The organism is Lentzea sp. NPDC051208 (assembly GCF_040682435.1).
In the GTDB taxonomy this organism is placed as follows: domain Bacteria; phylum Actinomycetota; class Actinomycetes; order Mycobacteriales; family Pseudonocardiaceae; genus Lentzea; species Lentzea kristufekii.
In genome coordinates this window covers 396,447-481,346 of sequence record NZ_JBFBAW010000007.1, presented here as the reverse complement: position 1 = coordinate 481,346, position 84,900 = coordinate 396,447, and the positions used below count along the sequence as shown (strand labels likewise).

Here is an 84,900-nt window from a genome sequence, read left to right as displayed (position 1 = left end):
GTCAAGCGGACGAAAAGCGTGTCCGCTTGACACCCCTCCTCAGGTGCAGCAAGTGCTATGGCGCGACTCGTGACGGGACCCCACCGCCCTTGCCTTATGGAAAGACGGCTCGCCTTCGGCATCGCTAGCGAAATGGCGTGCCTAGTTGGCTTGGTCTCGCTGGGATCTCACCCTCACTCGCGCCCCAGCCCTGCGCCCCAGCCCTGCGCCCCAGCCCTGCGCCCCAGCCCCGCCGCCCAGCCCTGCGGCCCCAGCCCTGCGGCCCCAGCCTCACCCGTGTATCAGTCCCGCTCCGGCTCGGCCTGGTCCTTCGTCCTAGTCGCAAGGCTCTCGCTCGCTCGGCTTCGCTGACTGTCAGACCTGCTCTGTACGTTGGGTCGCGGGGGACGCTGAGTTCGAGGGGACCCCTGCTTTGGCCTGCTGTCAGCGGTTGGCGATGCCGTCCAGGCGGAGCGTTGTCGACTCGTCTCGGTGGCTGCCGCTGGTGCCCACGTGCTTCGCGCTGATCTCCGTGCCGTTCTTCAGCGCGTGGTAGAGCGCCATGCCATGGCCTCGGCCCAGGTCGTAGTCGGTCTTCAGCCACTCCAGGAACACGCCTGCCTTGGTCGTGCCGTCGTACCCGCGTCCCGCCGCCTCCGTCAGCAGGTCGGCCGGGGTCTTGCCGGTCTTCTTCTCCGCGCCGTCGAGGTAGGCCTGGAAGGACATCGTGGTCTCCGTTCGTCGTTGAACAGAGCGTAGGACAACTCGGGCTGTCTTGACAAGAAAAATTGTCGGTGGAATTTGGTTGTGACTGTCTGCTTCCATGAGGGCATGGGGAGCTGCGGTGGAGTGACGTTCGGGAGTGGTTTGACCCTGAGGACGCGCCGTTGCATGACGGGTGCGTGTTAAGTGTGCCTGGGGCTTGGGTGGCCGTTGCCGATTTGGTGGCGGCTCGGGGGAGGCGGTCCGAGCTTGACAGGGCGACGTTGCACGTCTGGCCCGATGAGGGGTTTCTGGTCAACTTCTTCGAGGCTGGCGAGGATGAGGTTCTCTTCGACGTCGACGTTCGGGAGTTGCAAGGGCAGGAGCGGCTCGACCTGCTTGGCGTGTTCCTGCGGGAGTTGGGGCTGGCGTTCGGGCGGCCGGTGGCGTTGACCTTCGAAGGGTGCGACCCGAGCGAGGTGCCGTATCTGCACTACGACCCGGTGGCTGACGGGTTCGTGCTTGATCGGAAGCCTGGTTAGCGGCGGCGGGCTCTGGCGAGGGCTCTGGCCCGGATCACCAGGTCGTCCACTAGGTGCTCGTCCACCAGGGGTGGGATGCCGGACTCGTCGGTGCAGCAGCGTGGTTTGGTGCGCTTCTCCGACAGTCGTGGTCTTACGCCGGCCATCTCGTAGAGGGCTTCGTAGAGGTCCAGGCCCGGGTCGTCGTCGTGCGGGCCAACCAGGAGCACCCACACGACATCGGGTGAGGGGAAGGCGACTACTACGCGGTCGGCGCCTCGGAGGTGTTTCACGCAGAGGCGCGGCAGGGGTTCTGGGCCCGTCACGCGGTAGCCGAGTGCGGCGCAGCCCGAGTGCGCCAGTTCGTCCAGGAAGCGTTCGTAGGCCAGACGGGCTCGGCCGCGCAGGCCGTTGGCCTGGGCGTGTGCGGTGGGGGTTTCTACTACCTCGATCAAACTGGGCGGACCACGCGTCCCTTGCCGCTGCGCATCTCGTCTAGGGACGAGGCCAGGTCGGGGCGGTCCAGCAGTGACTGGTCGCTCAGGCGACGGTGGACTTCGTCGATGAGGCCGCAGGTCTTGCCCGCGCGGCGGAGGTCGGACACGAGGTGGAGGACCTCGTGGAGGCGCACGGTGTCGAGCAGCATGCGCGGTTCCTGGCTGTGGATGGCGAGTACGCCTTCGCGGGCCCAGGCCTTCACGGTCTTCTCGGTGAGGTCTAGCAGTTCGCCTGCCACCACGGGACGTACCGGCGGGGCTTGGCGGAGCGTCTTGGCCACCACACCGTCGAGGCGGCGGCGGCGTTCGTCGTCTTCTGACAGGGATGACGCGACGGCTTCGAGTTCCTCGATCGTGTCGAAGAGGTCGCGGATGTGGGCGGCCTCGGTCGCGACAGACATGGCTACTCCTCCCGTTGACTACCGATTATCCACTACTTTTTCGGTAGTCGTCAACGGCCCCGGAGCAGGGATCCGGGGCCGTTGCGCGATCAGGAGGAGAAGAAGAGACCACCGAGGCCGCGGTGCTTGCGGTGACCGTAGCCGTAGCCGGCGTGACCGCCGCCGTGGTGGTGGTGGACCTGCTGCGGCGCGGCGCCCCAAGCGGGCTGGGCCGGCTGCGGGTAGGCGGCGGGCGGCGGGGCGACCGGCGGCGGCGGGGCCTGCATCTGGGCCTCGAGGCGGGTGATCGACTCGAGCTCGCCGTAGTCGAGGAAGACCCCGCGGCAGCCGTCGCACTGCTCGATGTGAACGCCCATGCGGTCGAACGTGCGCATGTTCGCATGACACTTGGGACACTGCATCGTGGTGAGCCTCCTGCGGTGGGACCGGACAAAAACGATATTAGCCGCGGTCACTGCTCTCGTGCGTCGCGACGATCCGACGACAGGCTTCAACCAGCGGTTCCACTGCCTGCAGCCCGGACATGAGTGCCCGTGCTGCCATCTGCACAACGTACGCCTGGGCCGGGATGTTGAGTGCTTCCCATTCGGATGTCGGCAGGGCCACACCACCCGTTTCACGGTAGGCGTTGAGGAACCGCGCCCACAGGTCATCCGGCAGAACCCCGGCAGCGAACAAAGCCGCAGGTCGCGCCAGGTCCCACACCGGATCACCGACCCCGAGATCGTCCACGTCGATGAGCCGCCAGCCACCCCGGTGCACCAACTGCCCGAGATGCCAATCGCCGTGGATCAACGCACGCCCGTTCATGTCCAACGGCGGCAAGAGCTCATACGCGCGCAGCACCACATCGGCATGCGGCAAGTCCGGCGGCAACGCCTGAATAGCGCGCACAATCCGTTCCGGCGTGCCGGCCACAGGCCCCCGCACGGGCAAAGCGTGCAGCTTCGCCAGCAGCGCCGCGCTCTCCTCCCACGGCGCCGCGTCCGGATCCGCCTGACTCACCGGCACCCCGTACGGCCACACCGTCACGGGCCGGTCGTCCACGAACTGCAACGGCTTCAACGGCGGCAGCAACAACTCGGGATGCGCCGCCGCGATCTCCAGCCGCTGCTCGAGCGCCGCGACGTCGGTGTCCGCGGGCAACGCCTTGGCCACCACGTCGCCGACGCGCACCACCACGACGTCGCCGCGGTCACCACCGAGCACCTCGGGGTCGGCGGAAGAGCCGGTCAGCGAGGCCATCGCCGCGATCAGGTCGTCCACGCGCACAGTGAATCAGGCCCGCGAACGGACGAGTCCGATGAGGTATGCGGCCGCGTCGCCCGGAGTGTCGAACTCGGCGCGGTGCTCACCGTCGGGTCCGGACACCTCGAAACGGTCGCCGGTGCGGACGAGGTTCAAGTCGTGCTCGCCGATCGCGGCGTTCACAGCCTGCAGTGCCTGCGCCAACGCCTCCGCGACGCCGGGTTCTTCCTCAGGATCGTCGGTCGCCACGGCCTTCGCCCTTGAGAGCACCGGCGAAGGCAAGCTCCTCGGCAGTTCGTGGTTGCGGTCCCTGATGTGCCCGAGAAGTGACTGGTCGGGGGAGACGTCGTGGCGTTCGAGGTAGTGAGCGATTGACGCGGACCATACCCACCGCCCGTCCGTGTGGTACCTGACCGGCACTCTGTACGGGCGTTCCGGGGCGAGAAGATCGGGTGCGGAGCCGGACGACGCCCAGACGACGGGCGCGGACGTCAGATAGGCCAGCAACTTCGCCTTCTCCTCGGCCACGACGGGCGCCCGGAAGTACTTCGGCGTGCCGGTTTCCTCGTCCATGCCGTCGAACGTCCGAGCGATCAACGTGTCCGTGGCGGGCGGTCGCATCCGAGCGGAGAACGCGACCCGGGCGGTCGCCGCGGCGAGCCAGTCCGGCGTGCGCTCCGGTGCCGTGGCGAAGTGCAACAGCTCGTGCCGGACACCCTGCAGCCCGAAGGAGAACCAGTCCTCGAAGTACGGCCGCCAGTCCGGTTCCTGCCGGTTGTCGTGGTCGAACCCCGGACGCTCCCCTTCGGCCATGGTCACCTCGGCGCTGAACCACGTGCCGTACGAGTAGTCGTGGCACACCGCCCGAATGCGCCGGAAGAGCTGACTCACCCGCTCCGGCGCCGGCCAGTACGTGATCGCGCCGCCCTCGTCCACCGACGACGTGGTGAGCTCCTGCCAGTTCGCCGTTGCCTGGCAACGAACGCGGATCGTCCGCCACGGCACCGGCGCGTGTTCCGACACCAACCGGCCGACCTCGTCGACGAGTTTCTGAACCCGAGGCGGCTTCGGCGGACTGCCGGCGCCGATCTCGACCTGTCTGGTGCCTGCGAGGATCGCGTCCGGCTGCGGCAGGAACTCCAGCCGGACCTGGCAGAGCTCGTCGAAGTCCGCGAGCTGCAAGGTCTCGCGCTTGGCTGCGGCTGCACCCAGCCGCAGCCGGTGATCGTGCGACAGCGGCTGACGGTTCCACCGCGACACGACCAGACCGTCCTCCCCGGACCCGTGCACCTGATACGCGCGATGCCCCGCACGAGCCACCGGAACCTGCCGGAACCACGACTCGGCCAGCGTCGCCGGCAACGCCTCGTGCTCGCCGAACCGCACGTGATCAGCCTGCCGATGCGGGACCCGCACGTGCTCCGCGGCGTACAGCTCGTCGTGCCACACAACGGTGTCGTGCTCGGCCACCTCGGCCGGCACCACCGCGTGCATGCCCACCGCGGTCGGCTTGTTGTCGGTGAACGCCCTCTCGGCGTCCTCCTGCTCCGCAACGGTCCCGACCAGCGACCGGGGCGCGGCTGAGAACACGGACATCCACTTGTTCGGGTTCCCGCCCAAGGCCTGCACGGTGGTGCCCGTCGTCATGCCTCGGTTGACGCCCCAGCACATCACGTCGCGCCGCGCACCTTCGATCGCGAGGAACCACCCGTCGCGTTCGAGCTCCAGGCGCACTTCCTTCAACGCCTCGAAGACGTCCGGATGTCCCGTCGCCTCGACGACGCCCCACGGCCCGTCGACGCTCACCTGGCAGTCGGCACCGGTGCGGTCGGCCACGTAGCTCAGCCGCGCCGTCGTCTCGACGCTGCCACGAAACGCGAGAACGTCGACCCGTTCCTCGTATTCGCTCACGTCCGCTGCAGTGATCCCGCGTAGGAGTAGAAGAAGCCGATCAGGTAGGTCGCCGCGTCACCCGGGCTGTCGAATTCCGCGTAGAACCGGCGGTCCTCGTCGTGCAGCCAGAAAACGACGTATCGGTCACCTTCGCGCACCAGGCACAGCGCACCGTCCACGCTTTCGCCGAGTGAGTAGCTCGCGGGCTCCAGGTCGAGGTGGGCCGCGACGGCCAGCACGGCCTTGCTCGCCTGCTCGAATTCGCCCGCGAGTCCTGGTTCGTGGGCCTCGAACGGGTCGATCGTGCCCGCGAGAGCGTGAGCGAGCTGGTTGGTCGCCGTGGACAACGCGCGTGCCCGTTGGGCGGACGGCACGCGATCAGGCAGTTGGTACTTCCGCAGCCGGACGTGGGCCAGGAAAGCGAGATCGGGACACACGCCGTGAGTGCGCAGGTAGTAGGCGACCGAGCTGGACCACACCCACCGTCCGTCCGTCTGGTAGGCCATCGGCACCTGCTGCGGGCGGGTCGGGTCGAGCAGGTCGGGTACGAGTTCGCGGGAGGCGAGCACGACGGGCGCCATGTCCAGGTAGTCGAGGACATATCCACGTTCGGTAGTGCCCATGACAGGCCGGAAGAACTTGGGCTCACCGGTGGGACCGATGCCGTCGAAGGTGCGCACGAGCGACACCGGCTCGGACGCGGGCCCCGTCGGGTAGAAAGGGCCACGGAAGTCGTGGTCCTGGGCGGCCGCCAGCACCAGCCAGTCAGGGGCGTTGCGCAACGGCGTGGGGAAGTACGCGAGCTCGTTCCTGAGGTGCCGGTAGCGGGGGCCGTACCGGGGCGCCGGGAAGAACGACTTCCACCTGGGCTCCACCGCCCAGTCGACGCGCAGGGTCGGCGACTCGCCGCGGACCAGGACGAAGTTCGCCCGGTACCAGGCGCCACCAGGGGCGACGAAGCCGGCCGAGCGCAGCCGGTGGAACCACTGGCTGACCTCGAGCGGCGGCAGCCAGTAGGTCTCGTCTTCGGTCTCGGTGACCGCGGAGGTGGTGAGGAACTGCCACCCGGCGAGGGCGTCGCACTCGACACGGACCTCCGTCCAGCCCTCGGGGGCGTGTTCGGACAACAGTGCGGTGATCTTGTCCGCGATCTCGTCCACCGACGTGTGCGGCGGCTTCTGGAAGTCGCCCGGAGTGACGTCTAGGAAAGGGACGGTTCCCGGTTGGAGTTCCTCCAACTCGTCGAACCGCACCAGACCGATCCGGTCGAACGCGGTGGGCGGCACGGTGTGCGCGGGGAGCTTGTCGGTCTGCGGCGTCGCGGCACGGACGAGCAGTCCGTCCTCGCGCACCTCCTCCACGTACAGCGCCTGCTCGCCGGCCAGTACGGCGACGCGGACCTCGAAGTACGACTCCACCAGGGACAGCGGTGTCGGGAATTCGTCTCCGCTCAGGCTCGTCAGGAAGCCCAAGCCGTTCGACGTCTTGCCACCCGGAGGTCGCTGCTGGATCTCGTCGTTGTGGACGACGTGAATGCCCTGCGGCAGGACCTCGGGAAGAACTGCCTTCATGACTGTGCCCTGGTGTTCTCGTTCGTCGCGGTGCCGACGGAGATGGTCTGGTGGGTGATGCGCAGTGCGCGGGATCGCAGCAGCTCCTGGCCCAGCCGGCGCAGCAGACTCGCCGCGATGGTCATCTCCAGTTCGTGGCCGCGGTTGAAGCGAATGGTCAGGTCCGGGTCGACCGCGATGAAGTTGACGACGTCCCAGCCGCGGATGTCGACGCGCTGATCCCTACTCCTGGTGAAGGGGCTGTAGGACACGTCCGTGTACACGTCGAGAATCCGGGCTCCGGACGACTCGTCCGTGCCGATCTCCAGTTCGTTCCCTGCCGCGGCGTAGAGGTTGTATGCGCCCAGGGCCGCGATGAGGTCGCCGAGTGGGGCGTGGCCGTGCAACGTCTTCCAGATCGTCGCGTCCAACGGGTACGAGTACCTGTCCGGATGGTCTTCGGCCGGCGCGGAGACCGGCAGATGCGCCTCCAGGTTCGTTTCGGTGATCTGCATCAGCGGTCTCCCATCTGGCTCAGGTGCTTGAACTTGGGGTTGACCAACGCTTGCACGACCTCGGTGGAGACCACGTTGTCCATGGCGTCGTACGTCACTTTGAGTTCCCAGACCCGGTAGATGTTCTCGCTCGGCATGCCGCCGGCGAACAGGTATTCGTTCTCCTGATGCGGAGATGCGATGTTCGCGTCGTGGAAGCTGCAATCGGAGTCGATGCCGAACTGGTGATAGGCCTCGACGATGTAGTCGGTGACGACCAGATCCGCTCCAGGACCTCGCTGCGGCTTGGACGACGGAGGGCGGTTCATCACGTGGTCGAGGCTGTCGCTGAATGACAGGTAGAGGCTGTTCGGCGTGCCGCCGGTGATGTGCGCCTCCGCATGGCCGCTGGTGCCGCGGGGAGGGATGCCCGCGCCGTTGAAGACCGACTCGATGTTGCGGTTCATCCGGCGGAACAGCGCGTTCTTCGGATTCAGGAAGTCCGGCTCGTTGCGGTGGATGAGCCGGTCGCCGTTGCCGCTCGTGTTGAATTGCAGCTGACTCGGATGGACGGGCACGACTGTGTTCGCGTAGGCGCCGTACGGAATTTGAGCGGTGCGTCCCGGTGGCAGGGCGTCGGACTTCGGGGTGAACGAAGGCTTCGGCGCCACCGGGTCGCCGTGCTTTGCGACGTGGTCGGCGAGTTTGGTCATGAAGTCCGGCGTGAGCTTGTCCGGGCGCTCCAGCCTGGGGACCTCGCGTGGCGCCTCGTCCACCTTTTCGATGAACCGGCCGTCGAGACCGACCTTGAAATTCACGACCTCGGACTTGAGCTTCACGCGGTCGTGAGTGGGAAGCCCCTTTTCTACGGCGTACAGCTCGAGCGCGCGATCGCGCAGAGCACGCTCGGTCTCCGTGATCGGGCGTTCTTTGGTGATCTTCAGCTGGTCTTCCAGCGGCATCCAGACGAGGCCCTGCGGAGTTTGCTGGACCTTTGTCGGCTGCACGGCAACAGGTTCCTGCGCGGGCATCGGTCGGTGCTCCGGCGAGGGCTGGTGCTGTTGCGGCTGAGTTCGGTCCTGAGGCTGCTGCTGGGGCCGGTGATCCGGTGCGGCGTAGCGCGGGTCCGGACCGAACGGCTGCTGCACCGGGCGTGGCGGCAGCGGCCGACCGTCGGGAACGCGCGGCGGGACGGGCGGCCGCTGGTTCTGGTTCGGGTTCGGGGCGAAGCCGGGCGCCGGGCGCTGGTGGTGGTTCGGCGGACTCTGGTTCGGCGGAACCTGACGGTTGTGCTGCTGGTTCTGGCCAAATCCGTGCGGACCGGATCCGGGCTGTTGCTGTGGCGGGAACCGGCGCGGGTCGGGCGCGGGCATGCGCTGCTGCCTGGGGTCGTGCCTCATCGGGTTCGGCTGCTGAGCCCCGCCCTGAGGGAACCGTTGGGGTGGCGGCCCCTGCTGAGGGCGCGGCGGAACCCGTCCTGGCGGAGGGGATCCAGGAGGCGGGCCCTGCCGGTGGTTCTGCTGGAGCTGGTTCTGGCGGCCGTAGGGCTGTTGACCGTGGTTCTGCTGCCCGTGGTTCGGCGTCCACTGCGGTTGTTCGTTGCCGCGGACCGGATGCGGTGGCGGTGCGTTGCGTGCCGGGACGAAGTGCCAGTTGTCGTTGGCGTCGGTGACCCACGTGCCGTCCTCGCCACGGCGCCAGGCGCGCGGGCGGCCCTCCGGCGTGTGGTCGCCCCACGTCGGAGTCGAGCCGGGAGGGGTGGGCCTGTCGTGCTTGGTGCTGGTGCCGTCCGGCTTGAAGGTGACCCAGTCGCCGTTCGGGGGCCAGCCGGGGGAGAAGTCGCCTCGGTTGCGGTCGAACTCCGTCGAGCTCGCGAAGACGTTGCCCATGTCGTCAACCCACGCGTCCTTGGTGGGGGAGACGACGTCGACGCCGAGTTCCTTGCTCAACTGCGCGGCGAACCCGTCCGCCTTCGTGCCGGTCTGGCAGGAGATCAAGCGGACGGGTTGCTTGCCGTCCCAGTCGCCGCTCGACCTGATGATGTCGGCGAGGTCCCTCGGGGACAGCTTCGTTTCGCCGACGCGGACGTCGTCGGCTGAACCGTGCAGGTCGACGGTGTAGCGGTGCGGGTCGGGCGCGACCATCGCCGCGGACTGCGGGTAGGCCTTGAAGTTGTTGTCGTGCAGGGCGAGGCCGGCCTTGGTGTGCTTGACGTCGTTCTGCAGGTGCTTGAGGTTGTCCGGCAGCGTGACCGGGGTGTTGAGCCTCTTGCGCTCCTCCCATGGCGTGCGCGCCGGGCGCTCGTGGGGAGTGGTCCCGTCGGTGGCTGCGACAGGGCGAGGGAGGCCGGCAGCCGGTGGGTGGTGCCCCGGCTGGTGGTGCTGTGCCGGAGGCTGCGGGGCGGTGCGTTGGGGTGCCGCATGTTGTGGCGCGGGCGGGGGCGGTGCGTGCTGTGGCGGACGTTGTGGGCTTGCGAATCTTTGGCCGGGCGACTGGTGCGGTGTGGGACTGGGGTGCCGGCGGGACGGCGCCTGGTGTTGGCCGGGGGCGTTGGTGTGCTGCGCCGGGACGTTCGGCGCCTGTGAGGGCTGGACGTCAGCGTTGCTTCGGTTCGGCGGCGGGGTGAGCGCGAACGGAGCTGAGGTCGACGTGGCCGACTGGTGGACCGCGTCCGTTGCCGGTGGTCGTGGCGCGAGGTGGCCGGGGCCTGAGGTGTGCTGAGGGCCGGCGCCGAACGGGGCACCCGCGGTGGCCGGGGGCGGAGTGCCATGCTGGCCAGGGGCGGCGGGGCCGTTCGGTGGCATCGGCGGATGGCCATTGGTGCCGGGCGCGTGGCTTTGCGTCGGGCCGCTGTTGCCGGGCGCCGGACCGGATGCCGGGTGGCTTGACGTCGGCGCGGGGCCCGCGTGGCCCGGGCCGGCGGGAGGCGGACCGCTGGAGGCGGGGTTCAGGGGATGGGTGCCGGGCGCCGCGCTGCCGGCCGGGGTCGGACCGCCTGAGTGCGGTGTGGTGCTGCCGCTCGCGGGAGACGGGCTGCTGCCGGGTGTCGGGCTGCCGCCGTTGGGCGTGTGGTGGCCGGCGGGGGAGGGGCTGCTGCCGGGCGTAGGGCCACCGCTGCCGCTGGGCGAGTGGCTGCTTGCGGAGGGGCCGCTGCTGCTCGGCGAGAAGCCTCCGCCGCTCGACGGCGACGGGCCGCCCATCGGCGGGGCGGGCGGCATTGCGGTGCGAGCTGCCCCAGGGGCGTTCGACGTGGCTGGGGCCGTGGGCGGCGCGGACTGGCCGGGGGACTGGCTGAAGCTCTGCGGCTGCTGCGAAGACTGTGGGGCGGACGCTGGTGGGGTCGTGTCCGGAGCGGCGCGGTGTTGCGGTTGTTCGGTCGGTGGGGCCGCGTAGGACGTGTTGGTCGCGTCGGTGGTGCGGCGTGGCGGGGCTTCGGTGTCCGGGGTGGACGAAGGTGAAGGTGCGGTGGGCGGCGGGCCGTCCATGCGAGCGGCGGCCTCTGGCCGGGGCATGGCGGACGGGCTGGGCATGTCGCCGGCGGTGGGGGCGGCGAAGTCGGCGTTGACGCCCTCGATGCCGGACTTCATGCCGGTGACGCTGCCGCTCACGGCGCCGGAGGTGGCGCCGAACAGGACGTCCTTGGCCTGGATGCCCTCCTCGCTCAGCGCGCCCTCGGCGAGGGCCGAGCCTGCGCCGATGACGGCTTCCTCGGCGGCGTTGCGGCCGACCGACCTGCCGATCGAGTCGCCGACGCCGTCGCCCAGGGCCTTGCCCATGCCGGCGCCGACGCCCGCGCCCACTACGCCGGAGATGAGGCCCGACTTGGCGGCGTCGAGCGTCATGTTCGTGTCGAGGGTGTCGCGGGTGCCCTTGGCGAGCTGGATGCCCTGGACGGCCAGGTCGGTGGCGACCGAGGTGGCCACCTCGATGCCCACCTGGAGGGCCAGTTTGCCGATGAGGTTGCGGCCGACCTGCTGCATCAGTTGCTGCACGAGCTGGCGGAAGACGATCTGCACGCCCGCGCGGGTGGCCAGCTGGGCGGGGACGATGCCCGCGGTGGAGGCGCCGAAGGACGCCACGGCGGACGCGATCATCACGGCGATCTGGATGGCCAGGATGACGAGGGCGATGATGATCGAGAGCTTGGCGTACTCGATCTGCATCGCGCAGTTGCGGCAGGCCGTCGACAGCTTCTCCGAGACGTCCTTCATCTTGGGGAGGGTGGCTTCCTCGCCCTTGACGAACTTCTCCCAGTACTTCTTGAACGCCTCCGCGGCCTCACCGTCCATGTTGGACGATGCCTGCCTGACCGCGTCGTCGGCCGCCCGCATGGCGTCGTCGACGTCGGTGGCGGCCTGCTTCCAGACCTCGGCGAGCCGTTGCAGCGCCGTCTCGTCGCCTTCCGGCCAGCTGTCACCCACCACGATCGGGATGAGCCAGCGGACCTCGGCGGGCATCTCGATGCCCATGTGCAGCAATCCCCCAGACTGCTAGCCGCTGATGCCGCGTGCGTTGAACTGGTCCTGCTGTTCCATCAGGTTCGCGGACTCTTCGAGGTTCTTCCCGATGTCCTGCAACGTCTTCGCGACCTCCGCCATCACCTTGCGGACGCCGTCGGCCGCAGGCGCGTAGTCGGTGCCGAACTTCTGGCCCGCCTCGTCGCCGCCCCAGCAGTTGCCCTCGGCGTCGAGGCCGCGGGCGAGGGCGGCCGCGCTGGTCGCCATCTCCTCGCCGGTGCTGACCATCTTCGCCGCCGCCGAGCGCACGCCGGCGGCCTCCATGTACGTGTGGCCACCCGCGCTCACCAGCGGTTCCCCCTGCCCATGATCGAGTCGCCGCCGAAGTCCTCGTCCTCTTCGGCCGTGACCGCGCGCTGCACCGGACGGGCTTCCTTGCGCAGCACCGAGGAACCGAAGTCCTCATCGGACGGTGGAGGCGGCGGGACGGGCTCGTCGCGCTGCTCGACCTTGAAGATGTCCTTGATCGACGGCGCGCCGGGCACGACGTCCGGCAGGTCGATGGTGCCCTCTTCCGAGGTCAGCGGGGCCATGTGGGCGTTGACCTGCTCGCGCACGTTCTGCGCGGCGCGGCGGGCCACCTGCGTGATCGTCTGCGCCAGCTGTTCGGGTGTGACCCGCTCGAGAGCGCGCTGGCCCAGTTCGAGCTTGTCCAGCACGCCCGTGGAGTCCACCGTCACCACGACGTTGCCGTCCGGAGAGGACGCCACCCCGGTCATCGCCGCGATCGCCGCTTGGGCTTCGCGCAACCCGTCCGTGCGGTCCTTGAGCTCCCGCATCAGGTTGTCGAGGGTGCCGCGCAACTCTGCGTTGCGAGCCGCCAGCTGATCGTCATCGAGCACCACGGCAACTTACCCAAGGTGATCGGAACGTGTCGGCCGAACGGCTCAGTTGGTGATGCAGATCGTCTTCACCGGCTGCGAGTACGTCTTCGCGTCGTCACCGTTGCACAGCGCCCTGTCCGACTTGCCGTCGACGACCTTCGTGACCTTGCGCGTCCCGGCCCCGCACGCCACCCGTTCGAAGTACTGGTTGACCGCCTTCAGGCAGTCGCCCTCCTGCACGTTGAGGACGTAGCAGAGCCGTGTCTTGCCGTTCGTCCTCGACCGCCCTGATGACTCGGTCAGGTAGTCACCGGTCGGGCACATCGTGCGTCGCTCACGCGAAGACACGCGGTACACGGCCTCTTGTGACGAACAGTCCACTTCGGCCATTTCGACGTTCGTGTCGTTGAGGTCGACCTGCTTCGCGCACTCGCCGACGCCGGCCTGCTCGTGCCAGCCGGAGCATCCGGACAGCACCAGGGCCAGAGCGGCGAGCAGGGCGACCTTCACGGCTTCTCCAGGCAGACGGTCAGGGCGGGATCGGGATAGGTGCGGGCCTCGTGGTCACCGCACAGCGATCGGTCGGCGAAAGCAGTGACCTTCGACACCCGCTGAGATCCGCCTGTGCCGCACGCGACGCGCTCGTGGAACGCGCTGCCCTGCTTGAGGCAGTCGCCTTCTCTCACGTTGAGCACGAAGCAGTAGTGCTTCAGACCGGCACCCTTGCCGGCCTGGCTGACCGTCTGATCGAGGTAGTCGCCCCGTGGGCACGACTTCTTCCTCTCGAGCTTCACGAGCCGATATGCCGCCTCAGGCGCTGTGCAGTTGGTCTCGTCCATGTCGAACTTGCCGTCCGACGTGCTGATCGGCTCGGCGCAGTCGCCCACCTCGGGCTCCGACACCATGTCGCCGATGATGAAGTAGCCGGGCACGACCAGCACCAGGGCGACGAGGCCGTAGACCAGCAGGTTGAGCTTCAAAGCGGGTTCTCCGTCACGCGAGTAGCCTGATTGCCGAGGGCAATGTCTACTGCAGGTGCGGGTGCGGTACCCCCGTTTTGACCCAGGTAGACGTGGGCGGGTATCTTTGCTACCTGTGCCCGACCCATGTCGGGCCGCTCCGCGTGCCCGTGAGGCAGCGGTGTCCTCCACTCGCAGTGGCAGTTGAACTGTTGCTTGCGGACCTTGGGAGCGGGCGACACGCCCGACCTCGGGTGCAGAGAGGGATCAAGAAACACGAGGGTGAACCGGAAGGCCAGCCCTCAAAGACGGAAGAAGCAGCCGGCGAATGCCAACGATCCAGCAGCTGGTCCGCAAGGGCCGCCAGGACAAGGTGGCCAAGCAGAAGACGGCGGCCCTCAAGGGCTCGCCGCAGCGGCGCGGTGTGTGCACCCGCGTTTACACCACCACCCCCAAGAAGCCGAACTCCGCACTGCGCAAGGTCGCTCGCGTGAAGCTGACCAGCGGTATCGAGGTCACGGCCTACATCCCCGGTGAGGGTCACAACCTCCAGGAGCACTCGATGGTGCTCGTGCGCGGCGGTCGTGTGAAGGACCTGCCGGGTGTTCGCTACAAGATCATCCGTGGCTCTCTCGACACGCAGGGTGTCAAGAACCGCAAGCAGGCTCGCAGCCGCTACGGCGCGAAGAAGGAGAAGAGCTAATGCCCCGCAAGGGACCGGCCCCGAAGCGGCCGCTTATCTCTGACCCGGTGTACAGCTCGCCGCTCGTGACCCAGCTCATCAACAAGGTGCTGGTCGACGGTAAGCGCTCCGTGGCCGAGAAGATCGTCTACGAAGCCCTCGAAGGTGCTCGCGAGAAGACCGGCACCGACCCGGTCGTCACGCTGAAGCGCGCCCTGGACAACGTGAAGCCGTCGCTGGAGGTCAAGAGCCGCCGCGTCGGTGGTGCCACCTACCAGGTGCCGATCGAGGTCAAGCCGGGCCGTTCGACCACGCTGGCGCTGCGCTGGCTGATCACCTTCTCCCGGCAGCGCCGTGAGAAGACCATGGTCGAGCGTCTGATGAACGAGCTGCTCGATGCGAGCAACGGTCTCGGTGCGAGCGTCAAGCGCCGTGAGGACACGCACAAGATGGCCGAGTCCAACAAGGCCTTCGCCCACTACCGCTGGTGATCTGACGCCCGGTCTCGGTGAGACCGGGCTCTCCCAGCCCTAGTGAGCGCCACAAGCTCAAGACAGGGGAAAGACCCGTGGCACAGGACGTGCTCACTGATCTTGCCAAGGTCCGCAACATCGGGATCATGGCCCACATCGACGCGGGCAAGACCACGACGACTGAGCGGATCCTCTTCTACACGGGGATCAGCTACAAGATCGGCGAGGTGCACGACGGCGCTGCCGTGATGGACTGGATGGAGCAGGAGCAGGAGCGCGGCATCACGATCACGTCGGCCGCGACGACCTGCTACTGGAAGAACCACCAGATCAACCTGATCGACACGCCTGGCCACGTCGACTTCACCGTCGAGGTCGAGCGCAACCTGCGCGTCCTCGACGGCGCCGTTGCCGTCTTCGACGGCAAGGAGGGCGTCGAGCCGCAGTCCGAGCAGGTCTGGCGGCAGGCGACCAAGTACGACGTCCCGCGCATCTGCTTCGTCAACAAGATGGACAAGCTCGGCGCGGACTTCTACTTCACGATCAAGACGATCCAGGACCGGCTCGGCGCCAAGCCGCTGCCGCTCCAGATCCCGATCGGCTCCGAGAGCGAGTTCATCGGTGTCGTCGACCTGATCGAGATGCGCGCGCTGACCTGGCGCGGCGAAGTCCAGAAGGGTGAGGACTACGCCATCGAGGAGATCCCCGCGGATCTGCTCGAGAAGGCCCAGGAGTTCCGCGAGCAGCTGCTCGAGGCCGTCGCCGAGACCGACGACGAGCTGACCGAGAAGTTCTTCGACCAGGGCGACCTGTCCGTCGAGGAGATCAAGGCCGGCCTCCGCAAGATCGTGGCCGCGGGCTCCGCGTACCCGATCCTGTGTGGCTCCGCGTTCAAGAACAAGGGCGTCCAGCCCATGCTCGACGCGGTCATCGACTACCTGCCGTCGCCGCTCGACCTCCCGCCGGTCGAGGGCACGCTGCAGGACGGCGAGACCATCGTGAAGCGCAGCCCGTCCACGGACGAGCCGTTCTCCTCGCTGGCCTTCAAGATCGCCGTGCACCCGTTCTTCGGCAAGCTGACCTACATCCGGGTCTACTCGGGCAAGGTCGCTGCGGGCACCCAGGTCATCAACGCGACCAAGGACCGCAAGGAGCGCATCGGGAAGATCTTCCAGATGCACGCCAACAAGGAGAACCCGGTCACCGAGGCCATCGCGGGCCACATCTACGCCGTGATCGGTCTGAAGGACACCACGACCGGTGAGACCTTGTGCGACCCGGCTCACCCGATCGTCCTCGAGTCGATGACCTTCCCCGAGCCCGTCATCCAGGTGGCCATCGAGCCCAAGACGAAGGCGGACCAGGAGAAGCTCGGCACCGCGATCCAGAAGCTGGCCGAGGAGGACCCGACGTTCCGGGTCAACCTCGACCAGGAGACGGGTCAGACCATCATCGCCGGCATGGGCGAGCTCCACCTGGACATCCTGGTGGACCGCATGCGCCGCGAGTTCAAGGTCGAGGCCAACATCGGCAAGCCTCAGGTGGCGTACCGGGAGACCATCCGCCGTGCGGTGGAGAAGTACTCCTACACCCACAAGAAGCAGACCGGTGGCTCCGGCCAGTTCGCGAAGGTGCTCGTCACCGTCGAGCCGCTGGAGAAGAAGGAAGACGGCGCGCTCTACGAGTTCGTCAACGCCGTCACCGGTGGTCGCATCCCGCGTGAGTACATCCCGTCGGTCGACGCGGGTGCACAGGACGCGCTGCAGTACGGCGTGCTGGCGGGCTACCCGCTGGTCGGCGTGAAGGTGACGCTGCTCGACGGCGCCTACCACGAGGTCGACTCCTCGGAAATGGCGTTCAAGATCGCTGGTTCGATGGCCCTCAAGGAAGCCGCCCGTCAGGCGTCTCCCGCGATCCTCGAACCGCTGATGGCCGTCGAGGTCACGACGCCCGAGGAGTACATGGGCGACGTGATCGGCGACCTGAACTCCCGCCGTGGCCAGATCCAGGCCATGGAGGAGCGCAGCGGTATCCGTGTCGTCAAGGCACTGGTCCCGCTGTCGGAAATGTTCGGGTACGTGGGTGACCTGCGGTCGAAGACCCAGGGTCGCGCCAACTACTCGATGGTGTTCGACTCCTACGCAGAGGTTCCCGCGAACGTCTCGAAGGAGATCATCGCGAAGGCGACTGGGGAATAACCCCACACCGGAGCACCGCAGTTCCACCGCGGGCTCTCCGGGGGCGAATCCCTGGGGTCCGCATTTTCCGACCCTGACGTGTAGTCCGGCGGGTGGCCACCAGATACCCGTCGGACCAGCAAAAAAGAAGTCCAGGAGGACAATCCAGTGGCCAAGGCGAAGTTCGAGCGGACGAAGCCGCACGTCAACATCGGCACCATCGGTCACATCGACCATGGCAAGACCACGCTGACCGCGGCGATCTCCAAGGTTCTGCACGACGCGTACCCCGATGTGAACGCTTCTTTCGCGTTCGACCAGATCGACAAGGCGCCGGAAGAGAAGCAGCGCGGCATCACGATCTCGATCGCGCACATCGAGTACCAGACGGAGAACCGTCACTACGCGCACGTCGACTGCCCCGGGCACGCCGACTACATCAAGAACATGATCACCGGTGCGGCGCAGATGGACGGCGCCATCCTCGTGGTCGCGGCGACCGACGGTCCCATGCCGCAGACGAAGGAGCACGTCCTCCTGGCCCGCCAGGTCGGCGTCCCCTACATCGTCGTCGCGCTGAACAAGGCCGACATGGTGGACGACGAGGAGATCCTGGAGCTCGTTGAGCTCGAGGTCCGCGAGCTGCTCTCCGAGTACGAGTTCCCGGGCGACGACCTGCCGGTCGTGCGCGTCTCGGCGCTGAAGGCGCTCGAGGGCGACGAGGAGTGGGGCAAGTCCGTTCTCGAGCTCATGAACGCCGTCGACACGGCGATCCCGGAGCCGGAGCGCGACACCGAGAAGCCGTTCCTCATGCCCGTCGAGGACGTCTTCACGATCACCGGCCGCGGCACCGTGGTGACCGGTCGTATCGAGCGCGGCATCATCAACGTGAACTCCGAGATCGAGATCGTCGGTATCAAGGAGACGTCGAAGAAGACGACGGTCACCTCGATCGAGATGTTCAAGAAGTTCCTGGACGAGGGCCGCGCCGGCGACAACGCCGCGCTGCTGCTCCGTGGCATCAAGCGCGAGGAGGTGGAGCGCGGCATGGTCATCGTCAAGCCGGGCACCACGACCCCGCACACCGAGTTCACGGCGCAGGTCTACATCCTGTCCAAGGACGAGGGTGGCCGCCACACGCCGTTCTTCAACAACTACCGTCCCCAGTTCTACTTCCGGACGACGGACGTGACCGGCGTTGTGACGCTGCCCGAGGGCACCGAGATGGTCATGCCGGGTGACACCACCGGTATGGACGTCAAGCTGATCCAGCCGATCGCCATGGACGAGGGCCTCCGCTTCGCGATCCGCGAGGGTGGCCGCACCGTCGGCGCCGGCTCGGTCACCAAGATCATCAAGTGATCTAGCTTCACCAGTTCGGCGTGAAGCCGGGCCAGCGATCTTCGTTGGCCCGGCTTTCGTCGTCAAGAAAGAAATGTGCGGCAGCTCACGTTGGGCTGTCGCAGGCGCGCGGGTGAAGAGCCGTCGTCGAGATTCTGTTGCCGGGTAATGGAACCGGCACGGCCGTCGCTCCACATGCGACGGACGGCAGCGGCTCACGGGCCAAGATCCGCACGTGATCTGGGTCCAAGTCACCCACCCCGATTTGGAGTGCCCCACGCTCGTGTGGCATTCTTTACGGGTTGCTCGACGAAGGCCGGGTCGCATCCGTGCGTCCCCGAGTCCTTCCACCGAGCGTCCGCGCCCTGTTAGTGAACGCCTCCTTGCGGAGATGGGCATCAGGGTGCATGGGCTGTGGTAGGCCCAATCCCACCGGGGAGACCTTGCGTGGGACCGGTATGCGTAGCGGGCGCGACACGCCCGACCGCGTGGACCGGGCACCATGACACTTCAACAGGGGCGGAGCGCGCCAAGAGGCTGTAACAGGCCTCATCCGAGGCACCGCACCGCAGCGGTTACGAGAAGCAGAGGAACGGCAAGCCATTATGGCGGGACAAAAGATCCGCATCCGGCTCAAGGCCTACGACCACGAAGCGATCGACGCGTCTGCGCGCAAGATCGTGGAGACCGTGACGCGCACCGGCGCTCGGGTCGTCGGGCCTGTGCCGCTGCCCACTGAGAAGAACGTGTACTGCGTCATCCGCTCGCCGCACAAGTACAAGGACTCGCGCGAGCACTTCGAGATGCGCACGCACAAGCGGTTGATCGACATCCTCGACCCGACGCCGAAGACGGTTGACGCGCTCATGCGCATCGACCTGCCGGCCAGCGTCGACGTCAACATCCAGTAAGCGTTGGGCGCGGAGAGTAACGGACCAATGTCTGACAGGCAGATGAAGGGCATCCTGGGCACCAAGCTCGGCATGACTCAGGTCTTCGACGAGAACAACCGGGTTGTCCCGGTTACCGTCGTCAGGGCTGAGCCGAATGTCGTGACCCAGGTTCGCACCGAAGAGAAGGACGGCTACACCGCCGTCCAGCTGGCGGCCGGCGCGATTGACCCGCGCAAGGTCAACAAGCCCGTCGCGGGCCACTTCGCCAAGGCCGGGGTCACGCCCCGTCGCCACCTGGTGGAGCTGCGCACGGCGGACGCCAGCGAGTACACGGTCGGCCAGGAGATCACCGCTGAGGTGTTCGAGGCCGGCGCTGTTGTCGACATCACCGGCACCAGCAAGGGCAAGGGCACCGCGGGTGTCATGAAGCGCCACAACTTCCGGGGCCTCGGCTCCAGCCACGGCACCCAGCGCAAGCACCGCTCGCCGGGTTCCATCGGTGGCTGTGCCACTCCGGGTCGCGTCTTCAAGGGTCTGCGCATGGCTGGCCGCATGGGCCACGAGCGCGTCACGACCCAGAACCTGAAGGTGCACAAGATCGACGTGGAGAACGGGCTGCTGCTCATCAAGGGCGCGGTTCCCGGTCCCAAGGGCGGTCTCGTGTTCGTCAAGACTGCTGCGAAGGGCGGTGCCTGATGTCGACTGTTGAGATCCGCACCCCGGACGGCAAGACCGCCGGCTCCGTCGAGCTGCCGGCTTCCGTCTTCGACGCGCAGGCCAACGTCGCGCTGCTCCACCAGGTCGTCGTGGCCCAGCAGGCCGCCGCGCGCCAGGGCACGCACTCGACGAAGACCCGCGGCGAGGTGTCCGGCGGTGGCAAGAAGCCTTACCGCCAGAAGGGCACCGGCCGTGCCCGCCAGGGTTCGACGCGTGCGCCGCAGTTCGCCGGCGGTGGCATCGTCCACGGCCCGCAGCCGCGTGACTACTCGCAGCGGACGCCCAAGAAGATGAAGGCCGCCGCTCTGCGTGGCGCCCTCTCCGACCGGGCTCGCGCCAACCAGGTCCACGTCGTGTCCGGCCTGGTGGACGGGGACACCCCGTCGACCAAGACCGCGCGCAAGGTCCTGGAGTCGGTCACCCAGGCTCGTCGCGTTCTCGTGGTGCTCAACCGCACCGACGAGGTCGCGTGGGTCAGCGTGCGCAACCTGCAGCACGTGCACGTGATCGCGCCCGACCAGCTCAACACCTACGACGTGCTCGTCAATGACGACGTGGTGTTCACCAAGGACTCGCTCGACGTGTTCCTCGCCAGCAAGGCCCAGCAGGGTTCTGGCTCGGCCGAGGCCACGGCGACCGTCGTGGACGAGGAGGGTTCCAAGTGATCCCCGACCACAGGGACATCTTGCTCGCGCCGGTGATCTCCGAGAAGTCCTACGGGCTGCTCGAAGAGAACAAGTACACCTTCTTGGTGGCGCCGGGTTCGAACAAGACCCAGATCAAGATTGCCGTGGAGAAGGTCTTCGGCGTCAAGGTCGTCAGCGTCAACACCATCAACCGCCAGGGCAAGCGCAAGCGGACCAAGAGCGGTTTCGGCAAGCGCAAGGACACGAAGCGCGCGATCGTCACGTTGTCGGCTGACAGCAAGGCGATCGAGATCTTCGGCGGCCCTGCCGCCTGATGACGAGGACTGCGTAGAGATGGGCATTCGCAAGTACAAGCCGACGACGCCTGGTCGTCGCGGTGCGAGCGTCTCCGACTTCGCCGAGATCACTCGGTCGACGCCGGAGAAGTCGCTGATCCGCCCGCTGCACAAGCTGGGTGGGCGCAACGCGTCGGGCAAGATCACCACGCGTCACAAGGGCGGCGGTCACAAGCGGGCTTACCGCCTGATCGACTTCCGTCGCAACGACAAGGACGGCGTGCCGGCCAAGGTCGCTCACATCGAGTACGACCCCAACCGCACCGCGCGCATCGCGCTGCTGCACTACGCAGACGGCGAGAAGCGCTACATCATCGCCCCGGAGAAGCTCAAGCAGGGTGACACGGTTGAGAACGGCCCCAAGGCCGACATCAAGCCGGGTAACAACCTGCCGCTGCGCAACATCCCGGTCGGTTCCGTGATCCACGCGATCGAGCTCCGCCCCGGTGGCGGCGCGAAGATCGCTCGCTCCGCCGGTGCCTCGGTGCAGCTCGTGGCGAAGGACGGCCCGTACGCCCAGCTGCGGATGCCTTCGGGCGAAATCCGCAACGTGGACGTGCGCTGCCGCGCCACGCTCGGCGAGGTCGGCAACAAGGAGCACCAGAACATCAACTGGGGCAAGGCAGGCCGCATGCGGTGGAAGGGCAAGAAGCCCACCGTCCGTGGTGTCGCCATGAACCCCGTTGACCACCCGCATGGTGGTGGTGAAGGTAAGACCTCCGGTGGTCGCCACCCGGTCAACCCGGCTGGTAAGCCCGAAGGCCGTACGCGCCGCCGTAAGCCAAGCGACAAGCTCATCGTCCGGCGTCGTCGCACCGGTAAGAAGCGCTGAGCAGGGAGGGAGTGAAGGATGCCTCGCAGCCTTAAGAAGGGTCCCTTCGTCGACGACCACCTGCTCAAGAAGGTGGACGTTCAGAACGAAGCGGGCAAGAAGACCGTCATCAAGACGTGGTCCCGCCGGTCCACGATCATCCCGGACATGCTGGGTCACACCATCGCGGTGCACGACGGCCGTAAGCACGTCCCGGTGTTCGTGACGGAGGCGATGGTCGGGCACAAGCTGGGCGAGTTCGCCCCGACCCGCACCTTCAAGGGTCACATCAAGGACGACCGGAAGTCTCGTCGCCGCTAGGCGTCGAACTGAGAAGAGCAAGGGAAAAGCAGCGATGAACGCCCGTAAGGACGCTGAGGCGCAGGAGTTTCCGCGCGCCGTGGCTCGGGCTCGCTACGTCCGCGACACCCCCATGAAGGTCCGTCGCGTCGTCGAGCTCATCAAGGGTCGTAACGCAAGCGAGGCCCTGGCCGTGCTCCAGTTCGCGCCCCAGGCCGCTTCTGAGCCGGTCGCGAAGGTGCTCGCCAGCGCCATGGCCAATGCCGAGAACAACATGTCCCTGGACCCCTCGACCCTCTGGGTTGCGGTGGCCTACGTGGACGAGGGTCCGACCCTCAAGCGTTTCCGCCCGCGTGCCCAGGGCCGCGCGTACCGGATCCGCAAGCGGACGAGCCACATCACCATCGAGGTGGAGTCTCGTCCCAAGAAGACCAGCGTGAAGGGAACGCGGTAGTGGGCCAGAAGATCAACCCGCACGGCTTCCGGCTGGGGATCACCACCGACTGGAAGTCCCGCTGGTACGCAGACAAGCAGTACGCCGAGTACGTGGCGGAGGACGTCAAGATCCGCCGCCTGCTCAGCAAGGGCATGGAGCGTGCCGGCATCTCCAAGGTGGAGATCGAACGGACCCGTGACCGGGTGCGCGTCGACATCCACACCGCCCGGCCGGGCATCGTCATCGGCCGTCGTGGTGCCGAGGCGGACCGCATCCGCGGTGAGCTGGAGAAGCTCACCAAGAAGCAGGTCCAGCTGAACATCCTCGAGGTCAAGAGCCCCGAGTCGGACGCGCAGCTCGTGGCACAGGGTGTCGCCGAGCAGCTGTCCAACCGCGTCGCCTTCCGGCGCGCGATGCGCAAGGCCATTCAGTCGGCCATGCGTTCGCCGCAGGTCAAGGGCATTCGCGTGCAGTGCGGCGGTCGCCTCGGCGGCGCCGAGATGTCCCGCTCGGAGCACTACCGCGACGGCCGCGTGCCGCTGCACACGCTCCGCGCCAACATCGACTACGGCTTCTTCGAGGCCCGCACCACGTTCGGCCGTATCGGCGTGAAGGTGTGGATCTACAAGGGCGACATCGTCGGTGGCATCTCGGCCAAGCGCGCGCTCGACGCGGCTCCGGCTCAGGGAGCCGACCGCGCCCCGCGCCGCGACCGTGGTGAGCGTCCGAACCGGGCCCGTCGTTCCGGTGCCAGCGGCACCACCGCGACGAGCACCGAGGCCGGCCGTGCCGCCGCTGACGCTTCCGCGTCGGCCGAGGCCCCGGCTTCTGCAGAGAAGACGGAGAGCTGAGTCATGCTCATCCCTCGTAGGGTCAAGCACCGCAAGCAGCACCACCCGAAGCGTTCGGGCGCTGCCAAGGGCGGCACGAAGGTCACCTTCGGTGAGTACGGCATCCAGGCTCTGGAGCCGGCCTACGTGACGAACCGGCAGATCGAGTCCGCTCGTATCGCCATCACTCGCCACATCCGTCGTGGCGGCAAGGTCTGGATCAACATCTTCCCGGACCGTCCGCTGACGAAGAAGCCGGCCGAGACCCGCATGGGTTCCGGTAAGGGTTCGCCGGAGTGGTGGGTGGCCAACGTCAAGCCGGGTCGCGTCCTCTTCGAGATGGCCTTCCCGAACGAGCAGGTCGCTCGCGAGGCGCTTCGCCGCGCGATCCACAAGCTCCCGATGAAGTGCCGCATCGTTACGCGTGAGGGTGGTGAGTTCTGATGGCAGCGGGTACTACCGCTTCCGAGCTGCGTGAGCTCACCGAGGAAGAGCTCGTGCTGCGTCTGAAGGAATCGAAGGAAGAGCTCTTCAACCTTCGTTTCCAGATGGCCACGGGCCAGCTCGACAACAACCGGCGTCTGCGCACGGTCCGGCATGACATTGCCCGGATCTACACCGTGATGCGGGAGCGGGAGCTCGGGCTCTCCGTTACGCCGGATTCCACTGGTGAGGGTGCGGCATGACCGAAAGCAACGAAGTTCAGACCGAGAAGCGCAACGACCGCAAGGTCCGTGAGGGCCTCGTCGTGTCCGACAAGATGGACAAGACGATCGTGGTCGCGCTCGAGGACCGCAAGAAGCACCCGCGTTACTCCAAGATCATGCGCTCCACCACCAAGGTGAAGGTGCACGACGAGGAGAACGCGGCGGGCATCGGCGACCGCGTCCTGCTCATGGAGACCCGGCCCCTGTCGGCGACCAAGCGGTGGCGTCTCGTGCAGATCCTCGAGAAGGCCAAGTAGTCCTTTCTAGACAGACCGAGCCCGTCGGGTCGGAAATCCGGCGGGCCAGGAATGGTCAGGAGCAAGTAAGTGATTCAGCAGGAGTCGCGACTTCGTGTCGCCGACAACACTGGTGCGAAGGAAATCCTTTGCATCCGTGTTCTCGGTGGTTCGGGTCGCCGCTACGCGGGCATCGGCGACATCATCGTCGCGACCGTCAAGGACGCGATCCCCGGTGCCGGCGTGAAGAAGGGTGACGTCGTCAAGGCCGTCATCGTCCGCACCGTCAAGGAGCGCCGTCGTCCGGATGGCTCGTACATCCGCTTCGACGAGAACGCCGCCGTGCTCATCAAGAACGACAACGAGCCCCGCGGTACCCGCATCTTCGGCCCGGTCGGTCGCGAGCTGCGCGACAAGAAGTTCATGAAGATCATCTCGCTGGCTCCGGAGGTGCTCTGACCATGAAGGTGAAGAAGGGCGACACGGTCGTCGTCATTGCCGGCAAGGACAAGGGCGCGAAGGGCAAGGTCATCCAGGCCTACCCGGAGACCGGCAAGGTCCTGGTCGAGGGCGTCAACCGGATCAAGAAGCACACCAAGATCACGCAGACCCAGCGGGGCGCGCAGTCTGGTGGCATCGTGACCCAGGAAGCTCCGATCAACGTCTCCAACGTGATGGTGGTCGACTCGGACGGCAAGCCGGCCCGTGTTGGTTACCGGACGAACGACGAGGGCAAGCGGGTCCGCATTTCCCGTCGTAACGGGAAGGACATCTGATCATGACTACCGCAGAGAAGATCATCCCGCGGCTCAAGACGCGCTACCGCGACGAGGTGAAGGCCGAACTGCAGAAGCAGTTCGACTTCTCCAACGTGATGCAGATCCCGGGCGTCGTGAAGGTCGTCGTCAACATGGGTGTCGGCGACGCCGCCCGTGACGGCAAGCTGATCGAGGGTGCCGTCAGGGACCTGTCGATCATCACCGGCCAGCGTCCTGAGGTCCGCCGGGCCCGCAAGTCCATCGCGCAGTTCAAGCTGCGTGAAGGCATGCCGATCGGCGCGCGCGTCACGCTGCGCGGCGACCGCATGTGGGAGTTCCTCGACCGTCTGCTGACGATCGCGCTGCCCCGTATCCGCGACTTCCGCGGCCTCTCGGGCAAGCAGTTCGACGGCAACGGCAACTACACGTTCGGTCTGAACGAGCAGTCGATGTTCCACGAGATCGACCCGGACGCTATCGACCGGCCTCGCGGCATGGACATCACCGTCGTCACCACCGCCACGAACGACGAGGAGGGCCGGGCGCTGCTGAAGCACCTGGGCTTCCCGTTCAAGGAGAACTGACTCGATGGCCAAGAAGGCGTTGATCAACAAGGCCGCGAAGAAGCCGAAGTTCAAGGTCCGGGGTTACACCCGGTGCCAGCGTTGCGGCCGCCCCCACGCGGTGTTCCGCAAGTTCGGCCTCTGCCGGATCTGCCTGCGCGAGATGGCTCACCGCGGTGAGCTGCCTGGCGTGAGCAAGTCCAGCTGGTAATTCCAAAGCTTCATTACTTCGCTGTAGGCCCGCACACGACCGTCCTGTCCTCTCCCCGCCGGGGGAGAGGGCGGGTCTGGACCCTGAGCCGGTGAACCGCAGCGAGAAAGGTTGACCAGGTCACCATGACGATGACCGATCCCATCGCAGACATGCTCACTCGTCTGCGGAACGCGAACTCGGCTTACCACGACAAGGTCGTGATGCCGCACTCCAAGATCAAGGCGAACATCGCCGAGATCCTCAAGCGCGAGGGCTACATCGCCTCGTACCGCGACGAGGACGGCGAGGTGGCCAAGAACTTGGTCGTCGAGCTGAAGTACGGCCCGAACCGTGAGCGCAGCATCGCCGGCCTCCGCCGCGTGTCCAAGCCCGGTCTGCGCGTGTACGCGAAGTCCACTGGCCTGCCCCGAGTTCTCGGTGGCCTCGGCGTGGCGATCATTTCGACCTCTGGCGGTCTCATGACCGACCGTCAGGCCAACAAGGCAGGCGTGGGCGGAGAAGTCCTCGCCTACGTTTGGTAAGGGGGAGTAGACATGTCGCGCATCGGTAAGCAGCCGATCATTGTCCCCTCCGGGGTCGACGTGAACATCGCCGGTCAGGACGTCAGCATCAAGGGTCCCAAGGGTCTCCTGACGCTCACGCTCGCTGAGCCGATCATCGTCGAGAAGGCCGAAGACGGCACTCTCGAGGTCAAGCGCCCGAACGACGAGCGGCGCAACCGCGCGCTCCACGGCCTGTCGCGCACGCTCGTGCACAACATGGTCGTCGGCGTGACCCAGGGTTACGAAAAGAAGATGGAAATCCACGGCGTCGGTTACCGCGTCGCGCTCAAGGGCTCTGAGCTCGAGTTCGCGCTCGGTTACTCGCACCCCGTCAAGGTGGAGGCCCCCGCGGGCATCACCTTCGCGGTCGAGACCCCGACCCGGTTCTCCGTCTCGGGTATCGACAAGCAGCTGGTCGGTGAGGTTGCCGCCAACATCCGCAAGCTGCGCAAGCCCGACCCGTACAAGGGTAAGGGTGTCCGGTACTCGGGCGAGAAGATCCGTCGCAAGGTCGGAAAGACGGGTAAGTGACATGAGCGAGTCGACTGTTACGAAGCGCAAGCCGGTGGGCAAGGACATCTCCACCAGGCGTCGTGTTGCGAAGGCCCGTCGCCACTTCCGCCTCCGCAAGAAGGTCAACGGCACCGCCGAGCGTCCGCGCCTGGCCGTGCACCGTTCGTCGAAGCACATCACCGTGCAGATCATCGACGACCTGAAGGGCCACACGATCGCGTCCGCTTCCTCCATGGAGGCCGACGTCCGTGCCCTGGACGGCGACAAGAAGGCCCGTGCGGCCAAGGTCGGCCAGCTGGCCGCGGCCCGCGCCAAGGACGCCGGCGTCACGGCGGTCGTGTTCGACCGCGGTGGCAACGCGTACCACGGCAGGATCGCTGCTCTGGCGGATGCCGCTCGCGAGGCGGGGCTGGAGTTCTGACAATGATCATTTCTGGAATTGAGAGGGACGCCTGATGCCAGGACGTACGCGTCGCGAAGGCGGCGGGGGCGAGCGCGGAGAGCGCCGCGACCGTCGTGACGGCGGCCGCGGCGGCGCGGCCCAGGAGAAGACCCCCCACCTCGAGCGCGTGGTTGCGATCAACCGCGTCTCCAAGGTGGTCAAGGGTGGTCGTCGGTTCAGCTTCACCGCGCTCGTCGTGGTGGGTGACGGCGACGGCATGGTCGGCGTCGGCTACGGCAAGGCCAAGGAAGTTCCCGCGGCCATCGCCAAGGGTGTCGAGGAAGCGAAGAAGAACTTCTTCCGCGTGCCTCGCATCGCCGGCACCATCCCCCACCCGATCCAGGGTGAGAAGGCCGCTGGTGTGGTCCTGCTGCGTCCGGCCTCGGCCGGTACCGGTGTCATCGCGGGTGGCGCTGTCCGCGCCGTCCTCGAGTGCGCCGGCGTGCACGACGTGCTGTCGAAGTCGCTCGGCTCCGACAACGCGATCAACATCGTGCACGCGACCGTGGCGGCCCTCAAGGGTCTGCAGCGTCCGGAAGAGGTCGCGGCCCGTCGTGGCCTGCCCCTCGAGGACGTCGCCCCCGCCGGCATGATCCGCGCTCGCGCGGGCCAGGGGGTCTGATCATGGCTCAGCTCAAGATCACCCAGGTGAAGAGCACCATCGGTACCAAGCACAACCACCGCGAGTCGATGCGCACCCTCGGGCTGCGCAAGATCCGTCAGTCGGTCGTGCGTGAGGACACCCCCCAGGTTCTCGGCTTGATCAACGCCGTGCGCCACCTGGTGGTTGTCGAGGAGGTCCAGTCGTGACCATCAAGATTCACGATCTGCGTCCGGCCCCCGGTGCCAAGACCGCCAAGACCCGCGTCGGTCGTGGTGAGGGCTCCAAGGGCAAGACCGCCGGCCGCGGTACGAAGGGCACGGGCGCTCGCAAGAACGTCTCGCCGCGCTTCGAAGGTGGCCAGATGCCGCTGCACATGCGGCTCCCGAAGCTCAAGGGCTTCAAGAACCCGTTCCGCACCGAGTACCAGGTCGTGAACGTCTCTTCGATCGCCGCCGCTTTCCCCGAGGGTGGCTCGGTCGACGTTCCCGCGCTGGTGCTGGCCGGGCTGGTCCGCAAGGGCTCGCTCGTCAAGGTGCTGGGTGACGGCGACGTCAGCGTGAAGCTGGATGTCACGGCTGACAAGTTCTCCAAGACCGCTGTGGAGAAGTTGGCGGCTGCTGGTGGGTCTTCCACCGTGGCTTCCTGATTGCCGCTGGTACTTGTCTGAAGGGCCCTGAGGCTTTGCCTCGGGGCCCTTTGGCGTTCGTGGGTGCTGGGTTGTGCTGTGGGGCGGCCTGGTGCTGTGGTCGCCTTGCGGGCGGCCTGGTTGCGTTGCGTGCTTTTTCTGGGGGCGCTACCCCCAGACCCCCGGCAATCTGATCAGGGGGTAGCGCCGCCCGTAGGCAGATGGCACGCCTGTGGCGTTGGGCGGCCGCCGGTTGCTTAGCGGTGCGCGTTGGCGGTGGGAAGGCGGCTCGCCTTCGGCGTCGCGTTGGGGTGGGCTGGTTGCTCGTTTTCGGCTCGCTTGGGTGTCTCGTCTGGGTTCGCTTTGCGGGTATTTCTGAGGGAACTTTGGAGTGAACGCAAACGTTCGCCCACGGTGGAATCGCTGCTGGTAGCACGGATTTGTGACGTGTGCTACCCCGGATGGCCTAGTGGTTCGGTCAGAGATCAACGAGTTGGAACCTGTGATTGGCCACTGGGTACGGGCTGGTCCCGGAGGGCTGTTAGAGTCGCGGGCTGAACCCGGATGTCCTCCGGGTTGCTTGGTCGTGGCTACCTGACTCGGCCTGCCAACTACCGCATGTGCCGGTCCCTGGGGGTCGGCAACGCTCAGGAGGTTCGCGTGCTCGGCGCATTCCGCTCGGCTCTCGCGACGCCGGATCTACGCAAGAAGATCCTGTTCACGCTCGGGATCATCATTGTGTATCGGCTTGGTGCGACCATGCCCGCGCCGGGCGTGTCCTTCAAGAACGTGCGGGCGTGTGCTGAACAGCTCGAAGGTCAGAACATCTACTCGCTGATCAACCTGTTCAGCGGTGGCGCACTGCTCAACCTGTCCGTGTTCGCGCTGGGCATCATGCCCTACATCACCGCGAGCATCATCATTCAGCTCCTCACCGTGGTGATCCCGCGGTTCGAGCAGCTGAAGAAGGAAGGACAGGCTGGTCAGGGCAAGCTCACGCAGTACACGCGCTACCTGACCATCGGGCTCGCGATCCTGCAGTCGACCGGTCTCGTGGCGCTCGCCGTGCGCGGGCAGCTGTTCGGTGAGTGCGACCAGGACGTCATCCCGAACAAGGACAGCATCTTCACCCTCATCGTGCTGGTCATCACCATGACCGCCGGTACCTCGGTCATCATGTGGCTGGGTGAGCTGATCACCGAGAAGGGCATCGGCAACGGCATGTCGTTGCTGATCTTCACCGGTATCGCCGCCCGCATCCCGGCCGAGGGCAAGAACATCCTCGACAAGAGCGGCCTCACCTTCGCGCTCGTCGTCGTGGCCGCCCTGATCATCATCGCGAGCGTCATCTACGTCGAGCAGGCTCAGCGTCGCATTCCGGTGCAGTACGCCAAGCGCATGATCGGCCGCCGCATGTACGGCGGTACGTCGACGTACCTTCCCCTCAAGGTGAACCAGGCCGGCGTCATCCCGGTCATCTTCGCCTCTTCGCTGCTGTACCTGCCGGACCTGATCGTGCGCCTCACCCAGGGCACCTCGACCGAGCAGAACTGGTTCTCGACGTTCGTTCAGACCTACCTGGTCAAGCAGTCGAGCTGGGTGCACATCGCCTCGTACTTCCTGCTGATCGTCTTCTTCACGTACTTCTACGTCGGCATCACGTTCAACCCGGACGAGCGCGCTGACGAGATGAAGAAGTTCGGTGGCTTCATCCCCGGCATCCGCCCCGGTCGTCCCACCGCCGAGTACCTCAAGTTCGTCCTGGGCCGCATCACGCTGCCCGGTTCGCTCTACCTCGGCATCGTGGCGATCCTGCCGAACCTGTTCCTGGACCTGACCGGTGACGGCCAGAACCAGAACTTCCCGTTCGGCGGCACCGCGGTTCTGATCATGGTCGGTGTCGGTCTCGACACCGTGAAGCAGATCGAGAGCCAGCTCATGCAGCGCAATTACGAAGGGTTCCTCCGCTAGATGCGACTCGTTCTCGTTGGCCCGCCCGGTGCGGGCAAGGGCACCCAGGCCGAAGTTCTGAGCCGCAAGCTCGGCGTGCCGCACATCTCGACGGGCGACCTCTTCCGGTCACACATCAGCAACCAGACCGAGCTCGGGCTGGAGGTGCAGAGCATCCTCGACGAGGGCGCTCTCGTGCCGGACTCCATCACGAACGAGATGGTGCGCAAGCGCTTGGCCGAGTCCGACGCCGCGGACGGGTTCCTGCTCGACGGGTTCCCCCGCAACGTGGCCCAGGCCGACAAGCTGGGCGAGTTCCTGGCTGTTGGTGGCCACTCGCTCGACGCGGTGCTGGAGTTCCGGGTCGACGAGGACGTCGTGGTCGAGCGGCTGCTCGCGCGTGGCCGCACGGATGACAAGGAAGACGTCATCCGGCACCGCCAGCAGGTGTACCGCAACGAGACCGCGCCGCTGCTGAGCTACTACGCGGAGAAGGTCATCTCCATCGACGCGGTGGGCGAGATCGACGAGATCAGCGAACGGGCACTCGCCGCGCTGAACGAGAAGTGACAGGCGGACTGGTCGACCGGCTCCGTTCCGCCGTCACACGTGCAACAGATCGCGAAGGCATGAGCAAGATCGAGATCAAGACCCGCGGCCAGCTGGAGGCCATGCGCGCCTCCGGCATCGTCGTGGCACGGGCGTTGCAGAACGTCGTGGACGCGGTGAAGCCCGGGGTCTCCACCTGGGACCTCGACGAGATCGCCGAGCAGACCATCCGCGACGCCGGCGCCGTCCCGTCGTTCAAGGGCTACCACGGCTTCCCGGCGAGCATCTGCGCTTCGGTGAACGAGCAGATCGTCCACGGCATCCCCAGCAAGACGCAGGTGCTGGCCGAGGGCGATCTGATCTCCATCGACTGCGGCGCGATCCTCGACGACTGGCACGGCGACTCGGCCGTGACGGTCGGCGTCGGCGAGCTGTCTCCCGCGGACCACAAGCTGTCCGAGGCGACCAGGCTGTCGATGCTCGCGGGCATCGAGGCCGCGCTGCCCGGCGGCCGGCTGACGGACATCTCGTTCGCCATCGAGTCCTCCGCCATCGAGTCGGGGGAGCGCGACGGCATCGAGTACGGCGTCGTCGCGGACTACGGCGGCCACGGCATCGGCTCCAAGATGCACATGGAGCCGTTCCTGCCGAACTTCGGCAAGCCCGGAAAGGGGCCCCGGCTCAAGGTCGGCATGGCCATCGCGATCGAGCCGATGCTCACGCTCGGCACGGACGACTCCCAGGAGCTGGAGGACGGCTGGACCGTGGTCACGCTCGACGGCACGCGTGCCGCCCACTGGGAGCACAGCGTCGCGATCACCGAGGACGGCCCCTGGGTGCTCACCGCACCCGAGTAAAGCCAAGCGTCCCAACACTTTCGGACGTAGCCCCGTTCACCCTCCGGTGAACGGGGCTATTTCGTTTGTCAGGCCCGATACGGTCGAGGTTGACGAACGAGTCCAATGCTTGGGGGCATTGTGGGGGTAACCCGTTTCGTCCTGTCCGCCCTTCTGATTCCACTTGCAGGCTGTGCTGCCTCTAAGCCGGCCACCGATTTCACCTACCAGGACGTCCCGGCGGAGCGCATCGCCGACCGGATTTTCCTGGCCGACGCCATCGCGGCGGCGGAGGGCTGCCGACCGCCGTTCTCCGACGTCATCGTGCGGCGTCCGAACTTCGTCAGTCCGCCCCTGCCCGTCGACGGCGGGTGCGGGGGCGGCGTCCGTGCCGCCGCGTCGTGGGAGTACGTCGACGCGGTGAGTCGCATCACGGTGCTGCACGACGCCGTCGTGCGGGAGTGGGACGTCCTACTGCAGTCAGGGCCGGAGGCCGCCGAGACGAGGGCCGCCGGGGCGACGTTGCTGCACTGCCTCGACCGCGCCGGGTTCACCCAGCGCGGGCCCGGCGATCCGAGTCTGGAGAGCTACGGCATCGGATCCGGCGACGCCGCGCTCGACAACGCAGCTCAGCGGTGCTCTGACGACACCGGGTACGGGTCGAGGACCGCCGCTCAGCGCCTGCGGACGCTGAAGTCGGTGCTCGGCAGGCACGAGTCCGAGATCAACGACATCGCGCGCCTGCGACCCGTGCTCGAACGGGGTGCGCAGCCTGGCACGGGCTCTGAGAGGACCCGATTTGGGTTGCCGCAGTGAGCTGCGTACACTGGTCAGGTGGCGCATCAGTCGCGCCGGTTCAGTCGTGCCCTCCGAGGTCAGATCGAATCGGGGTGGCGCGCGTCCGAAGGTTAATATCACCGTCACGAAACGCGGAGGACATGGGCAAGAAGGACGGGGCCATTGAGGTCGAGGGCCGCGTAGTCGAGCCGCTCCCCAACGCGATGTTCAGGGTCGAGTTGGAGAACGGTCACAAGGTACTCGCGCACATCAGCGGCAAGATGCGACAGCACTACATCCGCATCCTCCCTGAGGACCGGGTTGTCGTGGAGCTCTCGCCCTACGACCTGTCCCGCGGGCGCATCGTCTACCGCTACAAGTGACCTCCAGTAGCAGGAGATCTCAGGCGTGAAGGTTCAGCCGAGCGTCAAGAAGATCTGCGACAAGTGCAAGGTGATCCGCCGTCACGGCCGGGTCATGGTGATCTGCGAGAACCTGCGCCACAAGCAGCGCCAGGGCTGAGCAGTTCCACTCGCGCTCGTCGAGGTCTTTCGATGACGCAGTAACAAGAAACTCCTCGCACCTACCGCACGGGCTCCATGCGTGCGGACACCCCCGGATTCCAGGCCGGGGCCGGGACACCGGCTGTGAGAGCAGTCGGAACGACAGACAGCGAGTCAGTCTCCGGAATTGGGCGAGGAGCAGACCTGGAAGTAATCGACAGGAGTTAACCGCCACATGGCACGACTCGCTGGCGTCGACCTCCCCCGCGAAAAGCGGATGGAGATCGCGCTCACCTACATCTTCGGCATCGGTCGTACGCGCTCCAAGGAGCTGCTCACCGCCACGGAGATCTCCCCGGACCTCCGGGTGAAGGATCTGACGGACGACGACCTCGCCAAGCTGCGGGACCACATCGAGACGAACTACAAGGTCGAGGGTGACCTTCGCCGTGAGGTCGCGGCCGACATCCGTCGCAAGATGGAGATCGGTTGCTACGAGGGTCTTCGGCACCGTCGCGGCCTGCCCGTTCGTGGGCAGCGCACGAAGACGAACGCCCGTACCCGCAAGGGTCCGAAGAAGACCGTGGCCGGCAAGAAGAAGGCCGGCAAGAAGTAAGACCTCGCGTCTGCTGCCCTCAACTTAGGAGTTCGTTTTGCCACCCAAGTCCCGCACGGGCGCCGGGGTCAAGAAGATCCGGCGCAAGGAAAAGAAGAACGTCTCGCACGGCCAGGCGCACATCAAGAGCACGTTCAACAACACCATCGTGTCCATCACGGACCCGCTGGGCAACGTGATCAGCTGGGCGTCTGCCGGCCACGTGGGCTTCAAGGGCTCGCGCAAGTCCACGCCGTTCGCGGCGCAGATGGCTGCCGAGAACGCCGCCCGCAAGGCCGCCGAGCACGGCATGCGCAAGGTGGACGTGTTCGTCAAGGGTCCCGGCTCCGGCCGTGAGACCGCGATCCGTTCGCTGCAGGCCGCCGGTCTCGAGGTCGGCACCATTCAGGACGTGACCCCGCAGCCCCACAACGGCTGCCGCCCGCCCAAGCGGCGCCGGGTCTGAGGCACGGGGAGGAGTAAGAACTAATGGCTCGTTATACGGGACCCGCGACGCGCATCTCGCGTCGTCTGAAGGTTGACCTCGTTGGTGGGGACCAGGCGTTCGAGCGCCGTCCGTACCCGCCCGGCCAGCACGGTCGTGGCCGGGTCAAGGAGTCCGAGTACCTGCTGCAGCTCCAGGAGAAGCAGAAGGCTCGCTACACCTACGGCGTGCTCGAGAAGCAGTTCGTCCGCTACTACAAGGAAGCGGTTCGTCGCCCGGGCAAGACCGGCGAGAACCTGCTCCAGATCCTCGAGGCTCGCCTCGACAACGTGGTGTACCGCGCGGGCCTCGCCCGCACGCGTCGCCAGGCTCGCCAGCTGGTCAGCCACGGTCACTTCCTGGTCAACGGCCACAAGGTGAACATCCCGAGCTACCAGGTGTCGAAGTTCGACATCATCGACGTGAAGCCGAAGTCCATGCCGACGCTGCCCTTCGAGGCTGCGCGCGCGTCCTTCGGTGACCGCCCGATTCCCGCTTGGCTGCAGGTCGTGTCCTCGAACCTGCGCATCCTCGTGCACCAGCTGCCCGAGCGCGCGCAGATCGACACGCCTGTCACCGAGCAGCTCATCGTCGAGCTCTACTCGAAGTGATCCTCTCCGAGCCACCGTCTGCTTTGGACGGTGGCTCGGGTCGGGTCCCGCATCGGCGCGAAGGGTGTGCCGAGTGCGTTTGCCGGTCCTCGTGGCTGGCTGTTGTTGACGGCGTCAAATAGCGGGCGTCGTTGTCGGAAAGGTAGAACCCAGTGCTGATTTCCCAGCGCCCCTCGCTCGGCGAGGAAGCGGTCTCCGAGACCCGTTCCCGGTTCGTCATCGAACCGCTGGAGCCGGGCTTCGGTTACACGCTCGGCAACTCGATTCGCCGCACGCTGCTCTCGTCGATCCCCGGTGCTGCTGTCACGAGCATCCGCATCGACGGCGTGCTGCACGAGTTCACCACGGTTCCCGGGGTGAAGGAGGACGTCACCGACGTCATCCTGAACCTGAAGGAGCTCGTCGTCTCGTCCGAAGAGGACGAGCCGGTGACCATGTACCTGCGCAAGCAGGGCCCCGGTGTGGTGACCGCGGGCGACATCGTGCCTCCGGCCGGTGTCACCGTGCACAACCCCGACCTGCACATTGCCACGCTGAACGGCAAGGGCAAGCTGGAGATCGAGCTCGTCGTCGAGCGCGGTCGCGGCTACGTCCCGGCTGTCCAGAACAAGCAGGCGGGCGCCGAGATCGGCCGCATCCCCGTCGACTCGATCTACTCGCCGGTTCTCAAGGTGACGTACAAGGTCGAGGCCACTCGTGTCGAGCAGCGTACGGACTTCGACAAGCTGATCCTCGACGTGGAGACCAAGCCCTCGATCACCCCGAGGGACGCGGTTGCCTCCGCGGGTAAGACCCTGGTTGAGCTGTTCGGCCTCGCTCGCGAGCTGAACATCGACGCCGAGGGCATCGAGATCGGCCCGTCGCCGGCCGAGGCTGACACCATCGCCGCGTTCGCGATGCCTATTGAGGATCTGGACCTCACGGTCCGTTCCTACAACTGCCTCAAGCGGGAAGGCATCCACACCGTCGGCGAGCTCGTGTCGCGCAGCGAGGCGGACCTGCTGGACATCCGCAACTTCGGTGCGAAGTCGATCGACGAGGTCAAGATGAAGCTCGTCGGCCTCGGCCTCGCGCTGAAGGACTCGCCTCCTGGGTTCGACCCGTCCGCGGCTGCTGCCGACTACCACCCCGGTGACACGGGCTGGGGCGCCGGTACCGGCCTGGACCCGCACGACGACGGTCAGGACTACGCGGAGACCGAGCAGCTCTGACGCTCTGATTCAGAGCTAGAGGATCTCTTTTAGTAACTACAGGAGCAAGCGATGCCCACCCCTACCAAGGGCCCCCGGCTCGGTGGGTCTCCGGCGCACGAGCGGCTGCTGCTCGCCAACCTGGCGACGGCGCTGTTCCAGCATGGCCGGATCAAGACCACTGAGGCCAAGGCGAAGCGGCTGCGTCCGTACGCCGAGAAGATCATCTCCAAGGCCAAGGCCGGCGACCTGCACAACCGTCGCGAGATCATGAAGGTGATCCGCGACAAGGACGTCGTGCACAAGCTGATCGCCGAGATCGGTCCGTTCTTCAGCGACCGTTCCGGTGGCTACACCCGCATCACCAAGACGCTGGCGCGCAAGGGCGACAACGCCCCCATGGCCATCATCGAGCTGGTGCAGCAGAAGCTCGTCTCCACCGAGGCCGAGGCTGCGCGCAAGACCAAGTTCGCCAAGGACGAGAAGCCGGCCGCCGAGGTCGTCGACCAGGACGCTGACGCGCCCGAGTCCGCGACGAAGGACGCCGCCGACGAGCCCGCCGAGGGCGCTGTCGAGGTTGACGGCGAGCCGTCGGCCGAGGACGTCGAGGCAGAAGAGGCCAAGGACAAGAAGGACCAGTCCTGAGCAGTTCTCCTGCTGACGAGCCCGTCGTTCCCTCCGGGGACGGCGGGCTCGTTCGTGTGCGGTTCGACCTCGCGTACGACGGAACCGAGTTCTCCGGCTGGGCCCGGCAGCCGTCCCGGCGGACTGTCTGCGGCGTCCTCGAGGACACGCTGTCGATGGTGTTGCGCGAGGACGTCTCGCTGACCGTCGCCGGGCGCACCGATGCCGGGGTGCACGCCGCCGGCCAGGTCGCTCACGCTGATCTGCCCGCTGCCGTTGATGTTGCCGGGCTGCCCAAGCGGCTGGCTCGGGCGTTGCCTGCGGATGTCCGGGTGTTCTCTGCTCGGGTGGTGCCTGCTGCCTTTGACGCTCGGTTTTCTGCGATGCGGCGGCATTACGAGTACCGGGTCACCGATGCCCCGTTCGGGGCGCATCCGTTGCGGCGGTTGGACACCCTTGCCTGGCCTCGTCCTCTGGACGTTGGCGCTATGAACGTTGCGGCTGGGTTGTTGTTGGGGGAGCACGACTTTTGCGCGTTCTGCAAGCGGCGTGAAGGGGCTACGACCATCCGGGAGCTGCAGCGGCTCGAGCTGGTGCGGTCTTCGGTTGATGGGGTGGTCACGGCGTTTGTTTCCGCTGATGCGTTCTGCCACTCGATGGTTCGGTCGCTGATCGGGGCGTTGCTGGCTGTTGGGGAGGGGCGGAAGGCGGTTGAGTGGCCTTCGTCGTTGTTGTCACTCAGTGGGCGGGCTAGTGGGGTGACTGTGGCTCCGGCGCATGGGTTGTCGTTGGTTCGGGTGGATTTTCCGGCTGATGATGAGTTGGCTGCTCGGGCTGAGATGACTCGGCGGGTTCGTACGTTGGAGCGTTGACGCGTTCCTGTTGCTCGTTCGTAGGTGGGTTGGGTTGCGGGCGTGTGGTTGCGTTGCTTCCTGGGGGACTCCGCCCCCCAGACCCCCCACAATCTGATCCGAGACCGGCCCGCGCCACGCGCGGGTTGATGGCACGCCTGTTGCTTCGGGCGGAGTCGCGTTGCTTTGAGGGTGGCGGTGGTGGGGTGGTCCCGTCACGAGCCGCACCTGAGCGGGCCACATCTGAAGAGGAGGGTCAAGTCGACGAAGAGCGTGTCGACTTGACCCTCCTCTTCAGATGCAGCAAGGGCTGAGGTGCGACTCGTGACGGGACCACCCCACCCTGACCGCTTGGTAAGGACGGCTCGCCTTCGGCATCGCGGTTGAGTTGGCTGGCTGGCCTGCGGCGTCGCGGTTGAGTCGGCTCGCCTTCGGCATCGCGTGCGATCAGGCCCTCACCGGGGCGTGCGGGGTGCCTGGCTTGGGTTCAGCGCTCGCCCGCCCCGCCTCGCGGCCGTCTCACCCTGCCTAGCGCCGGTCTGCCTCGTGCCGTCTTGCCTTGGCACGCGCCGACTCGGCTCGGCTCTTCTCCGCCCCGCCCGCCCGGCCAGCCCCGCCCAGTCCGGCTCGCCCGCCCTGCCTTGCCTGCTTGCCTAGCGCCGCCGTGCCGCGCCTCGGCTCGTCCGCATGGCTCGTACCGCCCAGCCCTGCTCGCCCCCGGTCAGCCCCTGCCCAGCCCGGCAAGTCCCCGCCCAACCCGGCTCGTCCCGCTCTCCTGGCCCAGCTCGGCTTGTGCGCTGTTCGACCTCGTCGGAGTGTCAGACCTGCTCTGTACGTTGGGTCGCGGGGGACTCTGCGCGAGGGGGGACCCCTGCGTCAGCCTGCCTGCCCTCCCGCAAAAGGGAGGAGCCCCCGGCGGGTGGTACCGGGGGCTCCTGGGTGTTGCGGCTGGTATCAGATGTCGAGCGTCCACGAGTCGATGTGGCCCGTGTCCTGGCGGTAGGTGTCGCGGACTCGCAGTTGCCAGGTGCCGTTGGCGTCCTCTGCGGACACGTTCACGGCGTAGGTGGCGTTGAGGTCGTCAGCGCTGTCTGAGCCGTTGCTGACCTTCAGGACCTTCACGATGCCCGAGGGGGAGATCAGGGCCAGTTCCAGGTCGCCTCGGTAGGTGTGCTTGATGGCCACCTTCACGGAGCCGGTGGTGCTGGCCTTGCCGTTGCAGTCGGCGATGGTGATCGGGGACTTCACCTCGCTGGCGTCCGGGATGGCGGTGTCGGTGTCGTTGGTGATCGCGGGGCACTGGCCGGGCGGGTTGCCGGGGGCCGTGCCGGTGATCTGGAGGAGCTTGTTCGGGGAGCCGGTGCCGGGGCTCGTGACCACGTCGGAGCTGGCGTTCTCCACCAGGGCGTCGCGGACCTGCTGCGGGGTTGCCGTCGGGGACGAGCCCAGGTAGACGGCTGCCGCGCCTACGACGTGCGGGGTGGCCATTGAGGTGCCGCTGATGGTGTTGGTGGCGTCGTCGTTCGTGAGCCAGGCGCTCGTGATGTCGCGGCCCGGGGCGAAGATGTCGAGGCAGCTGCCGAGGTTCGAGAACGAGCTGCGGGCGTCGGTGCGGTCCGTTGAGCCCACGGTGATGGCTGCCGGGGTTCGGGCCGGGGACGTGTTGCAGGCGTTGCCGCCGTTGTCGTTGCCGGCTGCCAGGCCGTAGGTGACGCCTGCGGCGATGGAGCGGGCTACGGCGTCGTCGACTGTCTGGTTGGCGCCGCCGCCCAGGGACATGTTGGCCACCGCGGGCTTGCGGGCCGGGTTGGCCTGGACGTCGGCGGTGACCCAGTCGATGCCCGCGATGACGCCCGCGAAGGTGCCGCTGCCGGAGCAGTTCAGGACTCGGACGGCTACCAGCTTCACGTCCTTCGCGACGCCGAACTTCGTGCCGCCCACGGTGCCCGCGACGTGGGTTCCGTGGCCGTTGCAGTCCGAGGCGTCCGCGTCGTTGTCGACGGTGTCGGCTCCGGACACCGCGCGGCCGCCGAAGTCGGTGTGGGTGAGGCGGATGCCGGTGTCGATGATGTACGCGGTGACGCCCGCGCCGCGGTTCGGGTAGGTGTAGCTGTTGTCCAGCGGGAGCGTGCGCTGGTCGATGCGGTCGAGGCCCCACGACGGGGTCGGGGCCTGTGTGTCGGAGACGCGGACCTCGCCGTCCTGTTCGACGTAGGCGACTGCCGGATCTGCTGCCAGGCGCTTCGCCTGGGATTCGGACATCTGCGCCGAGAAACCGCGCAAAGCGGACTTGTACGAGTGCTTCACCTTCGCGCCGTACTTAGCGCTGAGGCTGTCCACGCTGGACGTGCTCATGTCCTTCAGCACGACTATGTAGTTGTCCTTGACCGCGTTGGACGCACCGAGGTTGCGAATCTCCCCCTCGGGCGCAGCGGTGGCGGAGACGGACGACAGGACGAGCGCAGTGCCCGCCACCAGCCCGATTCCAGCCGCTCGTCTGGCCCACGATTCTCCCATAGCAGCAAGCTCCCTCGTCGCAGGGTTGTGCAGGTGAGAGTTTTCTTAGTGGCGCGGACTGATTTCGCACAAGAAGGTCCACGAAATTGCCTTCGAATGCCGAATCAACAGATTTGCCTGATCATGTGAATCAGTTGGTGCCGCTGATCTATTTACAAAACAATTGCGCCCCGAACGATGAACCGTTCGGGGCGCAAGTTTCGCCTATTTCGTGGAGCGTCTCAATCGGCCCGGGCGGGCGATCGGGTGCTCCTCTCAATCGCCTCGGCGGACTGCGCCGAGGATCTGCTGTTCGGCCGGGGTCGTGTAGAGGCGCAGGTGCGCCCACATGTCCTGGCCCATCGCGATGACCTGGTCGTCCTTGAGCTGGGTGAGCTGCTGGAACATCTGCGGGCGCAGGCGCCACATCTGACCGGCGAGCTGCGCCTGGCCCATCGGGAGGCGCTGCAGGAGCACGAGGTCCGCGTTGTTCGCCGTGGACGACGCCTGCGGGTGCAGGTACGGCAGCACGTACATCGTGGTCTGCCACGGCGCGCGCGGCGGGAACAGCTCCTGCGGGACGTGGCCGCCGTCGTGGATCACGAGCAGCGGCATGTCTTCCGTCGGGCGCGGGAGGTCCGCCGGGGACAGCCGGCGCAGCTGCACCAGCTGAGACGGACGGCCGTCCGGGCCCTGGCCTGCCGCGCGCACCACCGGCTGCCACGCCTGCGGGCGGCCCGTCGCGATGATGATCCACGCTCCGGTCGCCATGGCGCGCAACGCGATCTGGCGGGCCAGGTACAGGCCGCCGACGACCACCATGCGGGTCGGCGTCGGGCGCAGCACGGACACGCTGAGCGGCTCGCCCTTCGTGCCCTGGCCGAGCATCATGCCGCCGCGGTCGCCGCTGGGGCTGACCAGGTCGAGCATGTTCGGCGACACCAGGAATTCCGGTGCCACCGCGCCGCGACCACGCGTGTCGAGCAGACGGGACGACGAGCTCATGCCACACCTCCCAGCGGCAGCGTCGCGGCGAGGCCCGCGAGCTGCATGCCCCGCAACGGGGTCAGCGTGATGTCGAGCTTGTCGCCCAGCTTGGACAGCTGGTCCTCGGCGCGGTCCAGCTCGCTCGGCGTGCGGGCGCTCACCCGCACCAGGCCGCGCAGCGAGACCTGACCGTCCTCGCGGGACGGCGAGATCGACATCGCGAGCGTCGACGAGAGAGCGCGCACACCGGTCAGCGAGTTCAGGTTGCCCTTGAGGCCCTTGGACGGCCAGCCGGTGATCGCGTAGCTCGCGTGACCGACGCCACCCGCGGTGACGCCCGCCCACTTCTCCCGCAGCGACACCGGGTTCGTGTTGCCGACGGCCGCGGTGAGCTCGGCCGACGAGATCGCCGCGCGCAGCAGTTCGTCCGAGTCGAGCGGACGGATCGTGACGCCCGCGGACTCCAGGGCGTTGCGGACGCGGGACAACGCGCCGATCAGCGCCCGGTGCGCGCCGACGACGCCGCCGCCGCGCTCGCGGATCGCCTCGCCGCAGCGGCGCGGGTCCAGCCGGACCGTGATCCACGTGGTGCGCCGGGCCGCCGCGGGCAGCGGGCCGAGCACCTCCATGTACGAGCTGACGGCCGGCGAGTTCGGCGGAAGTGCCGCGCTGCCGGGGTAGCAGTGCCAGATCACGGTGATCGCGTCGAGCACGACACCGCGGTCCTCCAGGCACGGTGTGAGCGCTCCCAGGGGCAGTGACGGGGCCGAGCCGACCGCGGAGATCAGCGGCGGCGTCGGGTCGACCAGCAGCACCGCGGTCCACACGCCGTCGTGCCACGACAGCGCGAGCGGACGGCGTTCGTGGTCGACGCCTTTCGCGATCACCAGGTCCGGAATGGCGAGGCGCAGCAACGCGACGCGCGGGTCCTCCGGGCCGAGCACCTGCATCTCGTCGTCACCGGGCTTGGACTCCTGCGACTGCACGCGCTTCGCGGTGCGGCTGTGCGACCGGAAGTTGTAGCGCAGCCGGACGCCGATCCACTGGGTGAGCCAGCGGCCGCGCGATCGGGTGAACGCCAGGATCAGTGCGACGAGGAGCACACCGCCGGCGATCGAGACGGAGACGACGTTCAGCGCGCCGGCGTCGTTCTTCACGCCCATGATCGTGAGCACGAGGAGGGCGATGGCGAGACCGACCTCGATCGTGACTACGTTCGAGACGGGCAAAGAGCCGAGGCTCACGCCGGCGGCTCTGCGACGGACACGCCCGACCGGACGCGGAGGCGCGGGTGCCTGCTGGCCAGGACCTGCGGGTCCCTGCGGCGGCCGTGCCATCCCTGGGTTGGGCCGGGGCGGATGTGGAGTGGTCACGGACATCCGTTGTGGTCTCTTTCCCCTCGATGGTCGGTGGGCTTGGCGAACCGGCCCACGGAGCAACCTGCGTCCGGCTATCCTGCCGAACCGTACCGCGACTGGGAGAGCAGCGAGCCGAGAATGGCATCAACACCCACCACCAAGGCACAGGTCCAGGCCTACCAGTTCGTCCTGCGGCGGATGCAGTCCGCTCTGGTCCGCAGAGACGCAGTGATGCTGCACGACCCCATGCGCAACCACTCGCGTGCTACAGCGGTGGGTGTGGTGCTGGGCGTCCTCGGTCTGATCGTGTTCCTCGTGATCGGGCTCTTCAGCCCGGCACCGAGGCTCGACGACCAGACGCAGATCGCCATCAGCAAGGAGACCGGCCAGGTCTACGTCGTGGACAGCGCGCCGCGGCGGCTGATCCCGATGACGAACCTGGCGTCGGCCCGGCTGCTCTGGCTCTCGCGCAACAGCCCCGACGCCCAGCAGGGCCAGGGCGGCGGTGACGCACCGGCCGGCACGGCGGGCGCCGCGGCGGAGGCGGCCGGCGGCACCCCGAAGCTCGTGAGCGAGAAGGCTCTGGCGAACCTGCCGCGGGGCAGGCTCACCGGTCTGCCGGACGCGCCGGACGTGTTGCCGAAGCAGGACCTCCGCATCGACGCGCAGTGGTCGGTCTGCGACACCCTCCAGCTGGACAAGTTCCGCGAGGACCAGGCGGCGGAGAACCAGATCAAGACCTCCGTGATCGCGGGTGTGAGCGGTGGCAACCCGGACCTGGGCGGCGAGGCGGTGCTGGTCCAGCAGCGCACGGGCGCGAAGAAGGCGTACCTGATCTACAAGACGCCCCAGTCCCTGCGGGACATCTCGTCGTCGACGGTCCGCGCCGAGGTGGACCTGAAGAACGACAAGGCGCTCAACGCCCTGAAGCTGAAGAACAAGAAGCCCCGTGCGATCAGCACGGCGTTGCTGAACGCGATCCCCGAGGTCGCTCCGCTGACCGCGCCGGTCATGCCGAACCAGGGCAAGCCGGCGACGTACGTCACCGAGACCAAGGTCAACATCGGTGAGGTCGTCCAAGTCGAGCGGCAGAACGGCTTCGAGTCCATGGTCGCGCTGGAGGACGGCTTCCAGACCGTCGAGGAGACCGTCGGCGACCTGCTGCGCTGGGCGTACTCGAACAACCGGCAGGCCATCAAGCTCTCGCCGAGCGCGATCGCGGACCACCGGGACCCGAAGAACCCGCTCGCGCTCGACTCGTACCCGACCAAGATCCCCACCACGCTCGAGCCCAACGCCAACAACGTCGTCCTGTGCCTGGGCTGGAAGGCCGAGAACGTCGCGGCGGACAACAGGGCCGAGCACACCTCGGTGACGATCGGTTCCGCACTGCCGGGCCCGAAGGAGATGACCCCGGCCGAGCTCGGTGCGCCGGGCGCGGGTGGCGAGATCATCGACCAGTTCCTGATGCTGCCGGGCAAGGCCGCCGTCGTGCGGGCGAGCCAGGGCAAGAACGACTTCGGGACCGGCCCGGTGCAGGTCGTCACGGGTCGCGGTGTCCGCTACGGCGTCCCGGACGCGGCCACGGCGACGGCGCTGGGGCTCGACGGGAGCTTCCCGCCGGCACCGAACCAGATCCTGAGCCTGCTGCCGATGGGACCGCAGCTCAACAAGAACGAGGCGAACCGCAGCTACGACTCCATCCCGGCGCCCAAGGGCACCATCAAGGATCCGCAGGCGGTTCAGCAGAAGTAGCGGAACCGCTCCGGGTGCATCACCGTCGAATGCGGACAGAAGCGTGGTGGGCGGTGACCGCCACCACGCTCAGCACCCGGAGTGTCGTAGGGGGACTAGCTGTGGCCGGTCGTATCAGCGTCGATGCCGAGTGGTTGGAGAAGTACGCCGACCGCATCGACGGGACGACGGATGACCTGAGGCGGGTGCGGGACGCCATGAAGGTGTCCCCGCTGCGCCCGCAGTCGTTCGGCGAGATCGGCAGAACCGTCGGCACGGCTCAGGGGTACGCGCGTGCGGCCGAGTTGCTCAACTCGCAGCTCGCCCGCGCCTGTGACGCGCTCGACGCGGCCGCCAAGGGACTGCACGCCGTCGCGAAGCAGTACGGGCAAGGCGACGAGGAAAGTCTGCGGGCCATCAAGAAGGCCGACCGGCGGTACGGGGAGCTGTGATGGCCAAGGACGGCAAGCAGATCGCGGCAGAGGTCGGTCCCGAGCTCGACTACCTCTCGCAGGTCAGCCGCAAGCTCGGCGTCGTGGACCTCGTGCACGACTTCTTCGACCCGCTGGTGGGCGACTGGAACGACCTGCGCGAGGAAGCCGAACGCTGGCGCAAGGCCGCGAAGGTGACCGAGGCGGTCACCAAGCACGTCTCGGCGCCGCTGGGCGGGGTCGACGCGCGGTGGGAGGGCAAGGACGCCGACGCGTTCCTCGACCACATGCGCAAGGTCGGGCTCGCGGGCGGTGACATGTCCGACGCGATGAACGCCATGGCGGACGCGCTGGAGGAGACCGCGGACGGCGTTCGCGTCATCGTGCAGGACATGGCGCACGTGCTGGCCGATGCCGCCGACTCGGTGTCCGGAACGGCCGCGCTGCCGCTGGACGGCGACCAGCGCGCGATCCGGCACATCGAGGAGCTCAAGCATCCCGTTCGCGAACTGCACGAGTCCGCGCGGCAGGTGCTGGAGGCGTTCCTGAAGCTGTGCGACGGGGTTTCCGGTGAGGCCGGTGGCTTCGGTGCCGTGCGGATGGAGCACAAGTACCCCGAGCAGAACTGGACCTACACGGCGCCCGCCAAGCCGGAGACCACGATGCCCGAACCGGCCAGGGCCTCGGCCACGGCCGCTGCGGGCACGGGTGCGTCGCCGGGCGGCTCGGTCGGCGGAGGCGGTGGCGGTGTCGGCGGAGGAGTCGGCGGTGGTGTCGGCTCGGTCGGCGCGCCTGCTGCCGCGGCCCAGCCGATGCAGTTCGGAGGCGCCACAGGAGTCGCTGAGCAGGTTCCGCTGGCGGACAAGGGGGCTGGGGCGGCTCAGCCCGCCGCGGCCGCTGGTGGCCGTTCTGGGGCCCCTGCGGGCGGCATGATGGGCGGCATGGCGCCGATGATGGGTGGCATGGGCGGCGGGCAGCAGGGCGGCGACAAGGAGCACAAGCCGAAGCAACGGCTCACCGGCTCGATCGAGGACCTGCTCGGCAAACCCAAGAAGGCCGCGCCGAAGACGATCGGTGACGACGACTGAAACTTCTGCCCTGCAACGCGAATGGCCCCGCCGGTGAATTCCGGCGGGGCCATTTCGTTCTGCTGCGAGCGCTAGGCGGGCTGCTTGCGCTTGCGGTTGAGCGAGTTGCGGATGATCAGCGTCAGCATCAGCAGCGCGCCACCGACACCGATGCCGCTCAGCGCCACGATGATCGGCGGCCAGTCGAGCCCCGGCGGCGGGGTGACGGCCGTGTTCATCTCCTTCGGGTCCGCGGCCTTGAACCCGGCCGCCTCACCGGGCAGCACCGCGGTGAGCGCGGCGACCGGGTTGACCATGCCGAAGCCGACCTTGTTGTCCTTGCCGGACACGTTGCCGGGGTGCAGGGCCGTGGCCTTGAGGCGGTCCATCACCTGACGCGCCTTGAGGTTCGGGAACCGCTCGCGCACCAGTGCCGTGATGCCCGCGACGTACGGGGACGCGAAGCTCGTGCCCTTGATGTCCTGCACGCCCTGCGCGGTGACGTTCGCGTTCGTCAGGCCGGTGCCCTTGGGGTCGACGGAGATGATCTCCTCGCCCGGTGCGGCGATGCTGACCCACGGGCCCCAGACGCTGAACGACGAGACCTCGCCGGAGCGCGCGATCGACCCCACCGACAGCACGTCGTCGGCGAACCACGCCGGCGACGACACCGAGTTGACGTTGGTCGGGTCCAGGTTGTTGTTCTGGGCGCTGCAACCGGTTCCCTGGTCGCTCAGGTTGCCGGCGGCCGTGACGATCACCGCGTCCTTGACGTCGACGGCGTACCGGATCGCGGCCTGCAGCTTCTGGTCGTCCGCGCTGAAGCCCTTGGGAGAGCTGCAGTTCGTCAGCGAAATGTTGATCACTCTGGCGCCCTGGTTCGCGGCGCGCACGATGGCCATCGCCAGCGTGCCGACCTTGCCGGCCGAGGCGCGCTTCTCGTTGGTCGCGTCACCCTTGAACTCGAACCGGTCGCTGGTCTGGCGGATCGCCAGGATCGTCGCTTCCGGTGCGGCGCCGACGAAGTCGCCCTCGGTCTTGGCCGCGGCGGCGACACCGGCCACCTCGGTGCCGTGGCCGTCGCAGTCGTCGGTGCCGTTCGCGTTGCCGAAGACGTACTCACCGGCGCCCTGGACCCTGCCGCCGAAGCGGGGGTTGCGCGGGTCGACACCGGTGTCGATGATCGCGATCTTGATGCCCTTGCCCTTGGCGAACCGGTGCGCCTGCTCCAGGTTCAGGTAGACCTGGCCCCAGGGCATGTACTCGATCAGTTCGCTCTTGGTGTCGGACTCCACGCACCCCTTCGAGGTGCGCTCGTACTTCACGTCCGGTGCGCCCGTGTCGGCGGGCGGCGGGGTGCCGGCCGGCAGGTCCGGCGGCACCGAGTTCGGCCGCGCGGCCGCCGGCGTGGAGGACGGCTGAGCGGAGGCCTGCGGCAGCGTCCCCGTCAGCAGAAGCAGTCCGGCGGTCGCGGCCGCCGTGGTGCGCCTGATGCCGGTCCTCATAGCGTGATCAAGCCTCGGAACACCTGGTACATGTCCATGACCGCCAGCGCCAGCGGCAGCACGGAGGCGATCAGGATCGCCTCGATGATGTCGACGGTGCGGCGCAACGGCGGCGAGAACTTCTGCCCGGGGAAGATCACACCGAGCACCAGCGCGAGCGCGCCGAGCACCAGCAGCGTGCCGAAGACGAACGCGATGCGGTTGAACGAGGTCGACGAGATCAGCCAGCCGAGCAGGATGCCCGCGCTGGCGAACATGCCCGTCGACAGCAGGGCGACGGCCTGCGCGCCGTTCGCGTACGCCCGGCCGCGCATCATCAGCACGATCGCGACGACGACGCCGTAGATCGGGCCCCAGACCGTGTCGGCGCCCGCGGCGACGATGGCGGCCAGTGCCGCGACCACGCCGGTGCCGATGATCATGCCCGTCAGGTACTCGTGCGCGACGGCCGTGCGACGCTCGATGACCGCGTACTCCGGGAAGCCGCTGTCCTCCTTGAGGTCCTCGGCGTTCGTCGGCACGACGGGCGGCGGGATCTTGGCCAGCTGCAGCGTGAGCCTCGGCAGCATCGACAGCGCGGCGAGCGCCACGGCACCGGTCGCGGCGGCCACGCCGGACAGCGGGTGCTCGACGAACGTCGCCACGAGGAACGCCAGCGCCACGAGCGTGCCGCCGGTCGCCGCGGCGATGAACACCGTGATGCCGTGGCCGATCAGCAGGATGCCGCCCCACGCGAAGATCATCATCAGCGCGGACGCGAGCAGCATCTTCGGGTTGAACCCGACGCCGGGCACGGCGTGGAAGCCCGCGACGAACGCCAGCGGCAGCGAACCGCACGCGGCGATCAGCACACCGGTCGACGCCGCGCTGTACGCCCGCGCGATGGTCGCACCGGCCGCCAGCATGGCGATCGCGCCGACACCGCCGGCGATGGCGGCCGCGAGACCGCTGCCGGAACCGCCCTGCGTGATCGGGCCCGACAGGAACAACGCCACCGCGGACGCGATCAGCGCGAGCGCGCCGGCCAGGTGACCGAACCGCTGCGCGGTCTCCTTGGTCCACGGCCGGAAGGAGTCCGGATCGGACTCCGCGATCGCGTCGACGACGTCGTCGTACAACGGCGGCGGCGGATTCTCGTTGCGGCGCCGCAACTGCAGCAGTTCGCCGTCGACGACGCCGAGCGAAGCCAGCGTGCGCGCCGGGTCGAGCGGGTTGTCGCCGAGCTTGGCGAGGCACCAGCCACCGTGCCGCACACCGCCGTCCGGAGTGGCCTCTCTCGCCATGTCGAGCAACATCGGCAGGAGATCGGCCACCGCCACGTCGGCAGGCAGCGCGACGTCGATACGCGTTCGAGGTGCCACCACCGTGACACGGCTGAACACCGTCGTACCGGTCGCCACCAGGGCCCCCTAAGTCAGATCAACGCTTGCAAACGATGTGCCCGACCCTATTGGTCCACCTGGACGGTGGCCGAGCGGCCCTAGTATGGCCGCACCGACGCCTCTTGCACGTGTGGTTCGCAGAACACGTTCGACTGGGTTTTTTTCCGACCCACCTTCGTGACGCGCGCGGATGCGCAATAGTGTCGGTTGCTACTGGTGGCGTAACGAGTCGAAGAGGTGCCTGTCAGTTGAGCACGCTGCAGTTCAAGCGAACGGCACGCCTTGCTGCTCCCCGGCCTCCGGGCGGTGAGGTCCACCTCGAACCGCCACCCGAGGTACCCCGGATCATCCCCGGCAACATCATGATGAAGGCGATGCCCGTCGTCATGATCGTGGCGTCGATGGGCATGATGGGCATGATGATCGTCTTCATGCCGCGGCAGCCCGCGGCGATGATCATGCCGGGCATGATGATGATCTCGACCATCGGCATGATGGCGAGCGGCATGGGCTCGGGCAAGGGCCAGAAGAAAGCCGAGATGAACGAGGACCGCAAGGACTACCTGCGGTACCTCGGCCAGATGCGCGACCGCGCCCGCGAGGCGGCCGACGAGCAGCGCGCCGAGCGCGAGTGGGTGCACCCGGACCCGCAGATGCTGTGGTCGCTCGCCACCACCAGGCGCATGTGGGAACGCCGCCAGAACGACCCGGACTTCTGCCACCTGCGCGCGGGACGGGGCTCGCAGCGCCTCGCGACCCGCCTGGTGCCGCCGCAGACCGGCCCCGTCGAGGAGCTCGAACCGATCGCGACGCTGGCGCTGCGCCGTTTCGTGCGCGCCCACTCGCTCGTGCCCGACCTCCCGATCTCCATCGCACTGCGCGGTTTCGCCGCGGTCGGCCTGCTCGGTGAGATCGAGGACCGCCGCGACCTCGCGCGCGCCCTCCTCGCCCAGCTCGTCACCTTCCACGCCCCGGACGACCTGCTGATCGCGGTCGTCAGCGCGGGCCGCACCAAGCAGTTGTGGGAGTGGGTGAAGTGGCTGCCGCACGCGCAGCACCCCACCGACATCGACGGCATCGGCCAGCGCCGCATGATGGCGAACTCGCTCGCCGAGATCGAGGCGATGCTGGACGAGAACCTGCGCGACCGGCAGCGGTTCACCCGCAACGCCCCGCCGCCGCCCGACCAGCCGCACATCGTGATCGTCATCGACGACGGCGACATCAGCCGCGAAGAGATGATCATCCTCGAGGAGGGTCTGGTCGGCGTCACGCTGCTGGACCTGAGCGAGTGCCTGGGCAACCTGACGGCGCGCCGCGGTCTGCGGCTCGTCGTCGAGAACAACCAGCTGGGCGCCCGTTCCGCGAGCGGTGTCGAGTGGTTCGGTGCCCCGGACCGGCTGTCCATCGTGGAGTCCGAGGCGCTCGCCCGCAGGCTTTCGCCCTACCGCATGGGCGCCGCCGGCGAGGCCGGTGGCGACTCGGGCGAGGACCCGTTGGCGATGAGCAACAACCCGCCGCTGCTCGAGTTCATGGGCATCCCCGGCGACCCGATCACGTTCGACGTGCAGCAGGCGTGGCGGCCGCGGCCCAAGCGCGACCGCTACCGCATCCCGTTCGGCATCGGCGAGCACGGCCAGGCGGTCGAGCTCGACATCAAGGAAGCGGCCGAGGACGGCATGGGCCCGCACGGCCTGTGCATCGGCGCGACCGGTTCCGGCAAGTCGGAGTTCCTCCGCACGCTGGTGCTGGGTCTGCTGGCCTCGCACTCGTCGACGGCGCTCAACATGATCCTCGTCGACTTCAAGGGTGGTGCGACGTTCCTCGGTCTGGACAAGGCACCGCACGTCGCCGCGACGATCACCAACCTCGCCGGCGACCTCAGCCTGGTCGACCGCATGAAGGACGCCATCGAGGGCGAGGTGTCGCGTCGTCAGGAGGTCCTGGCGAAGGGCAACTACAAGAACGTCTGGGACTACGAGAAGGCCCGTGAGAACGGTGCCCAGCTCGACCCGCTGCCCGCGCTGTTCATCTGCATCGACGAGTTCTCCGAGATGCTGACGGCGAAGCCGGACTTCATCGACATCTTCCTCCAGATCGGTCGTGTCGGCCGGTCGCTGCAGATGCACATGCTGCTCGCGTCGCAGCGGCTCGAGGAAGGCAAGCTGCGCGGTCTGGACACGTTCCTCTCGTACCGGATCGGTCTGAAGACGTTCAACGCGGCGGAGTCCCGTGCGGCGATCGGTGTGCCGGACGCCTACGAGCTGCCGCCGATCCCGGGCTCGGGTTACCTGAGCGTGCAGGGCATGCCGCTCACCAGGTTCAAGGCGCTCTACGTCTCGGGCACCTACCGGCCCGCCGGCATGCAGTCCGCCGGTGAGTCGGTGGCCGTGCGCAGCGACAAGCGCCCGCGCTTCTTCGTGCCGGACTTCATCGAGATCCCGAAGGAGCCGGAGCGCCCGCTCGAGCCGGTCAAGATCGCGGAGCCGGTCAAGGAGGACGCGAACGAGCCGACCCAGCTCGAGCTCATCGTCGACCGTCTCGTCGGTCAGGGCCCGCCCGCGCACGAGGTGTGGCTGCCGCCGCTCAACGAGCCGCCGACGATGGACACGATGCTGCCGCCGCTCGACGTGACCCCGGACCGCGGTCTCACGTCACCTGGCTACCCGGCCAACAGCACGCTGCAGATCCCGGTCGGCATCGTCGACAAGCCGTTCGAGCAGCGCCGCGACCTGCTGTGGGCGGACTTCTCCGGTGCGGCCGGCCACGGCGCGGTCGTCGGTGGCCCGCAGTCCGGCAAGTCGATGATGCTCCGGACGATCATCGCGTCGATGGCGCTCACCCACACCCCGGAGGAGGTGCAGTTCTACTGCATCGACCTCGGTGGTGGTTCGCTCGCCGCGATGGAGGACCTGCCGCACGTCGGTGGTTTCGCCGGTCGTCTCGACGTCGACAAGGTCCGCCGCATGGTGGCCGAGCTGCAGACGCTGATCTCGGAGCGCGAGCTCCGCTGGCGCGACCAGCGCATCGAGCTGGCCGAGTTCCGCAACCGCAAGCGTCGCGGTGAGATCAAGGACGACGCGTTCGGCGACGCCTTCCTGATCGTCGACGGCTGGATGAACTTCCGCCAGGAGTTCGAGATGGTCGAGCCGCAGATCCAGGCGCTCGCCGCGCAGGGTCTGTCCTACGGCGTCCACGTGATCATCGGCGCGAGCCGGTGGGCGGAGATCCGGCCCGCGATGAAGGACCTCCTCGGCACGCGCTTCGAGCTGCGGCTCGGTGACCCGAGCGAGTCCGAGGTCGACCGCAAGGTGGCGGTCAACGTCCCGCCGGGCCGTCCTGGCCGAGGCATCATCATGGACGGTTCCACCGGACGTCGGCTGCACTACCTCGTCGGTCTCCCGCGCATCGACACCTCGCAGGACGCGAACAGCGTCACGGCGGGTGTCGCGGACCTCGCGAGCAAGCTCACGGCCGCATGGCAGGGCCCGCACGCCCCGCAGGTCCGGATGCTGCCCGACCTGCTCGACCACGGGCAGTTCATGGCCCACGTCCAGCAGACCTTCCCCAACCGCGGGCACCTCGTCCCGGTCGGTGTCAACGAGGACGAGCTCGCGCCGGTCTACCTGGACTTCGACGCGGACCCGCACTTCATGGCGCTGGCCGACGGTGAGGCGGGCAAGACGAACATCCTGCGCACGATCGTCCGCGGCATCATGCAGAGCTACACCTCGTCCGAGGCGTTGATCCTGCTCGCGGACTACCGCCGCACGATGCTCGGCTTCATCGACACCGACCACCTGCTCACCTACGCGGTGTCGGGCCCGCAGTTCACGCAGAACATCCAGGAGATCAAGGGCTCGCTCGCCGGTCGCATGCCCGGCCCGGACGTCACGCAGGAACAGCTCAAGAACCGTTCCTGGTGGAAGGGCCCCGAGGTCTTCGTCATCGTCGACGACTACGACCTGGTCGCTCCGCAGGGTGGCGTGAACCCCATGCAGCCGCTGGCCGAGTTCATCCCGCAGGCCAAGGACGTCGGTCTGCACGTCGTCGTGGTCCGCCGCATGGGTGGTGCGTCCCGCGCGATGTACGACCCGATCATGGGCAAGCTGAAGGAGATCTCGGCGCCGATCTTCATCGGTTCCGGTTCGAAGGAGGAGGGCAACATCGTCGGCAACCTCAAGCCGTCGCCGCAGCCTCCTGGCCGGGGCACGCTGGTGACCCGCAAGCACGGTCAGCAGCGCATCCAGTTCGCCTGGATCCCGCCGGACTAGAAGTCGTCGCAACGTCTTCGTGGGTGGTCTCGCCGCAACGGCGGGGCCACCCACGAGTCGTTTCGGGGACCGTGGCGAACGACGAGGGCCCGCGGCCGAAGCCGCGGGCCCTTCCAGGTAGCAGGGGTACTACCTGCCCCCCATCCGCCGAACCCGGACGCCGACGCGGTCAAGAGGGAGGCGACCGCACCGGCGTTCCGGATCCTGTTCGTCCGAGTCATCCCCCAGGCTGACTCCTCCGAACCGGCTGCCGAGGACTCTGCCGCACACCGCTCACGCGTCGCTCACGTCTTGATGACACGGTTCCCGGCCGTGAAAAAGGCCCGCAGCCGAAGCCGCGGGCCTTCACCGAACAGCAGGGGACTGTCCGGTTCCCCCCATGACCGGAGTTCCGCCCGGACCGCACCACTGGGAGGGGCGGCCAGGAGGAGTTCGGCGATCGTGACACCCCCCAGAACCTCGATGTCACTGTCGTCGATCCGGCTGAGGACCACTCTGCCCGGTCGCGCTCACACTTCGGTCACACGGCGCTCGACGTCCGCGACGCCCCCGGAAACTGGTGATGCGGTGCTGGTGGCCCCCCAGGAACCTCTGCCACCAGCACCGCTGAGGACTACTGTGCCCGGCCCCGCTCACACTTCGCTCACACCGCGATCACAGCGCCTCTAAACTGGTCGTGGAACCTGGGGACCATTGCGAGCCGACTACCGCGTGCCGAGTGGGAGCGCGGACACCGGGACGACCGGCCCGGCTGCCTCCACTGTGGACATCCGAGGCGTGCTGCGGCTGGAACGCGGCCACCTCGCCGAGCTCTCCTGGCCCCTGCCGAAGAACTGCGGGGTGTCCTGAGCCGGTGTCACACTCGTCCTGAGAGGAGCGTGTCCTGGGGGTGAACGTGAACGTCGAGTTCCGGGTGCTCGGCCCGCTCGAGGTGCTGGCGGACGGCGAACCGGTCTTCGTCCCAGCCGGCCGCGGCAGGGTGCTGCTCGCGACGTTGTTGTTGCGCCCCAACCGGTTCGTGTCCGTCGACGAGTTGGTCGACCGGCTCTGGGACGGCGAGCCACCGACCGCTGACCGTGCGCACAAGACGCTGCAGACGACGGTGTTGCGGCTGCGCCAGGCGCTCGGCGAGGCGAACCGCGTGCGCACGACCGCCGGCGGTTACCTGGTCGAGGTGGCGCCGGAGGAGCTCGACCTGCTGCGCTTCCGCGAGTTCGTGCGCGGCGGTGACTTCGCCTCGGCTACGGAACTGTGGCGTGGGCCGGCGCTGGCGAACGTGGCGTCGGACGCGCTGCACCGCGAGGACGTGCCGCGTCTCGAGGACGAACGCGTCGGCGTGCTGGAGCGCCGGATCGACGCCGACCTGGACCGCGGCCAGGCCGAGCACCTGGTCGCGGAGCTGGGTGAGCTCGTGCGGCAGTACCCGCTGCGAGAACGGTTCTGGGCGCAGCGGATGACGGCACTGGCCCGCTCGGGCAGGCAGGCGGAGGCGCTCGAGAGCTACCGCGAGATCACCGCGCTGCTGGCCGACGAACTGGGTGTGGACCCCTCGGCGGAGCTGTCCAGGCTGCACCTCGCGCTGCTCAACGGCGAGACGGAGGTGAGCAGGCGCAAGGTCGTCTGCCAGCTGCCGCCCGACACCGCGGACTTCGTGGGCAGGGCGGAGGTGCTGCGCCGGGTCGACGAGGGACTCGCCGCTCCGGGTGTCCCGGTGGTCGTCCTGACCGGTGCGCCCGGTGTGGGCAAGAGCGCGCTCACGACCAAGGCCGCGCACCGGCTGCGGCACCGGTTCCCCGACGGGCAGATCTTCGTCCGGCTCAACGGCGCGGGCGGCGATCCCCGCGACCCGTCCGAGGTGCTCGCCGAGCTGCTCGTCGCGCTGGACGTGCCCACCACCGCAGTGCCGGACGGCGTGGAGGCGCGCAGTGCGTCCTTCCGAGCCCAGCTCGCCGACCGTTCGATGCTGGTGGTGCTGGACGACGCGGCAGGAGCCGAGCAGGTCAGGCCCCTGCTGCCGGGCACGCCGGGGTGCGCGGTGCTGATCAGCAGCAGGCAGCAGCTCGTCCAGGTCGAGGGTGCGCTGAGCCTGCGGTTGCCGCCGCTGAGCGCCGAGGACGGCGTCGCCCTGCTGTCGAGCGTGCTCGGCGCGGAACGGGCGGGCACCGACCCCGCCGCCGTGAGCGCGATCGCGGGCGCGTGCGGCGGGCTGCCGCTCGCGCTCAGGGTGGCGGGCGCCCGTCTCGCTGCCCGCGAGTCGCTGCCCCTGCGTTCGCTGGCCCGCCGGCTGTCCGACGAACGTCATCGCCTGGACGAGCTCACCATGGGCGACCTGGAGGTGCGGGCGACCTTCGGCCCCAGCTACGAGGCGTTGCCGGAGGCCGCGGCCACGGCGTTCCGCAGGCTCGGCCTGCTCGGCGCGACGGACGTGGCCTCCTGGACGGTGGGGGTGCTGGCCGGTGGCGACGGGGAACGGCTCGTCGAACGGCTGGTGGAGGCGAACCTGCTGGACGAGGTCGGCCTGGACGTGACCGGCGAGCCCCGGTACCGCCTGCACGACCTGCTCGCGGTGTACGCCGCCGAACTGGTGCGCGGGGAGGACGCGGAGGTCGTCAGGACGGCCATGCGCGACTACGTCGAACTGCTGCTGACCCTCGTGGATCTGGGCATCACGCGCTGGTCGGGCGGAGACGAACTGCCGTTGCAGCCCATCGCCGTGTCCACCCTGCTCGACCGCTCGGAGATCGAGCGGCTCGCGCACGACGAGCGGTTCCTGTTGGCGGAGAAGGTCAACATCGACCACGCGATCATGTACTGCCTGCGGGAGAACTGGGTTCAGGAGGCCGCCAACCTCGTCGACCGCGCGTTCTTCTACCTCGACATCTACTTCTCCCACGAGCGGGTCGTGCAGTTGCGCGAACTCCTGAGGGACGCGGCGTTCGCCGAGGGGAACGAGCTCGTCGCGTGGCGCTCGGAGCTCGACCTGCTGTACCAGCGGACCACGCGAGGGGTCACCGACGACCTGCTGGCCAGGTACTCGCGCTGCGCCGACGCGTTCGAGGCGATGAGCGCTCACGCCGAGCTCGCTTCCACGCTGGGCGCGTTGACCTACTACACGATGGTGCACACCGGGCAGCCACAGGTGGAGCTGGCCGAACGCGCGGTGGCCGCGGCACGGGCGAGCGGGGACCCGAACCTCTTCGTGGGCAACCTGCGTGAGCTGGGCACCATGCTCGCGTCCGCGGGCCGTTACGAGGAGTCGGTGCGCGTGCTGGACGAGGCGCTGGCGAGCAGCCGGGACGGTGACAGGCACGGCGAGGCCGCGCTGGTGCTCAGCCGGATCGCGTCCAGCGCACTGGCCGGTGGTGATCTCGTGCGGGCGGAGGAGGCGTGCCGTGAGGCGCTCGATCTGATGAAGGAGCCCGGCGACGTCCGGGGCATCGCCTACTGCACCGTCCAGCTGTCCCAGATCGACCTCGCCCTCGGTGACGCCGGGATGGCGCTGACCAACGCGGAGAAGGCGTTGTCGGTCTTCGAAGGGCTCGGCGAACGACGTGGGGCCGTGCGCGCGGTAGCCGCCGTCGCTGAGGCGAACCTCGCGCTCGGCCTGGTGGGCAAGGCCATCGAGGTGGCAGCCGCCGCCGTGGAGGACTACGCCGACGCGGGTGACGCTGCCGCGGAAGAACGACTGCGGGCCGTGCTGGAGCGCGCCCGGCGAGAGGTGTGACGGGTGAGCGTCGAGTTCCGGGTGCTGGGCCCGCTCGAAGTGCTGCTGGACGGGGCGCCGCCGACCGCTGACCGGGCGCACAAGACGTTGCAGATGGTGGTGGCCCGCCTGCGCAAGTCGCTCGGCGCCGCGAACCGCGTGCGCACCGTGCCAGGGGGAGTGGCGGCCTGGCAGGAAGCCGTCGACATCCACCGGTCGAGGAATGACCCGCGGGCCGACGTGGTGGCCGCGCGCGTGGCGGCGCTGGGCTGAAATCGGACACGGCGACCTTCGTCATCCGTGTCGTCCAGCTCAGTCGCATCGGGTAAGCATGTGCGCGAAAGAGGGGAAGGTGCATGAGCCTGCACGTCGCGGTCGACTTCGGCACGTCGAGCACCTGTGTGGCGATCTCCGCGCACGGGCGGGAGCCGCAGGTCGTGGTGTTCGACGGCCAGCCGCTCGTGCCGTCCGCCGTGTTCGCGGCCGCCGACGGCACGTTGTTCGTCGGCCAGGAGGCCGAACGCCAGGCGGCGGTCGATCCCGCGCGCTACGAGCCGCACCCGAAGCGCCGCGTCGACGAGGGGGAGTTGCTGCTCGGTACCACCGTGCTGCCCGTTGTGGACGTTGTGCGGGCGGTGCTGGCACGCGCTGTGGGAGAAGCACGGCGCGTTGGTGGCGGAGCGCCTGTCGACCTCCTCGTCCTCACCCACCCCGCGGACTGGGGCACCGTCCGCACCCGCGTCCTGCTGCAGGCGGCCCGGGGGCTCGGCCGCGAGGTGGTGCTGGTGCCCGAACCCGTCGCGGCCGCCGTCTTCCACTCCGCGAGCCACTCCATTCCGGACGGTGCCGCGCTCGCCGTGCTCGACCTCGGTGGCGGCACGGTGGACGCCAGCGTGGTGGCGCGGGCCGGCAAGAGCTTCCGGGTGCTGTCCGCGAAGGGCGACCCGAGCTTCGGCGGCGCGGACATCGACCAGGCGTTGCTCGACCACGTCGGCGGACTGGTCGCGGCCAAGGACCCCGAGGCGTGGCGGCAGCTCGTCGAGGGCCGTGAGATGACCGACCGGCGCAAGCGGCGGGTGCTGCGGCAGGACGTGCGGGGCGCCAAGGAGACGCTGTCGCGGCACGCCTACACCGACGTGCCGATGCCGCCGCCGTTCCCCGACGCGCACGTGACGCGCTCCGACCTGGAACAGCTGATCGCCGAGCCGATCAGCCGGGCGGCCGCGCTGGCCGGTGCCGCGGTCCGCGACGCCGGTGTCGCGCCCCACCAGCTCGCCGGGGTGTTCCTGGTGGGCGGGTCCAGCCGGATCCCGCTGGTCGCGCGCATGGTGCACGAGCAGATCCGCGTGGTGCCGACGAGCATCGACCAGCCGGAGACGGTGGTGGCCCGCGGCGCGCTGCGGGCGGTCAGCCTCGATCCGGAACGGACCGGTGGCGTGGCCAAGGCGCCCCAGCCGAAGGGACCTCCGGGTGAGGTGACTCACAACCTGCGGGTCGGCGACGAGGCCACCCGCAAGATCACCCGCCGGATCACGCCCCCGCCGCCGGGGCGGTTCCCCACGTCGTTCCCCCCGGCCTCGCCGCTGCCTCCGCCGCGCAGGAGCAAGGCGCCGTTGTTCATCGCGATCGGCGTCGTGATCGCGCTCGCGGCCGCCGGTGCCGGTGGCTACTTCTGGCTGAGGCCTGACGACTCCAAGCAGCAGCCGACCCCGCCCGCCGACCAGATCGCCATCTACGACTACAGCTTCACGCGGCCGGACGGGTGGGAGCAGACGGGCGGGGCCGCCCCCGACCGGCAGGTGCTTTTGCAACCGATTGATCGCAAGAATTCCGATGGCGAACAACCCGAAGCCCGTATTGCTGTGCAGGAGCAAACACTTAAGTACAACAGCGACTCGGATCGGCGGCGTGCGCTGAGTGAGTTGAAGAACACGTATGAGCAACGCCAGAAGAAAGGCGACGAGGTCGCCGACTTCTCCGAAGACACCACATTTGCGGGCAAGTCTGTTGTTCACTATCGCGAAGTGGTCGGGGCGACCGGTGTCGACTGGTACATCCAGTTCGCGGGCGAGCACCAGGTCAGCGTGGGTTGCCAGGCGACGGAGGCCGCGAAAGCCCAGGTCCGCACCGCCTGCGAGCAGATCGTCCGCTCGCTCGTGATCAAGTCCTAGCAGCACGACGTCAGGAGAGCCGCCGATGTCCGCCACCGAGGTCCTCGCCCGGTTCCGCGCCGAGGTCGGAGCAGCGGTCACCCGCGCCCGCCGCGCGTCGGGTGAGATCGGTGAACGCAATGCCAAGCTGCGGGAACGCACACGTGACCTGGCGGAGCGGGCCCGTGAGCGCAAGGTCGAGCCCGGTGCTCAGGCCACTCCCGCCGACGTCCGGGAGGCCGCCACGGGGTTCCGCGCCGACCGCGGGCTGGCCGTCGAACAGGTGCCGGACGTCGCAGAACCGGCCGCTCCCGCTCCAGTTGAGACGGAACGGGTGACTCTCGGTTCCGCGGCCGTCGCTGGTCCGAGTGGTCAGCTTCCCCGTGCGAGTGACGATGACGAGGACTTTTCGCAGTCGCGAATCCTCTACTGACTCCCGGTTTCACCCGGAGCCGTTTACTAGCGCAACTACTTCGAAAGAAGTCGCGACAGGGCGGAACCGGCATGGCAGGGTCATGCGTCGTAAGAGGCGTACGAACCAAGAAGTACGCGACCTGAAGTTCTCTGAAGGGGGCATCTCCCAATGGCATTGGAAGTTACCGCAGCCGAGCTCGACGCCCTGGCCAAGCGCATCATCTCCGTCGACGAGTCGACGCAGGGCACCCTCCGTCAGGTGTCGGGCGCCGTCGACCAGGTGGGCGCCACCTGGAAGGGTGAGTCGGCCACCGCCTTCAAGACCCTGATGGACCGCTTCAACGAGGACGCGCGGAAGCTGTCGCAGGCCCTCAACACCATCGCCGAGTCGATCGCGAGCTCCGCGGACGTCTACGCCCGCCAGGAAGAGGACAACAAGTCCTCCATCTCCGGCATCACCGCCCGTCTCGGCGGCTGATCCCCGCAAGCTCGCAGTTCCGCAAGACCTTCTGAATTTTCTCGACTTCAAGGGGAGATGAAATGCTTCAGGTTACGTTCGCCGAGATCGCGGCCGCGTCCCAGACCATCAGCAGCTCGGCCACGCAGGTCGACGGCCAGCTCGACGAGCTCCGCGCCGAGGTGACGAAGACCCTGGCCGGCTACCAGGGCGACGCCCGTGAGGCCTACGAGGTCGCCCAGAAGCAGTGGGACGAGGCCGCTGCCGACCTGCAGAAGGTCCTCGCCGCCATCGGTACCGCCGTCGGCCAGGCCGGCGAGGCGTACGAGCAGGCTGAGAAGCAGAACCTGCAGCGCTGGTAAGCCTGCTCGTTCTCGGCTACACCCTCGCGAGCCCCGGAACCACGTGGTCCGGGGCTCGCGTACGTCCAGGGGCGGGCGCTTAGGAGGGGCCGTTTTGGTCCCGGCGCCCCCCATCCGGTATCTTCTGACGTTGTTGTGCGGTAGCTGGCGCCCATGTGTGCCGCGCCTGTCTCGGAACCACCGCTTGGTTCGTCCAAGATCGGTCTGGGGCAACCGCCGCAGTGACCCCAGACGCAAGTGACGACGAGGTAGATCCGTGCGCACGTACAGCCCGAAGCCCGGTGAGGTGACCCGCACCTGGCATGTGATCGACGCCCAGGACGTGGTGCTCGGCCGGCTCGCCACCCAGGCCGCGACGCTGCTGCGCGGCAAGCACAAGCCGACTTATGCGCCTCACGTTGACACTGGTGACTTCGTTGTCATCATCAACGCTGACAAGGTCGCTCTGACCGGCGCGAAGCGCGACCAGGCGTTCCAGTACCGCCACTCCGGCTTCCCCGGTGGTCTGCGCAAGCAGTCCTTCGGCGAGGTCCTGGACACGCGTCCGGACCGCCTGGTGGAGAAGGCGATCAAGGGCATGCTGCCCAAGAACCGCCTTGGCCGTCAGATCGCGAACAAGCTCAAGGTCTACGCAGGCGCGAGCCACCCGCACGAGGCGCAGCAGCCGCAGGCCTTCGAGATCAAGAAGATCGCCCAGTGAGCGACGAGAACACCAAGGAAGTTCCTGTGACCACCCCTGAGAACGAGACCCCTGAGGTCGAGACCCCCGAGGTCGAGGCCGAGGTTGTCGAGGCCGAGGTCGTCGACGCTCCTGAGGCCGACGAGGCTCCCGAGGCCGTTGAGGCCGACGCTGACGCCCCCGAGGCTGACGCCGACGAGGCCGAGGTCGTCGAAGAGACCTCCGCGCCGGTGGTCGCCCTCTCGCTGAACGGCGCCGCGCACCTCGCGCAGACCGTCGGCCGCCGCAAGGAGGCCGTCGTCCGCGTCCGCCTCGTGCCCGGCACCGGCAAGTTCACGCTGAACGGCAAGACCCTCGAGGCCTACTTCCCGAACAAGGTGCACCAGCAGCTCATCAGGGAGCCGCTCGTCACCACGGAGAAGCCCGAGACCTTCGACGTGATCGGCAACCTGCACGGCGGCGGCATCACCGGCCAGGCCGGTGCGCTGCGTCTCGCCATCGCGCGTGCGCTGATCGCCATCGACGCCGAGGACCGTCCGGTCCTCAAGAAGGCCGGCTTCCTCACTCGTGACCCGCGGGTCAAGGAGCGCAAGAAGTACGGTCTGAAGAAGGCCCGCAAGGCGCCTCAGTACTCCAAGCGTTGATGCTCCGCCGCGGGGCGAGCCGTGTCTGCGTTCGTCAGACCACTGCTCTTCCGCGGTGAGTGCGGGCACACCCCGCACCCCGAGCGTCATCCAGCTACACCTGCGGGAGCAGCAGTTCACCACGAACTGCTGCTCCCGCAGTGTTTTCCGGGTCCTTTCTCGCCGCCTCGCAGTGTCCAATTCGGAGGATTCATGGCCCGCCTGTTCGGCACCGACGGTGTACGCGGTCTCGCCAACGCCGATCTCACCCCCGAGCTCGCGATGTCCGTCGCCGCAGCGGCGGCAAGGGTGCTCGCCGAGCACGACCGCACCCACCGTCCCGTCGCCGTCGTCGGCCGCGACCCCAGGGCGAGCAGCGAGATGCTCGACGCCGCCGTCACCGCCGGCCTGACCTCGGCCGGTGCGGACGTGCTGCGCGTCGGCGCCCTGCCCACGCCCGCGGTCGCGCACCTGGTCGCCGCGCTCGGCGCCGACATCGGCGTGATGATCTCGGCGTCGCACAACGCGATGCCGGACAACGGGATCAAGCTCTTCGCCGCGGGTGGCCACAAGCTGCCCGACGAGGTCGAGGACGAGATCGAGCAGCACATGGGCACCGGCTTCGACCGTCCCACCGGGGCCGCGATCGGCCGGGTGCGCGACGTTCCCGACGCCGAGATCCAGTACGTCGAGCACCTGCTCAAGGTCACACCGCACCGCCTCGACGGCCTCAAGGTCGTGGTGGACTGCGCGAACGGTGCCGCGTCGGTGGCCGCACCGGACGCCTACCGCCGCGCCGGGGCCGAGGTGATCGCGATCAACGCGAACCCGGACGGCCTCAACATCAACGACGGCTGTGGTTCCACCCACATCGACGTCGTCGCCGCCGCGGTCCGCGAGCACGGTGCCGACCTCGGTATCGCGCACGACGGCGACGCCGACCGCTGCCTCGCCGTGGACGCCCAGGGCGAGCCGGTCGACGGCGACCAGATCCTCGCGGTCCTCGCGATCGCCATGCGCGACGCGGGTGAGCTGTTCGAGGACACGCTCGTCGCGACCGTGATGAGCAACCTCGGCCTGCACATCGCCATGCGGGAGTCGTCGATCCGCCTGCGCACCACCGCCGTCGGCGACCGCTACGTGCTGCAGGACCTCAAGGCCGGCGGTTACTCGCTCGGCGGCGAGCAGTCGGGCCACGTCGTGCTGCCCGCGCACGCCACCACCGGCGACGGCCTGCTCACCGCGCTGCGCCTGATGGCCCGCATGGCCGAGACCGGCAAGTCGCTCGCCGACCTCGCCTCGGTGATGCGCCGCCTGCCGCAGGTCCTGATCAACGTGAAGGTCACCGACAAGGCGGCCGTCGCCAAGGCGTCGTCGGTCAGCGAGGCCGTCGCCGCCGTCGAGGCCGAGCTCGGTGACACCGGCCGCGTGCTGCTGCGCCCGTCCGGCACCGAGCAGCTCGTGCGGGTGATGGTCGAGGCCACCAGCCACGAACAGGCCCAGTCTGCCGCGCAGCGCCTGGCCGGTGTGGTTTCCTCAGTGCACTGAAGGACCACAGGGGGCTGGGGATGACCATGTTGATGTTGCTCGTACTCCTGGTGCTGCTGGGAGGTGTGACAGCGGTCATCATCGCCGTTGTCGCGACGACGAGGCGCAAACCGGTCGCCCAGCCCCCGTTCCCGCCCGGTCACGGGCATCCGCACCACCAGCCGTACCCGCAGCAGGGCTTCCCGCAGCAGGCTCAGCCGCCGTACCCGCCTCAGGGGTACCCGCAGCCGCAGCAGCCCCATTCGCAGCAGAGTCCACCCCCACCACCGCCGAACGGCTGGTGACCGGCGCGCCCACTCGATCAGTGGTGATCACCAGCGTCTTGCGCCGAATGGCTGTTTACTAAGGCAACCGACATCGTGGAGCTCCGGTCACCGCGTGATCCGAGCTGGCACTGTATGGCGGAACCCGATGAGACCGAATTGCGTCAGATCGGGGACTAGGGGAGGCGAGCAGATGTCCGGGTTCGGCGTTCAGTCCGGCGATTTGACCAAGGCTGCGGGGACGTACGAGGCAGAGGGATCAGCCCTGATCCAGATGAAGGCCGCGGCCGTGCCGGGTGTGGGAGCCGGGCAGGTCGGCCGCAAGTTCCAGGGCGTCGCCGCCGAGTACAAGGCCTGCTTCGACCTCTTCGGCCAGGACTTGGAGAAGTTCGGCAAGGAGGCGACCGGCATCGCCACGCGCCTGAAGGACGTCGCCAAGACGTACGAGTCGAACGAGGCGCAGACCTCGAGCCAGTTCAAGGGGTAACGAGTCGTGGCGGATCAGACCGAGATCAAGAAGCTCCTCGACGACCCGAACGTCACGCCGGAGACCAAGAAGGAACTCGTCCGCGCCCTCGCCGGCGCCGGCGCTCCCCAGGAAGAGGTCGAGCGCTACGGCAAGGCGAACGGTGTGGAGGTTCCGGACGACCCGAGCGTGGGCGACCACGTGGTGGGCACGGTTCTCGCACCGTTGACGCTGGGCTTCAGCGAGGCCAACAACATTCGCAAGGAAGGCCAGCACGCCGCCTTCACCGTGGAGGGTGGCGACGCCGACAAGCTCGTCGACCAGGCCAAGGTGGAGCGCGAGCTCGGCTCCACCCAGAAGGTCCTGAACGAGCAGGGTGACGTTCCGAACAGCAACACGCTGCTCGACGCCGGCGCCCCCGGCCTCAGGTTCTTCGAGAAGTTCATCCCGATCTACCCGAAGGCCGCGCAGGCGTGCGGTCACGGCGGTGCCGCGCCGAACCTGCAGAACGACATCTACCGCAAGTACGACGAGGTCCGCGACATCGACTTCGCGAAGTTCCGCGAAGACGCCCACAAGCTCACCGAGAACGTCAAGAAGGCGGACGCGCACGACAACGCGCTGGGTGCCGCCTGGAACGGGCTCGGTTCCTGGGAGGGCCCCGCCGCGAAGGCCGCGGGCGAGTACCGGACCAAGTTCGCCGGCGCCTCGAAGACGTTCGTGCAGCAGGCGGGCACGGCTCCCGGCGCGATCACCGCCGGCGTGACGAACATGCAGAAGCACGTCAAGGACTTCGCGCAGCAGATCCACGACCAGTACTCGGACAAGTGCGGCGGTCTGACGGTCGAGGAGGCCGAGACCGCGATCCGCCAGGCGAACGGCGACATCTTCGAGAACGACGCGGGCATCCTCGACGGACTCTCCGGCCTGCCCGGCTGGGTGGTCGGCGGTGTCGTGGGTGCTCTCACCGGCGGCATCCTGTCGGGCGTTCTCGCGGGCCTCGGCTGGGACTCCTGGGTCAAGGGCCGGCGGGAATCCATCATCAACGAGGCCAAGCAGAAGCTGAAGGCGCTCTGCGAGGAGTTCGACGGCAAGAAGAAGGCGTTCGACGGCTACTGCCAGGCCGTGCAGGCCGGTGTCGACGCCGACTACAAGGCCATGTTCACGGGCCTGAAGAACGCGTTCAAGGACACGTTCGGCCCGATCGGCGACCCCCCGGCGTTCTCCGATCAGGGCGGCGGCCGCCAGAACGTCAACAACGGCGGCGGTGGCGGCGGCAGCCCGAGCGGTGGCGGCGGCCCGAGCGGCGGCGGTGGTGGCGGTGGCACGCCGGAGATCCCGAAGCCGGAGAACCCTCTCGACAAGGACGGCGACGGCAAGCCGGACGTCCCCGGTGACACCGACGGCGACGGCAAGCCCGACGACCTCGACGGCGACGGCAAGCCCGACCAGCCCAAGCCGGAGGAAGAGCTCGAGACCGTCACGGTCACGGCCGGCGACAACACGATCAAGGTCACGGAGCCCGACTCGAACGGGCACGTGAAGATGACGATCGACACGCCGAAGGGCGAGCCGAAGACCTACGACCTGGACTTCAGCAAGAACCCCGAGGCCGCCAAGGCCCTGATGGGGCAGAACGGCGCGCAGGCCATCACCAGCATGGCCAGCCAGCTCACCGCCTCGAACCCGACGGCGGGCGCGCAGACTCCCGCCGCCGGCGCTGCCCCCGCAGCCGGTGGTACCCCGGCGCCCGGCGGCGGAGCGGCTCCGGCCGCGGGCCCGCTCGGTTCGGAGTCGAACCCGATCCCGGTCGAGGTCGGCGCGGACGGCAAGATCCACATCGAGCAGGACGGCGTCAACTTCACCGCCGAGGTCGACACCGACACCGGTGAGATCAACCTGACCGCGGACAACGGCGACGGCACGCCCGACAAGATCGGCGTGGGCTTCGGCGAGGACGAGAACCCCGCCGCGCAGACCCCTGGTTCCGAGTCCGGTCCCGGTGGGGGCGGCTCCGACGGCGCCAGGCTGGAGGACGGCCTGCGCATCCCGGAAGCCGAGTTCCCGGGGCCCGTCACGACGCTGCCCGCCGAGGCCGAGTTCCAGCCGATGCCGGCCGAGGCCGGGTTCCAGCCGATGCCGGCGCCCGCCGGTGAGCAGATCTGGAGCCCGCCGGGAGAGGCCGCGCCGAACGTGGCCGAGCGCTTCCAGGACTCGATGGCCCGCAGCTACATCGAGGACAACGGCATCATGCCGAGCGTCGGCGAGCCCAGGATCTCCGCGGAGAGCCCGCAGTTCGTCCAGGCCTCGGACAGCACGACGACGTCCGGTGTCTCGTTCACCGGCGGCGGCAGCGAGTCCGTGCTCGGCAGCTCGAACGCCGACAGCGCGTGGAGCAGCCCGAACGCGAGCGACGGCAACGGAGGCTCGTTCAACACGAACGCCTCCGAGGCGGGCCAGCCGGGCGCGGCGAACCTGCCGTCCATGCAGGACGCGAACGGCCAGCCGCCCAGCGGTGCGGCCTCCGGCGGCATGATGGGTGGCGGCGGCATGATGGGCGGCGGCATGGCCGGCGCCGGAGCGGGCGGCCAGCAGGGCGGTGACTCCGAGCGCGGGGCCAGCCAGTGGCGCACCACGGGCACGTTGTTCGACGACGACAACAACAACCCGTTGAGCGCCATGCAGACCACGCTGGGCGAAGACCGAGGGGAGGCCGCCAACCCATGGCGATGATCGGGGAAGTGGACCCGCGCGTTCAGGCGTTGTTCGACGAGAACATCGCCAAGACCCGCCGTGCCACCGCCGAGGTCTCGGCGGAGCTCAAGGCGAGCCAGGACAAGGTGGCCGCCGACATCGCGGCTCGCGAGGAGAAGCACAAGCAGGACGTCGCGGCCGCTCAGAAGAGCGCCGAGAACCTCGTCGAGCAGGGCGAACGGCAGCAGTCGCGCAAGCCGCAGTGGGACCGCCCCGAACGCGGCGCCGGTGAACTGGCGTTCGGCCCGGAGGACGACGACGGCTACGCGCCGCCGCAGCAGGCGTCCACTCCGCCGCCTCCGCCCGTGGCCCCGGTCGCGCCACCGCCTCCGCCGGTCCGTCCGCGGCGTCCGGCACCGGTGGACGACGATGACGACCTGAGCGGCCAGACCTGGCTGAGCTGACAGCTGGCCAGTCTCAGTTGAACGCACGCGGGGACCTTTCGTACTCACATGAAGTACGAAAGGTCCCCGCGTGCGTTGAAGCAGCGGGGCGACGTGCGCTAGCGCCGAGGCAGGGCTTCCCGCTGGAACACGAGGTTCGCGGCCTTCAGGTCGCTGTCGAGCAGCTCGTCGTACGTCCGGTCGCCGGTCAGGACGCGCAGCAGGAAGGCCGTCACGAACGCGCGTCCGAGCTTGTTCGACCCTCGCTCGGAGCTGCCGTCCAGCATGAGCTCGCTCCAGTGCCGGCCCTCGGTGAAGCCGAGGTGCGAGGCCTTGGGCAGCAGCCGCAGTTGCACGGGGCCGCCCCACGCGGACGCGATCGCCTCGGCGTGGCCGACCGGGGGTGCGATGCGGTCCTCGCCCGCCGCGAGGTGCAGCCCGGGCGCACGGACCTCGCGGGCCGCGTCCAGTGCCGACGGACGCGTCTCCGTTGCGGCCAAAGTCACAACGGCCCGGACTCGGTCCGCTGAGGACGCGGCCAGCACGGCCGCGCCGCCGCCCATCGAGTGTCCGGCCAGCGCGAGCCGGGCCGGGTCGACGCTGATCTCCCCGGTGCCGAGCCGCACGCCGGTGCAGATGTCCAAAGTGGTCAGCAGGTTCGCCGCCAGCACCCGTGACGACAACAGCGGGCCGCGCTCCACGGCCGGTGCCGCGGCGACCAAGCCCCACGAGGCCAGGTGCCGCAAAAGGCCGTGGTAGCGCCGTACGGGCTGCATCCAGCCGTGTCCGAACGCGACGGCCGGCAGACCGAGGCCGGACTGCGGTGTGAAGATCGCGCCCGGCAGGCCGACGAGCGCGAGGTCACCGCGCAGCACGGGGTGCGGGCCGGGCCTGCTGAGCTGCTCGAGGGCCTGTTTCGCGGTCAGCGTGATCACGCGGCGAGCCATGTGGTGAACCGTAGTCGATCCTGTCGTCCGCACCACATTCAAGATTGGTCTACACCACACGTGCGTTTGACCAGCGCAAACAGAGCAGTCTCACTCATTAGGGTTAGCGTCGTGGTCTAGCTAGTCTGTTTCCCGTGTGCGGAATCGTGGGATACGTGGGTCACCAGTCGGCGCTCGACGTCGTGCTGGACGGGCTGAGGCGCCTCGAATACCGGGGTTACGACTCAGCGGGCGTCGCGGTCGTGACAGGCGACGACCTCGCCGTCGAACGCAAGGCCGGACGGCTGCAGAACCTGGAGACGAGGCTCGACGAGGTGGGCCGCGACAACTTCGCGGGCACCGTCGGCATGGGCCACACACGATGGGCGACGCACGGCGCGCCGATCGACCGGAACTCGCACCCGCACCGCGACACGACCAACCGTGTCGCCGTGGTGCACAACGGCATCATCGAGAACTTCCTCGCGCTGCGCGCCGAACTCGAAGGCCTCGGCGTCGAGATGGCGTCCGACACCGACACCGAGACGGTCGCGCACCTCGTGGCGTTCGCCTACGCCGAGGGCGACACGAAGGGCGACCTGCCCGCCAGCGTGCGCAAGATCGCCCGCCGGCTCGAGGGCGCGTTCACGCTCGTGATCACGCACGCCGACGAGCCGGACCAGGTCGTCGCCGCGCGCCGCAACTCCCCGCTGGTCGTCGGCGTGGGCGAGAACGAGTACTTCGTCGCGAGCGACGTGGCCGCGTTCATCGCGCACACCAAGGAAGCCGTCGAGCTGGGTCAGGACCAGATGGTCGTGCTGACCCGCGACGGGTACGAGGTCACCGACTTCGACGGCGAGATCGCCGAGGCCAAGCCGTTCACGGTGAACTGGGACCTCAGCGCCGCCGAGAAGGGCGGCCACGAGTACTTCATGCTCAAGGAGATCGAGGAGCAGCCGGAGGCGCTGGCGAACACGCTGCGCGGCCACTTCGCGAACGGCCGGATCGTCCTCGACGAGCAGCGCCTCTCCGACCAGGACCTGCGCGACGTCGACAAGGTCTTCGTCATCGCCTGCGGCAGCGCGTACCACTCCGGTCTCGTCGCGAAATACGCGATCGAGCACTGGACCCGCCTGCCCGTCGAGGTCGAGCTGGCCTCCGAGTTCCGCTACCGCGACCCGGTGCTCGACCGCGACACGCTCGTCGTCGCCGTCTCGCAGTCCGGCGAGACCGCGGACACGCTGGAGGCCGTGCGCCACGCACGTGCGCAGAAGGCCCGCGTCCTGGCCGTCTGCAACACCAACGGCGCGCAGATCCCGCGCGAGTCCGACGCCGTGCTCTACACGCACGCCGGTCCGGAGATCGGTGTCGCGTCGACGAAGGCGTTCCTCGCCCAGATCGCCGCGAACTACCTGGTCGGCCTGGCCCTGGCGCAGGCCCGCGGCACCAAGTACCCGGACGAGGTCGCCCGCGAGTTCCACGAGCTGGAGGCCATGCCCGAGGCCGTGCGGCGCGTGCTCGGCACCGCCGAGCAGGTCCGTGCGCTCGGCCGTGAGCTCGCCGACTCGAAGGCGGTGCTGTTCCTCGGCCGCCACGTCGGCTACCCGGTGGCCCTGGAAGGCGCGCTCAAGCTCAAGGAGCTCGCCTACATGCACGCCGAGGGCTTCGCGGCCGGCGAGCTCAAGCACGGCCCGATCGCGCTGATCGAGGAGAACCTCCCGGTCGTCGTGGTCATGCCGTCGCCGAAGGGCCGTGCCGTCCTGCACTCGAAGCTGGTGTCGAACATCAGCGAGATCCAGGCCCGCGGTGCCCGCACGATCGTGATCGCGGAGGAGGGCGACGAGACCGTGCGCCCGTTCGCCGACCACCTGATCGAGATCCCGGCCGTCCCGACGCTGCTGCAGCCGCTCATCTCGACGGTGCCGCTGCAGATCCTCGCGGCCGAGATCGCGTCCGCCCGCGGCTACGACGTGGACAAGCCTCGCAACCTGGCGAAGTCCGTTACCGTCGAGTGAGTGAGAGGCGTCTGGCACACCGAACGCGTCAAGTCCGCTGAAGAGGAGCTCATGGCGGTCGTCCCGCCGGGCTCGTTGATGCGCAAGGCCGCGTTCGGTGTGGCCACCCACGCCCTCAGGCTCCTGCGGGGCCGCCGCCGTGTGACGTTGCTCGTGGGTGCGGGCAACAACGGCGGCGACGCCCTGTGGGCCGGATACTTCCTGCGCCGCCGCGGGGTCGCGGTGTCCGCGGTCCTGCTCGACCCGGCCAAGGCCCACGCCGAGGGCCTGGCGGCGTTCCGTCGCGCCGGTGGCCGGATCGTCTCCGAGGTCGGCGCCCCTGATCTCGTGATCGACGGCATCGTCGGCCTGTCCGCGCGCGGCCCGTTGCGCCCGGCCGCCGCCGCTCTGGTCGAGGGCGTGAAGGTCCCGATCCTCGCGGTGGACCTGCCGTCCGGCATCGACCCGGACACCGGCGAGATCTCCGGCCCGCACGTGAAAGCGCACACCACCGTCACGTTCGGCTGTCTGAAGCCGGTGCACGCGCTGGCCGACTGCGGTGACGTCCACCTGGTCGACATCGGTCTGCGACCGGTGGATCCCGACTTCGTGCTGCTCGACCGCGAGGACATCGCCTGGCCGGTGCCGGGCCCGTCCGACGACAAGTACACCCAGGGCGTCACGGGCGTGGCGGCCGGCAGTGCCACCTACCCCGGCGCCGCGGTGCTCTCCACCGGCGCCGCCGTGCTCGCGACCTCGGGCATGGTCCGCTACGCCGGTCCGGCCGCCGACGCCATCCGCGCCCGCTGGCCCGAGACGATCTGCACCGGTTCGATCACCGACGCCGGCCGCGTCCAGGCCTGGGTCGTCGGCCCCGGCATGGGCACCGGCAGCTCGTCCGCGGAGGTCCTGCGGTTCGTGCTGGACGCCGGTGTGCCGGTGATCGCCGACGCGGACGCCATCACGCTGCTCGCCTCGACCCCGCAGCTCTGGGACGCCCGCGACCCCGACGCCGCCCTGGTGCTGACCCCGCACGACCGCGAGTTCGAACGCCTGGCGGGCCCGGTCGGCGCGGACCGCGTCGCGGCGGCCAGGAAGGCCGCGCGGAGGTTCAACGCCGTGGTGCTGCTCAAGGGCCACCGGACCGTCGTGGCGGCGCCGGACGGACGGGCGCTGGTCAACTCGGCGACGTCGTCCTGGCCGGCGACGGCCGGATCGGGCGACGTCCTGTCCGGCATCATCGGCGCGCTGCTGGCCGGGGGCGTCGACCCGTTCCTGGCGGCGGGGTACGCGGCGTACGCGCACGTGCTGGCCGCCGAACTGGGAGCGGACGGGGCGCCGTCGCCCGCCTCGGGGCTGATGAACGCGATCCCGGACGCGATCCGGACGATCTTGTCGGTGCCGTCTGGGAGAATTGAGTCAGGGGACCCCCTGGAGGGGACCCCTGCGTGAGCGCTCGCTCACACCTGATGAGCTGCGGGCTCATGGCACGATGAAAAGGTTATGGCCCGTTCAGAAGTTGTCGTCGACCTAGGCGCGCTGCGGCACAACGTCGCCCTGCTCGCCGGTCTGGCCCCTGCCTCCGAGACGATGGCCGTCGTCAAGGCGGACGGCTACGGCCACGGCGCGGTGCAGGTCGCCCGCGCCGCCCTCGAAGCGGGCGCCACCTGGCTCGGTTCCTGTTCGACGCAGGAAGCCCTCGCGCTGCGGACGGCGGGCATCCAGGCCCCGGTGCTGGCGTGGCTCGACACCCCGGACGAGGACCTGGCGGCCGGTCTCGCGGCCGATGTGGACATGTCCGTGGCATCGCTGTCCGCCCTGCGCCGCGTCGAGCAGGCCGCGCTGGAGGCCGACGCACGGCCGCGGCTCCACCTGAAGATCGACACCGGGCTGAGCCGCAACGGCTGCCAGCCCCACGACTGGCCGGAGCTCGTCGAGGCCGCGAAGAAGCACGAGGTCGTGGCCATCTGGTCGCACCTCGCGTCCGCGGACGAGATCGGCGACCCGTCCATCGACCTGCAGGCCAAGCGGTTCGACGACGCCTACGAGGTCGCGAAAGCCGCCGGTCTCGACCCGAAACGGCACATCGCCAACTCGGCGGCCCTGCTGACCAGGCCCGATCTGCACTTCGACATGGTCAGGCCCGGCATCGCCGTCTACGGGCTGAACCCGGTGCCGACCGATCACGACCTCAGGCCGGTCATGAGCTACCGGTCGCACGTGGCTCTCACGAAACGCATCCCCGCGGGGGAGTCCGTCTCCTACGGGATGACATGGACAGCGCGGACGGACACGACGCTGGCACTGGTGCCGGCGGGGTATGCGGACGGTGTCCCGAGGGCGCTCTCCGGCCGGATGGAGGTGCTCCTGGAGGGGAGGCGCCGCCCGGTGGTCGGTCGTGTCTGCATGGACCAGATCGTCGTGGACTGCGGGGACGACGAGATCGCGGAGGGTGCCGAGGTCGTCCTGTTCGGCGACGGCAGCCGGGGGGAGCCGACGGCGACGGAGTGGGCGGAGCTGACCGGGACGATCGACTACGAGATCGTCTGCGGGATGTACCGGCCGCGGGTGCGGAGGATCTACACGTGAAGCCGGTGTGGAAGGTCGTCGGGTGGGTCGGTGGCGCGGTCGGTGCCGTCGTCGCCGGTGCGGCCGTGGCGCAGACCGCGAAGGTCTCGCACGAGCGCAAGAACGCGACGGACAGCCTCGCCGACGAGCCGTTGGGGCAGCTGAGGCCCGATCGCGAGTCGACGGTGGCCGCCGAGGACGGCGTGCCGATCTCCGTCGAGGAGGTCGACCCGGCGGACGGCGGCGAGCCGGACATCACCGTGGTGCTGGTGCACGGGTTCGCGCTGGACCGCCGCTGCTTCCACTTCCAGCGCCGCGACCTCGCCGAGCTGATCGATCCCCACGTCCACCAGGTGCTCTACGACCAGCGCGGCCACGGCCGTTCCGGGAAGTCCTCCGCCGAGCACAGCACGATCGACCAGCTCGCGCTCGACCTCGACTCGGTGATCCGCGCGGTCGTGCCGGAGGGCCCGCTGGTGCTCGTCGGCCACTCCATGGGCGGCATGACGATCATGGCGCTGGCCGAGAAGCACCCCGAGCTCTTCGAGGACCGGGTGCGCGGCGTCGCGCTGATCGGCACGGCGGCCGGCGCCGTGGGCGGCGCGGGACTGCCGAAGTCCGTGCTGTCGCGGTACAACCCGGTGACGCTCGGCGTCGGCCGGCTCGCGGGCATCCAGCCGGGGCTGGTCGAGTGGGTCCGCAAGGGCACGAAGACCCTGACGTGGAGCGGCATCCGCGCGCTGGCGTTCGGCGACCGCAGGGTCGCACCGTCCCTCGTGGACCTGATGGAGCAGATGATCAACGGGACGACGGTGAAGGTCCTCACCGAGTTCCTGGAGACCCTCGGCACGCACGACCGCTACAAGGCGCTGGCCGGACTGCGGCACTGCGAGGTGCTGATCCTGAGCGGGGACGCGGACAAGCTCACGCCGTTCTCGCACGCCGAGCGGATGGCCGAGGAGATGCCGCACGCCACCCTCGTGCGGGCCCCCGGTGCCGGGCACATGGTGATGATGGAGCAGGCTGATCTCGTCAACGACCACCTGGTCGCGCTCGTCGAACGCTGCGCGACCGATCGCGGAGAGAGTCGGAAGAAGTGGTGGCGCCGAGCGTGAAAACCGTCGAACTGCCCCTGGTGGAGGACACCGAGGAGTTCGGCCGCAAGCTGGGTGAACTGGTGCGGGCGGGCGACCTGCTGCTGCTCGCCGGGCCGTTGGGAGCCGGCAAGACGGCGCTGGTGCGCGGGCTCGCGCGCGGCCTCGGCGTGCAGGGCCGCGTGTCCTCGCCTACGTTCGTCGTCGCCCGCGTGCACGAGCCCGCCGAGGACGGCAGGGGCGTGCGGCTGGTGCACGTCGACGCGTACCGGCTCGGGGGTCACCTCGACGAGCTGGACGATCTCGACCTGGACACCGAACTCGTCGACGCCGTGGTCGCCGTCGAGTGGGGCGAGGGCGTCGCGGAACGCCTGAGCGAAGATCATCTGCTGATCCGCCTCGAACGCGGAATCGACGACGTTCGCACAGCTCAGCTGATCCCGCAGGGCGACTGGAGCTCGCGTCCCCTGCCGGTGTGAGGTTCGCGACGCGCGGGGGCGAAGTCCATTGAGGACAGAGCGTGCCCTGCCGATGATCCCGGCATGATCTTCAAGACGCTCCTCTCGACCGCAGTCGTCGGTGGCGCCCTGCTGGCTGCCGCTGCTCCCGCTTCCGCCGGCGAGCACGACCGCTCCGACGGCATCGGCGTTGCCGACAACCTCTGCGCCGCGCCGTGGCTGTGGAACGGCCCGTTGTCGCTGCTGTACGAGGGCCACACCCCGGGCTACGCCGCGTGCAACGACGATCACGCCGCCCGCGGCGACGGCATCAGCGTGCTGAACAACGCGTGCGCCGCGCCGTGGCAGTGGAACGGCCCGCTGGAGATCTTCACGGTCGATCATTCGTCCTCCGTCGCCTGCGACGGCAACACGTCCGGCCGCTAGTCGCCGGAACGTCGTGGGGATGGCCGAACGAGCCCGTCGGCCATCCGCTCGGCAGTCGCTGACGGATGCTTGAGCAGGACGGCTTCGGCTCGCGATCACTCGGTCCAGCGACATGGACCAGCCCTGATGCGAGCGCCTTGAGGACGCGTCGCAAGTGCAGGTCCGGACAGGTACTACTCTGGACAACCGTGCTAGTGCTCGCCGTCGACACGGCCACCCCCGCAGTCACCGCCGGTGTGGTCGAACTCGCGCCCGACTCCCCGCCGCGCCTGCTCGCGAAGCGGGTGACGCTCAACGCCAAGGCGCACGGCGAGTTGCTCACCCCGCACATCACTGACGCGCTCGCGGAAGCCGGCAGGACGTTCGCCGACCTCGACGCGATCGTCGTCGGCGCGGGACCCGGGCCGTTCACCGGCCTGCGGGTCGGTCTCGCCACCGCCGCCGCGCTCGGCCAGGCGCTCAACCGCCCGGTCTACCCGGTCGCCACGACCGACGCCATCGCCAAGGACGCCGCCAGCGGCCACCCGCTGCTCGTCGCGACCGACGCGCGGCGCAAGGAGGTCTACTGGGCCGCCTACGACGCCGCCGGTCGCCGCACGGACGGCCCGCACGTCGAGCGCCCGCAGGACCTGGCCGAGAAGCTGCCGGCCCTGGGCGTGCACCAGGCCACGGGTGAGGGCGCCGAGATCTACGCCGACGTCCTCGGCTTGGAGCTCCTCCAAGCGAAGCACCCGAGCCCCGAGGGCCTGGTCGCCGCCGCGGCCGCCGAGGTGCTCGCGAAGGCCCGCCCGGCCGCGCTCACCCCGCTCTACCTGCGCCGTCCCGACGCCGTCGAGCCCACCGGGCGCAAGAGGGTGACCAGGGCATGACCACCGGCACCGTCACGCTCGCGCCGCTGCGGCACGCCGACGTGCCCAGGTGCCACGAGATCGAGCTGGCGCTGTTCCCCGGCGACGACCCGTGGAGCGAGAACGCGTTCCGCACCGAGCTCGACAACGGCAACTACTACATCGGCGCGTACGCCGACGACGAGCTGATCGGGTACGCCGGGCTCGCCGCCGGCGAGTACGAGGCCAGCGTGCACACGATCGCCGTCGTCGGGCACTGGCAGGGCAGGGGCGTCGGCAAGATGCTGCTGAGGGACCTGCTGGCCCGCGTCGACGAGATCAACGTGCCGGTCTACCTCGAGGTCCGCACGGACAACGAGCCCGCGATCGCCCTGTACCTGGCGCACGGCTTCGAACGCCTGGGCCTGCGCCGCCGCTACTACCAGCCGTCGGGTGCCGACGCGTACACGATGGGAAGGCCTGCTCACAGTGTCTGATCGCCTGATCCTCGGCATCGAGAGCTCGTGCGACGAGACGGGCTTCGGGATCGTCCGCCTCGGTCCGGACGGCTCGCTCGAACTGCTCGCCGACGAGGTCGCCTCCAGCGTCGAGGAGCACGCCCGCTTCGGCGGCGTCGTGCCAGAGGTCGCCTCCCGCGCCCACCTCGAAGCGCTGGTCCCGACCATGCGCCGCGCGCTCGACACCGCGAAGGTCGAGCTCTCCCAGATCCACTCCATCGCCGTCACCGCCGGGCCGGGCCTGGCCGGCGCGCTGCTGGTCGGCGTGTCCGCCGCGAAGGCGTACGCGGCCGCGCTCGGCAAGCCGCTCTACGGCGTGAACCACCTCGCCGGTCACGTGGCCGCGGACACGCTGCAGCACGGCCCGTTGCCGCAGCGCTGCCTCGCGCTGCTGGTCTCCGGCGGCCACTCGCAGCTGCTGCTGATCGAGGGCGGCCTGGCGAACTCGATCACCGAGATCGGGTCCACCGTGGACGACGCGGCCGGTGAGGCGTACGACAAGGTCGCGCGGCTGCTCGACCTGCCCTACCCCGGCGGCCCGCCCATCGACAAGCTCGCCAAGCAGGGCAACGGCTGCGCGATCGCGTTCCCGCGCGGCCTCACCGGCCCGCGCGACGCGAAGTACGACTTCTCGTTCTCCGGCCTGAAGACCTCGGTCGCCCGCTGGGTCGAACGCGCCGAGCGCGCCGGCGAGGAGATCCCGCTGGCCGACGTCGCCGCGTCGTTCCAGGAGGCCGTCGCGGACGTGCTGACCGCCAAGGCGATCCGCGCCGCGAAGGACCTGGACGTCGGCACTCTGGTCATCTCCGGCGGCGTCGCGGCGAACTCACGCCTGAGCGGGCTCGCCGCCGAGCGCTGTGCGGAGGCGGGCATCGAGCTGCGCGTGCCGAGGCCGCGGCTGTGCACCGACAACGGCGCGATGATCGCCGCGCTCGGTGCCCACCTGGTCGCGGCTGGTGCCAAGCCGTCCCCGATGGACCTCTCGACGACGCCCGGTCTGCCCGTCGGCACGGTGCAGATACTCTGACGCCATTCCTGGGCGGACCTGAATCTTGGAGTAAGCGGTGAGCGCTGAACCCATGCGCACGATCACGTACCTGTTCCCGATCTACAACGAGGGCGGGAACATCGATCTGCTGCACAAGACGGTGTCCGAGGTCGTCAAGCCACTCGAGGACCGGTACCGGGTCAACTTCATCTACGTCAACGACGGCAGCCGCGACAACTCGCTGGACCTGCTCAACGCAGTCGCCGACGCGGACGACCGGGTCACGGTCATCGACCTGGCGCGCAACTTCGGTCACCAGCTCGCCGTGACCGCGGGGCTCGACCTCGCGGACGCCGACGCCGTGATCATCATGGACAGCGACATGCAGGACCCGCCCGCGGTCAGCCTCGAGCTGATCGAGAAGTGGGAGCAGGGCTACGACGTCGTCTACGCCCAGCGCCGCTCGCGCCAAGACACGGCGTTCAAGAAGGCCACCGCGCGGGCGTTCTACTGGTTCCTGCGCAAGGTCGCGGACATCGACATCCCGGAGAACACCGGCGACTTCCGCCTCATCGACCGCAAGGTCGTCGACGAGCTGCGCAAGTTCCGCGAGCACAACCGGTTCCTGCGGGGGCTGGTGAGCTTCATCGGGTTCAAGCAGACCGCCGTGCAGTTCGACCGCGACAAGCGCCACGCGGGCGTCACCGGCTACCCGCTGCGCAAGATGATGCGGTTCGCCGCGGACGGCATCGTCGGCTTCTCCGCCGCGCCGTTGAAGCTGATCTCGAAGGTCGGCTACTTCATCTCGTTCCTCGCGTTCGCGGGCATTTGCTACGTCGTCGGCGTGAAGCTGTTCCTGCCGGACACCGCCGTTCCCGGTTGGGCGTTCATCACGAGCGCGGTGTTCTTCCTCGGCGGCATCCAACTGATCATGCTCGGCGTGCTCGGCAGTTACGTCGGCCGCATCTACACCGAGGTGCAGGCCCGCCCGCTCTACAGCGTGGCGTCCGTGCGCACGGGGACGACGGTGCCGAACGACGCCAGGGTCCTCGCGCCGTGAAGAGGCTGCTGAGCGCCCAGCAACTGCGCTTTGGCCTGGTCGGCATCGGCAACACCCTCGTCGACCTCGTCGGCTACACGGTGCTGTTCGCGCTCGGCACGCCCCTGGTGATCGCGAACCTCATCTCGACCACGATGGGCATGGCGCTCAGCTTCACGCTCAACCGCAGCTTCACGTTCCGTGCGGCGGGCGGTGGCGCTGTCCGCCAGATCGTGCTGTTCGTGCTGGTCACGGGCATCGGTCTGTGGGCGATCCAGCCGCTGGTGATCCTGCTGACCCGCGACCTGTTCGCCGGTCTGCCCGAGGCGCTCGCCATCGCGGCACCCAAGCTCGCGGGGATCTGCGTAGCACTCGTCTGGAACTACGTGCTGTACAGCCGGCTCGTGTTCCGCCCCTTGGAAGAGCCTGCAAAGGAACCCGTTCATGACTGACACCGCGATCCGCGAGCCGGAGGTCGTCGCCGAGGCGGCCAGACCCGCTCCCCGGTGGAGGACCGCGCTGACGGGCGACTTCGCGAAGGTCTTCCTGCTGGTCTTCGCCTGGCAGGTCTTCATGACCGTGCTCGGGCGCGTGCTGGAACCGCTGCTGCCCATCTTCGAGGGCACGCCGGTCTCGTCGCGCACGGTCGACACGCTGCTGTCGCACACGCACCGCTGGGACGGGGAGAACTTCACCGGCATCGCCGAGGGCACGGCGTACCAGAACATCCCGACCTCGCAGGCGTTCTACCCGGTCTTCCCGCTGTTCGTGTGGCTCGTGAAGATGCTGTTCCTCGGCAAGATCGGCACGCTGGTCGCCGGCATCATCGTCAACACCGTCGCCACCTGGCTCGGCGCGGTGGCGCTGCTCAAGATCGCCAGGACGTTCCTGACCGGCGAGCGCGCGCCGTGGCTCGTGGTGATGGCCATGCTGACGTGGCCGTCGGCGTACTTCCTGCACGCGTTCTACAGCGAGGCCGTGTTCATCGCTCTCGGTTTCTGGGCGTACCTCTTCGCGCTGCGCCGCCAGTGGGTCTTCATGGGCCTGTGCCTGATGCCGCTGACCGGCGTGCGGATCACCGCCGTGCTGTTCGTCGGCCTGTGCTTCCTGGAGTTCTGGCGCAGCAAGGAGTGGAAGTTCCGCGGCCTGCTGTCGTGGCACCTGCTGTGGTTCCCCGCGAGCGCGGTGGGCTTCCTCGGCTTCGCGCTGTACCTGAAGATCCTGGTCGGCGACCCGCTGGGCATGACGTCGGCGTACGAGAAGGCGCCGGCCTGGTCCTACCACCAGTTCACCCCGAACATCCTCGGGACGCTCTGGAACGAGTTCCAGATCTCGATCAACAACCTGACCATCCCGGCCGAGCTCACCACCTGGAACCTCGCGAACCACGTGGTCCCGATGGCCGGCATGGTGCTGCTGATCGCCGGCTCGATCTACCTGCTGGCCGTCCGCCGCAACGAGCTGGTGCCGGTGGGCCTGTTCGGGCTCGCGTCGATGGTCATGCTCACGCTGAACGGCAACCTGGTGTCCGTGCACCGCTACCTGCTGCCGTGCTTCGGCATCTACCTGGCACTGGTGCTGCTCGGGCAGCGCGTCTCCGCGTTGAAGCCCGCGGTGTACGTGGTCATGTACACGGGCCTGGTCACCCAGACCCTGATGTACGCGATGTTCGTGTCGGGCAACTGGTCCGGCTGAGTCACAGCTCGTGGAGGCCCGGCCTCCGGTCTTCCACGGCGAACGACGCCTTCGTGGAGACCGGAGAGCCGGGCCTCGTCACGTAGTCGAGGCCGCGGAAGTCCGTGCGCAGCTCATCGGGCGTGAACCTGGTGAGCGTGTAACCGCGGCGGTTGTTGAAGTACTTCACGTGCGGGTTCTCGCGCAGCCACAGCGGTGTCTCGGCGTACTCCTCCGAGCCGTCGCCACCGGCCGTGATCGACGTCGTGACCAGCTCGGTGGCGAGCGTCTCCGACGACGGGTCGTTCCAGCGCTCCTTGACCTCCGCGCCCCACGCCGCGTGCACGTCCCCGGTCAGCACGATCGGGTTCCGGACGTCCGCGAACCCGGCCACGACCCGGTCCCGGCCGGCCACGTAGCCGTCCCACGCGTCCAGCAGGAACTTGTCGACCTCGCCGGGGATGTAGTCGTACTGCGAGAAGAACACCTGCTGCCCGAGGACGTCCCAGCGCGCCCGCGAGCCGCGCAAGCCGTCGAACAGCCAGTCCTCCTGCGCGGCGCCGAGCATCGTGCGGGACGGTTCCAGCCGTTCGGGGCAGAGCTGCAGTCCGTCCCCGCAGGCCTGGTCGGTCCGGTACCGGCGGGTGTCGAGCATGTGGAACGTCGCGAGCGCACCCCAGCCGATCCGCCGGTACAGCCTTGATGACCTGCGCAAAGGCATGTTCTCGTAGTACGCCTGGATGGCTGCGGCCCTGCGCGCGGGGAAGTCCGGCTGCGGCTTGTCCGGCAGCGGTCCCGCCCAGTTGTTGTCGATCTCGTGGTCGTCCCAGATCACCGACCAGGGCGCCACCGCGTGCGCTTCCTGCAGGTCGGGGTCGGTCTTGTACTGCGCCTGCCGCCGCCGGTAGCCCGCGAGCGTCGTCGTGGTCGGGCCCTCGACCTGCCGGACGTTGCCGCTCGGGGCGACGTGGATGCCGCTCTCGTACTCGTAGGTGTAGTCGCCGAGGTGCAGCACCAGGTCGGGTTCGTCCTCCGCGAGCCGGCGATACGCCGTGAAGTAGCCGTGCTCGTACTGCGCACACGACGCGAAGGCCATCGTGAGCGGTACCTGCAACGAGCCCGGAGGGGGCGCCGTGCGCGTGCGGCCCATCCGCGAGAGGTGGTTGAGGGCCTTGAAGCGGTAGAAGTACTCGCGGCCGGGCGCCAGCCCGGCGAGTTCCACGTGGACGCTGTGCGCCTCTTCTGGTCGAGCCGCGGTGGAGCCGTGCTGCACGATCCGGGTGAATCGTTCGTCCTCGGCGACCTGCCACGCCACGTCGACCGGACGGGCCGGCATGCCTCCCAGACCGTCGTCCGCGAGCGGATCGACGGCCAGCCGCGTCCACAGGACCACCCCGTCGGGTGAGGGGTCGCCCGAGGCCACACCCAGTGTGAAAGGGTCACTCGGCCGGGCCGATGCGGTGACCGAGAACGCTGTGACTCCGGCCACGCCTGCGAGCAGCAGCGTTCGGCGCGTCAACGAGGACATGCCCTGAATACGGCTACCGGATGGTGAACGGTTCGGGGGGCTCGTTGAAGCCTTGGCACTCTCATGGGTAGAGTGCCAATTGCACGGCACCAGCACCGCCCCGACCCCCGCGACGGCGGGGTGGCAGGAGCCGTTAAATCGAACCTGCCAACGACCCGTGGAGGTCATCCCGGTGAGCGTGAACATCAAGCCGCTTGAGGACAAGATCGTCGTCCAGGCCTCCGAGGCTGAGACGACGACCGCCTCCGGCCTCGTGATCCCGGACACCGCGAAGGAGAAGCCCCAGGAGGGCAAGGTCCTCGCGGTGGGCCCCGGCCGCATCGACGACAAGGGCAACCGCGTCCCGGTGGACGTCGCTGTCGGCGACGTCGTCATCTACTCGAAGTACGGCGGCACCGAGGTCAAGTACAACGGCGAGGAGTACTTGATCCTCTCCGCCCGCGACGTGCTGGCCGTCGTCAACTAAGACGCTCGGCTGTCATGCCTGACGCCCCGGCGCCCCATCCGGGGTAGCCGGGGCGTTTCGCTACCAGAGAGGCTTTGAGTTAAATGCCCAAGCAGATCAGCTTCGACGAGGACGCTCGTCGGGCTCTCGAGCGCGGCGTGAACAAGCTCGCGGACACGGTCAAGGTCACCCTTGGCCCGCGCGGGCGCCACGTCGTCCTCGACAAGAAGTTCGGTGGCCCGACGGTCACCAACGACGGTGTCACCATCGCTCGCGAGATCGAGCTGGACGACCCGTTCGAGAACCTCGGTGCCCAGCTCGCCAAGTCGGTCGCCACCAAGACCAACGACGTCGCGGGTGACGGCACCACCACCGCCACCGTGCTGGCGCAGGCGCTGGTCAAGGAAGGCCTGCGCAACATCGCCGCGGGTGCGAACCCGACCGCGCTCGGCCGTGGCATCCAGGCCGCCTCCGACGCCGTCGTGGACGCGCTCAAGGCCAAGGCCACCCCGGTCAAGGGCCGCGAGAACATCGCGCAGGTCGGCACGGTCTCGTCGCGTGACGAGTCCATCGGCGCCCTGCTCGGCGAGGCCATCGAGCGCGTCGGCGAGGACGGTGTCATCACCGTCGAGGAGTCGTCCACGCTCGCGACCGAGCTGGTCATCACCGAGGGTGTGCAGTTCGACAAGGGCTACGTGTCGACGCACTTCTCGACCGACCTCGAGGCGCAGGAGGCCGTCTACGAAGACGTCCGCATCCTGCTGCACCGCGAGAAGATCTCGGCCCTGGCCGACGTCCTCCCGATCCTCGAGAAGGTCGCGGAGTCCGGCAAGCCGCTCCTGATCATCGCCGAGGACGTCGAGGGCGAGGCCCTGTCCACGCTGGTGGTCAACGCCGTCCGCAAGACCCTGAAGGTCGTCGCCGTGAAGGCGCCGTTCTTCGGTGACCGCCGCAAGGCGTTCCTCGACGACCTCGCGGTCGTCACCGGCGGCGAGGTGATCTCCTCGGAGATCGGCCTGAAGCTGTCCGAGACCACGCTCGACCAGCTGGGTTCCGCCCGCCGCGTCGTCGTGACCAAGGACGACACCACGATCGTCGACGGTGGCGGCACCAAGGCCGACATCGCCGGCCGCGCGGAGCAGCTGCGCCGCGAGATCGAGGCCACGGACTCCGACTGGGACCGCGAGAAGCTCCAGGAGCGCCTCGCGAAGCTCTCCGGCGGCATCGCCGTGATCAAGGTCGGCGCCGCCACCGAGACCGAGCTCAAGGAGCGCAAGCACCGCATCGAGGACGCGGTCGCCGCTACCAAGGCCGCGGTCGAGGAGGGCATCGTCCCCGGCGGTGGCTCCGCTCTCGTGCACGGCGCCAAGGTGCTCGACGGCGGCCTCGGCCTGTCCGGTGACGAGGCCACGGGTGTCGCGCTCGTCGCGAAGGCCCTGTCCGCGCCGCTGTTCTGGATCGCCGCGAACGCCGGCCTCGAAGGCGCCGTCGTGGTGAACAAGGTCCGCGAGGGCGAGTGGGGCTTCGGCATCAACGCCGCCTCGCTGGAGTTCGGTGACCTGCTCGAGCAGGGCATCATCGACCCGGTCAAGGTCACGCGTTCCGCCGTGGCGAACGCCGCCTCCATCGCGCGCATGGTGCTCACGACCGAGAGCGCCATCGTCGAGAAGAAGGCCGACGAGCCCGCTTCCGCCGGTGGCCACGGCCACGGGCACGGGCACGGCCACTGAGTTCTTCGTCCCGCCTCCGGCGGGACGGCGAGCAGTGAGCGAAGAGGGTGGCACCTTTCCGGGTGCCACCCTCTTCGCCTTCAAAAGAGTCGCGAGTTCGCGTCGGTCGTCCGGTCACCTCTTCGGGTCAACCGCCGAAGGCGATTCGGGCCGAAGCGGTGGCCGGACGGCCGACTTCCCGGCGAACTCGCCGCCGCGCCGGAGGCGCGGCCATCAAACAACAGCCAGTTGTCGCTTTCGTGCCTTGATGATGTGGTCGCGCTCCGATTCCGAGAGCCCGCCCCAGATTCCGTACGGTTCCTGCACTGCCAGCGCGTGTTTGCGGCACATCTCCAGCACCGGGCAGGCGAGGCAGACAGCCTTCGCGCGAGCTTCCCGGCGTGATCTCGCCGGGCCCCGTTCACCGTCGGGGTGGAAGAAGAACGCGCTGTCCATGCCCCGGCACGAACCGCGCATCTGCCAGTCCCACACATCTGCGTTGGGACCGGGGAGCCTTCGGGTGTCCGCCATCGAGACCGCCTCCGTGACGACTGCTCCATTCGGCTTAACGATGATCCACCGTAGAACCGCGTCAAAACTTGTTCAAGAGGCTGAAGACCCTTATCAACTGATGGGTGACGGCACGCGTGTTCGATCACTCACCGCCCGGAGTTGCCGCCCGGATGAGGTGAACGGAACATGGCTCTCGTGATGACACCGCCGGAGCAGACCTCTGCCGGGAGTCACACGAGTGAGCCCCTTCTCTCAGTGGCCGCGGTGGCCAGGCGACTCGGCGTGGCTCCCGCCACCCTTCGCACCTGGGACCGTCGCTACGGACTCGGTCCGACCGGCCACACCGTGGGCCGGCACCGGAAATACGGGCCACCCGATGTGGCTCGTCTCGAATTGATGCAACGCGCTCTTCTTCGTGGCGCGTCGTCCGCCGAAGCGGCCCGTTTCGCGCTCGACTCGAAATCGTCGATGACACACGGAGTGGTTCCCGTCGCACCATCGGGTGGACGTGGACTGAAAATGCCCGGAGCGTCCCGATTGGCGCGTGGACTGGGCCGCGCCGCGGTCGCGATGGACTCGATCGCGGTGCAGAGCATGCTCGCCGACTCGCTGGCGTCCGACGGGGTGGTCGCCACCTGGAACGAGGTGGTGCGCCCCGTGCTGACGGCCGTCGCCGCGCGCTGGCAGCTCTCCGGGGCCGGCGTCGAGGTCGAGCACCTGTTGAACGAGTGCGTGCTCGCTGCGTTCGTGCGCGCCACACCGCTCGTCACGGTCGGACGCAACCATCGGCCCGTGCTGCTGGCGTGCATGCCGGAGGAGAGGCACAACCTTCCTCTCTACCCGCTGGCCGCGGAACTGGCGCAGCGCGGCATCGTCGTCCGGCAGCTGGGCGCGGCGTTGCCGATGGACGCGTTGGCCGCCGCCGTGCGCCGCACCGCACCCTCCGCGGTGGTGCTCTGGGCGCAGTTGCCGCGCTACGCCGATCCGGGGGTGATCTCCGCGCTGCCGCGGACCAGGCAGCAGGTGCGGGTGTTCGTGGGAGGGCCGGGCTGGCGGCGGGGTGTGGTGACGTCGCCGGCGGAGCGCGTGGAGGACCTGGCCGCCGCGGTGGACGCGGTCGAGGCCGCCGTCACCTGACGTCTGACCGCCCTCTGTCCACCGTCTGTTTGACGCTGCACTTCTGCCGCTGTCGTGGTAGGCGCCCCGCCTGACGTGTGATCGCCCGGTCCGGCCGCGCAGGCGTCACGGCGGCCCGTGGTCGCGGCCACTGCCACTCGCTGTCCGTGCCGTTTCCCGCGCCGGCGGATCAGCACTTCGGTGCCCGCACCGGAGTCTCGGCGCACCGGCATCTCGCACCTCGTGTCCTGCGCCCGGCCCTGCATCCGCCTGGACCTCGCGCCGTGCGCCCCACTTGGCCCGGGCACTCCCCGAACTCCGCGCTCCCTGTGCCCCATGGGACCTCCGCACCCCGAGCACTCCCCGAACTCCGCGCACCCCGCACACCGCCGAGGCGCCTGCCGCCGAAGCCCCCGGTGCCTGGCGGCACACTCCTCACCGTGACCGAAGACGAGCTGCTCCGAGCCGCGTTCGGCGACTCACCCGACCTCGACGTCTGGCCCGCCCTCGCGGCGCCGAGTGCCAGGACCAGGTGGCTCGCGGCGGTCGTCCTGGGTGGTCAGGGCCACTACGCGGCGGCCGCCACCGTGCTGGACGCACTCCGTCACGACCCGGATCAGGTGATCGCGTCCCTGTCCCT

93 protein-coding genes and 1 pseudogene (1 of these 94 cut by a window edge) are annotated in these 84,900 nt (G+C 68.5%); 73 read left to right on the top strand and 21 right to left on the bottom strand.

Annotation, left to right across the window (positions count from 1 at the left end; genetic code table 11):
- Positions 1-423: 423 nt before the first annotated feature.
- Positions 424-705, bottom strand: coding sequence for a DUF4287 domain-containing protein (locus tag AB0M48_RS20315; protein ID WP_363843958.1), 282 nt, complete (start codon positions 703-705; stop codon positions 424-426).
- Between the two features lie 200 nt (positions 706-905).
- Here AB0M48_RS20315 and AB0M48_RS20310 point away from each other — a divergent pair, with 200 nt between their 5' ends.
- Positions 906-1,223 carry a hypothetical protein gene (locus tag AB0M48_RS20310; RefSeq protein ID WP_363843955.1) on the top strand — a complete coding sequence of 106 codons (318 nt, stop codon included), beginning with the start codon at positions 906-908 and terminating at the stop codon, positions 1,221-1,223.
- On the opposite strand, the gene AB0M48_RS20305 is transcribed toward AB0M48_RS20310, so the two are convergent.
- The 12 genes from AB0M48_RS20305 to AB0M48_RS20250 all read right to left on the bottom strand — a co-directional run bounded on the left by AB0M48_RS20305 (position 1,220) and on the right by AB0M48_RS20250 (position 13,606).
- Positions 1,220-1,657, bottom strand: coding sequence for a hypothetical protein (locus AB0M48_RS20305; RefSeq protein WP_363843952.1), 438 nt, complete (start codon positions 1,655-1,657; stop codon positions 1,220-1,222). The genes AB0M48_RS20310 and AB0M48_RS20305 overlap by 4 nt on opposite strands.
- Positions 1,654-2,100, bottom strand: a complete 447-nt coding sequence (locus tag AB0M48_RS20300) for a hypothetical protein (protein WP_363843949.1) — start codon at positions 2,098-2,100, stop codon at positions 1,654-1,656. Before AB0M48_RS20300 ends, AB0M48_RS20305 begins: the two co-directional genes overlap by 4 nt.
- A gap of 89 nt (positions 2,101-2,189) precedes the next feature.
- Positions 2,190-2,501, bottom strand: coding sequence for a zf-TFIIB domain-containing protein (locus AB0M48_RS20295; RefSeq protein WP_319972300.1), 312 nt, complete (start codon positions 2,499-2,501; stop codon positions 2,190-2,192).
- Positions 2,502-2,541: 40 nt separating this feature from the next.
- The gene (locus AB0M48_RS20290) at positions 2,542-3,366 is read right to left on the bottom strand and encodes a phosphotransferase (protein ID WP_363843946.1); all 825 of its coding nucleotides are present in this window, start codon (positions 3,364-3,366) and stop codon (positions 2,542-2,544) included.
- Positions 3,367-3,378: 12 nt separating this feature from the next.
- Entirely contained in the window at positions 3,379-5,259 is a 1,881-nt protein-coding gene (locus tag AB0M48_RS20285) for a hypothetical protein (RefSeq protein WP_363843943.1), read from the bottom strand.
- The gene (locus AB0M48_RS20280; protein WP_363843940.1) at positions 5,256-6,812 is read right to left on the bottom strand and encodes a hypothetical protein; all 1,557 of its coding nucleotides are present in this window, start codon (positions 6,810-6,812) and stop codon (positions 5,256-5,258) included. The genes AB0M48_RS20285 and AB0M48_RS20280 overlap by 4 nt, the downstream gene beginning before the upstream one ends.
- Positions 6,809-7,306 carry a hypothetical protein gene (locus AB0M48_RS20275; protein ID WP_363843937.1) on the bottom strand — a complete coding sequence of 166 codons (498 nt, stop codon included), beginning with the start codon at positions 7,304-7,306 and terminating at the stop codon, positions 6,809-6,811. Before AB0M48_RS20275 ends, AB0M48_RS20280 begins: the two co-directional genes overlap by 4 nt.
- Positions 7,306-11,754, bottom strand: coding sequence for a hypothetical protein (locus tag AB0M48_RS20270; RefSeq protein ID WP_363843934.1), 4,449 nt, complete (start codon positions 11,752-11,754; stop codon positions 7,306-7,308). Before AB0M48_RS20270 ends, AB0M48_RS20275 begins: the two co-directional genes overlap by 1 nt.
- Before the next feature lie 21 nt (positions 11,755-11,775).
- Positions 11,776-12,090 (bottom strand): WXG100 family type VII secretion target, encoded by a 315-nt coding sequence (locus AB0M48_RS20265; protein WP_363843931.1) that lies wholly within the window; start codon positions 12,088-12,090, stop codon positions 11,776-11,778.
- On the bottom strand, positions 12,087-12,644 hold the full coding sequence (locus AB0M48_RS20260) for a YbaB/EbfC family nucleoid-associated protein (RefSeq protein WP_363843928.1): 558 nt from the start codon (positions 12,642-12,644) through the stop codon (positions 12,087-12,089). Before AB0M48_RS20260 ends, AB0M48_RS20265 begins: the two co-directional genes overlap by 4 nt.
- 45 nt (positions 12,645-12,689) lie before the next feature.
- On the bottom strand, positions 12,690-13,136 hold the full coding sequence (locus tag AB0M48_RS20255; protein WP_363843925.1) for a hypothetical protein: 447 nt from the start codon (positions 13,134-13,136) through the stop codon (positions 12,690-12,692).
- On the bottom strand, positions 13,133-13,606 hold the full coding sequence (locus AB0M48_RS20250; protein WP_363843922.1) for a hypothetical protein: 474 nt from the start codon (positions 13,604-13,606) through the stop codon (positions 13,133-13,135). Before AB0M48_RS20250 ends, AB0M48_RS20255 begins: the two co-directional genes overlap by 4 nt.
- A 307-nt stretch (positions 13,607-13,913) precedes the next feature.
- Between AB0M48_RS20250 and rpsL the strand changes: the two genes are divergently transcribed.
- The 37 genes from rpsL (at position 13,914) to truA (ending at position 37,422) form a co-directional block, all read left to right on the top strand.
- Positions 13,914-14,288 carry a 30S ribosomal protein S12 gene (gene rpsL / locus AB0M48_RS20245; protein ID WP_030473471.1) on the top strand — a complete coding sequence of 125 codons (375 nt, stop codon included), beginning with the start codon at positions 13,914-13,916 and terminating at the stop codon, positions 14,286-14,288.
- A complete protein-coding gene (rpsG, locus tag AB0M48_RS20240) occupies positions 14,288-14,758 on the top strand; it encodes a 30S ribosomal protein S7 (RefSeq protein ID WP_030478293.1) in 471 nt (156 codons plus the stop codon). The genes rpsL and rpsG overlap by 1 nt, the downstream gene beginning before the upstream one ends.
- Positions 14,759-14,835: 77 nt before the next feature.
- Positions 14,836-16,938, top strand: coding sequence for an elongation factor G (fusA, locus tag AB0M48_RS20235; protein ID WP_363843918.1), 2,103 nt, complete (start codon positions 14,836-14,838; stop codon positions 16,936-16,938).
- A gap of 147 nt (positions 16,939-17,085) precedes the next feature.
- Positions 17,086-18,279, top strand: coding sequence for an elongation factor Tu (tuf, locus tag AB0M48_RS20230; protein WP_363843915.1), 1,194 nt, complete (start codon positions 17,086-17,088; stop codon positions 18,277-18,279).
- Positions 18,280-18,863: 584 nt separating this feature from the next.
- Positions 18,864-19,169, top strand: coding sequence for a 30S ribosomal protein S10 (gene rpsJ, locus AB0M48_RS20225; RefSeq protein ID WP_003938093.1), 306 nt, complete (start codon positions 18,864-18,866; stop codon positions 19,167-19,169).
- A gap of 27 nt (positions 19,170-19,196) precedes the next feature.
- Positions 19,197-19,847 carry a 50S ribosomal protein L3 gene (gene rplC / locus AB0M48_RS20220; protein WP_363843912.1) on the top strand — a complete coding sequence of 217 codons (651 nt, stop codon included), beginning with the start codon at positions 19,197-19,199 and terminating at the stop codon, positions 19,845-19,847.
- On the top strand, positions 19,847-20,533 hold the full coding sequence (rplD, locus tag AB0M48_RS20215; protein WP_363843909.1) for a 50S ribosomal protein L4: 687 nt from the start codon (positions 19,847-19,849) through the stop codon (positions 20,531-20,533). The genes rplC and rplD overlap by 1 nt, the downstream gene beginning before the upstream one ends.
- Complete coding sequence (rplW, locus tag AB0M48_RS20210; RefSeq protein WP_045309807.1) at positions 20,530-20,829, top strand: 50S ribosomal protein L23; 300 nt, start codon at positions 20,530-20,532, stop codon at positions 20,827-20,829. Before rplD ends, rplW begins: the two co-directional genes overlap by 4 nt.
- Before the next feature lie 19 nt (positions 20,830-20,848).
- Entirely contained in the window at positions 20,849-21,682 is an 834-nt protein-coding gene (rplB, locus tag AB0M48_RS20205; RefSeq protein WP_089949047.1) for a 50S ribosomal protein L2, read from the top strand.
- An 18-nt stretch (positions 21,683-21,700) separates the two neighbouring features.
- Positions 21,701-21,982, top strand: coding sequence for a 30S ribosomal protein S19 (rpsS, locus tag AB0M48_RS20200; RefSeq protein WP_030478300.1), 282 nt, complete (start codon positions 21,701-21,703; stop codon positions 21,980-21,982).
- Positions 21,983-22,016: 34 nt separating this feature from the next.
- Positions 22,017-22,415, top strand: coding sequence for a 50S ribosomal protein L22 (gene rplV, locus AB0M48_RS20195; protein ID WP_030478301.1), 399 nt, complete (start codon positions 22,017-22,019; stop codon positions 22,413-22,415).
- On the top strand, positions 22,415-23,248 hold the full coding sequence (gene rpsC / locus AB0M48_RS20190; protein ID WP_090065867.1) for a 30S ribosomal protein S3: 834 nt from the start codon (positions 22,415-22,417) through the stop codon (positions 23,246-23,248). Before rplV ends, rpsC begins: the two co-directional genes overlap by 1 nt.
- Positions 23,249-23,251: 3 nt before the next feature.
- Entirely contained in the window at positions 23,252-23,671 is a 420-nt protein-coding gene (gene rplP / locus AB0M48_RS20185; protein ID WP_030473461.1) for a 50S ribosomal protein L16, read from the top strand.
- Positions 23,671-23,913, top strand: coding sequence for a 50S ribosomal protein L29 (rpmC, locus tag AB0M48_RS20180; protein WP_030478304.1), 243 nt, complete (start codon positions 23,671-23,673; stop codon positions 23,911-23,913). Before rplP ends, rpmC begins: the two co-directional genes overlap by 1 nt.
- Positions 23,910-24,191 (top strand): 30S ribosomal protein S17, encoded by a 282-nt coding sequence (rpsQ, locus tag AB0M48_RS20175; RefSeq protein ID WP_053733143.1) that lies wholly within the window; start codon positions 23,910-23,912, stop codon positions 24,189-24,191. Before rpmC ends, rpsQ begins: the two co-directional genes overlap by 4 nt.
- A gap of 69 nt (positions 24,192-24,260) precedes the next feature.
- The gene (gene rplN, locus AB0M48_RS20170) at positions 24,261-24,629 is read left to right on the top strand and encodes a 50S ribosomal protein L14 (RefSeq protein WP_030478306.1); all 369 of its coding nucleotides are present in this window, start codon (positions 24,261-24,263) and stop codon (positions 24,627-24,629) included.
- Positions 24,630-24,631: 2 nt separating this feature from the next.
- Complete coding sequence (gene rplX, locus AB0M48_RS20165; RefSeq protein ID WP_363843899.1) at positions 24,632-24,946, top strand: 50S ribosomal protein L24; 315 nt, start codon at positions 24,632-24,634, stop codon at positions 24,944-24,946.
- Positions 24,947-24,948: 2 nt separating this feature from the next.
- Positions 24,949-25,512 carry a 50S ribosomal protein L5 gene (rplE, locus tag AB0M48_RS20160; protein ID WP_090065865.1) on the top strand — a complete coding sequence of 188 codons (564 nt, stop codon included), beginning with the start codon at positions 24,949-24,951 and terminating at the stop codon, positions 25,510-25,512.
- Between the two features lie 4 nt (positions 25,513-25,516).
- Positions 25,517-25,702: a type Z 30S ribosomal protein S14 gene (locus tag AB0M48_RS20155; protein ID WP_030473455.1), complete on the top strand. Its 186-nt coding sequence runs from the start codon at positions 25,517-25,519 to the stop codon at positions 25,700-25,702.
- A 125-nt stretch (positions 25,703-25,827) separates the two neighbouring features.
- Entirely contained in the window at positions 25,828-26,226 is a 399-nt protein-coding gene (rpsH, locus tag AB0M48_RS20150) for a 30S ribosomal protein S8 (RefSeq protein WP_030478309.1), read from the top strand.
- Positions 26,227-26,238: 12 nt separating this feature from the next.
- On the top strand, positions 26,239-26,778 hold the full coding sequence (gene rplF, locus AB0M48_RS20145) for a 50S ribosomal protein L6 (RefSeq protein ID WP_045309814.1): 540 nt from the start codon (positions 26,239-26,241) through the stop codon (positions 26,776-26,778).
- Position 26,779: 1 nt separating this feature from the next.
- A complete protein-coding gene (gene rplR / locus AB0M48_RS20140) occupies positions 26,780-27,181 on the top strand; it encodes a 50S ribosomal protein L18 (protein ID WP_090015388.1) in 402 nt (133 codons plus the stop codon).
- Positions 27,182-27,215: 34 nt separating this feature from the next.
- On the top strand, positions 27,216-27,824 hold the full coding sequence (rpsE, locus tag AB0M48_RS20135) for a 30S ribosomal protein S5 (protein WP_053733140.1): 609 nt from the start codon (positions 27,216-27,218) through the stop codon (positions 27,822-27,824).
- 2 nt (positions 27,825-27,826) lie between these two features.
- Positions 27,827-28,012, top strand: coding sequence for a 50S ribosomal protein L30 (gene rpmD, locus AB0M48_RS20130; RefSeq protein WP_030478313.1), 186 nt, complete (start codon positions 27,827-27,829; stop codon positions 28,010-28,012).
- A complete protein-coding gene (gene rplO / locus AB0M48_RS20125) occupies positions 28,009-28,452 on the top strand; it encodes a 50S ribosomal protein L15 (protein WP_363843890.1) in 444 nt (147 codons plus the stop codon). Before rpmD ends, rplO begins: the two co-directional genes overlap by 4 nt.
- A 639-nt stretch (positions 28,453-29,091) precedes the next feature.
- Positions 29,092-30,402 (top strand): preprotein translocase subunit SecY, encoded by a 1,311-nt coding sequence (gene secY / locus AB0M48_RS20120; RefSeq protein ID WP_090074434.1) that lies wholly within the window; start codon positions 29,092-29,094, stop codon positions 30,400-30,402.
- A complete protein-coding gene (locus tag AB0M48_RS20115; RefSeq protein WP_090074342.1) occupies positions 30,403-30,951 on the top strand; it encodes an adenylate kinase in 549 nt (182 codons plus the stop codon).
- A gap of 59 nt (positions 30,952-31,010) precedes the next feature.
- Positions 31,011-31,787: a type I methionyl aminopeptidase gene (gene map / locus AB0M48_RS20110; protein ID WP_319990348.1), complete on the top strand. Its 777-nt coding sequence runs from the start codon at positions 31,011-31,013 to the stop codon at positions 31,785-31,787.
- Between the two features lie 120 nt (positions 31,788-31,907).
- The gene (locus AB0M48_RS20105; RefSeq protein ID WP_363843884.1) at positions 31,908-32,582 is read left to right on the top strand and encodes a hypothetical protein; all 675 of its coding nucleotides are present in this window, start codon (positions 31,908-31,910) and stop codon (positions 32,580-32,582) included.
- Between the two features lie 122 nt (positions 32,583-32,704).
- Positions 32,705-32,926, top strand: coding sequence for a translation initiation factor IF-1 (gene infA, locus AB0M48_RS20100; protein ID WP_005166804.1), 222 nt, complete (start codon positions 32,705-32,707; stop codon positions 32,924-32,926).
- 25 nt (positions 32,927-32,951) lie between these two features.
- Positions 32,952-33,065 (top strand): 50S ribosomal protein L36, encoded by a 114-nt coding sequence (gene rpmJ / locus AB0M48_RS20095; protein ID WP_010148647.1) that lies wholly within the window; start codon positions 32,952-32,954, stop codon positions 33,063-33,065.
- A 216-nt stretch (positions 33,066-33,281) separates the two neighbouring features.
- The gene (rpsM, locus tag AB0M48_RS20090) at positions 33,282-33,662 is read left to right on the top strand and encodes a 30S ribosomal protein S13 (RefSeq protein WP_030478319.1); all 381 of its coding nucleotides are present in this window, start codon (positions 33,282-33,284) and stop codon (positions 33,660-33,662) included.
- Between the two features lie 37 nt (positions 33,663-33,699).
- Entirely contained in the window at positions 33,700-34,107 is a 408-nt protein-coding gene (gene rpsK, locus AB0M48_RS20085) for a 30S ribosomal protein S11 (RefSeq protein ID WP_030478320.1), read from the top strand.
- A gap of 23 nt (positions 34,108-34,130) precedes the next feature.
- Positions 34,131-34,736 (top strand): 30S ribosomal protein S4, encoded by a 606-nt coding sequence (gene rpsD, locus AB0M48_RS20080; RefSeq protein ID WP_090074346.1) that lies wholly within the window; start codon positions 34,131-34,133, stop codon positions 34,734-34,736.
- Between the two features lie 152 nt (positions 34,737-34,888).
- Complete coding sequence (locus AB0M48_RS20075) at positions 34,889-35,947, top strand: DNA-directed RNA polymerase subunit alpha (RefSeq protein WP_319990350.1); 1,059 nt, start codon at positions 34,889-34,891, stop codon at positions 35,945-35,947.
- A 51-nt stretch (positions 35,948-35,998) separates the two neighbouring features.
- Complete coding sequence (gene rplQ, locus AB0M48_RS20070; RefSeq protein ID WP_363843877.1) at positions 35,999-36,571, top strand: 50S ribosomal protein L17; 573 nt, start codon at positions 35,999-36,001, stop codon at positions 36,569-36,571.
- Between the two features lie 56 nt (positions 36,572-36,627).
- The gene (truA, locus tag AB0M48_RS20065; protein WP_363843873.1) at positions 36,628-37,422 is read left to right on the top strand and encodes a tRNA pseudouridine(38-40) synthase TruA; all 795 of its coding nucleotides are present in this window, start codon (positions 36,628-36,630) and stop codon (positions 37,420-37,422) included.
- A gap of 933 nt (positions 37,423-38,355) precedes the next feature.
- Here the strand turns inward: truA and AB0M48_RS20060 are convergent.
- The 3 genes from AB0M48_RS20060 to eccE form a co-directional block, all read right to left on the bottom strand.
- A complete protein-coding gene (locus AB0M48_RS20060) occupies positions 38,356-39,918 on the bottom strand; it encodes a S8 family peptidase (protein ID WP_363843870.1) in 1,563 nt (520 codons plus the stop codon).
- Positions 39,919-40,173: 255 nt separating this feature from the next.
- A complete protein-coding gene (locus AB0M48_RS20055; RefSeq protein WP_319986026.1) occupies positions 40,174-40,902 on the bottom strand; it encodes a hypothetical protein in 729 nt (242 codons plus the stop codon).
- On the bottom strand, positions 40,899-42,263 hold the full coding sequence (eccE, locus tag AB0M48_RS20050; protein WP_363843866.1) for a type VII secretion protein EccE: 1,365 nt from the start codon (positions 42,261-42,263) through the stop codon (positions 40,899-40,901). The genes AB0M48_RS20055 and eccE overlap by 4 nt, the downstream gene beginning before the upstream one ends.
- Before the next feature lie 117 nt (positions 42,264-42,380).
- Here eccE and eccB point away from each other — a divergent pair, with 117 nt between their 5' ends.
- The 3 genes from eccB to AB0M48_RS20035 all read left to right on the top strand — a co-directional run bounded on the left by eccB (position 42,381) and on the right by AB0M48_RS20035 (position 45,495).
- Entirely contained in the window at positions 42,381-43,997 is a 1,617-nt protein-coding gene (eccB, locus tag AB0M48_RS20045) for a type VII secretion protein EccB (RefSeq protein ID WP_363843862.1), read from the top strand.
- A 101-nt stretch (positions 43,998-44,098) separates the two neighbouring features.
- Entirely contained in the window at positions 44,099-44,428 is a 330-nt protein-coding gene (locus tag AB0M48_RS20040; protein WP_363843859.1) for a type VII secretion target, read from the top strand.
- Positions 44,428-45,495, top strand: coding sequence for a hypothetical protein (locus AB0M48_RS20035; RefSeq protein ID WP_363843856.1), 1,068 nt, complete (start codon positions 44,428-44,430; stop codon positions 45,493-45,495). Before AB0M48_RS20040 ends, AB0M48_RS20035 begins: the two co-directional genes overlap by 1 nt.
- 71 nt (positions 45,496-45,566) lie before the next feature.
- Here AB0M48_RS20035 and mycP read toward each other — a convergent pair whose 3' ends face one another.
- Together mycP and eccD are read right to left on the bottom strand one after the other, a co-directional pair.
- Entirely contained in the window at positions 45,567-46,979 is a 1,413-nt protein-coding gene (gene mycP / locus AB0M48_RS20030) for a type VII secretion-associated serine protease mycosin (protein WP_363843853.1), read from the bottom strand.
- The gene (gene eccD, locus AB0M48_RS20025; RefSeq protein ID WP_363843851.1) at positions 46,976-48,379 is read right to left on the bottom strand and encodes a type VII secretion integral membrane protein EccD; all 1,404 of its coding nucleotides are present in this window, start codon (positions 48,377-48,379) and stop codon (positions 46,976-46,978) included. Before eccD ends, mycP begins: the two co-directional genes overlap by 4 nt.
- A 230-nt stretch (positions 48,380-48,609) precedes the next feature.
- Between eccD and eccCa the strand changes: the two genes are divergently transcribed.
- The 15 genes from eccCa to AB0M48_RS19950 all read left to right on the top strand — a co-directional run bounded on the left by eccCa (position 48,610) and on the right by AB0M48_RS19950 (position 66,458).
- Positions 48,610-52,635, top strand: coding sequence for a type VII secretion protein EccCa (eccCa, locus tag AB0M48_RS20020; protein WP_363843848.1), 4,026 nt, complete (start codon positions 48,610-48,612; stop codon positions 52,633-52,635).
- Between the two features lie 693 nt (positions 52,636-53,328).
- Positions 53,329-53,484, top strand: coding sequence for a hypothetical protein (locus AB0M48_RS20015; protein WP_363843845.1), 156 nt, complete (start codon positions 53,329-53,331; stop codon positions 53,482-53,484).
- 40 nt (positions 53,485-53,524) lie between these two features.
- On the top strand, positions 53,525-56,359 hold the full coding sequence (locus AB0M48_RS20010; RefSeq protein ID WP_363843842.1) for a BTAD domain-containing putative transcriptional regulator: 2,835 nt from the start codon (positions 53,525-53,527) through the stop codon (positions 56,357-56,359).
- Positions 56,360-56,362: 3 nt separating this feature from the next.
- On the top strand, positions 56,363-56,611 hold the full coding sequence (locus AB0M48_RS20005; protein ID WP_363843839.1) for a hypothetical protein: 249 nt from the start codon (positions 56,363-56,365) through the stop codon (positions 56,609-56,611).
- Between the two features lie 83 nt (positions 56,612-56,694).
- Positions 56,695-58,509, top strand: a complete 1,815-nt coding sequence (locus AB0M48_RS20000) for a type VII secretion-associated protein (protein WP_363843836.1) — start codon at positions 56,695-56,697, stop codon at positions 58,507-58,509.
- Positions 58,510-58,534: 25 nt separating this feature from the next.
- Entirely contained in the window at positions 58,535-58,921 is a 387-nt protein-coding gene (locus tag AB0M48_RS19995; protein WP_363843833.1) for a hypothetical protein, read from the top strand.
- A 150-nt stretch (positions 58,922-59,071) separates the two neighbouring features.
- Positions 59,072-59,380: a WXG100 family type VII secretion target gene (locus AB0M48_RS19990; protein ID WP_363843830.1), complete on the top strand. Its 309-nt coding sequence runs from the start codon at positions 59,072-59,074 to the stop codon at positions 59,378-59,380.
- A 62-nt stretch (positions 59,381-59,442) separates the two neighbouring features.
- Complete coding sequence (locus AB0M48_RS19985; protein WP_363843827.1) at positions 59,443-59,721, top strand: WXG100 family type VII secretion target; 279 nt, start codon at positions 59,443-59,445, stop codon at positions 59,719-59,721.
- 256 nt (positions 59,722-59,977) lie between these two features.
- Positions 59,978-60,421 (top strand): 50S ribosomal protein L13, encoded by a 444-nt coding sequence (gene rplM / locus AB0M48_RS19980; protein ID WP_030478339.1) that lies wholly within the window; start codon positions 59,978-59,980, stop codon positions 60,419-60,421.
- 26 nt (positions 60,422-60,447) lie between these two features.
- Complete coding sequence (gene rpsI, locus AB0M48_RS19975; protein ID WP_363843823.1) at positions 60,448-61,044, top strand: 30S ribosomal protein S9; 597 nt, start codon at positions 60,448-60,450, stop codon at positions 61,042-61,044.
- A 192-nt stretch (positions 61,045-61,236) separates the two neighbouring features.
- Positions 61,237-62,571: a phosphoglucosamine mutase gene (gene glmM, locus AB0M48_RS19970; RefSeq protein ID WP_363843820.1), complete on the top strand. Its 1,335-nt coding sequence runs from the start codon at positions 61,237-61,239 to the stop codon at positions 62,569-62,571.
- 20 nt (positions 62,572-62,591) lie between these two features.
- Positions 62,592-62,855, top strand: coding sequence for a hypothetical protein (locus AB0M48_RS19965; RefSeq protein WP_363843815.1), 264 nt, complete (start codon positions 62,592-62,594; stop codon positions 62,853-62,855).
- Between the two features lie 172 nt (positions 62,856-63,027).
- On the top strand, positions 63,028-63,321 hold the full coding sequence (locus tag AB0M48_RS19960) for a hypothetical protein (RefSeq protein WP_093591261.1): 294 nt from the start codon (positions 63,028-63,030) through the stop codon (positions 63,319-63,321).
- Positions 63,322-63,327: 6 nt separating this feature from the next.
- Positions 63,328-66,033 (top strand): hypothetical protein, encoded by a 2,706-nt coding sequence (locus tag AB0M48_RS19955; protein ID WP_363843811.1) that lies wholly within the window; start codon positions 63,328-63,330, stop codon positions 66,031-66,033.
- Positions 66,024-66,458, top strand: coding sequence for a hypothetical protein (locus AB0M48_RS19950; protein ID WP_363843808.1), 435 nt, complete (start codon positions 66,024-66,026; stop codon positions 66,456-66,458). Before AB0M48_RS19955 ends, AB0M48_RS19950 begins: the two co-directional genes overlap by 10 nt.
- A gap of 98 nt (positions 66,459-66,556) precedes the next feature.
- Here AB0M48_RS19950 and AB0M48_RS19945 read toward each other — a convergent pair whose 3' ends face one another.
- Complete coding sequence (locus tag AB0M48_RS19945) at positions 66,557-67,384, bottom strand: dienelactone hydrolase family protein (protein WP_363843805.1); 828 nt, start codon at positions 67,382-67,384, stop codon at positions 66,557-66,559.
- A gap of 134 nt (positions 67,385-67,518) precedes the next feature.
- Here AB0M48_RS19945 and glmS point away from each other — a divergent pair, with 134 nt between their 5' ends.
- The 12 genes from glmS to AB0M48_RS19885 all read left to right on the top strand — a co-directional run bounded on the left by glmS (position 67,519) and on the right by AB0M48_RS19885 (position 78,970).
- On the top strand, positions 67,519-69,378 hold the full coding sequence (gene glmS / locus AB0M48_RS19940; protein WP_363843802.1) for a glutamine--fructose-6-phosphate transaminase (isomerizing): 1,860 nt from the start codon (positions 67,519-67,521) through the stop codon (positions 69,376-69,378).
- A complete protein-coding gene (locus AB0M48_RS19935; protein ID WP_363843799.1) occupies positions 69,379-70,809 on the top strand; it encodes an NAD(P)H-hydrate dehydratase in 1,431 nt (476 codons plus the stop codon).
- A 51-nt stretch (positions 70,810-70,860) separates the two neighbouring features.
- Positions 70,861-71,946 (top strand): alanine racemase, encoded by a 1,086-nt coding sequence (gene alr, locus AB0M48_RS19930; protein ID WP_363843796.1) that lies wholly within the window; start codon positions 70,861-70,863, stop codon positions 71,944-71,946.
- Entirely contained in the window at positions 71,943-73,040 is a 1,098-nt protein-coding gene (locus tag AB0M48_RS19925) for an alpha/beta hydrolase (RefSeq protein ID WP_363843793.1), read from the top strand. Before alr ends, AB0M48_RS19925 begins: the two co-directional genes overlap by 4 nt.
- Positions 73,037-73,498: a tRNA (adenosine(37)-N6)-threonylcarbamoyltransferase complex ATPase subunit type 1 TsaE gene (gene tsaE, locus AB0M48_RS19920; RefSeq protein WP_363843790.1), complete on the top strand. Its 462-nt coding sequence runs from the start codon at positions 73,037-73,039 to the stop codon at positions 73,496-73,498. Before AB0M48_RS19925 ends, tsaE begins: the two co-directional genes overlap by 4 nt.
- Positions 73,499-73,561: 63 nt before the next feature.
- Positions 73,562-73,903: a hypothetical protein gene (locus AB0M48_RS19915; RefSeq protein WP_363843787.1), complete on the top strand. Its 342-nt coding sequence runs from the start codon at positions 73,562-73,564 to the stop codon at positions 73,901-73,903.
- Between the two features lie 188 nt (positions 73,904-74,091).
- The gene (tsaB, locus tag AB0M48_RS19910) at positions 74,092-74,772 is read left to right on the top strand and encodes a tRNA (adenosine(37)-N6)-threonylcarbamoyltransferase complex dimerization subunit type 1 TsaB (RefSeq protein WP_319985999.1); all 681 of its coding nucleotides are present in this window, start codon (positions 74,092-74,094) and stop codon (positions 74,770-74,772) included.
- Positions 74,769-75,227 (top strand): ribosomal protein S18-alanine N-acetyltransferase, encoded by a 459-nt coding sequence (rimI, locus tag AB0M48_RS19905; RefSeq protein WP_319985998.1) that lies wholly within the window; start codon positions 74,769-74,771, stop codon positions 75,225-75,227. The genes tsaB and rimI overlap by 4 nt, the downstream gene beginning before the upstream one ends.
- The gene (gene tsaD, locus AB0M48_RS19900) at positions 75,220-76,275 is read left to right on the top strand and encodes a tRNA (adenosine(37)-N6)-threonylcarbamoyltransferase complex transferase subunit TsaD (RefSeq protein WP_030478357.1); all 1,056 of its coding nucleotides are present in this window, start codon (positions 75,220-75,222) and stop codon (positions 76,273-76,275) included. Before rimI ends, tsaD begins: the two co-directional genes overlap by 8 nt.
- A 37-nt stretch (positions 76,276-76,312) precedes the next feature.
- The gene (locus AB0M48_RS19895; protein WP_363843781.1) at positions 76,313-77,296 is read left to right on the top strand and encodes a glycosyltransferase family 2 protein; all 984 of its coding nucleotides are present in this window, start codon (positions 76,313-76,315) and stop codon (positions 77,294-77,296) included.
- On the top strand, positions 77,293-77,727 hold the full coding sequence (locus tag AB0M48_RS19890; protein ID WP_363843777.1) for a GtrA family protein: 435 nt from the start codon (positions 77,293-77,295) through the stop codon (positions 77,725-77,727). The genes AB0M48_RS19895 and AB0M48_RS19890 overlap by 4 nt, the downstream gene beginning before the upstream one ends.
- Complete coding sequence (locus tag AB0M48_RS19885) at positions 77,720-78,970, top strand: hypothetical protein (protein WP_363843774.1); 1,251 nt, start codon at positions 77,720-77,722, stop codon at positions 78,968-78,970. Before AB0M48_RS19890 ends, AB0M48_RS19885 begins: the two co-directional genes overlap by 8 nt.
- Position 78,971: 1 nt before the next feature.
- On the opposite strand, the gene AB0M48_RS19880 is transcribed toward AB0M48_RS19885, so the two are convergent.
- Positions 78,972-80,477, bottom strand: coding sequence for an alkaline phosphatase D family protein (locus tag AB0M48_RS19880; protein WP_363843771.1), 1,506 nt, complete (start codon positions 80,475-80,477; stop codon positions 78,972-78,974).
- 172 nt (positions 80,478-80,649) lie between these two features.
- Here AB0M48_RS19880 and groES point away from each other — a divergent pair, with 172 nt between their 5' ends.
- Positions 80,650-80,943, top strand: a complete 294-nt coding sequence (gene groES / locus AB0M48_RS19875; protein ID WP_053737364.1) for a co-chaperone GroES — start codon at positions 80,650-80,652, stop codon at positions 80,941-80,943.
- An 83-nt stretch (positions 80,944-81,026) separates the two neighbouring features.
- Positions 81,027-82,652: a chaperonin GroEL gene (gene groL / locus AB0M48_RS19870; RefSeq protein ID WP_319985993.1), complete on the top strand. Its 1,626-nt coding sequence runs from the start codon at positions 81,027-81,029 to the stop codon at positions 82,650-82,652.
- Between the two features lie 213 nt (positions 82,653-82,865).
- Here the strand turns inward: groL and AB0M48_RS19865 are convergent, their stop codons facing one another.
- A complete protein-coding gene (locus AB0M48_RS19865) occupies positions 82,866-83,162 on the bottom strand; it encodes a WhiB family transcriptional regulator (protein WP_363843766.1) in 297 nt (98 codons plus the stop codon).
- A 168-nt stretch (positions 83,163-83,330) separates the two neighbouring features.
- On the opposite strand from AB0M48_RS19865, the pseudogene AB0M48_RS19860 reads away from it, so the two are divergent.
- The 3 genes and pseudogenes from AB0M48_RS19860 to AB0M48_RS19850 form a co-directional block, all read left to right on the top strand.
- Positions 83,331-83,576 (top strand): annotated as a pseudogene (locus AB0M48_RS19860) (MerR family transcriptional regulator); the annotation flags it as partial.
- An 87-nt stretch (positions 83,577-83,663) separates the two neighbouring features.
- Positions 83,664-84,281, top strand: coding sequence for a hypothetical protein (locus AB0M48_RS19855; RefSeq protein WP_363844011.1), 618 nt, complete (start codon positions 83,664-83,666; stop codon positions 84,279-84,281).
- A gap of 419 nt (positions 84,282-84,700) precedes the next feature.
- Positions 84,701-84,900 carry the 5' end (the start) of a hypothetical protein gene (locus tag AB0M48_RS19850; RefSeq protein WP_363843763.1) on the top strand. 697 nt of this gene lie beyond the right edge of the window, so 200 of the gene's 897 nt are visible here — the first part of the coding sequence; it begins with the start codon at positions 84,701-84,703; its stop codon lies beyond the right edge, outside the window.

Excerpts from the sequence above, each read along its gene's own strand:
- AB0M48_RS20270 (WP_363843934.1), bottom strand. The coding sequence starts at position 11,754 with ATGGGCATCGAGATGCCCGCCGAGGTCCGCTGGCTCATCCCGATCGTG.
- rpsJ (WP_003938093.1), top strand. The coding sequence starts at position 18,864 with ATGGCGGGACAAAAGATCCGCATCCGGCTCAAGGCCTACGACCACGAA.
- rplE (WP_090065865.1), top strand. The coding sequence starts at position 24,949 with ATGACTACCGCAGAGAAGATCATCCCGCGGCTCAAGACGCGCTACCGC.
- rplD (WP_363843909.1), top strand. The coding sequence starts at position 19,847 with ATGTCGACTGTTGAGATCCGCACCCCGGACGGCAAGACCGCCGGCTCC.
- rpsD (WP_090074346.1), top strand. The coding sequence starts at position 34,131 with ATGGCTCGTTATACGGGACCCGCGACGCGCATCTCGCGTCGTCTGAAG.
- rpsH (WP_030478309.1), top strand. The coding sequence starts at position 25,828 with ATGACGATGACCGATCCCATCGCAGACATGCTCACTCGTCTGCGGAAC.
- AB0M48_RS20000 (WP_363843836.1), top strand. The coding sequence starts at position 56,695 with ATGAGCCTGCACGTCGCGGTCGACTTCGGCACGTCGAGCACCTGTGTG.
- rpsG (WP_030478293.1), top strand. The coding sequence starts at position 14,288 with ATGCCCCGCAAGGGACCGGCCCCGAAGCGGCCGCTTATCTCTGACCCG.
- AB0M48_RS19885 (WP_363843774.1), top strand. The coding sequence starts at position 77,720 with ATGACTGACACCGCGATCCGCGAGCCGGAGGTCGTCGCCGAGGCGGCC.
- AB0M48_RS20300 (WP_363843949.1), bottom strand. The coding sequence starts at position 2,100 with ATGTCTGTCGCGACCGAGGCCGCCCACATCCGCGACCTCTTCGACACG.
- rpsM (WP_030478319.1), top strand. The coding sequence starts at position 33,282 with ATGGCACGACTCGCTGGCGTCGACCTCCCCCGCGAAAAGCGGATGGAG.
- map (WP_319990348.1), top strand. The coding sequence starts at position 31,011 with ATGAGCAAGATCGAGATCAAGACCCGCGGCCAGCTGGAGGCCATGCGC.
- AB0M48_RS20315 (WP_363843958.1), bottom strand. The coding sequence starts at position 705 with ATGTCCTTCCAGGCCTACCTCGACGGCGCGGAGAAGAAGACCGGCAAG.
- AB0M48_RS19995 (WP_363843833.1), top strand. The coding sequence starts at position 58,535 with ATGTCCGCCACCGAGGTCCTCGCCCGGTTCCGCGCCGAGGTCGGAGCA.
- AB0M48_RS19985 (WP_363843827.1), top strand. The coding sequence starts at position 59,443 with ATGCTTCAGGTTACGTTCGCCGAGATCGCGGCCGCGTCCCAGACCATC.
- AB0M48_RS20280 (WP_363843940.1), bottom strand. The coding sequence starts at position 6,812 with ATGAAGGCAGTTCTTCCCGAGGTCCTGCCGCAGGGCATTCACGTCGTC.
- rplX (WP_363843899.1), top strand. The coding sequence starts at position 24,632 with ATGAAGGTGAAGAAGGGCGACACGGTCGTCGTCATTGCCGGCAAGGAC.
- rpsE (WP_053733140.1), top strand. The coding sequence starts at position 27,216 with ATGCCAGGACGTACGCGTCGCGAAGGCGGCGGGGGCGAGCGCGGAGAG.
- infA (WP_005166804.1), top strand. The coding sequence starts at position 32,705 with ATGGGCAAGAAGGACGGGGCCATTGAGGTCGAGGGCCGCGTAGTCGAG.
- rplF (WP_045309814.1), top strand. The coding sequence starts at position 26,239 with ATGTCGCGCATCGGTAAGCAGCCGATCATTGTCCCCTCCGGGGTCGAC.
- AB0M48_RS20060 (WP_363843870.1), bottom strand. The coding sequence starts at position 39,918 with ATGGGAGAATCGTGGGCCAGACGAGCGGCTGGAATCGGGCTGGTGGCG.
- AB0M48_RS19865 (WP_363843766.1), bottom strand. The coding sequence starts at position 83,162 with ATGGCGGACACCCGAAGGCTCCCCGGTCCCAACGCAGATGTGTGGGAC.
- rpsQ (WP_053733143.1), top strand. The coding sequence starts at position 23,910 with ATGACCGAAAGCAACGAAGTTCAGACCGAGAAGCGCAACGACCGCAAG.
- AB0M48_RS20035 (WP_363843856.1), top strand. The coding sequence starts at position 44,428 with ATGGCCAAGGACGGCAAGCAGATCGCGGCAGAGGTCGGTCCCGAGCTC.
- rpmD (WP_030478313.1), top strand. The coding sequence starts at position 27,827 with ATGGCTCAGCTCAAGATCACCCAGGTGAAGAGCACCATCGGTACCAAG.
- mycP (WP_363843853.1), bottom strand. The coding sequence starts at position 46,979 with ATGAGGACCGGCATCAGGCGCACCACGGCGGCCGCGACCGCCGGACTG.
- rpmC (WP_030478304.1), top strand. The coding sequence starts at position 23,671 with ATGGCAGCGGGTACTACCGCTTCCGAGCTGCGTGAGCTCACCGAGGAA.
- groL (WP_319985993.1), top strand. The coding sequence starts at position 81,027 with ATGCCCAAGCAGATCAGCTTCGACGAGGACGCTCGTCGGGCTCTCGAG.
- AB0M48_RS20155 (WP_030473455.1), top strand. The coding sequence starts at position 25,517 with ATGGCCAAGAAGGCGTTGATCAACAAGGCCGCGAAGAAGCCGAAGTTC.
- AB0M48_RS19965 (WP_363843815.1), top strand. The coding sequence starts at position 62,592 with ATGACCATGTTGATGTTGCTCGTACTCCTGGTGCTGCTGGGAGGTGTG.
- AB0M48_RS19945 (WP_363843805.1), bottom strand. The coding sequence starts at position 67,384 with ATGGCTCGCCGCGTGATCACGCTGACCGCGAAACAGGCCCTCGAGCAG.
- AB0M48_RS19855 (WP_363844011.1), top strand. The coding sequence starts at position 83,664 with ATGCCCGGAGCGTCCCGATTGGCGCGTGGACTGGGCCGCGCCGCGGTC.
- AB0M48_RS20275 (WP_363843937.1), bottom strand. The coding sequence starts at position 7,306 with ATGCAGATCACCGAAACGAACCTGGAGGCGCATCTGCCGGTCTCCGCG.
- AB0M48_RS19960 (WP_093591261.1), top strand. The coding sequence starts at position 63,028 with ATGTCCGGGTTCGGCGTTCAGTCCGGCGATTTGACCAAGGCTGCGGGG.
- AB0M48_RS20115 (WP_090074342.1), top strand. The coding sequence starts at position 30,403 with ATGCGACTCGTTCTCGTTGGCCCGCCCGGTGCGGGCAAGGGCACCCAG.
- AB0M48_RS19915 (WP_363843787.1), top strand. The coding sequence starts at position 73,562 with ATGATCTTCAAGACGCTCCTCTCGACCGCAGTCGTCGGTGGCGCCCTG.
- rplR (WP_090015388.1), top strand. The coding sequence starts at position 26,780 with ATGAGCGAGTCGACTGTTACGAAGCGCAAGCCGGTGGGCAAGGACATC.
- rpsS (WP_030478300.1), top strand. The coding sequence starts at position 21,701 with ATGCCTCGCAGCCTTAAGAAGGGTCCCTTCGTCGACGACCACCTGCTC.
- AB0M48_RS19880 (WP_363843771.1), bottom strand. The coding sequence starts at position 80,477 with ATGTCCTCGTTGACGCGCCGAACGCTGCTGCTCGCAGGCGTGGCCGGA.
- rplB (WP_089949047.1), top strand. The coding sequence starts at position 20,849 with ATGGGCATTCGCAAGTACAAGCCGACGACGCCTGGTCGTCGCGGTGCG.
- rplQ (WP_363843877.1), top strand. The coding sequence starts at position 35,999 with ATGCCCACCCCTACCAAGGGCCCCCGGCTCGGTGGGTCTCCGGCGCAC.
- AB0M48_RS19950 (WP_363843808.1), top strand. The coding sequence starts at position 66,024 with ATGGCGATGATCGGGGAAGTGGACCCGCGCGTTCAGGCGTTGTTCGAC.
- glmM (WP_363843820.1), top strand. The coding sequence starts at position 61,237 with ATGGCCCGCCTGTTCGGCACCGACGGTGTACGCGGTCTCGCCAACGCC.
- AB0M48_RS20055 (WP_319986026.1), bottom strand. The coding sequence starts at position 40,902 with ATGAGCTCGTCGTCCCGTCTGCTCGACACGCGTGGTCGCGGCGCGGTG.
- rplV (WP_030478301.1), top strand. The coding sequence starts at position 22,017 with ATGAACGCCCGTAAGGACGCTGAGGCGCAGGAGTTTCCGCGCGCCGTG.
- rplP (WP_030473461.1), top strand. The coding sequence starts at position 23,252 with ATGCTCATCCCTCGTAGGGTCAAGCACCGCAAGCAGCACCACCCGAAG.
- eccB (WP_363843862.1), top strand. The coding sequence starts at position 42,381 with ATGGCATCAACACCCACCACCAAGGCACAGGTCCAGGCCTACCAGTTC.
- rpsL (WP_030473471.1), top strand. The coding sequence starts at position 13,914 with ATGCCAACGATCCAGCAGCTGGTCCGCAAGGGCCGCCAGGACAAGGTG.
- AB0M48_RS20295 (WP_319972300.1), bottom strand. The coding sequence starts at position 2,501 with ATGCAGTGTCCCAAGTGTCATGCGAACATGCGCACGTTCGACCGCATG.
- rplC (WP_363843912.1), top strand. The coding sequence starts at position 19,197 with ATGTCTGACAGGCAGATGAAGGGCATCCTGGGCACCAAGCTCGGCATG.
- alr (WP_363843796.1), top strand. The coding sequence starts at position 70,861 with ATGGCCCGTTCAGAAGTTGTCGTCGACCTAGGCGCGCTGCGGCACAAC.
- AB0M48_RS19990 (WP_363843830.1), top strand. The coding sequence starts at position 59,072 with ATGGCATTGGAAGTTACCGCAGCCGAGCTCGACGCCCTGGCCAAGCGC.
- rimI (WP_319985998.1), top strand. The coding sequence starts at position 74,769 with ATGACCACCGGCACCGTCACGCTCGCGCCGCTGCGGCACGCCGACGTG.
- eccE (WP_363843866.1), bottom strand. The coding sequence starts at position 42,263 with ATGTCCGTGACCACTCCACATCCGCCCCGGCCCAACCCAGGGATGGCA.